This window comes from Vibrio sp. TBV020 (genome assembly GCF_046056895.1).
Lineage (GTDB): Bacteria > Pseudomonadota > Gammaproteobacteria > Enterobacterales > Vibrionaceae > Vibrio.
The window spans coordinates 115344-230686 of sequence record NZ_JBEEAQ010000003.1 but is presented as its reverse complement, the minus strand read 5'-3'; the positions used below and the strand labels follow the sequence as shown (position 1 = coordinate 230686).

At 44.9% G+C, this 115343-nt stretch carries 101 protein-coding genes, 6 tRNA genes, 3 rRNA genes, 1 pseudogene and 1 riboswitch (2 of these 112 cut by a window edge); of the genes and pseudogenes, 85 read left to right on the top strand and 26 right to left on the bottom strand.

Going from position 1 to position 115343, the window contains the following annotated elements:
• A protein-coding gene (locus AAFX28_RS08960; RefSeq protein WP_408687127.1) for an acyltransferase crosses the window boundary here: on the bottom strand, nucleotides 1–575 show its 5' portion. The gene continues 319 nt to the left of window position 1, outside the view; 575 of the gene's 894 nt are visible here — the first part of the coding sequence; it begins with the start codon at nucleotides 573–575; its stop codon lies beyond the left edge, outside the window.
• A 178-nt stretch (nucleotides 576–753) separates the two neighbouring features.
• On the opposite strand from AAFX28_RS08960, the gene AAFX28_RS08955 reads away from it, so the two are divergent.
• A complete protein-coding gene (locus AAFX28_RS08955) occupies nucleotides 754–1734 on the top strand; it encodes a DUF2860 domain-containing protein (RefSeq protein ID WP_408687126.1) in 981 nt (326 codons plus the stop codon).
• A 34-nt stretch (nucleotides 1735–1768) separates the two neighbouring features.
• Here the strand turns inward: AAFX28_RS08955 and AAFX28_RS08950 are convergent, their stop codons facing one another.
• The gene (locus AAFX28_RS08950; RefSeq protein ID WP_408687125.1) at nucleotides 1769–3292 is read right to left on the bottom strand and encodes a YifB family Mg chelatase-like AAA ATPase; all 1524 of its coding nucleotides are present in this window, start codon (nucleotides 3290–3292) and stop codon (nucleotides 1769–1771) included.
• A gap of 477 nt (nucleotides 3293–3769) precedes the next feature.
• Here AAFX28_RS08950 and ilvG point away from each other — a divergent pair, with 477 nt between their 5' ends.
• The 6 genes from ilvG to AAFX28_RS08920 all read left to right on the top strand — a co-directional run bounded on the left by ilvG (nucleotide 3770) and on the right by AAFX28_RS08920 (nucleotide 11246).
• Nucleotides 3770–5416, top strand: a complete 1647-nt coding sequence (ilvG, locus tag AAFX28_RS08945) for an acetolactate synthase 2 catalytic subunit (protein WP_408687124.1) — start codon at nucleotides 3770–3772, stop codon at nucleotides 5414–5416.
• 1 nt (nucleotide 5417) lies between these two features.
• Nucleotides 5418–5702: an acetolactate synthase 2 small subunit gene (gene ilvM / locus AAFX28_RS08940; RefSeq protein ID WP_159657206.1), complete on the top strand. Its 285-nt coding sequence runs from the start codon at nucleotides 5418–5420 to the stop codon at nucleotides 5700–5702.
• Between the two features lie 11 nt (nucleotides 5703–5713).
• Nucleotides 5714–6658: a branched-chain-amino-acid transaminase gene (gene ilvE, locus AAFX28_RS08935; RefSeq protein ID WP_171760865.1), complete on the top strand. Its 945-nt coding sequence runs from the start codon at nucleotides 5714–5716 to the stop codon at nucleotides 6656–6658.
• A 12-nt stretch (nucleotides 6659–6670) separates the two neighbouring features.
• Complete coding sequence (gene ilvD / locus AAFX28_RS08930) at nucleotides 6671–8512, top strand: dihydroxy-acid dehydratase (protein WP_408687123.1); 1842 nt, start codon at nucleotides 6671–6673, stop codon at nucleotides 8510–8512.
• A 3-nt stretch (nucleotides 8513–8515) separates the two neighbouring features.
• On the top strand, nucleotides 8516–10063 hold the full coding sequence (gene ilvA, locus AAFX28_RS08925; protein WP_408687122.1) for a threonine ammonia-lyase, biosynthetic: 1548 nt from the start codon (nucleotides 8516–8518) through the stop codon (nucleotides 10061–10063).
• Nucleotides 10064–10265: 202 nt separating this feature from the next.
• A complete protein-coding gene (locus AAFX28_RS08920; protein WP_408687121.1) occupies nucleotides 10266–11246 on the top strand; it encodes an MDR family oxidoreductase in 981 nt (326 codons plus the stop codon).
• Nucleotides 11247–11306: 60 nt separating this feature from the next.
• Here the strand turns inward: AAFX28_RS08920 and AAFX28_RS08915 are convergent, their stop codons facing one another.
• The gene (locus AAFX28_RS08915) at nucleotides 11307–12248 is read right to left on the bottom strand and encodes a LysR family transcriptional regulator (protein ID WP_408687120.1); all 942 of its coding nucleotides are present in this window, start codon (nucleotides 12246–12248) and stop codon (nucleotides 11307–11309) included.
• 154 nt (nucleotides 12249–12402) lie between these two features.
• Complete coding sequence (locus tag AAFX28_RS08910; RefSeq protein ID WP_071985918.1) at nucleotides 12403–12594, bottom strand: hypothetical protein; 192 nt, start codon at nucleotides 12592–12594, stop codon at nucleotides 12403–12405.
• Nucleotides 12595–12728: 134 nt separating this feature from the next.
• Here AAFX28_RS08910 and tusA point away from each other — a divergent pair, with 134 nt between their 5' ends.
• Nucleotides 12729–12977 carry a sulfurtransferase TusA gene (gene tusA / locus AAFX28_RS08905; RefSeq protein ID WP_408687119.1) on the top strand — a complete coding sequence of 83 codons (249 nt, stop codon included), beginning with the start codon at nucleotides 12729–12731 and terminating at the stop codon, nucleotides 12975–12977.
• Between the two features lie 44 nt (nucleotides 12978–13021).
• Here the strand turns inward: tusA and AAFX28_RS08900 are convergent, their stop codons facing one another.
• Both AAFX28_RS08900 and AAFX28_RS08895 read right to left on the bottom strand, forming a co-directional pair.
• On the bottom strand, nucleotides 13022–13282 hold the full coding sequence (locus AAFX28_RS08900; RefSeq protein WP_408687118.1) for a hypothetical protein: 261 nt from the start codon (nucleotides 13280–13282) through the stop codon (nucleotides 13022–13024).
• Between the two features lie 161 nt (nucleotides 13283–13443).
• Complete coding sequence (locus AAFX28_RS08895; protein ID WP_408687117.1) at nucleotides 13444–13998, bottom strand: TMEM165/GDT1 family protein; 555 nt, start codon at nucleotides 13996–13998, stop codon at nucleotides 13444–13446.
• 453 nt (nucleotides 13999–14451) lie between these two features.
• Between AAFX28_RS08895 and glyQ the strand changes: the two genes are divergently transcribed.
• From glyQ to AAFX28_RS08875, 4 genes and pseudogenes are all read left to right on the top strand, one after another.
• A complete protein-coding gene (glyQ, locus tag AAFX28_RS08890; RefSeq protein WP_008075491.1) occupies nucleotides 14452–15372 on the top strand; it encodes a glycine--tRNA ligase subunit alpha in 921 nt (306 codons plus the stop codon).
• A 2-nt stretch (nucleotides 15373–15374) separates the two neighbouring features.
• Entirely contained in the window at nucleotides 15375–17441 is a 2067-nt protein-coding gene (glyS, locus tag AAFX28_RS08885) for a glycine--tRNA ligase subunit beta (RefSeq protein WP_408687116.1), read from the top strand.
• A 211-nt stretch (nucleotides 17442–17652) separates the two neighbouring features.
• Nucleotides 17653–19730: pseudogene (locus AAFX28_RS08880) on the top strand (alpha-amylase).
• A gap of 232 nt (nucleotides 19731–19962) precedes the next feature.
• Nucleotides 19963–21213 carry a valine--pyruvate transaminase gene (locus AAFX28_RS08875; protein WP_408687115.1) on the top strand — a complete coding sequence of 417 codons (1251 nt, stop codon included), beginning with the start codon at nucleotides 19963–19965 and terminating at the stop codon, nucleotides 21211–21213.
• A gap of 45 nt (nucleotides 21214–21258) precedes the next feature.
• On the opposite strand, the gene AAFX28_RS08870 is transcribed toward AAFX28_RS08875, so the two are convergent.
• Nucleotides 21259–21648 carry a hypothetical protein gene (locus tag AAFX28_RS08870; protein WP_408687114.1) on the bottom strand — a complete coding sequence of 130 codons (390 nt, stop codon included), beginning with the start codon at nucleotides 21646–21648 and terminating at the stop codon, nucleotides 21259–21261.
• Between the two features lie 120 nt (nucleotides 21649–21768).
• Nucleotides 21769–22203 carry an Hsp20 family protein gene (locus AAFX28_RS08865; RefSeq protein WP_408687113.1) on the bottom strand — a complete coding sequence of 145 codons (435 nt, stop codon included), beginning with the start codon at nucleotides 22201–22203 and terminating at the stop codon, nucleotides 21769–21771.
• Nucleotides 22204–22693: 490 nt separating this feature from the next.
• Between AAFX28_RS08865 and AAFX28_RS08860 the strand changes: the two genes are divergently transcribed.
• Nucleotides 22694–23632, top strand: coding sequence for a patatin family protein (locus AAFX28_RS08860; protein ID WP_408687112.1), 939 nt, complete (start codon nucleotides 22694–22696; stop codon nucleotides 23630–23632).
• Nucleotides 23633–23665: 33 nt separating this feature from the next.
• Here AAFX28_RS08860 and gyrB read toward each other — a convergent pair whose 3' ends face one another.
• The 4 genes from gyrB to dnaA all read right to left on the bottom strand — a co-directional run bounded on the left by gyrB (nucleotide 23666) and on the right by dnaA (nucleotide 29759).
• Nucleotides 23666–26083, bottom strand: coding sequence for a DNA topoisomerase (ATP-hydrolyzing) subunit B (gyrB, locus tag AAFX28_RS08855; RefSeq protein WP_408687111.1), 2418 nt, complete (start codon nucleotides 26081–26083; stop codon nucleotides 23666–23668).
• Between the two features lie 13 nt (nucleotides 26084–26096).
• Entirely contained in the window at nucleotides 26097–27179 is a 1083-nt protein-coding gene (gene recF, locus AAFX28_RS08850; protein WP_408687110.1) for a DNA replication/repair protein RecF, read from the bottom strand.
• Nucleotide 27180: 1 nt separating this feature from the next.
• Nucleotides 27181–28281, bottom strand: a complete 1101-nt coding sequence (gene dnaN, locus AAFX28_RS08845) for a DNA polymerase III subunit beta (protein WP_408687109.1) — start codon at nucleotides 28279–28281, stop codon at nucleotides 27181–27183.
• 71 nt (nucleotides 28282–28352) lie between these two features.
• Nucleotides 28353–29759, bottom strand: coding sequence for a chromosomal replication initiator protein DnaA (dnaA, locus tag AAFX28_RS08840; protein ID WP_053440000.1), 1407 nt, complete (start codon nucleotides 29757–29759; stop codon nucleotides 28353–28355).
• A 403-nt stretch (nucleotides 29760–30162) separates the two neighbouring features.
• Here dnaA and AAFX28_RS08835 point away from each other — a divergent pair, with 403 nt between their 5' ends.
• From AAFX28_RS08835 to glmU, 23 genes are all read left to right on the top strand, one after another.
• The gene (locus AAFX28_RS08835; protein WP_408687108.1) at nucleotides 30163–30909 is read left to right on the top strand and encodes an amino acid ABC transporter substrate-binding protein; all 747 of its coding nucleotides are present in this window, start codon (nucleotides 30163–30165) and stop codon (nucleotides 30907–30909) included.
• A gap of 126 nt (nucleotides 30910–31035) precedes the next feature.
• Nucleotides 31036–31707 carry an amino acid ABC transporter permease gene (locus tag AAFX28_RS08830; protein WP_408687107.1) on the top strand — a complete coding sequence of 224 codons (672 nt, stop codon included), beginning with the start codon at nucleotides 31036–31038 and terminating at the stop codon, nucleotides 31705–31707.
• Nucleotides 31704–32441: an amino acid ABC transporter ATP-binding protein gene (locus AAFX28_RS08825; protein WP_408687106.1), complete on the top strand. Its 738-nt coding sequence runs from the start codon at nucleotides 31704–31706 to the stop codon at nucleotides 32439–32441. The genes AAFX28_RS08830 and AAFX28_RS08825 overlap by 4 nt, the downstream gene beginning before the upstream one ends.
• Nucleotides 32442–32693: 252 nt before the next feature.
• Nucleotides 32694–32828 carry a 50S ribosomal protein L34 gene (gene rpmH, locus AAFX28_RS08820; RefSeq protein ID WP_004411068.1) on the top strand — a complete coding sequence of 45 codons (135 nt, stop codon included), beginning with the start codon at nucleotides 32694–32696 and terminating at the stop codon, nucleotides 32826–32828.
• 45 nt (nucleotides 32829–32873) lie between these two features.
• Nucleotides 32874–33197 (top strand): ribonuclease P protein component, encoded by a 324-nt coding sequence (gene rnpA, locus AAFX28_RS08815; protein ID WP_004411073.1) that lies wholly within the window; start codon nucleotides 32874–32876, stop codon nucleotides 33195–33197.
• The gene (gene yidD / locus AAFX28_RS08810) at nucleotides 33164–33427 is read left to right on the top strand and encodes a membrane protein insertion efficiency factor YidD (protein ID WP_408687105.1); all 264 of its coding nucleotides are present in this window, start codon (nucleotides 33164–33166) and stop codon (nucleotides 33425–33427) included. The genes rnpA and yidD overlap by 34 nt, the downstream gene beginning before the upstream one ends.
• A gap of 2 nt (nucleotides 33428–33429) precedes the next feature.
• Complete coding sequence (yidC, locus tag AAFX28_RS08805) at nucleotides 33430–35049, top strand: membrane protein insertase YidC (RefSeq protein WP_408687104.1); 1620 nt, start codon at nucleotides 33430–33432, stop codon at nucleotides 35047–35049.
• A gap of 122 nt (nucleotides 35050–35171) precedes the next feature.
• Nucleotides 35172–36533: a tRNA uridine-5-carboxymethylaminomethyl(34) synthesis GTPase MnmE gene (gene mnmE / locus AAFX28_RS08800; protein WP_408687103.1), complete on the top strand. Its 1362-nt coding sequence runs from the start codon at nucleotides 35172–35174 to the stop codon at nucleotides 36531–36533.
• A gap of 52 nt (nucleotides 36534–36585) precedes the next feature.
• Nucleotides 36586–37026 (top strand): FMN-binding protein MioC, encoded by a 441-nt coding sequence (mioC, locus tag AAFX28_RS08795; RefSeq protein ID WP_408687102.1) that lies wholly within the window; start codon nucleotides 36586–36588, stop codon nucleotides 37024–37026.
• A 470-nt stretch (nucleotides 37027–37496) separates the two neighbouring features.
• Nucleotides 37497–39392: a tRNA uridine-5-carboxymethylaminomethyl(34) synthesis enzyme MnmG gene (gene mnmG / locus AAFX28_RS08790; RefSeq protein WP_408687101.1), complete on the top strand. Its 1896-nt coding sequence runs from the start codon at nucleotides 37497–37499 to the stop codon at nucleotides 39390–39392.
• A complete protein-coding gene (rsmG, locus tag AAFX28_RS08785; protein ID WP_408687100.1) occupies nucleotides 39392–40024 on the top strand; it encodes a 16S rRNA (guanine(527)-N(7))-methyltransferase RsmG in 633 nt (210 codons plus the stop codon). Before mnmG ends, rsmG begins: the two co-directional genes overlap by 1 nt.
• A gap of 14 nt (nucleotides 40025–40038) precedes the next feature.
• Nucleotides 40039–40812, top strand: a complete 774-nt coding sequence (locus tag AAFX28_RS08780) for a ParA family protein (RefSeq protein WP_408687099.1) — start codon at nucleotides 40039–40041, stop codon at nucleotides 40810–40812.
• A gap of 24 nt (nucleotides 40813–40836) precedes the next feature.
• Complete coding sequence (locus tag AAFX28_RS08775) at nucleotides 40837–41718, top strand: ParB/RepB/Spo0J family partition protein (protein ID WP_408687098.1); 882 nt, start codon at nucleotides 40837–40839, stop codon at nucleotides 41716–41718.
• A 189-nt stretch (nucleotides 41719–41907) separates the two neighbouring features.
• Complete coding sequence (locus tag AAFX28_RS08770; RefSeq protein WP_408687097.1) at nucleotides 41908–42297, top strand: F0F1 ATP synthase subunit I; 390 nt, start codon at nucleotides 41908–41910, stop codon at nucleotides 42295–42297.
• An 8-nt stretch (nucleotides 42298–42305) separates the two neighbouring features.
• The gene (gene atpB, locus AAFX28_RS08765; protein WP_053440011.1) at nucleotides 42306–43118 is read left to right on the top strand and encodes a F0F1 ATP synthase subunit A; all 813 of its coding nucleotides are present in this window, start codon (nucleotides 42306–42308) and stop codon (nucleotides 43116–43118) included.
• A gap of 44 nt (nucleotides 43119–43162) precedes the next feature.
• Nucleotides 43163–43420: a F0F1 ATP synthase subunit C gene (gene atpE, locus AAFX28_RS08760; protein WP_000450922.1), complete on the top strand. Its 258-nt coding sequence runs from the start codon at nucleotides 43163–43165 to the stop codon at nucleotides 43418–43420.
• A gap of 72 nt (nucleotides 43421–43492) precedes the next feature.
• Entirely contained in the window at nucleotides 43493–43963 is a 471-nt protein-coding gene (gene atpF / locus AAFX28_RS08755; protein WP_004417263.1) for a F0F1 ATP synthase subunit B, read from the top strand.
• Between the two features lie 14 nt (nucleotides 43964–43977).
• Nucleotides 43978–44511, top strand: a complete 534-nt coding sequence (gene atpH, locus AAFX28_RS08750) for a F0F1 ATP synthase subunit delta (protein ID WP_408687096.1) — start codon at nucleotides 43978–43980, stop codon at nucleotides 44509–44511.
• A 13-nt stretch (nucleotides 44512–44524) separates the two neighbouring features.
• Nucleotides 44525–46066 (top strand): F0F1 ATP synthase subunit alpha, encoded by a 1542-nt coding sequence (atpA, locus tag AAFX28_RS08745; RefSeq protein WP_126575758.1) that lies wholly within the window; start codon nucleotides 44525–44527, stop codon nucleotides 46064–46066.
• 42 nt (nucleotides 46067–46108) lie between these two features.
• Entirely contained in the window at nucleotides 46109–46975 is an 867-nt protein-coding gene (atpG, locus tag AAFX28_RS08740; protein WP_005476185.1) for a F0F1 ATP synthase subunit gamma, read from the top strand.
• 34 nt (nucleotides 46976–47009) lie between these two features.
• The gene (gene atpD / locus AAFX28_RS08735) at nucleotides 47010–48413 is read left to right on the top strand and encodes a F0F1 ATP synthase subunit beta (protein ID WP_171760901.1); all 1404 of its coding nucleotides are present in this window, start codon (nucleotides 47010–47012) and stop codon (nucleotides 48411–48413) included.
• Nucleotides 48414–48431: 18 nt separating this feature from the next.
• Nucleotides 48432–48854: a F0F1 ATP synthase subunit epsilon gene (locus AAFX28_RS08730; RefSeq protein ID WP_126575760.1), complete on the top strand. Its 423-nt coding sequence runs from the start codon at nucleotides 48432–48434 to the stop codon at nucleotides 48852–48854.
• A gap of 151 nt (nucleotides 48855–49005) precedes the next feature.
• Nucleotides 49006–50367, top strand: coding sequence for a bifunctional UDP-N-acetylglucosamine diphosphorylase/glucosamine-1-phosphate N-acetyltransferase GlmU (gene glmU, locus AAFX28_RS08725; protein ID WP_408687095.1), 1362 nt, complete (start codon nucleotides 49006–49008; stop codon nucleotides 50365–50367).
• Between the two features lie 83 nt (nucleotides 50368–50450).
• Here the strand turns inward: glmU and AAFX28_RS08720 are convergent, their stop codons facing one another.
• On the bottom strand, nucleotides 50451–51191 hold the full coding sequence (locus AAFX28_RS08720) for an amino acid ABC transporter permease (protein ID WP_408687094.1): 741 nt from the start codon (nucleotides 51189–51191) through the stop codon (nucleotides 50451–50453).
• A gap of 91 nt (nucleotides 51192–51282) precedes the next feature.
• Here AAFX28_RS08720 and AAFX28_RS08715 point away from each other — a divergent pair, with 91 nt between their 5' ends.
• Nucleotides 51283–52059 (top strand): transporter substrate-binding domain-containing protein, encoded by a 777-nt coding sequence (locus AAFX28_RS08715; RefSeq protein ID WP_408687093.1) that lies wholly within the window; start codon nucleotides 51283–51285, stop codon nucleotides 52057–52059.
• Between the two features lie 56 nt (nucleotides 52060–52115).
• Here the strand turns inward: AAFX28_RS08715 and punC are convergent, their stop codons facing one another.
• Complete coding sequence (gene punC, locus AAFX28_RS08710; protein ID WP_408687092.1) at nucleotides 52116–53315, bottom strand: purine nucleoside transporter PunC; 1200 nt, start codon at nucleotides 53313–53315, stop codon at nucleotides 52116–52118.
• A 151-nt stretch (nucleotides 53316–53466) separates the two neighbouring features.
• Here punC and punR point away from each other — a divergent pair, with 151 nt between their 5' ends.
• Both punR and AAFX28_RS08700 read left to right on the top strand, forming a co-directional pair.
• Complete coding sequence (gene punR, locus AAFX28_RS08705) at nucleotides 53467–54372, top strand: DNA-binding transcriptional activator PunR (RefSeq protein WP_408687091.1); 906 nt, start codon at nucleotides 53467–53469, stop codon at nucleotides 54370–54372.
• Between the two features lie 201 nt (nucleotides 54373–54573).
• Nucleotides 54574–56247, top strand: a complete 1674-nt coding sequence (locus AAFX28_RS08700) for a GGDEF domain-containing protein (protein ID WP_408690846.1) — start codon at nucleotides 54574–54576, stop codon at nucleotides 56245–56247.
• Nucleotides 56248–56313: 66 nt separating this feature from the next.
• Here AAFX28_RS08700 and fadA read toward each other — a convergent pair whose 3' ends face one another.
• Nucleotides 56314–57489 carry an acetyl-CoA C-acyltransferase FadA gene (gene fadA, locus AAFX28_RS08695; protein ID WP_408687090.1) on the bottom strand — a complete coding sequence of 392 codons (1176 nt, stop codon included), beginning with the start codon at nucleotides 57487–57489 and terminating at the stop codon, nucleotides 56314–56316.
• A 14-nt stretch (nucleotides 57490–57503) separates the two neighbouring features.
• Nucleotides 57504–59675, bottom strand: coding sequence for a fatty acid oxidation complex subunit alpha FadB (gene fadB / locus AAFX28_RS08690; RefSeq protein ID WP_408687089.1), 2172 nt, complete (start codon nucleotides 59673–59675; stop codon nucleotides 57504–57506).
• 269 nt (nucleotides 59676–59944) lie between these two features.
• Here fadB and AAFX28_RS08685 point away from each other — a divergent pair, with 269 nt between their 5' ends.
• The 20 genes from AAFX28_RS08685 to thiH all read left to right on the top strand — a co-directional run bounded on the left by AAFX28_RS08685 (nucleotide 59945) and on the right by thiH (nucleotide 77498).
• Nucleotides 59945–60568 (top strand): YigZ family protein, encoded by a 624-nt coding sequence (locus AAFX28_RS08685; RefSeq protein WP_408687088.1) that lies wholly within the window; start codon nucleotides 59945–59947, stop codon nucleotides 60566–60568.
• Between the two features lie 45 nt (nucleotides 60569–60613).
• Nucleotides 60614–62071, top strand: coding sequence for a TrkH family potassium uptake protein (locus AAFX28_RS08680; protein ID WP_408687087.1), 1458 nt, complete (start codon nucleotides 60614–60616; stop codon nucleotides 62069–62071).
• A gap of 9 nt (nucleotides 62072–62080) precedes the next feature.
• Complete coding sequence (hemG, locus tag AAFX28_RS08675; RefSeq protein ID WP_408687086.1) at nucleotides 62081–62608, top strand: menaquinone-dependent protoporphyrinogen IX dehydrogenase; 528 nt, start codon at nucleotides 62081–62083, stop codon at nucleotides 62606–62608.
• Nucleotides 62609–63059: 451 nt separating this feature from the next.
• Nucleotides 63060–64612, top strand: a 16S ribosomal RNA gene (locus tag AAFX28_RS08670).
• Between the two features lie 88 nt (nucleotides 64613–64700).
• A tRNA-Glu gene (locus tag AAFX28_RS08665) sits at nucleotides 64701–64776 on the top strand.
• 2 nt (nucleotides 64777–64778) lie between these two features.
• Nucleotides 64779–64854: transfer RNA gene (locus AAFX28_RS08660), tRNA-Lys, on the top strand.
• Between the two features lie 10 nt (nucleotides 64855–64864).
• Nucleotides 64865–64940: transfer RNA gene (locus tag AAFX28_RS08655), tRNA-Ala, on the top strand.
• A gap of 38 nt (nucleotides 64941–64978) precedes the next feature.
• Nucleotides 64979–65054 (top strand) — tRNA-Val (locus tag AAFX28_RS08650).
• 273 nt (nucleotides 65055–65327) lie between these two features.
• Nucleotides 65328–68217: ribosomal RNA gene (locus AAFX28_RS08645) — 23S ribosomal RNA — on the top strand.
• Nucleotides 68218–68299: 82 nt separating this feature from the next.
• Nucleotides 68300–68415, top strand: a 5S ribosomal RNA gene (gene rrf, locus AAFX28_RS08640).
• The 16S, 23S and 5S rRNA genes sit together here with 6 tRNA genes alongside, the layout of an rRNA operon.
• 31 nt (nucleotides 68416–68446) lie before the next feature.
• Nucleotides 68447–68523 (top strand) — tRNA-Asp (locus tag AAFX28_RS08635).
• Nucleotides 68524–68585: 62 nt separating this feature from the next.
• Nucleotides 68586–68662: transfer RNA gene (locus AAFX28_RS08630), tRNA-Trp, on the top strand.
• Between the two features lie 272 nt (nucleotides 68663–68934).
• Nucleotides 68935–70317, top strand: a complete 1383-nt coding sequence (locus tag AAFX28_RS08625; protein WP_408687085.1) for a multicopper oxidase domain-containing protein — start codon at nucleotides 68935–68937, stop codon at nucleotides 70315–70317.
• 112 nt (nucleotides 70318–70429) lie between these two features.
• Entirely contained in the window at nucleotides 70430–70813 is a 384-nt protein-coding gene (gene crcB, locus AAFX28_RS08620; protein WP_408690845.1) for a fluoride efflux transporter CrcB, read from the top strand.
• A 69-nt stretch (nucleotides 70814–70882) separates the two neighbouring features.
• A riboswitch (TPP riboswitch) is annotated at nucleotides 70883–70981 on the top strand.
• Between the two features lie 150 nt (nucleotides 70982–71131).
• Complete coding sequence (gene thiC, locus AAFX28_RS08615; RefSeq protein WP_408687084.1) at nucleotides 71132–73072, top strand: phosphomethylpyrimidine synthase ThiC; 1941 nt, start codon at nucleotides 71132–71134, stop codon at nucleotides 73070–73072.
• Nucleotides 73072–74484 (top strand): thiamine phosphate synthase, encoded by a 1413-nt coding sequence (locus AAFX28_RS08610; protein ID WP_408687083.1) that lies wholly within the window; start codon nucleotides 73072–73074, stop codon nucleotides 74482–74484. Before thiC ends, AAFX28_RS08610 begins: the two co-directional genes overlap by 1 nt.
• Complete coding sequence (gene thiF, locus AAFX28_RS08605) at nucleotides 74474–75241, top strand: thiazole biosynthesis adenylyltransferase ThiF (protein WP_408687082.1); 768 nt, start codon at nucleotides 74474–74476, stop codon at nucleotides 75239–75241. The genes AAFX28_RS08610 and thiF overlap by 11 nt, the downstream gene beginning before the upstream one ends.
• A gap of 98 nt (nucleotides 75242–75339) precedes the next feature.
• Complete coding sequence (gene thiS / locus AAFX28_RS08600) at nucleotides 75340–75594, top strand: sulfur carrier protein ThiS (RefSeq protein WP_408687081.1); 255 nt, start codon at nucleotides 75340–75342, stop codon at nucleotides 75592–75594.
• 5 nt (nucleotides 75595–75599) lie between these two features.
• On the top strand, nucleotides 75600–76367 hold the full coding sequence (locus AAFX28_RS08595) for a thiazole synthase (protein ID WP_408687080.1): 768 nt from the start codon (nucleotides 75600–75602) through the stop codon (nucleotides 76365–76367).
• Between the two features lie 18 nt (nucleotides 76368–76385).
• Nucleotides 76386–77498 (top strand): 2-iminoacetate synthase ThiH, encoded by a 1113-nt coding sequence (gene thiH, locus AAFX28_RS08590; RefSeq protein WP_408687079.1) that lies wholly within the window; start codon nucleotides 76386–76388, stop codon nucleotides 77496–77498.
• Between the two features lie 106 nt (nucleotides 77499–77604).
• Here the strand turns inward: thiH and AAFX28_RS08585 are convergent, their stop codons facing one another.
• Together AAFX28_RS08585 and AAFX28_RS08580 are read right to left on the bottom strand one after the other, a co-directional pair.
• On the bottom strand, nucleotides 77605–79395 hold the full coding sequence (locus AAFX28_RS08585; RefSeq protein WP_408687078.1) for an aminopeptidase P family protein: 1791 nt from the start codon (nucleotides 79393–79395) through the stop codon (nucleotides 77605–77607).
• A gap of 100 nt (nucleotides 79396–79495) precedes the next feature.
• Nucleotides 79496–80437 carry a LysR family transcriptional regulator gene (locus AAFX28_RS08580; protein WP_408687077.1) on the bottom strand — a complete coding sequence of 314 codons (942 nt, stop codon included), beginning with the start codon at nucleotides 80435–80437 and terminating at the stop codon, nucleotides 79496–79498.
• Between the two features lie 105 nt (nucleotides 80438–80542).
• On the opposite strand from AAFX28_RS08580, the gene AAFX28_RS08575 reads away from it, so the two are divergent.
• On the top strand, nucleotides 80543–81736 hold the full coding sequence (locus AAFX28_RS08575) for a multidrug effflux MFS transporter (RefSeq protein WP_408687076.1): 1194 nt from the start codon (nucleotides 80543–80545) through the stop codon (nucleotides 81734–81736).
• A gap of 83 nt (nucleotides 81737–81819) precedes the next feature.
• Nucleotides 81820–82104, top strand: coding sequence for a hypothetical protein (locus AAFX28_RS08570; protein ID WP_408687075.1), 285 nt, complete (start codon nucleotides 81820–81822; stop codon nucleotides 82102–82104).
• Nucleotides 82105–82141: 37 nt separating this feature from the next.
• Here AAFX28_RS08570 and asnC read toward each other — a convergent pair whose 3' ends face one another.
• A complete protein-coding gene (gene asnC, locus AAFX28_RS08565; protein WP_408687074.1) occupies nucleotides 82142–82606 on the bottom strand; it encodes a transcriptional regulator AsnC in 465 nt (154 codons plus the stop codon).
• Nucleotides 82607–82709: 103 nt separating this feature from the next.
• Here asnC and AAFX28_RS08560 point away from each other — a divergent pair, with 103 nt between their 5' ends.
• The 3 genes from AAFX28_RS08560 (at nucleotide 82710) to AAFX28_RS08550 (ending at nucleotide 87341) form a co-directional block, all read left to right on the top strand.
• The gene (locus AAFX28_RS08560; protein ID WP_408690844.1) at nucleotides 82710–85838 is read left to right on the top strand and encodes an EAL domain-containing protein; all 3129 of its coding nucleotides are present in this window, start codon (nucleotides 82710–82712) and stop codon (nucleotides 85836–85838) included.
• Between the two features lie 71 nt (nucleotides 85839–85909).
• Nucleotides 85910–86689: a class I SAM-dependent methyltransferase gene (locus AAFX28_RS08555; protein WP_408687073.1), complete on the top strand. Its 780-nt coding sequence runs from the start codon at nucleotides 85910–85912 to the stop codon at nucleotides 86687–86689.
• A gap of 100 nt (nucleotides 86690–86789) precedes the next feature.
• A complete protein-coding gene (locus AAFX28_RS08550; RefSeq protein WP_408687072.1) occupies nucleotides 86790–87341 on the top strand; it encodes a hypothetical protein in 552 nt (183 codons plus the stop codon).
• Between the two features lie 48 nt (nucleotides 87342–87389).
• On the opposite strand, the gene AAFX28_RS08545 is transcribed toward AAFX28_RS08550, so the two are convergent.
• Complete coding sequence (locus AAFX28_RS08545) at nucleotides 87390–88271, bottom strand: carboxylate/amino acid/amine transporter (protein WP_408687071.1); 882 nt, start codon at nucleotides 88269–88271, stop codon at nucleotides 87390–87392.
• Between the two features lie 57 nt (nucleotides 88272–88328).
• Nucleotides 88329–88754: a universal stress protein UspA gene (uspA, locus tag AAFX28_RS08540; protein ID WP_004409727.1), complete on the bottom strand. Its 426-nt coding sequence runs from the start codon at nucleotides 88752–88754 to the stop codon at nucleotides 88329–88331.
• A 155-nt stretch (nucleotides 88755–88909) separates the two neighbouring features.
• Here uspA and ftnA point away from each other — a divergent pair, with 155 nt between their 5' ends.
• From ftnA to AAFX28_RS08525, 3 genes are all read left to right on the top strand, one after another.
• On the top strand, nucleotides 88910–89437 hold the full coding sequence (gene ftnA, locus AAFX28_RS08535) for a non-heme ferritin (protein ID WP_004409725.1): 528 nt from the start codon (nucleotides 88910–88912) through the stop codon (nucleotides 89435–89437).
• 71 nt (nucleotides 89438–89508) lie between these two features.
• Nucleotides 89509–89832, top strand: coding sequence for a universal stress protein UspB (gene uspB / locus AAFX28_RS08530; protein WP_171760990.1), 324 nt, complete (start codon nucleotides 89509–89511; stop codon nucleotides 89830–89832).
• A gap of 107 nt (nucleotides 89833–89939) precedes the next feature.
• On the top strand, nucleotides 89940–91133 hold the full coding sequence (locus AAFX28_RS08525) for an NAD(P)/FAD-dependent oxidoreductase (RefSeq protein ID WP_408687070.1): 1194 nt from the start codon (nucleotides 89940–89942) through the stop codon (nucleotides 91131–91133).
• Nucleotides 91134–91211: 78 nt separating this feature from the next.
• On the opposite strand, the gene AAFX28_RS08520 is transcribed toward AAFX28_RS08525, so the two are convergent.
• On the bottom strand, nucleotides 91212–91688 hold the full coding sequence (locus AAFX28_RS08520; protein ID WP_408687069.1) for a YHS domain-containing (seleno)protein: 477 nt from the start codon (nucleotides 91686–91688) through the stop codon (nucleotides 91212–91214).
• A 111-nt stretch (nucleotides 91689–91799) separates the two neighbouring features.
• Between AAFX28_RS08520 and AAFX28_RS08515 the strand changes: the two genes are divergently transcribed.
• Entirely contained in the window at nucleotides 91800–92624 is an 825-nt protein-coding gene (locus AAFX28_RS08515) for a cupin domain-containing protein (protein WP_408687068.1), read from the top strand.
• Between the two features lie 88 nt (nucleotides 92625–92712).
• Nucleotides 92713–93543, top strand: a complete 831-nt coding sequence (locus AAFX28_RS08510) for an HDOD domain-containing protein (protein ID WP_408687067.1) — start codon at nucleotides 92713–92715, stop codon at nucleotides 93541–93543.
• 19 nt (nucleotides 93544–93562) lie between these two features.
• Here the strand turns inward: AAFX28_RS08510 and AAFX28_RS08505 are convergent, their stop codons facing one another.
• Nucleotides 93563–94468: a DMT family transporter gene (locus tag AAFX28_RS08505; protein WP_408687066.1), complete on the bottom strand. Its 906-nt coding sequence runs from the start codon at nucleotides 94466–94468 to the stop codon at nucleotides 93563–93565.
• Between the two features lie 167 nt (nucleotides 94469–94635).
• Here AAFX28_RS08505 and rmuC point away from each other — a divergent pair, with 167 nt between their 5' ends.
• The 7 genes from rmuC to tatC all read left to right on the top strand — a co-directional run bounded on the left by rmuC (nucleotide 94636) and on the right by tatC (nucleotide 100847).
• The gene (gene rmuC / locus AAFX28_RS08500; RefSeq protein ID WP_408687065.1) at nucleotides 94636–96186 is read left to right on the top strand and encodes a DNA recombination protein RmuC; all 1551 of its coding nucleotides are present in this window, start codon (nucleotides 94636–94638) and stop codon (nucleotides 96184–96186) included.
• A 56-nt stretch (nucleotides 96187–96242) separates the two neighbouring features.
• On the top strand, nucleotides 96243–97025 hold the full coding sequence (gene ubiE / locus AAFX28_RS08495; RefSeq protein WP_408687064.1) for a bifunctional demethylmenaquinone methyltransferase/2-methoxy-6-polyprenyl-1,4-benzoquinol methylase UbiE: 783 nt from the start codon (nucleotides 96243–96245) through the stop codon (nucleotides 97023–97025).
• Nucleotides 97026–97036: 11 nt separating this feature from the next.
• Nucleotides 97037–97642, top strand: a complete 606-nt coding sequence (locus AAFX28_RS08490; protein ID WP_408687063.1) for an SCP2 domain-containing protein — start codon at nucleotides 97037–97039, stop codon at nucleotides 97640–97642.
• Nucleotides 97639–99273: a ubiquinone biosynthesis regulatory protein kinase UbiB gene (gene ubiB / locus AAFX28_RS08485; RefSeq protein WP_408687062.1), complete on the top strand. Its 1635-nt coding sequence runs from the start codon at nucleotides 97639–97641 to the stop codon at nucleotides 99271–99273. Before AAFX28_RS08490 ends, ubiB begins: the two co-directional genes overlap by 4 nt.
• A gap of 50 nt (nucleotides 99274–99323) precedes the next feature.
• Nucleotides 99324–99584: a Sec-independent protein translocase subunit TatA gene (gene tatA / locus AAFX28_RS08480; protein ID WP_004409706.1), complete on the top strand. Its 261-nt coding sequence runs from the start codon at nucleotides 99324–99326 to the stop codon at nucleotides 99582–99584.
• A 3-nt stretch (nucleotides 99585–99587) separates the two neighbouring features.
• Entirely contained in the window at nucleotides 99588–100019 is a 432-nt protein-coding gene (gene tatB / locus AAFX28_RS08475) for a Sec-independent protein translocase protein TatB (protein WP_408687061.1), read from the top strand.
• A 75-nt stretch (nucleotides 100020–100094) separates the two neighbouring features.
• Complete coding sequence (gene tatC / locus AAFX28_RS08470; RefSeq protein ID WP_408687060.1) at nucleotides 100095–100847, top strand: twin-arginine translocase subunit TatC; 753 nt, start codon at nucleotides 100095–100097, stop codon at nucleotides 100845–100847.
• Between the two features lie 70 nt (nucleotides 100848–100917).
• On the opposite strand, the gene AAFX28_RS08465 is transcribed toward tatC, so the two are convergent.
• The gene (locus AAFX28_RS08465; RefSeq protein ID WP_408687059.1) at nucleotides 100918–101679 is read right to left on the bottom strand and encodes a TatD family hydrolase; all 762 of its coding nucleotides are present in this window, start codon (nucleotides 101677–101679) and stop codon (nucleotides 100918–100920) included.
• 148 nt (nucleotides 101680–101827) lie between these two features.
• On the opposite strand from AAFX28_RS08465, the gene hemB reads away from it, so the two are divergent.
• From hemB to polA, 3 genes are all read left to right on the top strand, one after another.
• A complete protein-coding gene (hemB, locus tag AAFX28_RS08460) occupies nucleotides 101828–102877 on the top strand; it encodes a porphobilinogen synthase (RefSeq protein ID WP_408687058.1) in 1050 nt (349 codons plus the stop codon).
• A 65-nt stretch (nucleotides 102878–102942) separates the two neighbouring features.
• Nucleotides 102943–103380: a GNAT family N-acetyltransferase gene (locus tag AAFX28_RS08455; RefSeq protein WP_408687057.1), complete on the top strand. Its 438-nt coding sequence runs from the start codon at nucleotides 102943–102945 to the stop codon at nucleotides 103378–103380.
• 624 nt (nucleotides 103381–104004) lie between these two features.
• Nucleotides 104005–106797, top strand: coding sequence for a DNA polymerase I (gene polA / locus AAFX28_RS08450; protein WP_408687056.1), 2793 nt, complete (start codon nucleotides 104005–104007; stop codon nucleotides 106795–106797).
• Nucleotides 106798–107547: 750 nt separating this feature from the next.
• On the opposite strand, the gene yihA is transcribed toward polA, so the two are convergent.
• A complete protein-coding gene (gene yihA, locus AAFX28_RS08445) occupies nucleotides 107548–108213 on the bottom strand; it encodes a ribosome biogenesis GTP-binding protein YihA/YsxC (RefSeq protein ID WP_408687055.1) in 666 nt (221 codons plus the stop codon).
• Between the two features lie 136 nt (nucleotides 108214–108349).
• Between yihA and AAFX28_RS08440 the strand changes: the two genes are divergently transcribed.
• The 5 genes from AAFX28_RS08440 to hemN all read left to right on the top strand — a co-directional run bounded on the left by AAFX28_RS08440 (nucleotide 108350) and on the right by hemN (nucleotide 112964).
• On the top strand, nucleotides 108350–108967 hold the full coding sequence (locus AAFX28_RS08440) for a c-type cytochrome (RefSeq protein WP_408687054.1): 618 nt from the start codon (nucleotides 108350–108352) through the stop codon (nucleotides 108965–108967).
• A gap of 726 nt (nucleotides 108968–109693) precedes the next feature.
• Entirely contained in the window at nucleotides 109694–110332 is a 639-nt protein-coding gene (locus tag AAFX28_RS08435) for a class I SAM-dependent methyltransferase (protein ID WP_408687053.1), read from the top strand.
• Nucleotides 110332–110892: a Der GTPase-activating protein YihI gene (gene yihI / locus AAFX28_RS08430; protein ID WP_408687052.1), complete on the top strand. Its 561-nt coding sequence runs from the start codon at nucleotides 110332–110334 to the stop codon at nucleotides 110890–110892. The genes AAFX28_RS08435 and yihI overlap by 1 nt, the downstream gene beginning before the upstream one ends.
• Before the next feature lie 9 nt (nucleotides 110893–110901).
• Nucleotides 110902–111390 carry a DUF2489 domain-containing protein gene (locus AAFX28_RS08425; protein WP_408687051.1) on the top strand — a complete coding sequence of 163 codons (489 nt, stop codon included), beginning with the start codon at nucleotides 110902–110904 and terminating at the stop codon, nucleotides 111388–111390.
• Between the two features lie 185 nt (nucleotides 111391–111575).
• The gene (gene hemN / locus AAFX28_RS08420) at nucleotides 111576–112964 is read left to right on the top strand and encodes an oxygen-independent coproporphyrinogen III oxidase (RefSeq protein ID WP_408687050.1); all 1389 of its coding nucleotides are present in this window, start codon (nucleotides 111576–111578) and stop codon (nucleotides 112962–112964) included.
• 197 nt (nucleotides 112965–113161) lie between these two features.
• On the opposite strand, the gene ilvY is transcribed toward hemN, so the two are convergent.
• Nucleotides 113162–114052, bottom strand: a complete 891-nt coding sequence (ilvY, locus tag AAFX28_RS08415) for an HTH-type transcriptional activator IlvY (RefSeq protein WP_408687049.1) — start codon at nucleotides 114050–114052, stop codon at nucleotides 113162–113164.
• A gap of 226 nt (nucleotides 114053–114278) precedes the next feature.
• On the opposite strand from ilvY, the gene ilvC reads away from it, so the two are divergent.
• A protein-coding gene (ilvC, locus tag AAFX28_RS08410; RefSeq protein WP_004745409.1) for a ketol-acid reductoisomerase crosses the window boundary here: on the top strand, nucleotides 114279–115343 show its 5' portion. 420 nt of this gene lie beyond the right edge of the window; only the first 1065 of its 1485 coding nucleotides appear in the window; it begins with the start codon at nucleotides 114279–114281; the stop codon falls past the right edge of the window.

Below are 115343 nucleotides of genomic sequence, written 5' to 3'. Positions count from 1 at the left end.
GCACGGCTTTTACGTTGTTTCTGCTTGGTGAAGCGAGTGCCTTCCACATAATTCACCACTGTTGTCGGCGTATGCTTGAACTTAGCACAAGAGCGACGCGTCGTTTCTAAATCTTGGCCCCGCTTTTCAGGGTGACGAATCAGATACTCTCTAGAATAACGACGCATAAACGGCATATCCAAAGCCCAGCAAGCCATACCAATAAATGGCACATACAAGAGTTGCTGTTTTAGAAAAAACTTAGGCATTGGGATACGATCTTTAAACACACTGCACAGCACCACAATATCAGTCCAGCTAAGATGGTTGCTGATCATAAGATACCAACCATCTTTTTTCAGATCCTCACCACCTTGAATATCCCATTCGACACGATTCGATACATTGAGGATTAGAGCGTTAACACTCGCCCATACCCACATGATTTTATTCGCCAGCTGGGTACCTTTTGCTTTAAGACGTGCACTTGGTAGCAAAAACTTAAAGATCGCCACCACACAAATTGCCATTGAACAAAGAGCAGAATTGAGAATAACAAGAGAAACGTTCAGGATAAGTATCAGATATGCCAACATGATGATTAATAATATTACTTTTAGGGAAAATTATTATTTATTAGTGATTAATGAAACAGCGTGTAATTATACCGCCCCTTTACAACATTGAAACTAATCTCAATATGGTCAGATTAGTTCGACAAAATTTCGACCAGAACTTCAATAAGGTCCAATGGTTATACCACGGAGACTCAATATGACGATCAAACCCCTTTTTTTCGCAGTGGCCATTGCTTTTGCCACACCCACAATTGCCAAGCTATCGGATCAAGCCGGCATCAGTGGTGAAGTATCGCTAAGCGCCGGTTATACCTCTTCGACCTCTAATTTTGACACCGACGCCAATGCGACTATTTCAGATAATACTCAAAAAGGACAAAGCGAAAGCGGCTTCATCCCTCTGCCACTAGGTAATGTCGCCTTTACCTTTGGTAGCCAGTTAGATAAACAATTTTATGCAGGTACAGCACGTGAAGATATTGCTGTCGGTACATTAGCGCTGGAGCTGGGTTATAGGCAACAACTTGCCAATGGAACAGTGATTGATGCCTCTTTCCTACCAACAATCATGTCTGGTGAAACTTGGGCTAACCCGTTTCAAGAAAACGTTGAGCGAACAACCACAGATGAAAAAGGCAATGCATATCGACTCAAACTGAGCAATATTGCCAACTCTGGCTTTAGTCTGGATACCGCCTATGCAGTCAAAGACATTGAGAATGAACTATCAGGTCAATCACACTCAAACGACGCAGCAGAACAACTCAAGCGAGATGCGACATCCATCTACGTGAAAGGGGACTATCGCCTATTTCTGAGTCGAACTACCTTCTTAATGCCATCAATCACCTACACTCAGACTGACGCAGATGGCAATGCAAACTCCAACACCCTATGGGGCGGTGAGCTATCACTATTTAAAGTTCTTAACCAACATCAGTTTGCATTAACGGCAGGCTACAAAACTCGTAGCTATGACGCTTCACACCCAATCTATGGTACAACGCGCTCTGATGATGAATTGAGCCTGTTCGCTGCCTACGAATACCAACAGTTTATGGGGTGGCGGAACTGGTCTCTGATTTCATTTGCTGGCTACGGTACCACCGATTCAAATATCGACTTCTATGATGAAGAGCAGCTCATTGTTTCTGTCGGTATGAACTACCAGTTCTAATCAGCAAGCCCGCTCTGAATGCGGGCTTCATTTTTTACACCGCTTGTGCCGTCAGCTCTCGAAGTAATCGGTCCATAGCTCGATAACCTAGCGCCTCAGCCAAGTGCGAACGGTTTATATCTTCAGCCCCCTCAAGATCGGCAATGGTTCGCGCAACCTTGATAATGCGATGATAAGCTCGAATAGAAAGGCCGAGTCTGTGCAGCGCACTTTCTAGAAATTGAGCATTTTGTTTATCTAATGGGCAATACCGCTCTATTTCACGACTACCTAGTAACGCATTCACTTTATTGGAACGAGACAACATCGCCTCTCGCGCAATATAGACTCGCTCTCTCACCACTACCGTCGATTCACCTCTATCTCCTCCCTCTGCTAATGTGCCTTTAGGTAGTGCTGGTATCTCTAGCGACATATCAAATCTGTCGAGCAATGGGCCTGATAAGCGGCTTAAATAACGTAAAATGGTTTGTGGGTTTACTCGAGATTGATTGCCTTCATAGTAGCCAGTCGGACTTGGATTTAAGGCGCCAACCAGCTGAAAGCGCGCCGGAAAGCGGGTTTTACCTTGAGCACGAGAAATGATGATTTCCCCTGATTCTAGTGGCTCGCGCAAAGAATCCAGCACCTTACGTTCAAATTCCGGCATTTCATCTAAAAACAGCAAGCCATTATGTGCCAAGGAGATTTCACCAGGGCGAGGAATGGAGCCGCCGCCAACCAGTGCTGCCATGGAACTGGAGTGGTGAGGAGCGCGAAATGGACGCTGTTTCCAATTTTGGATATTGATCTCTTGCTGAGTCAGTGACGCCACCGAAGCGGTCTCCATCGCTTCTTCAGTGGTCATTTCAGGGAGTAAATCACACAACCGCGAAGCAAGCATGGTTTTCCCTGTACCGGGAGGACCTAAAAACAATAGGTTATGATTACCTGCTGCGGCAATTTCCAACGCACGTTTACCTTGTTGCTGACCAATAATATCTTGCAGATCTCTCGACAGCTTTCGCTTTGTTTCGTGTGTCGCAGTCTGATGCAACGCCATGGATTGTTGTCCACTTAAATCTGCACACACCTCGAGTAAACTTTGTGCCGATTTATGTGTACTCGCCCCCACCAAAGCCGCTTGGTCGCCATTATGGTGAGGCACGACAAGTCGCCGATTCGCTTTGTTTGCGGCTAGTGCTGCAGGTAATACCCCCTTCACACTGCGCAGTTCACCCGATAGAGCCAACTCTCCAACAAACTCCATATCGGATAGACACTGCAAAGGGAGTTGCTCGGAAGCCGCTAAAATACCGAGCGCAATCGGCAAATCGAATCGCCCTCCTTCTTTGGGTAGATCAGCCGGAGCAAGATTGACGGTAATCCGCTTAGCCGGAAACTCAAAGCGAGAGTTAATGATCGCGCTTCGTACCCTATCGCGGGACTCTTTAACGGTTGTCTCTGGTAGACCAACCAAAGTAAAGCCTGGCATTCCATTGCTGATGTGTACTTCTACAGTAACGGCCGGCGCTTCCACCCCAACACAAGCGCGACTATAAACGACCGCTAACCCCATAACATGCCTACTTGGCTCTTGATGTTCATTTATCCTCCTGATAGTTCGTTCATTTTGTTATCAAGGTTGTTATATAGCTTGGCTAGATGCTGAAAGAATGTGAAAAAAGAATGAGTTTTTGCTTGTCATTTAACGGAATTGTATGTTACCACTAGAGACGCAAACATTTTCGTGCCTAACTAGGCACACATATAACTATAGAAATAAAGATGAACTTCAACGCCCGCACTAACGCACTGATTGCCCTGATTATCGTGGTCATTATTGACACCACGCGGGGTCTAGTGGGCGAAAGATAGCCACAGAATAGAAAAAACCCCCGCACTGAAAAGTCCGGGGGTTTTTTACAATTAATACGCCGTAAATTAAGGCGATAACGAATTTAAAAGCTCATAAAAGAGCTGCAGGAAGAATGGGAGCGCACATGATGTGCAATGCAACACAACAAAATATGACAGACTACCAAGGAGGTATGCGATGACAGGTGCAGAGTTAGTCGTAGCCGCTTTGGCACAACAAGGGATTAAGACGGTATTTGGTTACCCAGGTGGGGCAATCATGCCAATCTACGATGCGCTTTACGATGGCGGAGTAGAACATATCCTCTGTCGCCATGAGCAAGGCGCTGCGATGGCCGCAATTGGCATGGCACGAGCAACACAAGATGTCGCGGTTTGTATGGCAACATCAGGTCCTGGGGCAACCAACTTAGTGACTGGCCTCGCCGATGCCTTTATGGATTCGATTCCCCTTGTTGCGATCACAGGTCAGGTTGCTAGCTCTCATATCGGTACTGACGCATTCCAAGAAATGGATGTAATCGGTATGTCTCTTTCGTGTACTAAACACAGCTACCTAGTTACCGATATCAATGAACTTGCGCCTACTTTAGCTGAAGCGTTTGAAGTGGCAAAAACGGGGCGTCCAGGACCAGTTATTGTTGATATCGCTAAAGATGTTCAGCTTGGCCAAGCTCCTGTCGATGTTCTTCCAACCTTTACCCCTCCAGCAATGCCAACTGCAACCGCAGACGAGGTAGCTAAAGCTCAAGAGCTGCTTTCTCAAAGCTCTCGACCTGTATTGTATGTTGGTGGTGGTGTTCAACTTGGTCATGCTACTGATGCCGTTCGTGAGTTTCTACGCCTAAACCCAATGCCGTCTGTAAGCACGCTGAAAGGTCTAGGTACCATCGAACGTCATGACCCGCATTACCTTGGTATGCTAGGTATGCACGGTACTAAAGCCGCTAACCTAGTAGTGCAAGAGTGTGACTTACTAATTGCTGTAGGCGCGCGTTTTGATGACCGAGTAACTGGTAAGCTGGATACGTTCGCTCCAAACGCAAAAGTCATTCATATCGATATCGATGCGGCGGAGCTGCACAAACTGCGTACTGCCAATGCTCCTGTTCGTGCTGAGATCCCAGCGGTTCTTCCTCAACTAGAACTGACTCATGATATTACGCCTTGGGTTAAACATAGCGAGAGCCTACGTAGTGGTTTCAAATGGCGCTACGATCACCCAGGTGAGCTTATCTATGCTCCGGGGCTACTTAAGCAGCTATCCGATATGATGCCTGATAGCTCAATCATCTCAACAGATGTTGGCCAACACCAAATGTGGGCAGCGCAGCACATCCAACCTCGTGATCCACAAAATTTCATCACTTCGGCAGGTCTAGGCACCATGGGGTTCGGCCTTCCTGCAGCAATGGGCGCGGCTGTAGCTCGACCTGATGACCAGTCTATCCTTATTACAGGGGATGGCTCTTTTATGATGAACATCCAAGAGCTAGGCACACTAAAACGTCGCCAGATCCCTGTGAAAGTGGTTCTACTAAACAACCAACGTTTAGGAATGGTTCGTCAGTGGCAATCACTATTCTTTGATGGCCGCCATAGTGAAACCATTCTAGATGACAACCCAGACTTCGTAATGCTAGCTAAAGCTTTTGATATTCCTGGTAAAACTATTACTAAGAAAGAAGAAGTTGAGCCGGCACTAAAAGAAATGCTAGAAAGTAAGACGTCATATCTTCTTCATGTTTTAATCGACGAAGAGGAAAACGTATGGCCACTTGTACCACCAGGTGCATCAAACAATGACATGCTGGAGAACACATAAAATGGAAAGATACCTACTAGACATCAAAGCAGACGACAAACCTGTATTGTTAGAGCGTGTTCTTCGCGTTGTTCGCCACCGAGGCTTCATTGTTAAACAAGTGGCAGGTACACAAAACCACGAAAGCAAAATCGCCAGCGTAGAAATCATCGTTGATAGCGATCGTCCTATCTCTTTCCTAACGAATCAGATTGAGAAGCTATGGGATGTACGCACCGTTGAAGTTACGCAGATCGCGCGAGATGAATTACCTAATAACAACCTACAACAAAAGATTTGTGCATAAGGAAGGCAATAATGGCTACAAAAACAGCAGATTACATTTGGTTCAATGGTGAGATGGTTCCTTGGGCAGAGGCAAATGTACACGTGTTGACTCACGCAATGCACTACGGTACGTCAGTATTCGAAGGTGTTCGCTGCTACAACACCCCGAAAGGTCCAATTGTCTTCCGTCACCTAGAACACGCGAAACGTCTTAAAGATTCAGCAAAAATCTACCGTTTCCCGATCCCTTACACGGTTGAGGAGATCATGGAAGCAACACGTGAGACTCTACGCCAAAACAAACTAGAAAGTGCATATATTCGCCCATTGGGTTTTGTAGGTAATGTTGGTTTAGGTGTGTGCCCACCAGCAGACACAGAAATGGATCTAATCATTGCGGCATTCCCTTGGGGTTCATACCTGGGTGAAGAAGCGCTAGAGAAAGGCGTTGATGCGATGATTTCAAGCTGGAACCGCGCAGCTCCAAACACAATCCCAACAGCAGCAAAAGCAGGTGGTAACTACCTATCGTCACTACTCGTTGGTGGTGAAGCTCGTCGCCACGGTTACGATGAAGGTATCGCACTAAGCGTTGATGGTTACCTATCTGAAGGTGCAGGTGAAAACATCTTTGTGATTAAAGATGGCGTTATCACAACACCACCAGCGACCAGCGCAATCTTGCCAGGTATCACTCGTGATTCAATCATGACACTTGCTCGCGATCGTGGTTACGAAGTACGTGAAGCAAATATCGCTCGTGAAGCCCTGTACCTAGCAGACGAAGTATTCATGACGGGTACAGCGGCGGAAGTTGTCCCTGTATCAACTATCGATAAGATTGAAGTGGGTAGCGGCAAACGCGGCCCAATCACCAAAGAACTGCAAGAAGCATACTTTGGCCTATTCAACGGCACCACTGAAGATAAGTGGGGCTGGTTAGATTACGTTTACCCAGAAGACGCGGCGAAATAAGGAAGTAGTAAGATGCCTATATATAGATCAGCAACCACCACTCATGGCCGCAACATGGCCGGTGCTCGTGCCCTTTGGCGCGCTACTGGGGTAAAAGACGAAGACTTCGGTAAACCAATCATCGCTGTCGTGAACTCATTCACGCAGTTTGTTCCTGGCCACGTGCACTTAAAAGATATGGGTCAGCTGGTAGCAGGTGAGATTGAAAAAGCAGGCGGTATTGCCAAAGAATTCAACACTATCGCCGTAGATGATGGTATCGCAATGGGTCACGGCGGCATGCTTTACTCTCTGCCATCACGTGAGCTTATCGCAGACTCTGTGGAATACATGGTTAATGCTCACTGTGCCGATGCGATGGTATGTATCTCCAACTGTGACAAAATCACTCCGGGAATGCTAATGGCGTCAATGCGCCTAAACATCCCAGTAATCTTCGTTTCTGGCGGCCCAATGGAAGCAGGTAAAACCAAGCTTTCTGACCAAATCATCAAGCTAGACCTTGTTGATGCGATGATCCAAGGCGCCGACCCGAAAGTTTCAGACGAGCAAAGCGAACAGATCGAACGCAGCGCATGTCCGACATGTGGTTCATGTTCTGGTATGTTCACAGCAAACTCAATGAACTGTCTGACTGAAGCATTAGGTCTTTCTCAGCCAGGTAATGGTTCGATGCTAGCAACACACGCTGACCGCGAAGAGCTATTTATCAACGCTGGTAAACGTATCGTTGAACTGACACGTCGTTACTACGAGCAAGATGACGAATCTGCACTGCCACGCAATATCGCAACCTTTGACGCATTCGAAAACGCAATGGCGCTCGACATCGCGATGGGCGGCTCAACCAATACCATTCTTCACCTGCTCGCAGCAGCGCAGGAAGGTGAAATTGACTTCGATATGGAAGATATCGATCGCTTATCTCGCAAAGTGCCTCATCTGTGTAAAGTGGCACCATCAACACAAAAATACCATATGGAAGATGTCCACCGCGCAGGTGGTGTGATGGCTATCCTTGGTGAATTAGACCGCGCGGGTCTACTTCACAACGAAGCTCGCACTGTACTTGGCCTTTCAATGAAAGAGCAGCTTGCGCAATACGACATCATCCAGACTGAAGATGCAGATGTATTGAAGTTCTTCCGCGCTGGCCCTGCTGGTATTCGTACTACAAAAGCGTTTTCTCAAGATTGTCGTTGGGACCGCCTTGATGATGACCGCGCTGATGGTTGTATCCGTTCAATTGATAACGCGTTCTCTCAAGAAGGTGGCCTAGCGGTACTTTCAGGAAACATCGCTCTGGATGGTTGTATCGTTAAGACCGCTGGCGTTGATGAAAGTATTCATAAGTTCACTGGTCCTGCAGTCGTATTCGAAAGCCAGGAAGATGCAGTTGAAGGCATCTTAGGTGGCAAAGTCAAAGCCGGTGATGTTGTGGTTATCCGCTACGAAGGTCCTAAAGGTGGCCCTGGTATGCAGGAAATGCTTTACCCAACGACGTATCTAAAATCGATGGGGCTTGGTAAAGAGTGTGCACTGCTTACTGACGGACGTTTCTCTGGTGGTACATCTGGCCTATCAATTGGTCACGCGTCACCAGAAGCGGCAAACGGCGGCGCAATTGGTCTAGTTAAGCAAGGCGATATCATCGCGATTGATATTCCAAATCGTTCTATCTCTCTAGAAGTATCTGAACAAGAGCTAGCTGAACGCCGTGCAAAACAAGACGAGTTAGGCTGGAAACCTGTCGATCGTCAACGTGAAGTTTCTTTTGCACTAAAAGCGTACGCAAGCATGGCGACAAGTGCTGATAAAGGCGCTGTACGAGATAAATCCAAGCTAGAGGGCTAGCTTATGAGTGATTCGTTATTCTCAGGGCAAGAGCCTCAAACTGGCGCAGATTACCTGCGCCAGATCTTAAGAGCGCCAGTTTATGAAGTGGCAACAGTAACACCTCTTCAAGAGATGCCTCGTCTAGCAGCACGTATTGGTAACAATGTGCAGATAAAACGCGAAGACCGTCAGCCGGTACACTCGTTTAAACTGCGCGGTGCCTACAATATGGTCGCGAGCCTAACTGAGAAGCAGAAAGCCGCAGGTGTCATTGCAGCATCCGCTGGTAACCATGCTCAAGGTATGGCGCTTTCAGGCACTAAACTCGGCATTAAGACCACTATCGTGATGCCAAAAACCACACCAGACATCAAAGTCGAGGCAGTACGTGGCTTTGGTGGTAACGTGGTTCTTCATGGCAGCAACTTCGATGAAGCAAAAGCAGAAGCAGAACGTCTTTCTGCTGAACATGGCTACACCTTCGTACCGCCATTCGATCACCCACTAGTGATTGCTGGTCAAGGTACGATTGGTATGGAAATGCTGCAACAAAATGGGCACCTCGATTATATCTTCGTCCCTGTCGGTGGCGGTGGCCTTGCTGCTGGCGTTGCTGTTTTAGTCAAACAGCTGATGCCTGAAATCAAAGTCATTGCCGTTGAGCCTGAAGACTCATCATGCTTAAAAGCAGCTCTGGATGCTGGCGAGCCAGTGGTACTAGACCAAGTAAGTATGTTTGCTGATGGCGTTGCGGTAAAACGTATCGGCGAAGAAACGTTCCGTCTATGTCAGAAATACATTGATGGCCATATCTCTGTATCTAGTGATGAGATCTGTGCAGCAGTGAAAGATATCTTTGAAGACACTCGCGCAATTGCAGAACCTTCTGGAGCGCTTGCACTGGCAGGCCTTAAAAAGTTCGCTGAGCAGAACAAGCTAGAAGATAAACAGTTAGGTACCGTCCTATCTGGTGCGAACACCAACTTCCATGGTCTACGCTATGTCTCTGAGCGTTGTGAGTTAGGTGAAAAACGTGAAGGTCTACTTGCTGTTACTATTCCTGAGCGTCAAGGTGCGTTCTTTGAGTTCTGTAACCTCATTGGCGGCCGCGCTGTTACTGAGTTTAACTACCGCTACAATGATGATGCATTAGCCAATATCTTTGTCGGTGTGCGCCTACAAGGCGGTCAAGAAGAGCTAGATAACATCATTCATGACCTTCGTGAAGGTGGCTACCCAGTGGTCGATTTGTCCGATGATGAAATGGCCAAGCTACACGTTCGCTACATGATTGGCGGTAAACCGTCAAAGCCACTCAAAGAGCGTCTCTACAGCTTTGAGTTTCCTGAATATCCGGGCGCTTTGGTGAAATTCCTAAGCACACTGGGTACTCACTGGAACATCAGCTTATTCAACTACCGTAACCACGGTGCTGACTATGGCCGCGTACTGTGTGGTTTTGAGCTAGACGAATCAGACTTATCTCGTTTCTCAGCACATCTACGTGAACTGGGTTACCAGTGTAAGGATGAAACCGATAACCCATCGTATAAGTTCTTCCTTTCCTAAAGCCAGAAACATAAAGCCCTTAACCTGTTGGATTAAGGGCTTTTTCTTTATCTAAATTACATCCTATCTCTAGATTGATCATACTTTAGTCAAAATGCGTGATGCGCATAAATATAATGCTAAAGTTTCATTTTTGTCATGGCGATTTTAGGTCTACACTAAATCCAGTTTTTAAATTGCTGCTCTATTTGTGGAGATCATTATGTTTAACGCACTGATTCTAAACCAAGAAGAAAAACGTACTATCGCAACCATCGAACAGATCGATGAGACGCAACTGCCAGAAGGCGAAGTACTGATTGATGTTGATTACTCATCACTAAACTACAAAGACGGTTTAGCAATCACGGGTAAAGGCAAAATCATCCGCAACTTCCCAATGGTTCCAGGTATCGACCTTGCAGGTACGGTCGTAAGCTCTGACGATGAGCGCTACCAAGCAGGTGACAAAGTTGTTCTAACCGGTTGGGGTGTTGGTGAAAACCATTGGGGTGGCATGGCGCAACGTGCTCGCCTAAAAGCAGATTGGTTAGTACCACTACCACAAGGCCTAGATAGCAAGAAAGCGATGATGGTCGGCACTGCAGGCTTTACTGGCATGCTATGCGTACAAGCGCTACTTGATGCCGGCATCAAACCTGAAGATGGCGAGATTCTAGTAACTGGCGCAAGTGGTGGTGTGGGTTCAGTTGCCGTAACTCTACTAGCACAACTTGGCTACAAAGTAGCAGCTGTAACTGGTCGCGTTGAGCAAAACGGTCCGCTGCTAGAGAAACTTGGTGCTAGTCGCATTATCGACCGCGTTGAATTTGAAGAGCCTGCGCGTCCACTAGAAAAGCAAGTATGGGCAGGTGCCGTTGACACAGTTGGTAGCAAAGTACTGGCTAAAGTACTGGCACAAATGGATTACAACAGCGCTGTTGCTGCTTGTGGTCTAGCTGGTGGTTTTGATCTACCAACTACGGTTATGCCGTTCATCCTACGTAACGTTCGCCTACAAGGTATAGATTCAGTTTCATGCCCAACAGAAAAACGTATTGCTGCATGGGAAAAACTGGTTGAGCTACTACCAGATAGTTACTTTGAGCAAGCATGTACTGAAGTTGAGTTAGCTGAAGCGCCAAAATTCGCTGAAGACATCACTAACGGTCAAGTAACAGGCCGTGTCGTTATCAAGCTTTAAACACACATAACAAAAAAGAGCCAGCATCTGTAATGCTGGCTCTTTTTTTATTCAAGCGTATTAATCCAAACCAATATCTTCAATACGTTTAGCAATCAAACGACTACATTCTTCCTTAACGATTCCTCTTAACCACTCCTGAGCCGGAGAGTGCTCACAACGCGGATGCCAAATCATAGAATAGTCAAACGGAGTAAACTGGAAAGGCAGAGGCTTAATCACTAAATCATAACGTTCCGCCACTAGGTAAGCTAAATCAGCAGGCACGGTAATGATAATTGGCATGGTATCAATGATCGCAAGTGCTGCTTCAAGGTGATAAGCACGAAGCACCATTTTACGCTTTGGTTGATCAACTAACGCTCCTTCAATTAACGCCCTCACTCCATCACTGATCGCAATCATCGCATGCGGGTAGGTCAGGTAATCTTCCAGACTCATTTCTTCATTAGCTAGAGGATGTTGTTTAGAGAGCAGACATAACACACCTACACGACCAAGAATCTCGCTACGCAATGGTTCTACTGGACCTATAGGGCGACAGATCGCTAAATCAGCGCCTTTTGCTGTTAACTGATCGGCCAATCGATCATGCTGTAGGGGTAGAAAATTAAATGAGACGTTTGGCGCTTCTTGGTAAATACGCGGCAAAGCAAACGGCAAAATGGTCTGCATCGCATAGTCAGTCGTCGCAATGGTAAAAGTTTGGTCACAGCTTTGTGGTTCAAACTCAATCGGCGACAACAACTGGCGCAGTGACTCTAAAGGTTCACCTAATGATTGGTCGATTTCTAACGCTTTCTCAGTCGGAATTAGATGCTGGCCCTGGCGAGTAAATAAAGGGTCGCCAAGCATTTCACGTAAGCGGCCCAAAACACGGCTCATTGCTGACTGGCTCAGGTTTAATCGATGGGCAGCTTTACTCACACTGCACTCTTCAATTAATACTCTTAGCGCCACAAGTAGGTTTAAATCACGACGATAAATCTCTTCTAATTCCACGTTGAGCCATTAATATTTGTGAGGGATTAAATCGATTGTACCTTTTTCAGGCAAAAAAAATCCCGCTTTTCAGCGGGGAAGCCCAAGAAAACTGGGGATAGTGTCGGAATGTAGTTGAGCGTAGCGATAAAACAGATAACAGTTGGAAGTGCTGCTATCCATTCTCTTGTTCTTCAGATGCGCTCGGCCAGCGATGCATCTCAAGCCAAATCCCTACAACCGTCGCGCCCATACCAAGTAATGGCATAAACGAAGACGATTCTGCTGGCGAACGTAAAACAAGGGCGCAAAAAGAGATAAAACACAGCACGGAGTAGATTGTTAAACGATCTAGAGCTGTCAACATACTTGCTTTCCTTGTTAATTGTTACCAACTTGTTAACTAAGTTAAAACAAATTGTTCACTTTGCCAAGGGGTTATTGAATATTTTTTCTTCACTAGTATTATCTAGGCCAAATTGAGTAACCAAAGATACGACCATGACATTCAATCCAGAACAGGCAAATAAAACCCTAGAGGCAGAAGGATTACGCTGCCCAGAGCCGGTAATGATGGTCAGGAAGACAATTAGAACAATGCAAGATGGAGAAGTTTTGCTTGTAAAGGCAGACGATCCGTCAACCACTCGCGACATCCCTAGCTTTTGTCGCTTTATGGATCACCAATTGATAGGTTCTCAGACTGAAGAGCTACCCTTTCTATATCTCATAAAGAAAGGTTTGGCTTAATTGAAGAGCTAAAAGTGAAACGGCAGCCATTTGGCTGCCGTTTTTTATTCGTCATATTCAAGGGTGCGGACTTCGCTTTGCAGTTTATTGAGCTGTTTTCTCATCGAGCGCATTTCCTCATGCATAGGAATAATATGCGCGACGCGAATCCAAGCTTCGACCGTCAATCCAGTTAAAATAAACGACCCTGCGACTATCGGAAGCCACATATCAGTTAACACCATTGCCAATAGACACAGTACCAAACCGAAGGTGAACAAATAACTCTGACTCTTAGGGGTCATCCCCATATAACGTGTAAGCATAATCTTGCCCTCTCGCTATCATCCACAAAGTTAAATTACCATGACAAGTATGACACTAATATGTCAGCGATCACGTATCAGTTCGAATTTGAATCAGAGTTTGATCTAACGCGAGTTCATCTACAGTTATTGATATTTAACACCGTAATCGCAGCTTTTACCTACAACACTGCTGCGCCAATCGCTAAAGCAACAAACAGCAAAGCCGTGATTTTACGAATCAGAGCAAGCGGCATTTTATCGGCGGAAAGTTTACCTATCAGCACCACTGGAACATTAGCTAACAACATACCTATCGTGGTACCCAAAATGACCATAGTCAGTGCATCAGCATACTGCGCGCCTAGGATCGACGTTGCGATCTGGGTTTTGTCTCCAATCTCTGCAACAAAGAACGCGATAAAACTAGCGATGAAAGGGCCACGATTGGAGATTTGCTCATCTTCATCCAATTTATCTGGGATCAGAACCCAAGCGGCCATCGCAATGAAACTGACCACCAGCACCCATTTCAGTGTTTCAGGCGTCATATAATCGGCTACAACCACACCGAGCCAAGCTGCGAGGGCGTGGTTTGCAATCGTAGCGAAAAAAATTGCGGCAATAATAGGAATTGGTTTGCGGTATCGACTGGCTAGCAGTAATGACAACAACTGAGTTTTATCACCGATCTCCGCCAGTGCGACGGTGGTGATTGAGATAGCTAAAACGCTCACGACATGCTCTTCATAGGGCGGGAATATTATATTTAACCAAAGACAAACCTCATACCCCACCCCGGTTCATGATGATTTGTCTAAGGTCTTGCTAAACCGCATCGGCATATTTTTATTTTTGGCCGATATTGGGTCTCGAATGCCATGATGATTTTGCATCAATTATGTTGACAGACGAACCTATCATCCCAGTGTTGATGAATAGGTAAGCTACTCCCCAAAGACGGCACGATTCTAACCAGCTCTGATTTGATTCTCAACTGACAAACTGCAAATAAACTCCCTTTTAAGAGAATTTGGTTAGATAAGTCGGAAAAATTCCATTAAAGGAGATTTTTGGCTACCAATTAATCAAGATTAGCTCTACTCCCATGCCAAATATCTGGGTATACTTGATTGTTATTTTTCTCTGTTTTAGACAGACCTTTTACTCAAAGAATTGCGCGAATTACTATGCAAAAATACGATATCAAAACCTTCCAGGGAATGATCCTCGCGCTGCAGGATTACTGGGCACAAAACGGTTGTACTATTGTTCAACCTCTAGATATGGAAGTAGGTGCAGGCACCTCTCACCCAATGACATGTCTACGTGCACTTGGCCCAGAGCCAATGTCGACAGCTTACGTTCAACCTTCACGTCGTCCTACCGATGGCCGTTACGGTGAAAACCCGAACCGTCTGCAGCACTACTATCAGTTCCAAGTAGCCCTAAAGCCTTCTCCAGACAACATTCAGGAGTTGTACCTAGGCTCGCTTGAAGTTCTTGGTATCGACCCGCTAGTACACGATATTCGCTTCGTAGAAGATAACTGGGAAAACCCAACACTAGGTGCATGGGGTCTTGGTTGGGAAGTATGGCTAAACGGTATGGAAGTGACTCAGTTTACTTACTTCCAGCAAGTTGGTGGCCTTGAGTGTAAGCCAGTTACTGGTGAGATCACTTACGGTATCGAACGTCTAGCGATGTACATCCAAGAAGTCGACTCTGTTTACGACCTAGTGTGGAACATCGCACCAGACGGCAGCAAAGTAACTTATGGTGATATCTTCCACCAAAACGAAGTTGAGCAATCAACTTACAACTTTGAGCACGCTGACGTAGATTTCCTATTCACGTTCTTTGATCAGTGTGAGAAAGAGTGTAAAGAGCTACTTGAGCTTGAGAAGCCACTTCCGCTTCCAGCTTACGAGCGTATTCTTAAAGCTGGCCACGCATTCAACATCCTTGATGCGCGTAAAGCTATCTCTGTTACAGAGCGCCAACGTTACATCCTTCGTATCCGCAACCTGACTAAGTCTGTTGCAGAAGCGTACTACGCATCACGTGAAGCTCTTGGCTTCCCAATGTGCCGTAAGGAAGAGGAGAAGTAATCATGGCTAAAGAATTTCTAATTGAACTGGGTACTGAAGAGCTACCACCAACACAGCTTCGTACTCTAGCAGAAGCTTTCGCTGCAAACTTCGAAGCAGAGCTTAAAGGCGCAGACCTAGCACACGAAGGTGTGAAATGGTACGCGGCTCCTCGTCGTCTAGCGCTTAAGGTTGCAGGTCTTGCTGAAGGCCAAGCTGACAAAGTGGTTGAAAAGCGTGGTCCTGCAGTTTCTGTGGCATTCGATGCTGACGGTAACGCGACTAAAGCGGCTCAAGGCTGGGCACGTGGTAACGGCATCACGGTTGAGCAAGCTGACCGTCTAGTGACAGACAAAGGCGAATGGCTTCTTTTCAAACAAGAAGTAAAAGGCCAAGCAACGTCTGAAATCGTTGTTGAGCTGGCAGCAAAAGCACTAGGTAACCTGCCTATTGCTAAGCCAATGCGTTGGGGTAACAAGACAACTCAGTTTATCCGCCCAGTTAAAACGCTAACCATGCTAATGGGTTCTGACCTTATTGAAGGTGAAATCCTAGGCGTAGCATCAGACCGCACTATCCGTGGTCACCGCTTCATGGGTGAGCAAGAGTTCACTATCGAATCTGCAGAGCAATACCCAGCGATCCTAGAAGAGCGCGGTAAAGTAATGGCAGATTACGAAGCGCGTAAAGCGATCATCCTTGCTGACTCGCAAAAAGCAGCAGCAGCGGTTGGTGGTACAGCGGATCTAGAAGATGACCTAGTAGAAGAAGTGACTTCTCTGGTTGAATGGCCAGTAGTCCTAACTGCGAAGTTTGAAGAAGAGTTCCTAAAAGTACCTTCTGAAGCTTTGGTTTACACCATGAAAGGTGACCAGAAGTACTTCCCTGTTTACGATGACAACAAGAAGCTACTACCTAACTTCATCTTCGTTTCAAACATCGAATCAAAAGAGCCTCGCTACGTAATCGAAGGTAACGAGAAGGTTGTACGTCCACGTCTTGCGGATGCAGAATTCTTCTTCAACACTGACCGTAAGCGTCCTCTAATCGACCGTCTACCTGAGCTAGAGCAAGCTATCTTCCAGAAGCAGCTTGGTACTATCAAAGACAAAACAGACCGTATCACTGAGCTTGCTGGCTACATCGCTGAGCAAATTGATGCTGACGTTGAAAAATCTAAGCGTGCAGGCCTACTGGCGAAGTGTGACCTAATGACCTCTATGGTATTCGAATTTACCGATACTCAAGGTGTAATGGGCATGCACTACGCGACTCACGATGGTGAAGACGAGCAAGTTGCACTGGCGCTTTACGAACAGTACATGCCTCGTTTCGCTGGTGATGACCTACCAAGCACAGGTATTTCTTCAGCAGTAGCAATGGCAGACAAGCTAGATACTATCGTTGGTATCTTCGGTATTGGCCAAGCACCTAAGGGTTCTGACCCATTCGCACTTCGTCGTGCATCTCTAGGTGTGCTACGTATCATCGTAGAAAACGGCTACAGCCTAGACCTAACTGACCTGATTGCTAAGGCTCAGTCTCTGTTCGGCGATAAGCTTACAAACGCGAACGTTGCCAACGACGTAATCGACTTCATGCTTGGCCGTTTCAACGCATGGTACAAAGACGAAGGCTTCAGCGTGGATATCATCCAAGCTGTACTGGCTAACCGTCCAACTAAACCAGCAGACTTCGATCAGCGCGTGAAAGCGGTATCTCACTTCCGTGAGCTAGAAGCAGCAGAAGCACTAGCAGCAGCGAACAAGCGTGTAGGTAACATCCTAGCGAAATTCGACGGCGAACTAGCAGCAGAAATCGACCTTGCTCTTCTACAAGAAGACGCAGAGAAGACGCTAGCAGAAAGCGTTGAAGTGATGACTGAAGCTCTAGAGCCAGCATTTGCGACAGGTAACTACCAAGAAGCGTTAAGCAAACTAGCTGACCTACGTGAGCCAGTTGATGCATTCTTCGATAACGTAATGGTTATGGCTGACGACGAAGCTCTGAAGAAGAACCGTCTAACGCTACTGAACAACCTGCGTAACCTATTCCTACAGATTGCGGATATTTCTCTACTGCAAAAGTAGTGAAGAGTTGAATAATTAGTAGTGATGCAAAAGGGAAGCAAATGCTTCCCTTTTTGATATCTGAAGCGTCTATATTTGCGCAGTTTTTAATTAAACTTGTGAACTTCTTGGGAATTTGTAGGGCAAACCAGCGAATAACCTATGCCTCATCCCTCAGACTGTAGAGTCCGAATGTTGCTATAACTGCAACGTTTATTCGGGGGAAGGACACATGAACAAAACATTTCTCGCAGTTTCTATCGGTTTACTGAGTGCGTGTAGCCAAATATCAGACAACACTATTTTCCTCACCGTCGGAAACAAGCAAACAGCATTTGAGACTAATGAGCAAGGCTTACTTGTTGCCGAGCAACTACTGGATAAAGGCAATTACTCAATCACAATTGCCAATCGCACTCAAAGCTGTGGTAGTCGCTTCGCACCGTTAGAAGAAAGCCGTATCAAATTTAACCGCCCATTAAAAATGGATGATTGTGCGGACAACAGAGATATTGCTCTTAAAGTTTTTAAAGCCAACTCCTACCAATTTCTACTCAACCCGAAAAGCAATGAACTCACCGTTCAACTTAAACCTAACAAAAAGCAAAAGATCACCTATACCTGCCCAATTGCAACCGAAACAGCTAAAGCGATTAATGTCGCGAAAACATTCCCAGATGGAACCAAACTTCGTGATGCTCTAACAGGCCAAGAAACGACCGTCATCAATGGTGTCATTACTTTACAGCCTGGTACAAACAGTCAAGGCCTACTGCTAATAGAAGAAGTCAAAGTCCCTGAGGAAGCGACGTTCAGCTGGGATAACGCTACGGTCTATTTTGTTATGACCGACAGGTTCTATAACGGTAACCCTAGCAATGATAATAGTTATGGTCGGAGTAAAGATGGCGCAGATGAAATCGCAACATTTCATGGTGGTGATTTGGCCGGTCTGACACAAAAGCTGGACTATATCGAGTCCTTAGGCGTCAACGCTATCTGGATAACCTCACCACTTGAACAAATCCATGGTTGGGTTGGTGGCGGTGACAAAGGTGACTTTAAGCATTATGGCTACCATGGTTACTACCATCAAGATTGGACCAAACTTGATGCGAATATGGGCACCAAAGATGAACTGAGAGAATTTGTCGATACAGCCCATCAAAAAGGTATCCGTGGGATGTGGTCATGAATCACACCGGTTATGCCACGCTTGCCGACATGCAAGAGTTTGGTTTTGGTCAGCTTTATCTAGACTCAAAAGAGGCGACAGAAATCCTTGGGGAAAAATGGACGGACTGGACACCAAAGAAAGGCCAAACTTGGCACAGCTTTAATGACTACATCAACTACCGTGACGGTGACGCTTGGCAAAAGTGGTGGGGAAAAGATTGGATACGTACCGATATTGGTGATTACGATATCCCTGGATACAATGAAATCACCATGTCTCTAGCTCATCTACCCGATCTCAAGACAGAGTCTCAGCAAGCAACCCGCCTGCCCAATTTCTATCAGAATAAATCCACTAATGCTGCGGATGTTGCGCGAACACCTCAGCAGCATTTAATTGTTTGGCTTTCGGATTGGGTAAGAGAGTACGGTATTGATGGATTTAGAGTCGATACTGCCAAGCATGTTGAGTCGGAAACCTGGCAACAACTAAAAGCTGAAACCACAGCAGCTCTTGCCGAATGGCAACAAAGTAACCCAGACAAAGCTTTAGATGATTTACCGTTCTGGATGACAGGGGAAGTATGGGCACACGGTGTAGTTAAAAGTCCATATTTTGCTAACGGATTCGACTCCATCATCAACTTCGAGTTTCAGTCTGATGTTGCTCCAAAAGCACTTAAATGTTTCGCTGACTTAGATAATGACTATCATCGTTATGCAAACAGCATCAATACAGACCCAGACTTCAATGTATTGAGTTACTTATCATCGCACGATACTCAGTTATTTTGGTCTTCACGTAGCCGTAGTTTTGATGACCAAGCTAGAGCCGCCAACGCCTTAATGTTGGCTCCCGGCGCCGTACAAATCTACTACGGGGACGAAATTGCACGAAATTTTGGGCCAACAGGCTCAGACACACATCAAGGAACGCGTTCAGATATGCCTTGGGATTTAATCGAAGGAGAACGTGAAGCACTGTTGCAACATTGGCAAAAGCTAGGAGAGTTTCGACAAAGACACCCTGCCGTCGCGCGAGGCAAACACATAACAAGAAACCAAGAAGGCTACTATTCATTTGAGCGTCAGTATAAAAGTGACAAGATTCTTATCGTATACACAGGCGAATAGGTCTCACTATGTCCACCAGCAAGGGAAGCATAAGCTTCCCTTTTTTATTGTGCTTCTAGTGCAAAAGATGCGTGCTTCTGGTCTGACAACGCACTTTTTTCTCTTCTGGCGGTATTCACACTTTGCGTTAATAGCGCATTAAGGTAAGGTCAAGGATTACTCGATTGGCTAGCCACGCACTAGCTATTTAAAAACAAAAGCAATGACAATAATGAATTAGGTACGACAAGTAATGCAGTTCTCAAAATTTGGTGAAAAGTTTAATCAGTATTCAGGCATCACCCAGTTAATGGATGATTTAAATGACGGTCTACGTACTCCAGGAGCCATTATGCTCGGTGGAGGTAACCCAGCCGCAATACCAGCCATGCTCGACTACTTTCATCAAGCCAGTGAGGAGATGCTCGCTAGTGGAGAGCTTGTTGCTGCTATGGCCAATTATGATGGCCCACAAGGTAAAGATGCCTTCGTCAAAGCACTCGCAAACCTTCTTAAAGAAACCTACGGTTGGAACATCAGCGAGAAAAACATTAGCCTAACCAATGGCAGCCAAAGTGGCTTTTTCTACCTATTCAATTTACTTGCGGGTAAGCAGCCTGATGGTTCACATAAAAAGATCCTGCTGCCATTAGCGCCTGAGTATATCGGCTATGGCGATGCTGGTGTCGATGAAGATATCTTTGTCTCTTACCACCCTGAAATTGAGCTACTAGACAACGGTCTATTCAAGTATCACGTTGATTTTGAGCAACTGAAAGTCGATGACTCGGTTGCAGCGATTTGTGCCTCTCGACCAACTAACCCAACAGGGAATGTGTTGACTGACGAAGAGATCCACAAGCTAGATAAACTTGCCCGCGAGAACAACATTCCACTGATCATCGATAATGCCTACGGTTTGCCATTCCCAAATATTATTTTTGAAGATGTTGAACCATTCTGGAATGAAAACACCATTCTATGTATGAGCCTATCTAAGCTAGGCCTACCAGGTGTGCGCTGCGGCATTGTGATTGCAAGTGAAGAGGTGACTCAAGCGATGACCAATATGAATGGCATCATCAGCTTAGCACCAGGCAGCCTTGGCCCAGCACTAGCTAATCATATTATTGGTAAAGGCGATTTACTTAAGCTTAGCTCTGATGTGATTAAACCTTTCTATAAGCAGAAATCTCAGCGTGCGGTTGAATTGCTACAAAACGAAATTACCGACCCTCGCTTCCGTATCCATAAGCCAGAGGGAGCTATCTTCTTATGGCTATGGTTTGATGAACTGCCTATCACCACTATGGAGCTGTATGCACGCTTGAAAGCACGAGGTGTGTTAATTGTTCCTGGTGAGTATTTCTTTATTGGCCAAGAAGATGATTGGGAGCATGCTCACCAATGTTTGCGTATGAACTACGTTCAGGACGATGAAATGATGCAGAAAGGTATCAAAATTATTGCAGAGGAAGTTGAACGCGCTTACCAGCAAGGTTAAGCGCTTCAACACTAAACAGCCCAAAGAGTTTTGGGCTGTTTGTATTTATAGTGCAGGGATGTGTTCACATAAGAAGTAGGTTGCTTCAATCGTAGAAGAACGCTGATACACACCACCGTATGTAGAAGAGCCAGCAAAGCCACGATTAATGTAGTTTGCACCTAATGCTGCGGCCTCTTCACCAAAAGTTGAGTTAATTTTGTGCTCAGCATCCATTCCACTATCACCAAACGATACGATCCCCATAATACTCTGCGAATTAGGGTTAAACGCAGATTGGCCTTTCAGCTCACAATTAGCTGATTTTTCAGGGTTTGCATAAGCGATATGAATCTTTTCACCATTTGATGCAGTGTAGTCAGTCGCAAGTGGGGCAACAAGGCTAGAGCAGCCTGAGACAGCAATAACTAAAGCCGCCAATAATAATTTCTTCATTCTATTATCCAAATTTATAGTTTGCGGCGCTGAAAGTACTGATTTACAGATCTAAGAACAATAAAAAAGAGCGCTAATCTGCGCTCTTTCACTCTTTACTCTCAGTTTTGAGACAGTTAATTAACCTTCGATTAGGTTACTGCCATTGATAGCAATCTTACGCGGTTGCATCGCTTCTGGAATTTCGCGCTCTAGGTCTATATGCAGTAGACCATTTTCCATGCTTGCACCCACCACTTTCACGTAGTCTGCTAGCTGGAATTTACGCTCGAAATCACGCTCTGCGATACCTTGATACACGTATGTCTTCTCTTCTTCTGATTTACGCTCACCCTTAACGATCAGCATGTTCTCTTTTTGAGTAAGATCTAGCTGCTCTTCAGCAAAGCCTGCAACTGCCATAGTAATACGGTAGTTGTTCTCATCTTTTTGCTCGATGTTGTAAGGAGGGTAACCGCCAGAAGTGTTCTTCGAAGTATTCGCTTCCATCATGTTGAATATACGATCGAAGCCAATTGCGTTGCGGTAAAGTGGAGTGAAATCTACAGTTCTCATAATGCTATCCTTTTAGTAAGCAATAGTCTTAGTCGTGAGTTTGCGCGGATCGATAGTGTGCTCGCTCGTCGCCGACTAAGGGATTTATTCGCTACTCCTCGGGCTCTGTTAGCGCTGGGACGTAGTAATAAATCAGTTCAATTGTGTGCCTCTAAGTCATCCTCTCCTGAGCGATACCTTATCAGCGAATCAGAAGGTCTGTTTCTTCTCTCTTGAGCAAGACAGTCATCCCTCTTCACAACTAGATATATGGATTGAACAAATTGGTTTCAAGGGAAGAAATGAATTATTTTCTCCTCACTGACTCACAAGCGCCCTAACCTATTGATATAAAAACAATCATAATTTCACCCAATCCTTCGACAAACTAGATGAATCTTGTGTTCAAAATATCAAAACAGTGCATAAGAATTATTTAATTTAACTAAACCTAAACTCTTTCTATGCTACAAGTATTCACTCACTACCTTGATAGCAAAGGGTTGAAATCATGCCTGCCAAACATATTTCATACAGTCTCAATTCTTACGAAGCTCTATCCCACTTCGGTACTCAGGTAAATAAGGTAGCCCTCGTCACTGAAGGAGGTGGACAACGTGGAATTTTCACTGCAGGTGTGTTGGATGCCTTTCTTGGGCAAAACTTTAACCCTTTTTCCCTTATGATTGGCACCTCTGCGGGTTCACTAAACCTTGCTTCCTATATTTGCGGACAAACAAAGCATGCTTATCACTTCATTAAAGAAGCAACGGTCAGTCCTAAGTTCTTCACTCGCTATCAGTTTTTAACCGGTCAGCAAGGTTTAGATCTAGACTGGTTACTTCGGCAAGCAATGACAACGCATCGCTTAGATTGGGATAAAGGCCATGCCAACATGCACAACTGCGAAGTTTTAGCCTGTGCCTGTCATGCCACTGAGCACAAACCTGCTTACTTCAACCTTGATAGCCCTCACTGGCCTCAAGCGCTCAAAGCATCATGTGCGATTCCATTTATTAATAAAAAACCTGTCAAAGTGTGTGAAACAGAATGGCTAGATGGAGGCGTTTCAGCGCCGATCCCAGTACAAGAGGCATATCAACGAGGCTATAAACATATCGTTGTGATTCGTACCGTTCCACTCTCAACGGTATTCGATCACCAGTGGATGAAGAAGTACTCGCGCTATTTAGGCAAAACTAAGCTTAAAGCACTGATAGATCTACTGCTAAAACACGAAGAGTGTTACCGAGCAACTCAGGCGTTTCTTAACTCCCCTCCAAGTGATGCCACTATTTACGAAATTCACCCTAATAAAGCTCTGCATTCAAATGTGTTAGGTAGTTCTAGTCAGGCACTAGACCATGACTATGAAACCGGCCGCCTTTCTGGCGAATATTTTCTAGCAACGGCAGGAAAATTAATGTCCAAAAACAAAAATACCGCCTGAGAAGGCGGTATTTTTTATCAACGAGAGTCGGTACTACACGTCTAAGTTAGCAACTTTCAGTGCGTTCTCTTCAATGAAGTTACGACGAGGTTCTACTTGGTCACCCATTAGTGTCGTGAACAGTTGGTCTGCACCTACTGCATCTTCAATCGTTACCTGCATCATGCGGCGTGTTTCTGGGTCCATAGTGGTTTCCCAAAGCTGATCTGGGTTCATCTCACCTAGACCTTTGTAGCGTTGCAGGCTTAGACCACGACGTGACTCTTTAATTAGCCACTCAAGCGCATCAACAAAGCTTGAAACAGGCTGAGTACGCTCACCACGCTTGATGTAAGCACCCTCTTCAATCAGACCGTCTAGCGCTTCAGAAAGTGATGCTAGTTTGCCGTACTCTTTTGAGTTGATTAAATCGATGCTCAGAACATGCTCGTGTGTCACACCATGAGTACGAACCACAATCTTAGGTAGGCTTAAGCCTAGCTCAGCGTGTTGTTCTACTTCAAAGCTGTATTGGCTCGCGCCTACTTCTTTCGCGTTTAGCTGTTCAACAAGCTGCTTAGTCCATGCTTCAACCGCTGCAGCATCATGACACTGCTCTGCCGTTAGACGAGGAGTGTAGATAAGCTCATGTACAAGTGCACGTGGGTAACGGCGACTCATACGATCCACCAGCTTGATACCCGCATTGTATTGCTGAACTAGCTTCTCTAGAGCTTCACCTGATAGCGCTGGCGCTTCTGGGTTTACGTGTAGAGATGCATTATCTAGAGCAAGGGCCACTTGGTACTGGTTCATTGCGTCTTCATCTTTAATGTACTGCTCTTGTTTGCCTTTCTTCACTTTGTAAAGTGGTGGCTGAGCAATGTACACGTAGCCACGCTCGATAAGCTCTGGCATTTGACGGTAGAAGAAGGTCAATAGTAGCGTACGGATGTGCGAACCATCGACATCGGCATCGGTCATGATGATGATGTTGTGGTAACGCAGTTTGTCTGGGTTGTACTCGTCACGACCGATACCACAACCAAGAGCTGTGATAAGCGTTGCAACTTCCTGAGAAGAAAGCATTTTGTCGAAACGCGCTTTTTCAACGTTAAGAATCTTACCTTTTAGCGGTAGGATTGCTTGGTTCTTACGGTTACGGCCTTGTTTTGCGGAGCCGCCTGCCGAATCACCCTCCACTATGTATAGTTCAGAGAGTGCTGGGTCTTTTTCCTGACAGTCAGCCAGTTTGCCTGGTAGACCAGCTAAATCAAGTGCGCCTTTACGACGAGTCATTTCACGAGCTTTACGTGCTGCTTCACGAGCGCGCGCTGCATCGATGATCTTAGTACATACCATCTTCGCTTCTGTTGGGTTCTCTACTAGGAACTCAGACAGTTTTTCACCCATTGCAGATTCAACCGCAGACTTCACTTCTGAAGAAACAAGCTTATCTTTAGTCTGGCTCGAGAACTTAGGATCTGGCACTTTCACCGAAACAACTGCAGTTAGGCCTTCACGTGCATCATCACCTGAAGTTGCAGTTTTCGCTTTCTTCGAGAAACCTTCTTTATCCATGAACGAGTTCAGGGTACGAGTAAGCGCAGCACGGAAGCCCGCTAAGTGAGTACCACCATCGCGTTGAGGGATGTTGTTGGTGAAACAGTAGATATTCTCTTGGAAGCCATCGTTCCATTGCATCGCTACTTCAACCGAAATGCCATCTTCACGTTCAAAGTCGAAGTGGAAGATTTTCTCGATGATCGGTGTTTTGTTAGTGTTTAGGTGATCAACGAACGCTTGGATACCACCTTCAAACATGAAGTGGTCGCTCTTGTTTTCTTCACGCTCATCTTTAAGCTTGATAGAAACACCAGAGTTTAGGAATGATAGCTCACGTAGACGTTTTGCCAGGATATCGTAGTGGAACTCGGTATTTGAGAAAGTTTCAGCACTTGGCCAGAAACGAATCTGCGTACCCGTTTTATCGGTATCACCAATCACAGCTAGTGGAGCTTGAGGCTCACCATGGTGATAAGTTTGAGTATGAATATGGCCGCCACGATGAATCGTTAGCGTCACTTTTTCTGATAGCGCGTTTACTACCGAAACACCTACACCGTGCAGACCACCCGATACCTTGTATGAGTTGTCATCGAACTTACCACCAGCGTGAAGTACCGTCATGATAACTTCTGCTGCTGATACGTTTTCTTCAGGGTGCATTTCCGTAGGGATACCACGGCCATCATCGCTTACAGATACTGAGTTATCCTCATGAATAGTCACAATGATGTCTTTACAGTGACCTGCTAACGCTTCATCAATTGAGTTATCCACCACCTCGAAAACCATGTGGTGCAGACCGGTACCATCATCCGTGTCGCCGATGTACATACCAGGACGCTTACGTACTGCGTCCAGACCTTTTAGTACTTTAATACTCGATGAATCGTAATTTTCAGACATGAGTTATCTTCCGCTATATATTTTGCTCTATTGTGCCATGTTCCACATGGAACATCCTGCCATTTTCATCTCGCATATCTGCAATCTGACTGTCAGTAATAGAACTTACAAAAACTTGAGCCCCCGTCTCTTTCAAGCAATCAGCAAGACGCTTGCGACGTTGGCTATCTAATTCAGATGCAAAGTCATCAATTAAGTAGATACATTGCTTGCCTGTCATCTCAGTGAGGTGTTGTCCTTGCGCTACCCGCAACGCACACACCATCAGCTTTAACTGGCCTCGTGACAACACATCCTCAACAGGAGTGCCATTCACTTTTATGCGTAAATCAGCTTTATTTGGCCCACTAAAGGTATAACCAAGCGCCTGATCACGCTCAAAATTCTTTTCTAGTATTTCTTGGTATGGGGTCTCTTTATCCCAACCACGATAATACTTTAATTGGATATCAAATTCTGGCAAAAACTCTTGACAGATCTGCTCGGCTTTGACTTTCATCTGCTCGACATAAGTCGCTCGCCATTGGCTGATGTTTTCAGCCAGTCTAGCCATTTCTTGATCCCAATAACTGAGCTCTCGATAACTAGTCGCTGTTTTTAACAAAGCATTACGCTGTTTATTGAGACGCTTAAAACGCCCCCACGCTTCATAAAAAGCAGACTCGGTGTGAAACACGCCCCAATCAATAAATGCACGGCGATGTTTCGGTCCATCAGTGAGTAGATCAAACCCTTCAGGGTGAATCAACTGCAAAGGTAATACTTGGGCTAACTGCGCTAGCTTTTGTCCAGATTGACCGCCTATTTTAACCTCTGTTGAGCCGTCGCGCTGCTTATTAATGCCAATTGGTAGCTCAAATTGATCCGAGTTCAAAAAACGACCGTGAACAAACAGCTCATTACACTCATTTTGAATAATTCGGCCGGTCAGTGAACTCTTAAATGAGCGACCATGACCAAGTAGGTAAATGGCTTCTAAAACACTGGTTTTGCCACTACCATTCGGCCCAATAAGAAAGTTAAAGCCTGCTGACAGGTTAATGTCACAGGCTTCAATGTTTCTAAACTGTTTTATAATAAGGCGAGAAAGCGGCATGCTAGAGTCGAATCGGCATCACCACGTACATGGCACTGTCATCATCAGCATTCTCAATCAATGCACTGGCGTTCGCGTCTGACATTGAAATGCGGACTTTTTCACAGCGCAGCGTATTGAGAACATCCAGTACGTAACTCACGTTGAAGCCTATCTCAATTGGCTCACCTTCGAAGCTCACATCGAGCATCTCTTCCGCTTCTTCTTGTTCTGGGTTATTCGCCGTAATACGCATTTCCGTATCTGCAAGGTTAACTCGAACACCACGGAATTTTTCATTCGACAAAATCGCTGCGCGAGAAAACGCTTGGCGTAGTTCGTCACAACCCGCTTCTAGAGTTTTACTGGTGCTTTGTGGCATCACTCGGCGGTAATCAGGGAATCGACCATCCACCAGCTTAGAAGTAAACACATAATTATTTACTTCAGCGCGTACGTTTGAACTACCAATCTGTAGCACTACTGGCTGCTCTGGCGCATCAAGCAATTTAACCAGCTCAAGGACACCTTTACGCGGAACAATGATTTGCTTTTGTGCAAAGTCTGCGCCCAACTGAGTTTGAGATACCGCCATACGGTGACCATCAGTCGCAACACTACGTAATGTCGTACCATCAATCTCAAATAACATACCATTGAGGTAGTAACGTACATCTTGGTTTGCCATCGAAAATTGGGTCTTCTCAACTAAGCCGCGCAGCTCAGCTTGAGTCAGTGACACTTCAACTTCACTCTGCCAATCTTCAATATTTGGGAAATCATTGGCTGGTAGTGTTGATAGTGAGAAACGACTACGACCAGAACGCACTTGTACGCGATCACCTTCTAATACAAAAGTAATCACTGAGTCATCAGGCAAGCCACGACAAATATCAAGGAACTTACGTGAAGGTACAGTAATGCTGCCCGCTTCAAATTCGCCTTCCAAAGTGACACGACTAATCAGCTCTACTTCTAAGTCTGTTGCCGTCATCGATAGCACGTTGTCTTCTACTTTAAGTAATAAGTTACCAAGAATAGGCAAAGTAGGACGACCACCTAGTGCACCTGACACTTGTTGAAGAGGTTTAAGCAGGTGGCTACGCTCAATGGAAAATTTCATAGGATGCTCTTATCCGAATTCGTTATTGTTGCTCGACGCTTAGAATACTGTGAATCAAGAAATAGTGCGAATTAAGAAGAAAGTGTACGAATCAAGTTCGAGTAGTCTTCTTTAATATCGTGGCTCTCTTCACGCAGTTGTTCAATCTTACGGCAAGCGTGCAGAACCGTTGTATGGTCGCGACCACCAAATGCATCACCAATTTCCGGCAAGCTATGGTTAGTCAGCTCTTTCGCTAAGGCCATTGCTAACTGGCGCGGGCGTGCAACAGAGCGTGAACGACGTTTAGACAGCAGATCAGCGACTTTAATCTTGTAGTATTCAGCCACCGTCTTTTGAATGTTATCGATAGTCACTAACTTCTCTTGTAGAGCCAGTAGGTCACGTAGTGCTTCACGAACAAAATCGATAGTGATTGGACGACCGGTAAAGTTCGCATTCGCAATAACACGGTTGAGTGCACCCTCAAGCTCACGAACGTTTGAACGCAGACGCTTAGCGATAAAGAATGCCACTTCATCAGCAAGGTGAATTTGGTGGTCTTCCGCTTTTTTCATCAAGATCGCAACGCGCGTTTCAAGCTCTGGTGGCTCGATCGCAACGGTTAGACCCCAACCAAAGCGAGATTTAAGACGATCTTCTACGCCGCTGATCTCTTTCGGATAGCGATCCGAAGTTAGGATGATCTGTTGATTGCCTTCAAGTAACGCGTTGAATGTGTGGAAGAACTCTTCCTGTGAACGCTCTTTATTAGCGAAGAATTGAATATCATCAATAAGCAGCGCATCAACGCTACGGTAGTAACGTTTAAACTCTTCAATCGCGTTATTTTGCAGTGCTTTAACCATGTCCTGCACAAAACGTTCAGAGTGCATGTAGACCACTTTTGCGTTTGGCTTATTGTCGACAATGGCATTACCAACTGCGTGTAAAAGGTGCGTTTTACCTAAGCCTGTACCACCGTATAGAAACAACGGGTTATACGCTGAGCCTGGGTTATCAGATACCTGACGCGCCGCAGCCAAACCTAATTGGTTTGACTTACCTTCAACGAAGTTAGTGAATTTGTGTTTCGGATTTACGTTCGAGCGGTGATTGATGTCAGCGATCGCTTGTGCATCATCATCCCATGTTTTATGAACCGGTTTACGCGCTTGTAATTGTGCTGGTGCTGAAGATTCCGCAGCCACATCAGCAGGCGTACGTTTTGGTGCTGGCTTTGGCGCCGCAACTGGACGACTACCTACCTCAAAACGCAAGCTCGGCACATCATTACCACAATATTCTTGCAGTAGACGGTTGATGCTATTTAGGTATTTATCGCGAACCCAGTCCAAAACGAAACGGTTTGGGGCAAATAAAGTGAGCGTATTGTCATTGAGCTCTGCTTGTAACGGACGAACCCACATGCTGAATTCCGTTGCTGGTAGCTCTTCTTGAAGCTGTTGCAAACATTGCAACCAAAGCGAAGATGACACGGTGCCCCCACTCGAAGTAATTGATCTGAAAAGACTGGCAATTTTACCTGTTGATAACCAAGATCGCCAGCAAATGATCGATGATCCAGTGAATAAGATCTAAGTTATTCACAATATTTTCGACATTATTCGATGGATCCCCACATCCTGCCCCATTTTTACCCACACTTTGATCCACAAAATGACCAAATCACACAGATCATCAATCTGGTGATAACTCTGTGAATGAATATTTTTATCCACCTATTTTCCGTCTTTTTCATATTGAGTTCGTCTAACCGACTGAATGACAGCTAATAACGGCACCTTATTACTCTACTGTCTAGGTTATTGCTCTTGGTTATTTATCTAATTAAGTAAAGAGACAGTAGTATTTATCCCCATAATTATATGGAGTTGTACTATGAAAAACTGGATTAAGGCTGCAGTTGCAGCAATCGCGCTTTCTGCTGCTACCGTTCAAGCGGCGACTGAAGTAAAAGTTGGTATGTCTGGCCGCTACTTCCCGTTCACTTTCGTTCAGCAAGATAAGCTACAAGGTTTTGAAGTGGACCTGTGGGATGAGATCGGCAAACGTAATGACTACAAAGTTGAGTATGTAACAGCGAACTTTTCTGGTTTATTTGGCCTACTAGAAACAGGGCGTATTGATACGATTTCAAACCAAATTACCATGACAGATGCTCGTAAAGCTAAATACCTATTTGCAGACCCATACGTGGTAGACGGAGCACAAATCACCGTTCGTAAAGGTAATGACAGCATCCAAGGTGTTGAAGATCTAGCGGGCAAAACGGTTGCAGTCAACCTAGGTTCGAACTTTGAGCAACTGCTGCGTGACTACGATAAAGACAGCAAGATCAACATCAAAACTTACGATACAGGTATCGAACACGATGTTGCTCTAGGCCGCGCTGACGCATTCGTGATGGATCGTCTTTCAGCACTTGAGCTGATCAAGAAAACAGGCTTACCACTACAACTAGCAGGTCAGCCTTTCGAAACCATTCAAAACGCTTGGCCATTTGTTGATAACGACAATGGTAAAAAACTACAAGCTGAAGTAAACAAAGCCCTAGCAGAGATGCGTGCAGATGGTACATTGGCAACTATCTCTCAGAAGTGGTTTGGTGCTGATATCACCAAATAAGCTTTAGTAAAGCTTGCAAGTCCAACTCAATCCATTGAGTTTGGACTACCCTATAACCCACTGCTTTCCTTCCTTTGCAGTGGGTTTTGCTTTTTTATTCTCGTGATTTAATGTTTGGGACACGTTATGGGATTCGATTTTAACTACATGCTGGATCTAATGCCGATACTGCTAAAGTATCTTGGCACAACCATGGAAATGGCGACGTGGGGTTTGTTCTTTTCACTGATTTTATCTGTGATTTTAGCGAATATTCGTGTTTTTCGCGTCCCTGTTCTTGATCAGCTTAGTCAGCTATACATTAGCTTTTTCCGCGGTACGCCACTGCTTGTTCAGCTATTTTTGCTCTACTATGGCCTACCTCAAGTATTTCCGTTCTTAGTCGGCCTAGATGCGTTTAGCGCTGCTGTGATTGGCTTAACCTTACATTTCGCCGCTTATATGGCAGAAAGTATTCGAGCAGCCATTATTGGTATCGATCGCAGCCAAATGGAAGCCAGTTTATCAGTGGGAATGACTACATCACAGGCAATGCGTCGTGTCATTTTGCCTCAAGCTACCCGCGTCGCGCTGCCATCTCTGATGAACTATTTTATCGACATGATCAAATCGACTTCACTCGCTTTTACTCTAGGCGTTGCAGAGATCATGGCTAAAGCGCAAATGGAGGCCTCTTCAAGCTTCCGCTTCTTTGAAGCCTTCTTGGCCGTTGCGCTTATATACTGGGGTGTAGTTGTTATCCTAACTCGCATTCAAATTTGGGCAGAAGATAAACTCAATAAGGCGTATGTACGATGATCAAGTTAGACAACATTCATAAACGCTTTGGCGACACTGAAGTATTAAAAGGGATCGACCTGGAAATCAATCAAGGTGAGATCATCGTTATTATTGGTTCAAGTGGTACTGGTAAATCGACCCTCCTGCGCACTGTAAACTTCCTAGAAAGTGCTGATAAAGGGGTCATTTCTATTGATGATGTCAGTGTCGATAGTGAAAAACACACAAAAGCTGAAGTACTTGCCCTGCGCCGCAAAACAGGCTTCGTATTCCAAAACTACGCCTTGTTCGCCCATATGACAGCAAAACAAAATATTGCTGAAGGCTTAATCACAGTTCGTGGTTGGAAGAAATCTGACGCTTTGGCTCGCGCTCAAGAGATTCTTGATGACATTGGCTTAGGTGATAAAGGCGAAAGTTATCCAGCAGCACTGTCTGGTGGCCAACAACAACGTGTGGGTATTGGCCGTGCTATGGCACTCCAGCCTGAACTGCTGCTTTTTGATGAGCCAACATCAGCACTTGACCCTGAGTGGGTTGGAGAAGTTCTTAATTTAATGAAGGACTTAGCAACAAAACACCAGACCATGTTAGTGGTCACCCATGAAATGCAATTTGCTAGAGAGGTCGCCGATCGCGTGATCTTTATGGCTGAAGGCAACATTGTTGAGCAAGGTTCTCCACAGGATATCTTTGGTAACCCACAGGATCCTCGCTTACAAAAGTTCCTTCGACAAGTTGGTGCTGAATAAAGATCAACAATGAGGATCGATCGATCCTTGAGATTTTGCTCACACTACGTATAATCGCTCGGCCGGAATTTTAGACTCATCTTCACCTATTTTACTGTCGCTCAAAGATTGACAGTTTATGTGACTGTGATTACAATTCCGCCTCTTTGTTGAGAGGCGTCGGTTTGTCCCTCTTTTATATATAAAGAAGACGTTAATACCCACGCCGGGTTAACATTGACCTAAAACTACTGATCAGTAAAGGTAATTATCATGAAACGCACTTTTCAACCTTCAGTTCTAAAGCGCAAGCGTACACACGGTTTCCGTGCACGTATGGCTACTAAGAACGGTCGTGCAACAATCAACGCACGTCGTGCTAAAGGCCGTAAGCGTCTTTCTAAGTAATCTTCGATTATTTTGAATACGTACGCGTTCAATCGGGAGTTACGCTTGTTAACTCCCGAGCATTATCAAAATGTCTTCCAGCAAGCTCATAGAGCTGGCTCACCTCATTTCACCATCATTGCCCGTAAAAATAGCCTATCTCATCCTCGACTAGGTTTAGCCGTTCCTAAAAAGCAGATTAAAACCGCCGTTGGTCGTAATCGTTTTAAACGCCTTGCTCGTGAAAGCTTTCGTAACAATCAGCATCAACTTGCTCACAAAGATTATGTTGTTATTGCCAAGAAAACCGCGCAAGATTTAAGCAATGAAGAAATTTTCAAATTGTTTGATAAATTATGGCAGCGCCTGTCTCGCCCTTCACGTGGGTAGCAATCGGCTTAGTCCGATTTTATCAAGGTTTTATTAGTCCAATTCTTGGACCACGTTGTCGTTTTACCCCAACTTGCTCTACTTATACCCTAGAAGCGTTGAAAGCTCACGGTTTTGTAAAAGGGTGTTGGTTATCAAGCAAACGTCTATTAAAATGCAACCCTTTAAATAAGAAGGGTTGGACATACGATCCCGTACCACCAGTCCAACAACAAGACAGAGATAAATAACGATGGATTCTCAACGTAATATCCTGTTAATCGCGCTAGCACTGGTTTCTTTCCTATTGTTCCAGCAATGGCAAGTTGCAAAGAATCCAACGCCTCAGCCGGTTGAGCAGGCTCAATCAAGCAGTACTCTACCTGCACCATCATTTGCAGACGAGCTAGATCCAGCTCCGACGCAGCAAGCTTCTGCTAAAACTATTACCGTGACAACTGATGTATTGACTCTGTCGATTGATACGGTTGGTGGTGATGTTATCAATGCAGATCTGAATCAATACTCGAATGAGCTTGATTCTGAAGACCCATTCGTTCTGCTGAAGAATGAAGCTGGCCACCAATTCATTGCTCAGAGTGGTCTTGTTGGCCCTCAAGGTATCGATCTAAGCAGCACAAACCGTCCAGCTTACGCAGTGAGTGCCGATAGTTTCGTTCTGGCAGAAGGCCAAGATGAACTACGCATCCCAATGACGTTCACAGCAAACGGTCTTGAATACACGAAAACATTCGTAATGAAACGCGGCAGCTACGCTATCGACGTTGAATACGACATCGTGAACAAATCAGGCAACAACGCGACATTTGGTATGTACGCTCACTTACGTCAAAACCTACTTGACGCTGGTGGCAGCATCACAATGCCAACTTACCGCGGTGGTGCATACTCTACTGAAGATACTCGTTACAAAAAGTACAGCTTCGAAGACATGCAGGATCGTAACCTGTCTCTAAACCTTGCTAACGGTCAAGGTTGGGCAGCAATGATCCAACACTACTTCGCTTCTGCGTGGATCCCGCGTAACGAGCCAGGTGCAAACCTATACACTCGCGTGATCGGCAACCTTGGTGATATTGGTGTTCGTATGCCAAACAAAACCATTGCTGATGGCGACAGTGCAAAATTCCAAGCAACACTTTGGGTTGGTCCTAAGCTACAAGACCAAATGGCTGAAGTTGCACCTAACCTAGACCTAGTAGTTGACTACGGTTGGTTATGGTTCATTGCTAAACCACTACACACTCTACTTTCATTTATCCAAGGTTTTGTGGGTAACTGGGGTGTAGCAATCATTTGTTTGACCTTCATCGTACGTGGTGCAATGTACCCACTAACGAAAGCGCAATACACGTCTATGGCGAAAATGCGTATGCTGCAGCCAAAACTGCAAGCAATGCGTGAGCGTATCGGTGATGACCGTCAGCGTATGAGCCAAGAGATGATGGAACTGTACAAGAAAGAGAAAGTAAACCCACTAGGTGGCTGTTTACCTCTGATTCTTCAGATGCCAATCTTCATTGCACTATACTGGGCACTAATGGAGTCAGTTGAACTGCGTCATTCACCATTCTTTGGTTGGATTCATGACCTTTCAGCACAAGACCCTTACTACATCTTGCCACTACTGATGGGTGCATCTATGTTCCTAATTCAGAAGATGAGCCCGACAACGGTAACGGATCCAATGCAGCAGAAGATCATGACCTTTATGCCGGTTATGTTTACTTTCTTCTTCCTGTTCTTCCCGTCAGGTCTAGTTCTATACTGGCTAGTATCGAACGTAGTAACGCTAATTCAACAGTCGCTAATTTACAAAGCACTCGAGAAGAAAGGCTTACACTCTAAGTAACCTTTAAGCGAAATTTAATTGAGAAAGGCGGCCTAAAGGTCGCCTTTTTTATTTGAGCTGATTACAATTCATCACATGATTTATTTGCCACTGTATGGCACCAAGAATAGACAGGCACAACTATGACAACTGATACCATTGTTGCACAGGCAACCGCCCCAGGACGTGGTGGCGTGGGCATTATCCGCGTATCTGGACCACTCGCCTCAAAAGTCGCACTCGAAGTGACTGGCAAAGAGCTGCGTCCACGCTACGCCGAGTACCTGCCATTTACCGAGGAAGATGGCACACAACTCGACCAAGGTATCGCTCTTTACTTCCCTAACCCGCACTCTTTTACGGGCGAAGATGTACTTGAGTTGCAAGGTCATGGTGGCCCCGTTGTTATGGATATGCTGATCAAACGAATCCTTAAAATTTCAGGGATTCGCACCGCACGTCCTGGTGAGTTCTCTGAACGTGCTTTCTTAAATGATAAGCTCGATTTAGCTCAAGCAGAGGCGATCGCAGACCTAATTGATGCTAGTTCTGAAGAGGCAGCAAAGTCAGCATTGCAATCATTACAGGGCGCGTTCTCAGGTCGAATTAATACCCTTGTAGAATCGCTTATCCATTTACGAATCTATGTCGAAGCCGCGATCGATTTCCCTGAAGAAGAAATTGATTTTCTCGCTGACGGTAAAGTTGCCGCAGATCTGCAAACCATTATTGATAACTTAGCTGCCGTGCGCCAAGAAGCGAATCAAGGCGCTATTATGCGTGAAGGTATGAAGGTGGTGATCGCTGGTAGACCAAATGCCGGTAAATCGAGCCTATTGAATGCTCTGTCAGGCAAAGATTCAGCAATTGTTACTGATATCGCAGGTACGACACGTGATGTTCTACGTGAGCATATCCACATTGATGGAATGCCGCTACATATTATTGATACCGCAGGCCTTCGAGATGCGTCAGACGAGGTAGAAAAGATTGGTATTGAACGTGCGTGGGATGAAATAGCACAAGCTGATCGCGTCCTGTTTATGGTTGATGGCACGACTACAGATGCTACGGATCCAAAAGAAATCTGGCCAGACTTCGTTGATCGCCTGCCTGATAACATTGGTATGACGGTGATCCGCAACAAAGCCGATCAAACAGGTGAAGATCTCGGTATCTGTCACGTCAACGATCCTACACTTATTCGCCTATCAGCAAAAACAGGTGAAGGTTTAGAAGCTCTACGTACCCACTTAAAAGAGTGTATGGGCTTTGCTGGTGGCAATGAGGGTGGCTTTATGGCTCGCCGCCGTCATTTGGAAGCATTAGAAAGTGCTTCGCAGCACCTTGATATCGGCCAACAACAGCTTGAAGGCTATATGGCTGGCGAAATACTCGCTGAAGAGCTTCGTATAGCACAACAGCATCTAAGTGAGATCACTGGTGAGTTCAGCTCTGATGACTTGCTAGGCAGAATCTTCACTTCATTCTGTATTGGTAAATAACCCTAGCGCGGCCTTCAAAGCCGCGCTTTTTTTATTTCAACAAGGAATAGAAATGATCCACATTATTACAGGCAGTACGCTTGGTGGTGCTGAATACGTTGGTGATCACTTAAGTGATTTGCTGATTGAAAAAGGCTTCAATACCACCATTCACAACCAACCCGAACTCGCAGAAATCGATACTCAAGGTATCTGGCTTGTGATTACGTCCACCCATGGTGCGGGAGAATATCCAGATAACATCCAACCCTTTATCCAATCTTTGCAAGCGACACCGCCTAAAATGAGCGATGTACAATACGCAACCATAGCCATTGGTGACTCGAGTTATGACACATTCTGTGCCGCTGGGCAGCATGCTCATGACCTACTCACCGACATCGGTGCGACAGCTTTAACGGAGTGCTTCACTATTGACGTACTTAGCCATGACGTACCTGAAGATGCCGCTGAAGAGTGGTTAAACAGCCATATTAAACTGTTCCAAGCCTAAATAAAGTGGTCGTAAGTACGACCACTTCCCACCAAATTTTCTCTCTCTGTATAACTTTCTTCATTTCCTTATGAACTGTTTGCTGCTTTTTTGATCAAACGAGCTGTGGATAAAGTATGATCTATCCGGTGATTAACCTATAGTTATCCAAATAACAACTTAGATCCTTTTTGCCCCCTGTGCATAACTACCATTTTTGATCCCAGTTAATCCTCGATCAGATCAAAGCAAGATCACATGATATGATCCATCTAAGATCCATGATCTTGTTGATCATTTTCTACTTATCCACAGAAAAGGGCGATCTTAATAATAGATCCAATAAAAGATCATATATATAGATCTTATATATATAAGAGTTTTGAACCTTTGAATGAAAAGAGTCAAAAGCATTTTCTCTCTTCGTGAAAGAGGGTAGAATAACGCTCTTTTATCTGTCCAACTCTCTCTTGAATACCTGAGGTCGGTTCATGCTTTATCACGAAAAATTTGACGTCATTGTTGTTGGTGGCGGTCACGCAGGAACGGAAGCCGCACTCGCATCAGCTCGTACTGGGCAAAACACGCTTTTGCTTACACACAATATTGATACTTTAGGTCAAATGTCCTGTAACCCAGCCATTGGTGGTATTGGTAAAGGTCACTTGGTGAAAGAAGTTGATGCAATGGGTGGATTAATGGCTCAAGCCATCGATCACTCTGGTATTCAATTTAGAACATTGAACGCTTCAAAAGGACCAGCTGTTCGAGCAACACGAGCTCAAGCAGACCGCGCACTCTACAAAGCTTACGTTCGTAATGCGCTAGAAAATGCACCTAATCTAACCTTGTTCCAGCAATCGGTTGATGATCTGATTGTTGAAAACGATCAGGTAACAGGTGTAGTGACTCAGATGGGGTTACGATTCCATGCGAAGGCTGTTGTACTCACAGTTGGGACCTTCTTAGGTGGAAAGATCCACATTGGTATGGAAAGCTCTTCTGGTGGCCGAGCTGGGGATCCACCATCGATCGCATTGGCCGATCGTTTACGAGAACTGCCTTTCAGAGTGAATCGTCTTAAAACAGGTACACCTCCGCGTATTGATGCTCGTAGTGTGGACTTTTCTGATCTTGAAGTTCAGCACGGAGATAATCCTGCTCCAGTATTTTCATTTATGGGTAAGCGTGAACATCACCCACGCCAAATTCCATGTTTCATTACTCACACAAATGAAAATACTCATGATGTTATCCGCAACAACCTTGACCGCAGCCCTATGTATGCAGGCGTAATCGAAGGTATTGGCCCTCGCTACTGCCCTTCAATCGAAGACAAGGTAATGCGTTTTGCAGATAAAAACAGTCACCAAATCTTTATAGAACCTGAAGGTCTTGATACGCACGAGCTGTATCCAAATGGTATTTCCACCAGCTTGCCGTTTGATGTTCAAGTTCAAATCGTACGTTCAATGAAGGGTTTCGAGAACGCTCATATTGTTCGCCCTGGTTATGCTATTGAGTACGATTTCTTTGATCCTCGTGATTTAAAACAGACTTACGAAACTAAGTTTATCAATGGTTTATTCTTTGCCGGTCAAATTAACGGTACGACGGGCTATGAAGAAGCTGCCGCTCAAGGTTTGATGGCAGGTCTTAACGCAAGTTTGTACAGTCAGGACAAAGAAGGTTGGAGTCCTCGCCGAGATCAAGCTTATATGGGCGTTCTTATTGATGACCTTTCCACGATGGGCACGAAAGAACCATACCGTATGTTTACTTCACGCGCCGAATATCGCTTACTGTTACGTGAAGACAATGCTGATCTGCGTTTAACAGAGCATGCGCGTAAAGTAGGGTTGATTGATGATCTTCGTTGGGCTCGTTTCAACGAAAAGATTGAGAATATGGAATCAGAACGTCAGCGTCTGAAAGATATTTGGATGAATCCAAAATCGGAAGGCGTTGATGCGCTAAACAGCTTATTAAAAACACCGATGGCTCGTGAAGCGAGTGGTGAGGATCTTCTTCGTCGTCCTGAGATCACGTATGCACAATTGACAGAACTAGAAGCGTTCGCTCCAGCACTAGATGATCAACAGGCCGCTGAGCAAGTTGAGATCCAAGTGAAGTACGAAGGTTACATTAAGCGCCAGCAAGACGAGATTGAGAAATCGCTACGCCATGAGAATACCAAGCTTCCTATCGACATTGATTATTCTCAGGTGAAAGGTCTGTCGAATGAGGTTGTCGCTAAACTCAGTGAAGCGAAGCCTGAATCTATCGGCATTGCTTCGCGAATTTCTGGTATTACACCTGCGGCGATTTCGATTCTTCTTGTTCATCTAAAGAAACACGGCATGCTAAAAAAAGGTGAGGAAGAATAATGTCTCAGCTACGCACACAGCTTGATGCTCTGATTGCTCAAACAGATTTAGAAGTCTCGCCACATCAACGTGAACAGTTGGTGGGTTATGTTGAAATGCTCAACAAATGGAACAAAGCGTACAACTTGACGTCAGTTCGTGAGCCGCAAGAGATGCTCGTTAAGCACATTATGGACAGCATCATTGTTAGTACTCACTTACAAGGTGAGCGTTTTATCGATGTGGGTACTGGCCCTGGTTTACCAGGAATTCCATTAGCGATCATGAATCCGGGTAAAGAATTTTTCTTACTTGATAGCCTAGGCAAGCGAATTCGTTTTATTAAGCAAGTTCTTCATGAGCTAAAGATTGATAATGTGAATCCGATTCAAAGTCGAGTCGAAGAGTATCAACCTGAAGAGAAGTTTGATGGTGTACTAAGCCGAGCATTCGCCTCCATTAAGGATATGGTTGAGTGGTGTCATCACTTACCAAAATCGGATTCAGGTTGTTTCTTAGCATTGAAAGGACAATTACCACAGGATGAGATTGACCAATTACCTGACTGGTGTTCTGTGACCGATGTCAAAGCTTTGAATGTTCCTCAATTGGAAGGCGAGCGTCATCTAGTAATCTTATCGCGCAAGGAATAATAGCGAGGTCCATTGTGGGAAAAATCGTAGCAATTGCCAATCAGAAAGGCGGGGTTGGTAAAACAACAACATGTATCAACTTAGCCGCATCTATGGCTGCGACTAAGCGCAAAGTCTTGGTGATTGATCTCGATCCACAAGGAAACGCGACGATGGCGAGTGGCGTAGACAAATATCAAGTCGACGCCAGTGCCTATGAACTGCTGGTTGAGGACGTACCATTTGAAGATGTGGTATGTCGAAAAACGTCTGGCCACTATGATTTGATTGCTGCCAATGGCGATGTGACTGCGGCAGAGATCAAGTTAATGGAAGTGTTTGCTCGTGAAGTTCGCCTCAAACACGCACTGGCCTCAGTTCGCGATAACTATGATTTCATCTTTATCGATTGTCCTCCTTCTCTAAACCTTCTTACAATCAACGCTATGGCTGCGGCCGATTCGGTCTTGGTTCCTATGCAGTGTGAGTATTTTGCACTAGAAGGTTTAACTGCGTTAATGGATACGATCAGCAAGTTAGCTGCTGTTGTTAACGAAAATCTAAAAATTGAGGGCTTACTGCGTACGATGTATGACCCTCGCAACAGACTATCGAATGAAGTATCCGATCAATTGAAAAAACACTTTGGCAACAAGGTGTACCGCACTGTTATTCCACGTAATGTACGCTTAGCAGAAGCGCCTAGTCATGGTAAACCTGCGATGTACTATGACAAGTACTCATCAGGTGCAAAGGCGTATCTTGCTCTCGCTGGTGAAATGCTTCGTCGCGAAGAAGTCCCTGCATAACGACAACCAAAGGAATTCTGTCTCATGTCTAAACGTGGTTTAGGTAAAGGGCTTGACGCTCTGCTTTCTACTAGCTCATTGGCACGCGAAAAGCAGCAAAATGCTCAACATAGCCAAGAGTTATCATCGGATGGTAATTTAACCGACCTCAATATCAACAGTCTAAAACCTGGTGTCTATCAGCCTCGTAAAGACATGGAAGCTGAAGCACTTGAAGAACTGGCCGCATCGATTGAATCGCAAGGTATTATCCAGCCGATCGTTGTTCGTCAGGTCGAGAGCGATAAGTTCGAAATCATTGCAGGTGAGCGTCGCTGGAGAGCTGCGCGTAAAGCCGGCCTAAAACAAGTACCATGTGTGATCAAAAATGTTGAAGATCGTGCGGCGATTGCGATGGCATTGATCGAGAACATTCAGCGTGAAGATCTTAATGTGATCGAAGAGGCTCAAGCGCTTGATCGCCTTCAAGTCGAATTCAAGCTGACGCATCAACAAGTCGCTGAGGTTATCGGTAAGTCACGTACAACAGTAAGTAACTTATTACGTCTAAATCAGCTCGAAGATGACGTAAAAGGTCTTGTCGCTGAAAAAAGTATCGAAATGGGCCATGCTCGTGCTCTCTTAGCTCTTCAAGGTGACCAGCAAGTAGAAGTTGCTCAGCAAGTTGCTAAGAAGCAACTGACCGTTCGTCAAACTGAACAACTGGTCAAAAAGTGTCTACAGCCTGTTGTTGAAGACAAAAACGAGCCCCAGGACGTTGAGATACAAGAATTGTCACAAAAATTGAGTGTAATGCTTGGTGGTAAAGTTGCTATTGTGCGAAATCCAAGCGGAAAGTCCAAAGTGACGATTAGTCTTGATGAGCCTCACAAATTAGAGCAACTGATTGCCAAGCTAGAGAGCTAAGTGAGATAATTGATCTCAATCAATTATGTAAAAAACGATTTTTTGTGTGAAAGTTGTCGGCTTGTAAACAAAATTGTAACTTTTTGCAGGGTTTTAATTGCAATAAGGTGCACTGACCGTATAATTTTCGCCAATTTCCCAGCACAGAACGAAGTCGTGCAAAGTGGATATTACTAGAGGTACGAATACATGGTAGCTGCGTTAGCGAGACCAGGACGAGAGCTTGCAAAGCAATTGTTGATGATCGAGATATGCGCGGTTACGTTAGTGGCAGCAGGAGTATCGATTGCTGTAAATACTGAATGGGGAGTTTCAGCGCTAATTGGAGGGAGCATTTTTGTTTTCGCCAATGCTGTATTTGCCTTGTGTGCATTTCTTTTTGTAGGAGCGCGTGCCGCGAAAATGGTGGCTGTGTCTTTCTTTACAGGAGAAGCACTAAAGATCCTCATCACAATAGCACTCTTCTCCGTTGCTTACATGTATATCGAGGTGGAACTTGTTCCCCTCAAACTAACCTATTTGCTGGTACTAGGTATTAATATCTTTGCGCCAGCGCTATTCATTAACAACAAAAAATAGGATGAGTTATGGCTGCGCCAGGTGAAGCGCTAACATCGTCCGGATACATTGCCCACCACTTATCAAACCTTTCTTTAGCTAAGTTAGGCTTGGTAGCGGATGAAGCAAGTTTCTGGAACGTACATATCGATAGCCTGTTTTTTTCTTGGTTTACTGGTTTAATCTTCTTAGGAATTTTTTACAAAGTAGCGAAGAGAACGACAGCGGGTGTACCGGGTAAGCTTCAGTGTGCTGTTGAAATGATCGTAGAATTTGTCGCGGAAAACGTCAAAGATACGTTCCATGGACGCAACCCATTGATTGCACCTTTAGCACTGACTATCTTTTGTTGGGTATTTTTAATGAACGTGATGGACTTAGTTCCTATCGACTTCTTACCTTACCCAGCAGAGCATTGGCTTGGTATCCCTTACCTTAAGGTTGTACCTTCTGCTGATGTGAACATCACCATGGCTATGGCTCTAGGCGTATTCGCTCTGATGATTTATTACAGCATCAAAGTGAAAGGTCTAGGTGGTTTCGCCAAAGAACTTGCTTTACATCCATTTAATCACTGGACCATGATTCCGTTTAACCTACTGATTGAAGTGGTATCGCTACTTGCGAAGCCTCTATCACTTGGTATGCGTCTATTCGGTAACATGTTCGCAGGTGAGGTTGTATTCATTCTTTGTGCGGCAATGTTACCATGGTATTTACAATGGATGGGTTCACTACCGTGGGCAATTTTCCATATTCTGGTAATTCTGATTCAGGCCTTCGTGTTTATGATGCTAACGATTGTTTATATGTCGATGGCACACGAAGACGGCGATCACTAATTTTTTAAACTCTTATTAGTCAAAAGTTATATTTGGAGATAGTAATGGAAACTGTACTGAGCTTTTCAGCAATCGCAGTAGCAATCATCGTTGGTCTATGTGCAGTAGGTACTGCAATCGGCTTCGCAGTTCTAGGTGGTAAATTCCTAGAAGGCGCTGCGCGTCAACCAGAAATGGCTCCTATGCTACAAGTTAAGATGTTCATCATCGCTGGTCTACTAGATGCGGTTCCAATGATCGGTATCGTAATCGCTCTACTATTTACTTTCGCAAACCCATTCGTTGGTCAACTAGCTGGTTAATCATTGCTTTTCAAAGGCAAACACTGGTTTGTCATTGATTAACACTAAGTCCAATAAAGAGGGGTAGCTGTTGTGAATATGAACGCAACTCTGCTAGGTCAAGCAATCTCATTCGCACTATTTGTGTGGTTCTGCATGAAGTATGTATGGCCGCCAATCATGCAAGCGATTGAAGAGCGTCAGAAGAAAATTGCTGACGGTCTGCACGCTGCTGAGCGCGCTGAGAAAGACTTAAACCTAGCGCAAGCTAACGCTTCTTCTCAATTGAAAGAAGCGAAGCGCACAGCAACTGAGGTCATCGAGCAAGCAAACAAGCGTAAAGCTCAAATTCTTGATGAAGCTCGCGAGGAAGCTCAGGCAGAACGCCAGAAAATCCTAGCGCAAGCAGAAGCAGAACTTGAAGCTGAACGCAACCGTGCGCGCGATGAACTGCGCAAACAAGTTGCAACTCTGGCTTTAGCTGGTGCTGAGAAAATCCTTGAGCGTTCTATCGATAAAGATGCGCACAAAGATCTTCTCGACAACATTACTGCAAAACTTTAAGTCTGGGGGCGCATATGTCTGATATGACTACTATCGCACGCCCCTATGCTAAAGCAGCATTCGACTTTGCTGTTGAAAAAGGCCAACTAGACCAATGGGGTCAAATGTTGTCTTTTGCAGCGGAAGTTGCCAATAACGAACAAATTCATGAGCTATTAACTAGTTCTACTTCTGCTGAAAAACTAGCAGAAATTTTTGTTGCGGTATGTGGCGAACAAGTTGATGAGTTCGGTCAAAACCTAATTAAGGTAATGGCTGAGAATGGCCGATTAGAGGCCCTTCCTGATGTATGTGCTGAGTTCTTACTACTTAAGCAAGAACACGAGAAAGAAATTAGTGTTGAAGTTATTTCAGCAACTGAGCTTTCAGAACAGCAAAAAGCAGACATCAGCAGCAAACTTGAAACGCGTCTTGAACGCAAAGTCCAGCTGAATTGCAGCGTAGATGAGGCCCTACTTGGTGGGGTTATTATTAGAGCCGGAGACTTAGTCATCGATAACTCAGCACGTGGCCGTTTAAGCCGCCTGAGCGATGCATTGCAGTCTTAATGGGGATTGGAGCATGCAACTTAATTCCACGGAAATTAGCGATCTAATCAAACAACGTATCGAATCTTTCGAAGTTGTTAGTGAAGCTCGCAACGAAGGTACTATCGTATCGGTAAGCGATGGTATCATTCGCATTCACGGCCTAGCGGACGTGATGCAAGGTGAAATGATTGAATTACCGGGTGGCCGTTATGCACTAGCACTTAACCTTGAGCGTGACTCGGTTGGTGCGGTTGTAATGGGCCCATATGCTGACCTTAAGGAAGGCATGAAAGTTACAGGTACTGGTCGTATTCTTGAAGTACCAGTTGGTCCTGAAATGCTTGGCCGTGTTGTAAACACGCTAGGTGAGCCAATTGATGGTAAAGGTCCAATCGAAGCGAAACTAACTTCGCCTGTAGAAGTGATTGCACCAGGTGTAATCGACCGTAAATCGGTAGATCAACCTGTTCAAACTGGTTACAAATCTGTTGACTCAATGATCCCAATCGGTCGTGGTCAGCGTGAGCTTGTAATCGGTGACCGTCAGACTGGTAAAACAGCAATGGCGATCGATGCAATTATCAACCAGAAAGACTCTGGTATTTTCTCAATCTACGTAGCTATCGGTCAAAAAGCATCGACTATCGCTAACGTAGTTCGCAAACTAGAAGAGCACGGCGCGCTAGCAAACACTATCGTTGTTGTTGCATCTGCTTCTGAATCTGCAGCGCTACAATACCTAGCGCCATACGCAGGTTGTGCGATGGGTGAATACTTCCGTGATCGCGGTGAAGATGCACTGATTGTTTATGATGACCTATCTAAGCAAGCGGTAGCTTACCGTCAGATCTCTCTACTACTAAAACGCCCACCAGGCCGTGAAGCATTCCCGGGTGACGTTTTCTACCTCCACTCACGTCTACTAGAGCGTGCAGCTCGTGTAAGTGAAGAGTACGTAGAAAAGTTCACTAACGGTGAAGTAAAAGGTAAAACGGGTTCTTTGACAGCACTGCCTATCATCGAAACTCAAGCTGGTGACGTTTCAGCATTCGTACCGACAAACGTAATCTCGATTACTGACGGTCAGATCTTCCTACAGACTGAGCTATTCAACGCGGGTGTTCGCCCAGCAGTTGACCCAGGTATCTCAGTATCTCGTGTTGGTGGTTCTGCACAGACGAAAATCATCAAGAAGCTATCAGGCGGTATCCGTACTGCACTAGCTCAGTACCGTGAACTAGCGGCATTCGCACAGTTCTCGTCTGATCTTGATGAAGCGACAAAGAAACAGCTAGACCACGGTCAGAAAGTTACAGAACTAATGAAGCAGAAGCAGTACGCTCCAATGTCTGTATTTGACCAAGCTCTAGTAATCTTTGCGGCAGAGCGCGGCTACTTAGCAGATGTTGAACTAAGCAAACTGCTAGATTTTGAAGCGGCTCTACTATCGTTCGCTCGCGGTCAATACGCTGAATTTGCAGCTGAGATCGACAAGACGGGTGCTTACAACAATGAAGTTGAAGAGCAGCTTAAGAAGCTGACTGATGACTTCGTAGCAACCCAAACTTGGTAATAGGTCGGTGGCAGTAATGCCACCAACTAATGGAGAGTAACGATGGCCGGCGCAAAAGAGATACGTAATAAAATCGGTAGTGTTAAAAGCACTCAGAAGATTACGAAAGCAATGGAAATGGTAGCAGCTTCAAAAATGCGTCGTTCTCAAGACGCAATGGAAGCTTCTCGTCCATACGCTGAAACAATACGTAAAGTGATCGGTCACGTAGCTAACGCAAGTCTAGAGTATCGTCATCCATATCTAGAAGAGCGTGAAGCTAAGCGTGTTGGTTACATCATCGTTTCTACAGACCGTGGCCTGTGTGGCGGCTTGAACATTAACGTGTTCAAAAAAGCAGTCACAGATATGCAAAGCTGGAAAGAAAAAGGTGCAGAAATTGAACTAGCATTGATTGGTTCAAAAGCAACTGGCTTCTTTAACAACAGCGGCGCAAAAGTAGCGGCACAGGTATCTGGCCTTGGTGATAAGCCAAGTCTTGAAGACCTAATCGGCTCTGTAAGCGTAATGCTTAAGAAATACGATGAAGGTGAATTGGACCGACTATATGTTGTGAGCAACAAGTTTGTTAACACTATGGTTCAACAACCAACGATCGATCAATTACTACCTTTGCCTAAATCGGACAGCGAAGAGATGCAGCGTACCCACCAGTGGGACTACATCTACGAGCCAGAACCAAAAGCGCTACTAGATACGCTTCTAGTACGTTATGTGGAATCTCAAGTATACCAAGGTGTGGTTGAGAACCTTGCTTGTGAGCAAGCGGCTCGAATGATTGCAATGAAAGCTGCAACTGATAATGCGAGCAACCTGATTGATGACTTAGAACTTGTGTACAACAAAGCCCGTCAGGCTGCGATCACACAAGAACTATCAGAAATCGTTTCAGGTGCGGCAGCGGTTTAAGCTTAGGTAAAACTAAATAGTTAGAGGATTAACGATGGCTACAGGTAAGATCGTACAGATCATCGGTGCAGTAGTCGACGTAGAGTTCCCACAGAGTGACGTACCAAGTGTATACGACGCTCTAAACGTAACGGACTCAAAAGAGCGTCTAGTTCTTGAAGTTCAGCAACAGCTAGGCGGTGGCGTAGTTCGTTGTATCGTAATGGGTAGCTCTGATGGTTTACGTCGTGGAGTTGAAGTAGTAAATACAGGCGCTCCAATTTCAGTACCAGTAGGTACTAAGACCCTTGGTCGTATCATGAACGTTCTTGGTGATGCGATTGATGAGTGTGGTGAAATCGGTGCGGAAGAGACTTACTCTATCCACCGTGAAGCACCAAGCTACGAAGATCAATCAAACGAGATTGCACTTCTAGAAACGGGCGTTAAAGTAATCGACCTAGTTTGTCCATTCGCTAAGGGTGGTAAAATCGGTCTATTCGGTGGTGCAGGTGTAGGTAAGACCGTTAACATGATGGAACTTATCAACAACATCGCACTACAACACTCGGGTCTATCAGTATTTGCTGGTGTAGGTGAGCGTACTCGTGAAGGTAACGATTTCTACTTCGAGATGCAGGAAGCTGGCGTTGTTAACGTTGAAAACCCTGAAGAATCTAAAGTAGCGATGGTTTACGGTCAGATGAACGAGCCACCAGGTAACCGTCTACGTGTTGCACTGACTGGTCTAACAATGGCAGAGCGTTTCCGTGACGAAGGTCGTGACGTTCTACTGTTCGTTGATAACATCTACCGTTACACACTTGCAGGTACAGAGGTATCAGCACTGCTAGGTCGTATGCCTTCAGCGGTAGGTTACCAGCCAACTCTTGCAGAAGAGATGGGTGTACTTCAGGAGCGTATCACGTCAACTAAGTCTGGTTCTATCACGTCTGTACAGGCGGTATACGTACCTGCGGATGACTTGACTGACCCGTCTCCAGCAACAACGTTCGCACACTTGGATGCAACGGTTGTACTTAACCGTAACATCGCTGCAATGGGTCTATACCCAGCGATCGACCCACTAGATTCAACATCTCGTATGCTTGATCCACTAGTAGTTGGTCAAGAGCACTACGACATCGCTCGTGGCGTTCAGCAGACTCTTCAGCGCTATAAAGAGCTGAAAGACATCATTGCTATCCTTGGTATGGACGAGCTATCTGAAGAAGATAAGCAAGTTGTATCTCGTGCACGTAAGATTGAGCGTTTCCTAACTCAGCCTTACCACGTAGCAGAAGTATTTACTGGCGACCCAGGTGTTTACGTACCTCTTAAAGAGACTCTACGTGGCTTCAAAGGTCTACTAGCTGGTGATTACGATGACATTCCAGAGCAAGCTTTCATGTACTGTGGTGCAATTGAAGATGCTATCGAGAATGCGAAGAAGCTATAAGGCTAACTAGGAGGCGATATGGCAGCAATAACCTTTCACCTAGACGTAGTTAGTGCAGAGAAGAAAATCTTTTCTGGCCTAGTTGAAACGTTTCAGGTGACCGGTAGCGAAGGTGAGCTTGGTATTTACCATGGTCACACTCCGCTGCTAACCGCTATCACGCCTGGCATGGTACGTCTTGTTAAACAGCACGGCCACGAGGAATTCATTTATGTTTCTGGTGGTATGGTAGAAGTTCAGCCTGGTACAGCGACTGTACTGGCTGATACAGCTATCCGTGGTGAAGAACTGGATGCAGCTAAGGCTGAAGAAGCTAAACGTCGTGCTCAAGAAGCAATTCAGAACCAGCACGGTGATATGGACTTCGCTCAAGCGGCTAGTGAACTGGCTAAAGCCATAGCTCAGCTTCGAGTTATCGAGCTGACACAACAACGTCGTTAATTTTCAACGTTGTTTTAAAAGTGATAAAGGCGACCGTAAGGTCGCCTTTTTGCTTAATTCTTGCTAGAAATTTATCCTACCCGATTAACTAATCTTCGATTAATGTCTAGAATACCTCTCAGTATAAATACAACGTCAATAAGGTAAGCGAATGAAATTTAGCGCGGTCATTCTCGCGGCGGGCAAAGGGACTCGCATGTACTCGAATAAGCCAAAGGTGCTTCATACGTTGGCTGGTAGGCCAATGGCTAAACATGTGATTGATACGTGTAGCAGCTTGGGCGCGCAAAACATTCATCTGGTTTATGGTCACGGTGGTGATCAGATGCAAGCAGAACTTGCGAAAGAAAACGTCAACTGGGTGCTTCAAGCGGATCAGCTTGGTACTGGTCACGCTGTGGATCAGGCTTCTCCACAGTTTGAAGATGATGAAAAGATCCTAGTTCTATACGGTGATGTGCCACTGATCTCGGAAGAAACGATCGAAGGCTTGCTTGATGCACAACCAACGGGTGGCATTGCTTTACTAACGGTTGTATTGGATAACCCTATGGGATATGGCCGTATTGTTCGCCGCAACGGCCCTGTAGTAGCTATCGTCGAGCAAAAAGATGCGACTGATGAGCAGAAACTGATTAAAGAAATCAATACGGGCGTTATGGTTGCTACTGGTGGCGATCTAAAACGTTGGTTGTCAGGCTTAAATAACGAAAATGCCCAAGGTGAGTATTACCTAACTGACGTTATTGCAGCTGCTCATGACGAAGGTCGTGCCGTAGAGGCGGTACACCCAGTCAACCCAATTGAAGTGGAAGGCGTTAACGACCGAGCTCAGCTAGCTCGTCTTGAGCGTGCTTTCCAATCCATGCAGGCGCAGAAGCTACTAGAGCAAGGCGTGATGCTTCGTGATCCTGCTCGCTTCGACCTACGTGGTGAACTGCAGTGTGGTATGGATTGTGAAATTGATGCCAACGTTATTATCGAGGGTAAAGTATCACTGGGCGATAATGTGGTTATCGGCGCTGGTTGTGTACTGAAAGACTGTGAAATTGACGACAATACGTTGGTTCGTCCATATAGTGTGATTGAAGGTGCGACTGTTGGTGAAGAATGTACTGTTGGGCCATTTACGCGCCTTCGCCCTGGTGCTGAGATGCGTAACGACTCGCATGTAGGTAACTTTGTCGAAGTAAAAAATACACGGATTGGTGAAGGCTCTAAAGCCAACCACTTAACTTACCTAGGTGACTCAGAAATTGGCCAGCGTACCAATGTTGGTGCTGGTGTGATTACGTGTAACTACGATGGTGCAAATAAGTTTAAGACGAAGATCGGCAATGATGTCTTCGTTGGTTCAGACTGCCAGCTGGTGGCGCCAGTAACGATTGCTGATGGTGCAACTCTTGGCGCAGGTACTACATTAACAAAAGACGTAGCAGAGGGTGAGTTAGTCATCACTCGCGCCAAAGAACGTAAAATTTCAGGTTGGCAACGTCCAGTAAAGCAAAAGTAATTTCTGATCGTACTTCAAACTGAACTAAAGCAAAGCCGCTCATTATGAGCGGCTTTGTTGTATTTACTACATTGGAAATCGAGTTAATGGCTAGGAATAGCGACTCGTTTTTCTAACCAACGAACGGCTTGAGAGACTAAAAGAATTAGCACTAAATATTCTAAGACAAGGAAGGTATAAATCTCTAAAGGTAAGTACTCATTTACCACTAACTCGTTGGCACGACGGGTTAGGTCACTGAGACCAATCACACTGACCAGTGAACTCATTTTAAGAATGTAAACAAACTGGTTCCCCAACGGCGGTAAGATTTGTCGAAATGCTTGTGGAAAAATCACTAGACGCATCTTCTGCCAGTAATTCAAACCGAGTGACTCAGCAGCTTCATGTTGGCCGCGACTGATGGCTTGAATTCCCCCACGAAATACTTCAGCCATAAAGGCACTTTCCGCGATAGTTAGAGCGATCACTCCTGCCCAGAAGTGATCTAACGAGATGTCCAATAAAGTCGGCATACCATAGTAAACCCACAGTAGCAGAACGAGCACAGGAACAGATCGCACGCTTTCTACATAGATTCTGTTGATAGCACGCAAGTATTTGATAGGTGAAAGCGCAGGTAATGCGATGATTAGCCCGAGCGTCATGGCAAATAGCATACTCAGCAGAGAGACTTGAATTGTGTCGCTAAAACCTGCGACTAGAAACCATAGGTTGGTTTGGCCTTGATCGGTTGTTGGGTCAAGAACGTACCAACCCCATTGATAATCCGAGCAGCCGGTGAGAAGTAGCAGTGAACTAAGCAATAGATAACGAGAAGTCACATTACACCTTGTATTGACTAAAAAAATCCGTTTGATGCTGCTATGTTAGCAATGAACGGACTTAATTCGTAATAACTTTAGGGAAGATATAATGAACAAGTACATATTAGCACTTGGGTTGTGCTTACTTTCAATAGGTCAGGTCATGGCTGAAACCAGTCGTTTACACCAAATCCTAGATAAAGGAGTGCTACGTGTTGGCACTACTGGGGATTGGAATCCGATGACAATGAAGGATCCAGCAACTAATAGTTATCGTGGTTTTGATATAGATGTAACCACGGAGCTGGCGAAGGATCTTGGTGTAAAAGTTGAATACGTTGCGACGGATTGGAAAACGCTGGTAAACGGGATTACCGCTAATAAGTACGACATTACTGGTAGCGCTTCGCTTAATATGTCGCGTGCCAAAGTAGCAGGCTACAGTCAGCCATACTTCTACTTGGCGTTTGTTCCTGTGGTACAGAAAAAAGATTTAGAAAAGTTCTCCGATTGGAGTGACTTTGACAAAGCTGAAATAAAAGTAGCGGCAACGCTAGGTACAGTACAAGAAAAGATGGTGAAAGAGTTCTTTCCATCTGCACAGCACGTGGTCATTGAAGCCCCTGCGCGTGATTTCCAAGAGCTACTTGCACGCAGAGCTGATGTCTCGGTGACTTCAAATGTAGAGGCTGCAACGTTGGTGGAAAAGTTTAATCAATTGGCCATCGTTCCGGTTAAAGATCCACGCAAACCAACGCCAATTGCGATGTTGCTTCCACAGGATGATCAGGTTTGGATTAACTATCTGAATCACTGGGTGGAGCTCAAGAAAACTCAAGGCTTCTTTAAAAAAACTGCTGAAAAGTGGGGGCTGAAGAGTTTGTAACTACTTACTTATCTTATTGAAGCTAAAAAGAGCCGCATCAGCGGCTCTTTGCTTATTTATTCATCACCGACCACTCTTGAGTTGTCAGGTGTCATGAAGTGCTGAGACAGTTCACGATTAGACACTATGTATCCAATCCACAATCCACCCATACAAATCACAATCGCAATACCTGTTACCATTTGCGCCTGACTTGCCATTGCGGCGACTAGAGCACTCGATAGGCTGCTGACACAGATCTGTAAACTATTTTGTAACCCTGCAGCTGTGGCGGGACTCTGTTGCGCACTCGCCAATGCTCGGTTTACGACGATTGGGTAGAGAGCACCGTTAGCGACCGCAATTAAGCAGAACGGAGCAAGTATTGGCCAGATAGACGTAAGCGTCCATTGAGAGGCGATAAATATGAGTAGGGAAGCAACGCTAAACAGCCCGATTAGCTGGCGCAGCACTTTCTCATCACCATATTTCTTCACTGATACTTTACCTAGGTAACCGCCAAGCATGAAAGCGATAGTCTGAGGGATAAAGCTCAAACCTATATCTTTTGCTTCATAACCCAGCTGAGCCATGATCTCTGGCATCCCTGTTAGGTAAGCAAAAAAAGCAGCTGAGGCAGTGGCAAACATTAATACATTACCAAGATAGGTCTTAGAGCGAAGAAGCGCTTTGATATCGGCAGATACTGACGTTGATTTTGGCTGATCCGGTTGGTCTTTTTGAGCCATGGTGACCGCCACTAGTAGGACACCCATTACTGTTAACGCAACAAAAATGCTGTGCCAACCAAAACTATCAGCCAATAGAACGCCAAGCTGAGGAGCAAGAGCAGGTGATAGCGCCACTAACGGCATTATCGTTGCAAATATTTGCTGACTCTGGCTAGAGTAGCGCTTAATCACCATAGCTTGCCAAATAACGGCTGGAGCACACACGCCAATAGCTTGTACAAAGCGTAGTGATAGCAACTGCCATACTTGATCGCTAAATGCTAAGCCAAACGATGCAACCGTAAATAGTGCTAAACCAGCTGCGAGAGTATTTCGGTGCCCAAACTTATCTGAAGCTAGGCCCCATAGTAGCTGTCCTACTGCCATACCAACGAGAAAAACGGTTAATGAAAGTGCGATATACTCTGGGCCAGTTGCGAAGTCTATTTCCATTGCTTTAAATGCAGGTAAGTACATATCGGTCGCAATAAAACCGAGCATGGAAAGTGCTGCGAGGTAAATGAGTTGTAGTTTAGAAATGGTCATGATTTTTCCAATCAAATTATTTAATCATTAATTACTCAGTATCAGTTAGCGCTAACCCTGATTTATTTGCCCTACTATTCTATTTTTCGATTTATTTAATTAGAAACGCTAAAATTGTAGGTTATTAATCAAATTTTTTGATGGGTGAGCTATGTTCTCAAAATCTTCGCTAGAAATGCTTGATACAGTCGCGAGGCTCGGTAGCTTTACCGCAGCAGCTGATGTGTTGCATAAAGTTCCATCTGCAATCAGCTATGGAGTTAGGCAGGTAGAACAAGAACTGGACGTTGTATTGTTTCGTCGTTTACCGCGTAAGGTCGAGCTCACACCTGCAGGGGAGTTGTTCATTGCAGAAGCTCGGATGTTATTGAGGCAAATGGAAGACTTAAAGTCCCAAACACGCCGAGCGGCTCAAGGCTGGCAATCAACGTTAAAACTAACGCTCGACAATGTCGTTAAATTAGACAAGCTCAAGCCAATGGTTGAGAGCTTCTATCAAAAGTTTGAGTTCGCAGAATTGCAGATCAATATGGAAGTCTTTAATGGCTCATGGGAAGCGATTGCTCAAGAGCGTGCTGACATCGTTATCGGTGCCACGTCTGCTATTCCTATTGGTGGAGACTTTGAAGTTAGAGATATGGGCGTTCTTGATTGGGCGTTTGTTATGTCTCCTGCTCATCCATGTGTCCGTGAGCAACATTTAAATGAAGCTTTTGTTAGTCAGTTTCCGGCCATTTGCTTAGATGACACTTCTAGTGTGCTACCGAAAAGACATACTGGCCATTACCCTCAGCAGCGAAGGTTGCTATTGCCGAACTGGTACAGCGCGATCGAGTGTTTGAAAAACGGTATTGGAGTGGGCTATATGCCACGCCATATTGCTCAACCACTCATTACGGAAGGAACGCTTGTCGAAAAGGTATTACCGGAAGATAAACCCCTGAGTCAATGTTGCTTGGTATGGCGTAAAGATGATAACCATAAAATGATTGAATGGATGGTTAACTATCTTGGTTCGAGTGACCAGCTTCATCAAGATTGGATTCGAGCGGGTTAATACATGCCAAGAAACTAGTTCAACTAAGTGCGTAATGTGACAATGAAGCAATACTAGATAAATAACCACAAATTGTTAATTGAGTTTTGTATAAACATTGTTAGTATTTGGACTATTGTTCTGTAAATGTTTAATGAGTGGCTTGTGAGAATTGTCGATACAAAATGGCAAATATTGCCCATCGTCATCCTATCGATATCGATGCTACTGGGTTTGTATGGGTTCTATGTGACCCTAGAGAAGCTGGTGGTTGAAAATGAAAGTGACCGTTTAACTTCACTGATGTCAGATGTTATCTATGAAATCAGAGAAGATAGCGGTTCTTTTACTCCAGATCTCGATGTTGATAATTATATTGGTGACTTAACACAAGCTAGTCCTAGTCTACGTATCCAAGTAATCGCTACTGACGGTATGGTTATCGGTGATACTGATTTATCTGATCACGCTCTGGCAAATGTTGAAAACCACGGCAATCGCCCCGAGTTTATTCAAGCGATTGAAACGGGGAGTGGTAGCGATGTTCGCTTTAGTACAGTCACTTCGACCGATCGTATTTATCATGCGGTTAAAGAGAGTGTGAATGGTAGCGATTATGTTGTTGTTATCTCTTCCCCTATGTATCAATTAAAGCAGATGAACTCTCAGTTGATGACTATCTTAGTTGGTATGGTTCTGCTCAGTTTAAGCTTTTTGATTGGAACATCTTATGTCAGTAATCGACAAATCAATCTCAAAGTGGAAGAAGAGCAAAAGAAGCAAGATGAGCGGATTCGCCAGCGTACTCATGAAATAGAATTAATGCACCGCTTAGCTAATATGCTCGCTGCGTGTAACAACATGGTTGAAGCACAAAAGATCGTATCGGATATATTGCCGAGAATTTTAGGTAATGTTAATGGTAGTGTCTCTTTGATGCGTTCCTCACGAAACCAATTGCTGACTCAATTGGACTGGGGTGAACCATGGGTAGGAAGTCATGCTTTCTCTCCTGATGAGTGCTGGTCTCTAAGAAAGGGACGAGTCCACCTCTCTAATGATGACTTTCATTCGCTCTCCTGTGGCCATATGGGGGAGATAGAAAATAACCAAACTTTGTGTATCCCGCTGACTGCTCATGGTAATACGATTGGTATTATGCACCTCTACTTTGGTCAAGGTGATGTGAAGATTGATGCTATAACAGAGCAATTAGCGTTCAGTGTCGGTGAGCATTTAGGGCTAGCACTAGCGAACCTTAACCTGCAAGAGAAACTCCGTTCACAAGCATTGAGTGACCCACTTACTGGACTATTTAACCGTCGCTTCTTTGAGCAGAAATTGGCTGATTTAACCATGAACTCTAGTAGTGGGGATTATGAAATATCGTTACTGATGCTAGATCTGGATCATTTCAAGCGCTTCAACGACAACTTCGGTCATGATGCAGGTGATTATGTCTTAAAAGAGATTAGCTTGTTACTTAAGAACTCAGTTAAAGATGATGAAGTTGCCTTCCGCCTTGGTGGTGAAGAGCTTGCCATTCTTCTTCCTGGTTATGATGTTGAAGCGGCTACTATGTTTGCAGAACAAATTTGCCAAGAAGTGCGTGCGATGCATTTGGAACATAAAGGTTTATCGCTTGGGCAATTAGGGGTTTCGATTGGTGTTGCGTCATTCCCACAACCAGCGTCTGATTCTGAATCTTTGGTAAAAATGGCAGATAAAGCGCTCTATATGGCGAAAGACCTTGGTCGTAGTCGAGTGGTTAATCACCTACAATACAAACATACTAAGACAGATACGGAACTACTTGAGCTTGAGTTGGCAGAGTTTATGTCTACTTCAGAGCAGCAAGAGATAGTTGAAGAAAAAAGTGAAGAAGCCCCTGCTTAGTCATTGTAAGAATTAGAAAAATGCCCGCATTTACGCGGGCATTTTTGTTTACTGAGCGTCAGATAGTTACGGGCGTTCAAACACGGTTGCAATGCCCTGACCTAAACCGATACACATGGTTGCCAGACCGTATTTAGCATCTTTTGCTTCCATTAGGTTGATCAGCGTCGTCGAGATTCGGGAACCAGAGCAGCCAAGCGGGTGACCCAGTGCAATTGCGCCACCGTTAAGGTTGACCTTCTCATCCATCACATCAAGCAGACCTAGGTCTTTGGCACATGGCAGAGATTGAGCTGCAAATGCTTCGTTTAGCTCAATAACATCCATATCTTCAATGGATACACCGGCACGTTTGAGCGCTTTCTGTGTCGCAGGAACTGGCCCGTAACCCATGATGGAAGGATCGCAACCAGCAATCGCCATGCCTTTAATGCGTGCGCGAATCTTCAAGCCAAGTTCATTGGCTTTCTCTTCACTCATGATCAACATTGCTGATGCACCATCAGATAGTGCCGATGATGTACCAGCTGTTACCGTGCCGTTTGCTGGATCGAACACAGGGTGAAGTTGAGACAAACCTTCTACTGAAGTTTCAGGACGAATCACTTCATCATGATCTAGAGTAAATAGCGTACCGTCTGCAGCGTGCCCTTCGATTGGAAGGATTTCGTTTTTAAATCGACCTTCTACCGTTGCGGCGTGTGCTCGAGCGTGAGAACGTGCGGCAAACTCGTCTTGCTGCTCTCGGCTAATACCATGCAGTTTACCTAGCATCTCAGCGGTTAAGCCCATCATACCAGCGGCCTTAGCAACCGTTTTTGACATACCAGGATGGAAGTCAACGCCGTGGTTCATTGGTACATGACCCATGTGTTCAACACCGCCTATCAAGCAGATTTCTGCATCACCTGTCATGATAGCGCGTGTACCATCATGCAGAGCTTGCATCGAAGAGCCACACAGACGGTTAACAGTAACTGCACCAATTTCAATCGGCAGACCTGCAAGCAGAGCAGCATTACGAGCTACGTTAAAGCCTTGCTCTAGTGTTTGTTGTACACAACCCCAGTAGATATCTTCAATTTCACTTGGGTTAACTTGTGGGTTACGCGCCAGAATACCTTTCATCAAGCGCGCAGACAGATCCTCTGCTCGTGTATGACGGAAAGCACCACCTTTAGAGCGACCCATTGGAGTACGTAGACAATCGACTACGACAACATTTCTTGTTTGATTAGTCATTTTAGAATCCCTCCTTAGATAGAACCTTGCTGTTGTGCGCCGTAAAAGCTTTCGCCTTTCTCCGCCATATCAATCAGCATTTGCGGTACGTGGTACATAGCACCTAGCTCTGAGTACTGTTGCGCCATTGCTACGAACTCAGCAATACCTACGCTATCTAGGTAACGGAATACACCGCCACGGAATGGAGGGAAACCAAGACCGTAAACTAGCGCCATGTCTGCTTCTTGAGGTGTGGCAATGATGCCCTCTTGTAGACATAACACTACTTCGTTGATCATCGGAATCATCATGCGTTGAATGATGGTTTGATCGTCAAAGTCCTGTTTATCGGTACAAACGTCAGCAAGTACTGGCAAGATTTCTTCTGAGAAGGTCTTCTTAGGCTTACCTTTTCTATCGATGGTGTAGCTGTAGAAACCATTGCCATTCTTCTGACCATATTTGTCGGCTTCAAAAAGGGCGTCGATCGCATCACGGCCTTGTTTACCCATACGTTCAGGGAAACCTTGTGCCATTACGGCTTGTGCATGATGAGCGGTATCAATGCCAACAACATCGAGTAGGTACGCCGGTCCCATTGGCCAGCCAAACTTACGCTCCATGATTTTGTCGATTTTAGTAAAGTCTGCACCGTCACGAAGTAGCATGCTGAAACCACCAAAGTATGGGAACAATACGCGGTTAACGAAAAATCCTGGGCAGTCGTTAACGACAATTGGTGATTTACCCATTTTCGCTGCGTAAGCGACAACTCGATTAATGGTTTCGTCAGAGGTGTGTTCACCGCGAATAATTTCAACAAGAGGCATACGATGCACTGGATTAAAGAAGTGCATACCACAGAAGTTTTCTGGGCGTTTTAGTGATTTCGCTAATAAATTGATTGGAATCGTTGAGGTGTTTGAGGTGATAACCGTATCGTCACCTACATGAGCCTCTACTTCACTCAAAACTGCCGCTTTTACTTTCGGATTTTCTACTACGGCTTCAACAATCACGTCTGATTCTTCGATCCCTGCGTAATGTAGACTCGGTGTGATAGACGCTAAAATACCAGCCATCTTAAAGCCATCAATACGACCGCGAGATAAACGTTTATTAAGTAGTTTAGATGCTTCTGTCATACCTAAATCAAGTGATGGTTGAGCGATATCTTTCATCAATACCGGCACGCCTTTGAGCGCAGATTGGTAAGCGATACCGCCGCCCATGATACCCGCACCAAGCACAGCTGCACGCTCAGTATCTTTACTCGCCGATTTAGCCGATTTTTTCGCAAGGCCTTTGATGTATTGGTCGTTCAAGAATAAGCCAACCAGAGATTTCGCTTCTTCTGACTTAGCAAGCGTAACAAAGTGCTTACGTTCAACATCTAGAGCTTCGTTACGAGCGAAGCGAGCGCCTTGCTCAATGGTGATGACTGCTGCCATTGGAGCCGGGTAGTGAGGGCCTGCTTTTTGTGCAACTAAGCCTTTCGCCATGGTGAAGCTCATCATTGATTCAAGCTTACTTAGCGTTAGAGGTGATGTCTTTTGCTTACGACGAGTTTGCCAGTCTAGCTTCTCATTGATTGCTGATGTCAGTGTTTGCAGTGCTGATTCGTATAGAGAGTCGGTTTCAACAACCGCATCTAAAAGACCGATTTTTAATGCTTCATCGGCACGGCATGCTTTACCTTGGGTGATTACTTCCATTGCGCTATCGGCACCGATAACACGCGGTAGACGAACACAGCCACCGAAGCCAGGCATAATACCCAGTTTCGTTTCTGGTAGACCGATGCTGGTGGTTTTATCACCAATACGCATGTCTGTTGCAAGTACACACTCACAACCGCCACCTAAAGTGTGGCCTTTTAGGACTGAAATGGTCGGAACGGGCAAGTCTTCTAGTTTATTGAAAATGCTATTGGCAAATTTCAACCACTGATCAAGCTCTGCATTTGTTTTTGCGAAAAGACCTAGGAACTCAGTAATGTCTGCGCCAACAATAAAGGTGTCTTTATCAGAGGTGAGCATCAGACCTTTTAGTTCTTGGTGTTCAGTTAAGGCATCAAGAGCTTTATCGAGTGACTCTAGTGTTGCTAGGTCGAGCTTGTTTACGGATTTTGGAGAGCAGAAGCTTAGCTCCGCAATACCATCTTGTACTTCCTTTACCTGTAGGGTTTCGGCTTGGTAAATCATTGTCTATCTCCATGACATACAATCTTGGATTGTCTGTATACCCATTTGATGCGGGCGAAGGGCCATGTAATGCAGCAAATAGATATAAAGGAAAGTCGTTTTATTTTTTGTTCTGGTTAGACCAGTTATTGTAGTTTGGACGGGTCATTGGTTAAATTCAATACATTTTTTAAACAAGTGTTTAACATTGTGCGCTTGTTCAGATCTTAGGCGACGCAGAAATTACTCTCATGCTACACTGCAACCATTGCGCAAAATGAAACAACACCATGAATGACCAGCCTTATTTGGTTCCAGCACAACCAACTCAATTTGAAGAAGAAATAAAGAAAAGTGTCTTTATTACTTATCTTGCCCATACGCCCTCTATCGAAGCAGCAAAAGCTTTTGTTGAGCAAATTAAATTGAAGCATTCTGATGCAAGGCATAATTGCTGGGGATTTGTCGCAGGTCGACCTGAAGATTCAATGAAGTGGGGCCTTAGTGATGATGGAGAGCCATCAGGCACTGCAGGGAAACCTATCTTAGCGCAATTATCTGGCTCGGGAGTTGGTGAGATTACAGCGGTAGTCACTCGATATTCTGGTGGAATTAAATTAGGGACGGGTGGATTAGTCAAAGCGTATGGTGGTGGTGTGCAACAAGCATTAAAGACGCTTCAAACAATTGAGAAAAAAATAACCACAAATCTACTACTGGAGTTAGACTATGGCTTTATGCCTATCGTTCAGTCTCTATTCCCGCAATTTGGTGTTCAAGAAATCAGTGCTGAATATAGTGAGCTGGTAAAGATGGTAGTGGAAATAGAAGTACGCCAAGTGAGCGATTTTTCTCAAACTATTACTAATAAAAGTGGCGCCAAGGTAAACATTACCGCTTTGGATCAAGTATAAAGATAATCAGGAAGTCGGAAGCTACGCTTCATACATCATCTATTCATGCAATTTCGTTCTATTATTCGCATCGTAGGGCTGTTACTCGCCTTATTTAGTATCTCTATGCTTGCTCCGGCATTGGTAGCACTGATCTATAGAGATGGTGCTGGCGTTCCTTTTGTCACAACTTTTTTTGTATTACTTTTTTGTGGTGCCGTCTGTTGGTTTCCAAATCGCCGGTATAAGCATGAGCTAAAAGCACGTGATGGCTTTCTAATTGTTGTTCTATTTTGGACCGTACTAGGTAGTGCAGGCTCGTTACCTTTTCTTATCGCTGACAATCCCAATGTCTCAGTGACTGATGCTTTTTTTGAATCCTTTTCTGCGTTAACGACCACTGGTGCAACGGTTATTGTTGGGTTAGATGACCTACCTAAAGCTATTCTTTTCTATCGTCAGTTCCTGCAGTGGTTCGGTGGCATGGGGATCATTGTTCTTGCTGTTGCTATTTTACCTGTCCTAGGTATCGGTGGTATGCAGTTATATCGTGCCGAGATCCCTGGGCCAGTAAAAGACTCCAAGATGACCCCAAGGATCGCCGAAACGGCAAAAGCTTTATGGTATATCTACCTTAGTCTGACTATTGCTTGTGCTTTAGCTTTTTGGCTTGCGGGCATGACGCCGTTTGACGCGATAAGTCATAGTTTCTCTACAATCGCGATAGGCGGTTTCTCTACTCATGATGCGAGTATGGGGTATTTCGATAGTTATGCGATCAATATGATTACTGTTGTTTTCCTGTTGATTTCTGCATGTAACTACTCACTGCACTTTGCCGCGTTTGCTTCAGGCGGTGTACATCCGAAATATTACTGGAAAGACCCAGAGTTTCGCGCGTTTATTTTTATCCAAGCACTATTGTTCTTGGTTTGCTTCCTCATATTACTTAATCACCACTCTTACAACTCTGTGTATGACGCGTTTGATCAGGCGTTGTTCCAAACCGTATCCATATCAACGACGGCGGGTTTCACCACCACGGGTTTTTCGGAGTGGCCACTGTTTTTACCAGTATTGCTTCTATTCTCTTCTTTTATTGGTGGATGTGCTGGTTCTACCGGAGGTGGTATGAAGGTTATCCGTATATTACTACTAACTTTGCAAGGTGCTCGTGAATTAAAGCGTCTTGTTCACCCAAGAGCTGTCTATACCATTAAAGTTGGTGGTACGGCGCTGTCACAGCGAGTTGTTGATGCTGTATGGGGGTTCTTCTCTGCTTACGCCTTAGTTTTTGTTGTATGTATGCTGGGTCTAATTGCAACAGGAATGGATGAGCTAAGTGCTTTTTCTGCAGTCGCGGCAACATTGAATAACTTAGGTCCGGGGTTAGGGGAGGTCGCACTGCACTTTGGCGATGTGAACGATAAAGCTAAGTGGGTGTTAATAGTTTCGATGCTGTTTGGGCGGCTAGAAATTTTTACCCTTTTAATATTACTTACGCCGACCTTTTGGCGTAGCTAAGGAGATTCCGTGGCAAAAGCTCTATTCTTATACTCTAGCCGTGAAGGGCAAACTAAAAAGATACTTACCTATATAGAAGAGAAGCTACAAACGCTTGAGTGTGAGGTAGTTGATTTACACTCTGTCACTGATATTGACTTATCTCAATACGAGAGAGTCCTTATAGGTGCATCTATTCGTTATGGCCATCTCAATAAAAAGCTTTACCAGTTTATTGATAAGCATCAACAGCAGCTAGAAAGCAATAAAGTGGCGTTCTTTTGCGTCAACCTTACTGCTCGAAAAGAGGACCAAGGCAAAGACACACCGGAAGGGAGTGCATATATAAGAACGTTTCTTAAGAAGTCTCCTTGGCAGCCGAGCCTGATTGGCGTATTTGCGGGTGCACTTTATTACCCCCGTTACAACTGGTTTGATAAAACAATGATTAAGTTCATCATGACTATGACTGGTGGGGAAACGGATACAACGAAGGAAGTCGAGTATACTAACTGGGAAAAAGTAACTGTATTTGCCGAAAAGTTTGTAAAAATGTAAAGGAAAGATGTTTTTTTATCCTCTTTAGGGTGTTTTTTAATCGAACAATAAAAAAGTAAGAAAAAACGCAAAAAAGGGGTTGCCAAGATGATTCCGATCTCTATAATGCCCCCTCGCTGACACGGGAACGCTTCGAAAGAAACGAGAGCCCAGTTAGCAAGGTCAATTAGCCAAGCGGAAACGCTTGAAAAAAGTTTGAAAAAAGTGGTTGACACTAAACTTTATCTCGCTAAAATGGCCGTCCGATTTGAGCGAAGCTCAATAGGAAAGCTCTTTAACAAAATAAACCTATCAATCTGTGTGGGCACTCGTTGATGATAATCCAATTAGATACTTCGGTATCAAATTAGGTTTCAATGAAACGAAGTGACCAACGAGTCGAAAGACTCAGCACAGTCAATTCAAACATTACTTATGTAATGTTCAGTATTCATTGAGCCGACAAAATCTTAAATTGAAGAGTTTGATCATGGCTCAGATTGAACGCTGGCGGCAGGCCTAACACATGCAAGTCGAGCGGAAACGAGTTATCTGAACCTTCGGGGAACGATAACGGCGTCGAGCGGCGGACGGGTGAGTAATGCCTGGGAAATTGCCCTGATGTGGGGGATAACCATTGGAAACGATGGCTAATACCGCATAATAGCTTCGGCTCAAAGAGGGGGACCTTCGGGCCTCTCGCGTCAGGATATGCCCAGGTGGGATTAGCTAGTTGGTGAGGTAAGGGCTCACCAAGGCGACGATCCCTAGCTGGTCTGAGAGGATGATCAGCCACACTGGAACTGAGACACGGTCCAGACTCCTACGGGAGGCAGCAGTGGGGAATATTGCACAATGGGCGCAAGCCTGATGCAGCCATGCCGCGTGTATGAAGAAGGCCTTCGGGTTGTAAAGTACTTTCAGCAGTGAGGAAGGCGGAGTCGTTAATAGCGGCCTCGTTTGACGTTAGCTGCAGAAGAAGCACCGGCTAACTCCGTGCCAGCAGCCGCGGTAATACGGAGGGTGCGAGCGTTAATCGGAATTACTGGGCGTAAAGCGCATGCAGGTGGTTTGTTAAGTCAGATGTGAAAGCCCGGGGCTCAACCTCGGAATTGCATTTGAAACTGGCAGACTAGAGTACTGTAGAGGGGGGTAGAATTTCAGGTGTAGCGGTGAAATGCGTAGAGATCTGAAGGAATACCGGTGGCGAAGGCGGCCCCCTGGACAGATACTGACACTCAGATGCGAAAGCGTGGGGAGCAAACAGGATTAGATACCCTGGTAGTCCACGCCGTAAACGATGTCTACTTGGAGGTTGTGGCCTTGAGCCGTGGCTTTCGGAGCTAACGCGTTAAGTAGACCGCCTGGGGAGTACGGTCGCAAGATTAAAACTCAAATGAATTGACGGGGGCCCGCACAAGCGGTGGAGCATGTGGTTTAATTCGATGCAACGCGAAGAACCTTACCTACTCTTGACATCCAGAGAATTTTCCAGAGATGGATTAGTGCCTTCGGGAACTCTGAGACAGGTGCTGCATGGCTGTCGTCAGCTCGTGTTGTGAAATGTTGGGTTAAGTCCCGCAACGAGCGCAACCCTTATCCTTGTTTGCCAGCGAGTAATGTCGGGAACTCCAGGGAGACTGCCGGTGATAAACCGGAGGAAGGTGGGGACGACGTCAAGTCATCATGGCCCTTACGAGTAGGGCTACACACGTGCTACAATGGCGCATACAGAGGGCAGCAAGCTAGCGATAGTGAGCGAATCCCAAAAAGTGCGTCGTAGTCCGGATTGGAGTCTGCAACTCGACTCCATGAAGTCGGAATCGCTAGTAATCGTGGATCAGAATGCCACGGTGAATACGTTCCCGGGCCTTGTACACACCGCCCGTCACACCATGGGAGTGGGCTGCAAAAGAAGTGGGTAGTTTAACCTTCGGGGGGACGCTCACCACTTTGTGGTTCATGACTGGGGTGAAGTCGTAACAAGGTAGCCCTAGGGGAACCTGGGGCTGGATCACCTCCTTATACGATGATTATTGCGATGAGTGTTCACACAGATTGATGGTTTATGTAGTTTAAGAGATGGAACACCCCCCAAGGTGTTCAGATTAGTGTCCCGTTCGTCTAGAGGCCTAGGACACCGCCCTTTCACGGCGGTAACAGGGGTTCGACTCCCCTACGGGATACCATTGGGTCGTTAGCTCAGTTGGTAGAGCAGTTGACTTTTAATCAATTGGTCGCAGGTTCGAATCCTGCACGACCCACCATTTTCTCGATGGGGCTATAGCTCAGCTGGGAGAGCGCCTGCCTTGCACGCAGGAGGTCTGCGGTTCGATCCCGCATAGCTCCACCATTCGAGAAACTTCTTCCTATAAGAAGTAAAACTAATATGGGCGATTAGCTCAGTTGGGAGAGCACCTGCCTTACAAGCAGGGGGTCACTGGTTCGAGCCCGGTATCGCCCACCATCTTTAAGCACATTTCTCAAGTGTTCTTAAAAATGGTTTCATTAGAAACTAGCTCTTTAACAATTTGGAAAGCTGACAAATCAACAAGTTATTGTTGATTGTAAAGTTCTCAATGTTTGTCTTTATAGACAAACACCAATACAACACATTCAAGTGTTCTTGGAATTTGAGTCCGGCAAAATCGAGTCTGCACATGTATAAAAATTGCAGACAACTTTGGTTGTTTAAACAACATCCTCAAGATTCGCTTCGCGAAACTCTTTGGGGTTGTATGGTTAAGTGACTAAGCGTACACGGTGGATGCCTTGGCAGTCAGAGGCGATGAAGGACGTATTAACTTGCGATAAGCCCAGATTAGGCAGTAAAAGCCACTTGAGTCTGGGATTTCCGAATGGGGAAACCCACGTGCATAAGCACGTATCATTAACTGAATACATAGGTTAATGAGGCGAACCGGGGGAACTGAAACATCTAAGTACCCCGAGGAAAAGAAATCAACCGAGATTCCGAAAGTAGCGGCGAGCGAAATTGGACTAGCCCTTAAGCTTTATATGCGTTAGACGAACGGTCTGGAAAGTCCGGCGATACAGGGTGATAGCCCCGTAGTCGACAACGCACATTCAGTGAAATCGAGTAGGGCGGGACACGTGATATCCTGTCTGAATATGGGGGGACCATCCTCCAAGGCTAAATACTACTGACTGACCGATAGTGAACCAGTACCGTGAGGGAAAGGCGAAAAGAACCCCTGTGAGGGGAGTGAAATAGAACCTGAAACCGTGTACGTACAAGCAGTAGGAGCACCTTCGTGGTGTGACTGCGTACCTTTTGTATAATGGGTCAGCGACTTATATTCAGTAGCAAGGTTAACCATCTAGGGGAGCCGTAGAGAAATCGAGTCTTAACTGGGCGTCGAGTTGCTGGATATAGACCCGAAACCAGGTGATCTAGCCATGGGCAGGTTGAAGGTTGAGTAACATCAACTGGAGGACCGAACCGACTAATGTTGAAAAATTAGCGGATGACTTGTGGCTAGGGGTGAAAGGCCAATCAAACCTGGAGATAGCTGGTTCTCCCCGAAATCTATTTAGGTAGAGCCTCGGACGAATACTACTGGGGGTAGAGCACTGTTAAGGCTAGGGGGTCATCCCGACTTACCAACCCTTTGCAAACTCCGAATACCAGTAAGTACTATCCGGGAGACACACGGCGGGTGCTAACGTCCGTCGTGGAGAGGGAAACAACCCAGACCGCCAGCTAAGGTCCCAAATTATAGCTAAGTGGGAAACGATGTGGGAAGGCTTAGACAGCTAGGATGTTGGCTTAGAAGCAGCCATCATTTAAAGAAAGCGTAATAGCTCACTAGTCGAGTCGGCCTGCGCGGAAGATGTAACGGGGCTAAGCTATAAACCGAAGCTGCGGCAATGACTTTTAGTCATTGGGTAGGGGAGCGTTCTGTAAGCCGTTGAAGGTGTGTTGTAAAGCATGCTGGAGGTATCAGAAGTGCGAATGCTGACATGAGTAACGATAAAGGGGGTGAAAAACCCCCTCGCCGGAAGACCAAGGGTTCCTGTCCAACGTTAATCGGGGCAGGGTAAGTCGACCCCTAAGGCGAGGCCGAAAGGCGTAGTCGATGGGAAACGGGTTAATATTCCCGTACTTCTTACAATTGCGATGGGGGGACGGAGAAGGCTAGGTGGGCCTGGCGACGGTTGTCCAGGTTCAAGTGCGTAGGCTTAAGAGTTAGGTAAATCCGGCTCTTTTTAAGGCTGAGACACGACGTCGAGCACCTACGGGTGTGAAGTCATTGATGCCATGCTTCCAGGAAAAGCCTCTAAGCTTCAGATTGTAAGGAATCGTACCCCAAACCGACACAGGTGGTCGGGTAGAGAATACCAAGGCGCTTGAGAGAACTCGGGTGAAGGAACTAGGCAAAATGGTACCGTAACTTCGGGAGAAGGTACGCTCTTGACGGTGAAGTCCCTTGCGGATGGAGCTATTGAGAGTCGCAGATACCAGGTGGCTGCAACTGTTTATTAAAAACACAGCACTGTGCAAAATCGTAAGATGACGTATACGGTGTGACGCCTGCCCGGTGCCGGAAGGTTAATTGATGGGGTTAGACTTCGGTCGAAGCTCTTGATCGAAGCCCCGGTAAACGGCGGCCGTAACTATAACGGTCCTAAGGTAGCGAAATTCCTTGTCGGGTAAGTTCCGACCTGCACGAATGGCGTAATGATGGCCACGCTGTCTCCACCCGAGACTCAGTGAAATTGAAATCGCTGTGAAGATGCAGTGTACCCGCGGCTAGACGGAAAGACCCCGTGAACCTTTACTACAGCTTGGCACTGAACATTGACCCTACATGTGTAGGATAGGTGGGAGGCTTTGAAGACGGTACGCCAGTATCGTTGGAGCCGTCCTTGAAATACCACCCTTGTAGTGTTGATGTTCTAACGTTGACCCCTGAATCGGGGTTGCGGACAGTGCCTGGTGGGTAGTTTGACTGGGGCGGTCTCCTCCCAAAGAGTAACGGAGGAGCACGAAGGTGGGCTAATCACGGTTGGACATCGTGAGGTTAGTGCAATGGCATAAGCCCGCTTGACTGCGAGAATGACAATTCGAGCAGGTGCGAAAGCAGGTCATAGTGATCCGGTGGTTCTGTATGGAAGGGCCATCGCTCAACGGATAAAAGGTACTCCGGGGATAACAGGCTGATACCGCCCAAGAGTTCATATCGACGGCGGTGTTTGGCACCTCGATGTCGGCTCATCACATCCTGGGGCTGAAGTCGGTCCCAAGGGTATGGCTGTTCGCCATTTAAAGTGGTACGCGAGCTGGGTTTAGAACGTCGTGAGACAGTTCGGTCCCTATCTGCCGTGGGCGTTGGAAGATTGAAGGGGGCTGCTCCTAGTACGAGAGGACCGGAGTGGACGAACCTCTGGTGTTCGGGTTGTGTCGCCAGACGCATTGCCCGGTAGCTAAGTTCGGAATCGATAACCGCTGAAAGCATCTAAGCGGGAAGCGAGCCCTGAGATGAGTCTTCCCTGACCCCTTGAGGGTCCTAAAGGGTTGTTCGAGACTAGAACGTTGATAGGCAGGGTGTGTAAGCGTTGTGAGGCGTTGAGCTAACCTGTACTAATTGCCCGTGAGGCTTAACCATACAACACCCAAAGGGTTTTGATGGACTCAAAGAAAGAACATTGAATGTGTAAGAACTCCAGCTTTTCAGATTAAAGAATTTGCTTGGCGACCATAGCGATTTGGACCCACCTGATTCCATGCCGAACTCAGAAGTGAAACGAATTAGCGCCGATGGTAGTGTGGGGCTTCCCCATGTGAGAGTAGGACATCGCCAGGCTTTAAATTTAGACTTTAGGTCTAACCAGTGCGGAGCGGTAGTTCAGTTGGTTAGAATACCGGCCTGTCACGCCGGGGGTCGCGGGTTCGAGTCCCGTCCGCTCCGCCACTTATTTAGAAAGCCTCGCTTATAGCGAGGTTTTTTCGAATCTACAATTTGAAAGATTCTACAGGGGTGTAGCTCCAATTGGCAGAGCAGCGGATTCCAAATCCGCGTGTTGGGAGTTCGAATCTCTCCACCCCTGCCACATTTAAGGCTCTAGTCGAAAGACCGGAGCCTTTTTGCTTTTTGATGTTGAAGTCTTCAATTAGCAGAGCAGCGGATTCCCCGACTTACCAAAACAGCGCGTGTTGGGAGTTCGAATCTCTGGAGCGCCAGCCCGGTCCACACCTGCCATATTTAAGGCCTTAGTCGAAAGACTAAGGCCTTTTTGTTTATCTATAGACTTAAACCTCATTGTATTGAGAATTATTCTTAATTATCTGCTACTTTAGTTCCCTGAAACATAGGAGCAATAAAATGGATATATCTCGTCGCCAGTTTCTTCAATCTTCTTTAGCTATTTCGGCGTTGTCAGTTCTCCCTGCCTGTACGGTTCATCAGTCTCGTACAGAAAACGGGAAGTATGTGTATGACTTAACAGCGGAACCTGCTGTTGCTGAAATAGTCCCTGGATATAAAACAGATGTTTTAGGCTTTAACGGCCAGATACCTGCACCAACGATCCGTTGCCGACAAGGTGAAGAAGTCATCATTCGCTTTACTAACAAGCTATCGGAACCAACGACGATTCATTGGCACGGTTTACGTATACCAATTGAAATGGATGGTGTTCCATTTCTTAGCCAGCCTCCAATTATGCCTGGTGAAACTTTTGTTTATCGTTTTACTCCTCCTGATGCAGGTACGTTCTGGTATCACCCACACATGAATAGTGTAAAACAGTTAGGTATGGGCTTAGTAGGTCTCATCATTGTTGAAGAACGTATTCCAGTTCAGTTTGATGAAGAGCATGAGATTATGCTCAAGCACTGGCACCTTGATAAACAAGGGGATTGGAAAGACTTAATGATCCCTCGTCTTAGTGCCAGAATGGGAACACCTGGTGAGTGGAGTAGTGTGAATGGCGTTCATGAACCTGTATATACATTAAAAGCTCATAGTACGACTCGTCTACGTATCGCTAACGTCGATAATACAATTACTTACCCGATTGCTCTTGAAGGGGTTGAAGGTTGGGTTGTAGCTATTGATGGAAACCCAATAAAAACGCCTTATAAGCTTACTCAGCATAAGATTGGGCCTGGAATGAGGGTTGATATTGCTTTTATTGCTCCTAGTGAAGGAGCACGTGTTCACGTGCGTCAAATGAAAGGAAGATTCCCCTTCCCATTGTGTTCATTTGATGTGATCGCTTCCGATCTAGATGATCGCCAAGCGATCCCTTTGCTTCCGCTCAACCCGGTACCAGATCTTGATCTTATCAATGCTGAGTCTATTGATTTTGTTTTCGAGTGGGAGGGAGCAATTAGTCCTATCGGAAAAGATGGTAAATCGATGCCTAAATTCTGGTTAACTAACAAGCGAGCATGGGAAGGGATGAGTAAGGACAATATTCCAGCACCGCTAGCTACACTTCAGTACGGTAAAACTTATATATTTAACCTAAAGAATGTTACTCAGTACCATCATCCAATTCATATTCATGGTCATACTTTCACTGTACTTGAGTTGGATGGTAAGAGGGTGGCAGAACCTTTTCATACAGATACGGTTCTGCTTGGTAAAAACGGCAGTGCCAAAGCCGCATTTGTTGCTGATAACCTTGGGCGTTGGATGTACCACTGCCATGTCATTGAACATATGAAAACTGGCCTGATGGGTTATATTGAAGTTAAGTGACACCTGTAACTTTTAAATTTTCTTGTACTTTATTAGGCTATTTATTGATTTAAGTGAGTCAAAAATGACTTTTCGCCGCTAAAATGTAGCAAGATTTCAATTGGAGTAAATGATGGGACAGCTTTCTATTTTGGGTTTCATTGCTATTGGTGGAGCCTTTGGTGCGTGCTCTCGGTATTTGGTAGCAGAGATGTGTGCACTTTTATTGGGGCGTGGATTTCCATATGGAACGTTAACAGTAAACGTTGTTGGCTCTTTTATCATGGGTCTTCTTATTGCTGCATTCGAGAACGAGATGTTAGCTACTGAACCTTGGCGCCAAATCATAGGACTGGGCTTCCTTGGAGCACTGACAACCTTTTCAACATTCTCAATGGATAATGTTCTTCTTATGCAGCAAGGTGCGTTTTTTAAGATGGGACTGAATGTACTTCTCAATGTCGTGCTTAGTATCTCTGCTGCATGGATTGGCTTTCAACTGTTAATTAAAAGCTAAGGTTGTTCAAAAAACTACCAATATTTATGTAAGTCGACTTGGTTTACCCAAGCTGATTTTATATACTCGCTTTACTTGTCGGAGTGCCTTAAGGCTGAGACCGTTAATTCGGGATCCGTTGAACCTGATCAGATTAATATCTGCGAAGGGAACAAGAGAAGATATCTAGACCTGTTTTCTACAGGTTTTCTATTCTTAATCGATACTGGTTATAGCCTTTGTAGCTGTGGTATATCGATACCTCTTGTCGCATCTTTCCGCCAAGCATTTTTATCCAAATACTTTTTATCTAAGAATAACAAAGCAAGGAAAAATGCTATGTCGAATCGCAAGCAAGCGAGACTGGAAGCAAAACAGTTCATTGATACACTCTCGGTACATCCGTACCCAAACTCAAGTAAGGTTTATGTAGAAGGCTCACGCTCAGATATTCGCGTACCGATGCGCGAAATATCACTCGCTGACAGCCTTATCGGGGGTACAAAAGAAGCGCCTATTTTCGAACCTAACGAGCCAGTACGCGTTTATGATACTTCAGGTGTATACACAGACCCAGAACACACCATAGACCTTTACAGTGGCTTACCTAAGCTCAGAGAAGGGTGGATTGAAGAGCGTGCTGATACTGAGTTACTTAACGAGGTGAGCTCGGTATACACCAAGGAACGCTTAGAAGACGAGACGCTAGACGATCTTCGTTACGGTAATCTACCACGTATTCGACGTGCTAAAGATGGCCAGTGTGTTACCCAGTTACACTACGCTCGTAAAGGCATTATTACCCCAGAAATGGAATACATTGCCCTGCGTGAAAATATGGGGCGTGCTCAATACCGTGATGAAGTGCTGAATCAACAACACCCGGGTCAAAGCTTCGGAGCAAATCTTCCTAAAGACATTACCGCCGAGTTTGTGCGTAAAGAAGTCGCTGAAGGTCGCGCGATTATTCCTTCTAATATCAACCACCCAGAATCCGAACCAATGATCATTGGACGCAACTTTTTGGTTAAGGTGAACGCCAATATCGGTAACTCATCGGTTACGTCTTCTATTGAGGAAGAAGTTGAGAAACTAGTGTGGGCGACACGCTGGGGTGGCGATACTGTTATGGATCTCTCTACTGGGCGTAACATCCACGAAACCCGTGAGTGGATCCTACGTAATAGTCCAGTGCCGATCGGTACCGTACCAATGTATCAAGCGCTTGAGAAAGTGAATGGCGTTGCGGAGAACCTTAACTGGGAAGTAATGCGAGATACTCTGATTGAGCAAGCAGAGCAGGGTGTGGATTACTTCACTATCCATGCTGGATTACTACTTCGCTATGTCCCAATGACAGCAAAACGCGTTACTGGCATCGTTTCTCGCGGCGGTTCTATCATCGCGAAATGGTGTTTAGCGCATCACCAAGAAAGTTTCTTATACACCCACTTCCGAGAGATCTGTGAAATCTGTGCTAAGTATGATGTGGCTCTTTCTCTCGGTGATGGCCTGCGTCCTGGTTCGGTTGCAGATGCAAATGACGAAGCTCAATTTGCAGAGCTTCGTACTCTTGGTGAATTGACCAAGATTGCGTGGGAATACGACGTACAGGTTATTATCGAAGGCCCTGGTCATGTTCCAATGCACATGATCAAAGAGAACATGGAAGAGCAACTAGAGCACTGTCATGAAGCGCCTTTCTACACGCTTGGTCCACTGACTACAGATGTTGCGCCTGGCTACGACCATATTACTTCAGGTATTGGTGCAGCCATGATTGGCTGGTATGGCTGTGCGATGCTTTGCTACGTAACACCAAAAGAGCATCTTGGCTTACCAAACAAAGAAGACGTTAAAGTAGGCATGATTACCTACAAGCTTGCTGCCCATGCCGCTGATCTGGCGAAGGGACACCCTGGTGCGCAAGTTCGTGACAATGCCCTTTCTAAAGCACGTTTCGAATTCCGTTGGGAAGACCAATTCAACTTGTCACTTGACCCAGACACTGCTCGCGCTTTCCATGATGAAACTCTACCTCAAGAGTCAGGAAAGGTTGCACACTTCTGTTCAATGTGTGGACCAAAGTTCTGTTCAATGAAGATTTCACAAGAGGCTCGTGAGTACGCGAAAGACACTGAACAAGTAGCTGCGGACCAAGCTATCTCTATCAAGATGCTAGATGACCCACTTGAGGGAATGCGTAAAAAATCGCAAGAGTTCAGAGAAACGGGCTCTGAGTTATACCACCCAGCAGCACATGCCGAGGTAAGTGACTAATGAGCAAAATCCTTATTCCGTCATCATTGATTGAATTAACAGGCTTAGTTCAACAATGTTTGTTGTTGGCGAAAGAACAGGGTTTTAGCATTGAAGACATTGAGTTGGGTGTGAGCCCAACTCAATCTATTCAGCTTGTTCGCGACCAACAGATTACATATTTAACTACCGACCTCATTGATGGGTATGACTCTGATCCTGAGAGCTTACTGACGCTTTATTACCGTTCTGGTTTATCGGTAGAAGAAAGTGCAAACCAGCCTTCGGATAATATTTATATCGGTATTGTCGATCGTCAGGCGTCTTGTGAAAAGGACGAAGAGCTTCAACTTGATATATGGCGTCATCCAATTAACGATGAAGTGAGAGCGCTTTCCGTTACGTCTCAACGAAACACAACATTTGTGCCAGAGCATCACCTTGCTTGGGTAGTAACGCTGACAATACTCGATTTCCCTATTGAAGACGCACTAACACTTGCTCGAGGAATGACAACGCAACATGGGAATGTTTCACGTGAAACACTTGTGGATGGCAGTTTACAGGATGAACGATCTACTTTGTGGGTTTGTCAATTCGATGATTTCCCAACACCGGTTCTGGAAGATGAACGACTGGGTATTCAAGTTGGCTGGTCAGCACAAGGAGAAACCGTCAGCTTTCCAACTCTGACTAAGCAGAGTTTAGGGTTATACCCTGTAGTGGATGATGTTGCTTGGATAGAGCGTTTGCTGCCTTTAGGTATCAACACTATTCAATTACGAATCAAGAATCCACAACAAGCTGACTTAGAACAACAGATCATTCGAGCAATTGAGCTGGGTCGTCAGTACCAAGCGCAAGTGTTTATCAATGACTACTGGCAACTTGCAATCAAGCATGGTGCTTATGGTGTTCATTTAGGGCAAGAAGATATAGAGGAGTCGAATCTAGCTCAACTAACTAACGCCGGTATTCGTCTTGGTCTTTCTACTCATGGCTATTATGAGCTGTTGCGCATCGTACAAATTCATCCTAGTTACATCGCGTTAGGGCATATATTCCCAACCACCACAAAACAGATGCCATCGAAACCACAGGGCCTAGTGCGCTTGGCATTGTATCAAAAGTTGATTGATAGCATTCCTTATGGAAACACAGAGTCTGCTTTCTCTCCTTCAAAAGATGAAGTCGTCAGTGGGGATGTACTCGGCTTTCCGACGGTCGCGATTGGTGGTATTGACCAATCGAATGCTGACCAAGTTTGGCAAACTGGTGTTTCTAGTTTGGCAGTCGTGCGTGCTATCACGTTGGCAGAATCACCTCAGTCCGTCATTAATTTTTTTGCACAACTGATGAAGGAAAGACAGCTAATGTTTACTGATCAGAATAGTGAATTAGTGGATACCAATAGAGGCGAACATGCTCACTGATAAACAGTTCCTTCGCTATCAACGCCAAGTTGCTCTGCCAGAAATTGGCGAAAGTGGGCAAGAGCGGTTGAGCAAGTCGCATGTGCTAATCATCGGTTGTGGTGGGTTAGGGAGCGCAGCGAGTTTGTACTTGGCATCGGCGGGTGTTGGTAAGTTAGTCGTAGTCGATGATGATGAGGTTGATAGCAGCAACTTGCAACGCCAGGTCATTTATCGCGAACAAGACCTTCAAGTCCCAAAAACAGAAGCTACCGTAAAGCAGCTCTTTGAACTTAATTCGATGGTTCAAGTACGTGCTCTCAATAAACGATTAGACAAAGCACAGCTTCAGCTCGAGGTCATGTTGGCTGATGTGGTGTTGGATTGCACAGACAATATGCCAACTCGTCAGCTGATTAACCAAGTGTGTTTTGAACAAAATACGCCGCTCATTTCTGCTGCAGCAATTGGTTGGCAAGGGCAATTCGCTGTCTTTGATTATAAAGCATCAATTAAACAAGAAGCTGAGAGTGAAGCTTGTTACCGCTGTGTATACCCATTCGATGAATTACCTCAAACTAAAAAGTGCAGTGAGAACGGAGTTGTCGGCCCGGTGGTAGGCACCCTTGGGAATTACCAAGCGTTAGCTGCAATTCAAAAACTGGCAACCGGAAAGTTTTATGTCGAGACTGGAAAGTTACATCTGTTTGATGGATTGAAAATGCAGTGGCAAGCCATGGCGATAAGCAAAGACAAGCAGTGCAAAGTATGTGCTTAAGTTCAGCGAAATCGCTAAGTAAACAACATGTCCAAACTATCTGTTTATGTGGATGGACGGCTTAGAAATATTGGTCGGAATTAAGAGATTTGGAAGCAATGACATTATCAGAACAACAAGCAACACAGATGAACTCTGTCGACTTAGATATGATCACCATTGTAATCAATGAACAATCACATCAAGTTTCCAGTGAATCGAATCTACAGCAAATCATTAGTCAATTTGAGTTGCCTGAAATGGGCTGTGTTTTTGCAATTAACAATAACGTTGTGCCGCGCAGTGAGTGGGCTAGCACAGTACTTTCACAGGGAGATAGTATCTCTTTGTTTCAAGCGATCGCAGGGGGTTAAAGTCGATGCTTAAAATTGGTGATAAACAATTCGAATCAAGGCTGTTCACTGGAACAGGTAAGTTTGCCAACAGCCAGTTAATGGCAGAAGCAATTCAAGTATCAGGCTCTCAACTCGCAACGATGGCGTTAAAGCGCGTGGATGTTAATGACCAGCAAGATGATATTTTGCTGCCGTTAGTACAAGCGGGTGTTAACTTACTGCCGAATACCTCTGGAGCTAAGAACGCCAAAGACGCAGTGTTTGCTGCGCATCTGGCACGAGAAGCGCTGGGAACTAATTGGCTAAAATTGGAAATTCACCCAGACCCTAAGTACTTAATGCCGGACCCAATTGAAACACTTGCTGCTGCAGAACAACTGGTTCGAGAGGGATTTATTGTGCTTCCTTACTGTCACGCAGACCCTGTTTTGTGTAAGCGCCTTGAAGAGGTTGGCTGTGCCGCTGTTATGCCGTTGGGTGCTCCGATCGGTTCAAACAAGGGAATTGCGTCTCATGACTTCCTCGAAATCATTATTGACCAAGCAAATGTGCCTGTAGTCGTGGATGCTGGTATTGGTGCGCCATCACACGCGGCGAGAGCGATGGAAATGGGGGCTGACGCTGTTCTCGTCAATACTGCAATTGCAGCTTCGAGTGACCCAGTAGCTATGGCCAAAGCATTCAAGTTGGCAGTAGAGTCAGGACGTATGGCTTATGAAGCGGGTCTTGCTGGTAAGGTGTCCCACGCAGTTGCGTCGAGTCCATTAACTTCATTCCTAGATGAGCTATAAGTTCTAAGCGAGGAAAACATGAGCTTCGTCGAGCAATTTAAACAGCTCAACTGGGATGACATTTCAATGTCGATCTATGCTAAAACGGCACAAGACGTTGAACGGGCATTGAATAAACCCAAGCGTGATTTGGAAGATTTTAAAGCATTGATCTCTCCAGCTGCAGAACCTTATTTAGAGCAGATGGCGCAGTTGTCTTACTCGGCAACTCGTAAGCGTTTTGGCAATACCATGTCGCTTTATATTCCATTGTACCTATCGAATTTGTGTGCCAATGCTTGTACTTATTGTGGCTTCTCGATGGAGAACCGCATCAAGCGTCGTACTCTAAATAAGCAGGAAGTATCTGCGGAAGTAGAAGCGATCAAACGTATGAAGTTCGATAGCGTGTTGTTGGTTACCGGTGAGCACGAAACCAAAGTTGGAATGAAATACTTCCGCGAAATGGTGCCAATGATTAAACAACGCTTTAACTATTTAGCGATGGAAGTGCAGCCGCTTGAGCAAGGCGAGTACGCTGAACTTAAGACATTGGGCTTGGATGCTGTGATGGTTTATCAAGAAACTTATCATCCATCAACGTACGCAGAACATCATTTGCGTGGTAACAAGATGGATTTTGAATACCGCTTAGATACGCCGGATCGTTTAGCCAAAGCGGGTATTGATAAGATTGGAATTGGCGCTTTGATTGGATTAGAAGAGTGGCGTACAGATTGTTTTTATGTGGCTGCACACTTGGATTATCTTGAGCGTACTTACTGGCAAACGCGGTACTCTATTTCATTCCCACGCCTGCGTCCGTGTGAAGGAGCACTTCAACCGAAATCGGTCATGACGGACAAACAGCTTGTTCAATTGATTTGTGCTTATCGTTTATTGAATCCAGAAGTGGAGTTGTCATTATCGACACGTGAATCGCCGAAGTTTAGAGACAATGCTCTGCCTTTAGGGATAACGAGTATGTCTGCTGCTTCGAAAACTCAGCCGGGTGGTTACGCGATGGATGATGTCGAGCTCGAACAGTTTGAGATCAGTGATGAGAGAAGTGCTGGTTCCGTCGAAGATATGATTCGAGCGAAAGGTTTTGACCCAGTATGGCGAGACTGGCATTCGGCGTATTCTGGTTAGATAGTAGATAACCAAATCGATCATCACTATGTTTCACGTGAAACATAGGTAAACAAAGAGGGTTGACGCAAAACGTCAACCCTCTACTTTTTCTAGCTTCTAGTTTCTAGCTGTGTGCTAGAGGAAGAGTCGCTGTTCGTAGCCACTCTTTTACTTCGCCTTCAACAAGCGGGCTAATTTCATTCCACACTTTCTCATGGTAATCATTCAACCATGCAAGTTCAGGTCGAGTCAGCATATCGACATTAATATTGCGTTGATCGATAGGACAACGAGTTAGAGACTCAAAGCTTAAAACAGGGAAGTCGCCGTTTGTTGGAATTTCTACAACCAATTCTAAGTTCTCAATTCGAATACCGAATGCATCTGCACGGTAGTAACCTGGCTCGTTAGATAGCACCATACCTTCAACCAATGGAACATCGATAAGCTTTTTCGAAATACTTTGAGGACCTTCATGAACACTTAAGAAGTGTCCAACGCCATGTCCAGTACCATGGTCATAGTCAAAACCTTCAGCCCATAAATGTTGGCGAGCTAAGATATCAAGCTGATAGCCACGTGTACCTTTCGGAAAGCGAGCGCGTGCGATACCAATATGGCCTTTCAAAGCGAGAGTGAATTGTTGAATCATCTCTTCACTAGGTTGACCAATTGCAATGGTGCGTGTGATGTCTGTTGTACCATCTAGGTACTGGCCGCCTGAATCCACTAAGTAAAGGGTGTTCAGTTCTAGCTTTCCAGGCTCTGGTTGATTCTCATGGTTGTAGTGACACATCGCTGCATTGCCACCAGCGGCAGAGATTGTATCGAAGCTTAAGTCTTTTAAAGTCGGATCTTTACGACGGAATTGCTCTAGTGTGTCAGACAGTGTCGCTTCGTCATGTAATCGCCCATTTGCAACTTCAGCATCAAGCCATGAAAGGAAGCTAACCATCGCTGCGCCATCACGGACATGACATGCTTTCATGCCTGCAATTTCTACAGAGTTCTTGGCCGCTTTCGGCATTAAGCATGGATCCGCTTGGCTAACTACTTCAGCACCACTATTTTGTAGTACAAGCTTAAACCAAGCATTCGATGTTACTGGATCTACTAGTACTTTCTTGCCTTGTAAAGCTTCTAGTCGTTGCTTTAAAGAATCAGGGTGATGAACTTCAACACCACCGCCCACATGGCCATTAAATTCGTTTGGAATTCGTGCTGGGTCCAAGAAGAACTCGACGCTTGAGTCGCTGTGTAAGATAACGTGTGATAACAATACTGGTAGACGAGATACGTCCAATCCACGAATGTTCAATAGCCAGCAGATTGAATCAAGCGCCGTGATAACGGCACTATCAGCGCCAGTGTCGGCAACAAGCTTAGCGATTTCTGTACGTTTGCTTTCACTTGATTGACCTGTTGACTCGGTTGGCATCAAGATAACATCTGAAACAACTGGCGTAGGGCGGTCATGCCAAAGCTGATCAATTGGATTGCTCTCGAGTATGATCAGTTCGTGTTTACTTGCTAACTTTGCTTGTGCTTGGTTAAGCCAATTTGCGTTGTGCATTCGTGGGTCGATAGCAACCTTGCTGTTGGCTGGTAGTTGCTGAACAATCCAATCTAGTGCTGGCTCTTCGATTAAATGACGGTATTCAAACTGAGCTGCTGGTACTTCTTTAGTTACTTGCACGGTGTAGCGACCATCAACAAAAATCGCTGCTTTATCTTGGCTGATGACTGCAGCGCCAGCTGACCCTGTAAAGCCAGTTAGCCAATGTAATCGTTCATTTTGGGCTGGAACGTACTCACCTAAGTATTCATCTTCATGAGGTACTAGTAGGGCATCAATATTATTTTGTGCAAGCCACTCGCGAATCGCATTAATGCGTTGCTCAGTATTAGTTAGCATCTGTGGTAATCCTTCATTATGGTTATGGCGTCCATGACAACGGTCGTTATGCCACCTGGACGATGTGAATAAGCTACTCTTTTTACCGTCAGCCTGCAAACTATCTCAATGCTGCGGTTTTATCTTTTATTATCTGACGTAGCCAAGAGAGTGCTGGGTCGGTTTCTCGATCGCGATGCCAAAATAAGGTGTAGGCCATAGGAGGAAACTCCATTGGAAGAGGCAACACCGTTAGATCAAGTTGCTTAGACGCTAACTTGACGAAATGGCTCGGGGCGGTAAAGACAAAATCTGTGTAAGAACATAAGCTAGCAGCACTGTTAAAGTCGGGGACTGTGATTGCGATATCACGCTCTTTACCGTAGTCAGCTAGTCGATAATCAAGTAACCAACGCTCATTTCCATCGCACCTAACTTGTACATGACGCTGGGCCAAATAGTTTTCTAGGTTCCAGTTTTGATTAAGTGCTGGATGGTCTTTTCTGACGAGACACATTTGGTTATCTCGGTAGATCTCTTGTTCACAAATATCACTTGGCGGCAGCATCGTAAGCTTTGCATCGTTGATATCAATATCTTTACCTGTAATACCGAGATCGATTTCTCCGCGCTGAATCTGGCGAAATGTTTCTTCTGCCCATGCGTGAGTAGCAATTGTCACTCCCGGGGCTCGTTTGAAAATAGCGGGTAAGAAGTGAGGTAGTATCAGAGGATAGACACTTTCAACGGCGGCTATTTGGTAGCGATAGTCACTGGAGCTTGGTGAAAACTCTTCAGGTTGAGTGAGCTGTTCTAGCTGATGGATCAGGATGTCCAGTTTGGGTTTTAGAAACAGTGCTTTTGGTGTTGGCTTTAATCCATGTGCATGGCGGACAAACAGAGCATCATCAAACTGTGTCCGAAGTTTTGCAAGGTTCTTACTCACGGCGGATTGGCTTAAACAAAGACGGTGGGCTGCGCGTGTTACGTTTAATTCTTCTATCAATACGCGTAGGCAAACCAGTAAGTTAAGGTCAATGCGAGCGAGCTTTTCAATGTTCATTAGAAATTCCTTTAGAGAATAACTTTGATGACAATACGTCATTGGATGGCATATCTAGTTTAGCTTACCATATCGCCAAATTCATCTAGTGCTGCGGAGTAGTAAGTGCAAACGGCAAACCAATACCAACCGAAAAAACAACAGTTAGTGTTATTGACACTGCTGGTTCTATTTAGCCCTTTAGCGATAGACATTTACTTGCCAGCTTTGCCTATGATCTCTTCAACGTTTCACGTGGAACACGCGTTAGCACAAGATACGATTACCTGGTTTCTATTTGCTATGGGTATCGGGCAGTTATTTGCTGGACCTTTAGCGGATAAACTCGGACGTCGAACTGTTGCATTGGGAGGCGTGAGCATCTATGCAGTGAGTGCTTTATTGGCGTGGAGCGCTCAAAACATTGAATGGATGCTGGCAGCTCGATTGCTACAGGGCTTAGGTGCGTGCGCGACATCGGTAGCAGCCTTTGCAACAGTTCGCGATCTTTTTGGTCCACAGAAAAGCGGTAAGATGATTAGCTACCTTAATGGCGCGATCTGTTTTATTCCTGCATTAGCACCAATTCTTGGTAGTTGGTTAACACAACAGTTCGGCTGGCGCTCAAACTTCAGCTTTATGGCAGGATTTGCTGCGATTGTTCTGATTTTCTTATGGACGAGTCTAAAAGAAACCAACCCAGAAATGAGCAAAGAGCCGGTATTCAAACTTAACCGATATCTTGATGTTGTGAAGACGCCTTCATTCCTATTTCATGCCTCATTGTGCATGTTAGCGATGGCGGTGATTCTTGGATACGTTACGTCAGCGCCGGTTGTTCTTATGGAGAACCTAGGTTTGAGTATGAACGAATTTACGTTTTGGTTTGGTATTAATGCGGCTATCAACATCGTTGCTTGTATGAGTGCACCAAAGTTTATGGATAAGTTTGGCACCCACTGGGCACTAACTGTAGGCATTGTAACCTTAGCCTTGGCTGGTGTAGTGATGTTAATGCTAATGACGCAGGCAACCCCATTCGCTTTCATGCTACCTATCTTTATGTCATCAGTGGGCTTTGCATGGATTCTAGGTGCGGCTGCAGGTAAAGCGCTTGCGCCATTTGGTGATAAAGCAGGTACAGCTGCGGCTCTCCTTGGTTTGTTCCAAATGAGTGGCTCAGGCTTGGTGGTAGGCACTGTTCAACGATTAGGGATGGAGCCTCAGGTCATGATTGCCACACTAATGCTGATTGTGATGCCAGCACTTATGATTTTGTGGTCAAAGTCAGGTAGAAACTGGCACTACGCTGTTGCTTAAGGACTCTATTTGCACTTTTCTAAACTAATAAAACGCTGTATATTTAAACTCCTTTTATCGAAATCTGTGGATAAATCACAACGATGTCAATGACAGCATACGAGATGGCTCGTGTTATGGAGCAGTTAGACGACGCTCCAGAAAAGATCATGTTTGGGAAAGTGTTGAATGAACTGGGAAACCAGAGTGCAGAGCGTATTCAAAGTGCAGCAAAGCAACTCCCACTGCCTGTATTGCGTGATATGATTTATCAGTTTCAACAAGTGGTTGAATCTCGTAAAGGTGAACGAGTGGAATCATTGGCAAAGGAGATTGCTGAACAAGGCATCTCGGTCGAAGATTTAAAACAATACCTTGCATCAAAATAGATTACTGATTTAAAAAAACTCGCTACGGCGAGTTTTTTTATGGGTTAACGTTACGGTTGATAGGATTTTGTAGAGATATAAGTGTCTCAGTTGACTGCACTTCATCAATCGCTTGTAACTTATCAATAAGCACATATTGCAACTCTTCAATTGAGCGACACATCAACTTTACAAAGATATTGTATGCCCCGGTTGTATAGTAGGCTTCCACTACCTCTTCGAGTGCATTGAGTTTTTCAAGTGCGGAGTGATAGTCGCGTGCTGCATTTAGGTTGATACCAATAAAACAACATACGTCGTAGCCAAGTTTCTTGGTGTCTACAATTACTTCTGTCCCTTGAATAATATCTCCGGCTCTCATCTTCTCTATTCGAACGTGAATGGTCGCTGGACTGACTTCAAATTGTTTCGCCATCTCCGCATACGGGGTACGTGCATCTTCCATTAATGTCTTAAGAATCGCTTTATCGAGATCATCCAATTTTACATTTTGACTGTGCATAGAAATCCTTATGGTTCACGTTAACACTATGGAATAAGTACAAATTATCACCGTTAATGATACAATTATACCTACACACCCTAGATATCGAGACTTAAATTTGCTGCGTTTTTGCCTTGTTCTTCTGTCTGCTTTAACCAGCATGTTTGTCATAGCTGATGATCGGGATGTGTTGGTGGTACATTCTTACCATCAAGGTTTTTTCTGGACGGATACCTTTCAAAAAGGGCTAGATGCAGAAATAAAAACAGCGGGGATTCCAACCCGAGTACTCTACTTAGATACTAAACGCTCACAAAGTGAAGCCTATTTAGACCAGCTGTACCTTCTCTATAAAACCAAATTTGAGCAAGAGAAGTTTCGCGCAATTGTGGTGAGTGACAATAATGCGCTTGCGTTGGTGCAAAAACTGTCTCCCTTAATAGAGAATACTCCTGTCATCTTCGGCGGTATCAACAACTATTCGCCTAAGCTACATACTGGTTTGCTGGCGACAGGTGTTATTGAAGATATTGACCTCTACAGTAATATTTCTTTGATTGAGCGTCTTCAGCCTAACCTTGACTCGATCCATATAGTAAGTGATCACTCGGTAACTGGTGAAGCGGTTCGCAGCCAAGTCAAAGCCTTCCTAAACAACTACCCACAATATCAAGACAAAGTTATTTCGGTGGTACCTGACGACTACAATCAATTGTTAGATCTGGTCGCTGGATTAGATAAAGATAATAGCGTTCTATTTTGGGTTTATTATCGTGATAAGGACGGCACAGTTCGAACCGATGTTGAGCAATGGAAGCGGTTAAATGAGGCTTCGAATGCGCCAATCTATATGGTGCATGATTTAGGCTTGGGTTATGGTGCAATCGGCGGGGTCATACAGAGTGGTCAAATGCACGGCCAGCAAACAGCAAGTATGTTGTTGGAGGTTCTCAATAATCCAAATAAGCCACTACCCAAAGTTGAAGTTGGTTTACCAGAAATAAAGCTCGACTATCAAGCCGTCCTCAAATGGGGGCTTGGCATTGAAGGGGAGGCAACCTCCGTTATTTTTAATAAACCTTTAAGTTTTGCTCAGCGTTATCAGCAAGAGCTTAAGGTGGTTGGTAGCGTCGTAGCCTTTCTTTCCGTCGTAATTCTAGTTCTGGTTTACTACTTAAGCCGTATTAAACGTAGCGAACAATTGGCTAAAGAGAGCCAAACGTTGATCGAAATGGTGTTTGACCAGAGCTATCACTTCATCGGGGTATTGGATGAAAATGGTACCGTCACATCGAGCAACCGTAAGCTACAAGATCTTCTCTATGACCAAAACTTCAGTGTTGAACGCCCAATCTGGCAACATCACCACTGGGAAGTGGAAGCTGCTCAGTTAATCAAACAGTATTTCACTGAGGAAACCTTTGATTCTATAGCCCAGTTTGAGGCAGAAATTTGGCATGCAGAACATGGCTCGATGGTCTTAGAGCTATCGCTTAAGCCAATCCCTTCTCTCAACAGCCATAAGCAGTACTTACTTGAAGCTCGTGATATTACTTCTCGTAAAATCACAGAAGAACGATTGTTCCAGCGAGAAGTAAACCTGAGTCACTATTACGATCAGCAACCCGTGATGATGCTGACGCTTGACGACCAAAATCGTATTCAACAAGTAAACCAATTTGCCGAGCAGCTTCTCGGTTATAAATCTGAGCAACTGTTTGGGCACCGACTGCGTGAATTCTATTTGCACAGTGATGCGATAATTCCACGCCAAGTATTATTACAGCCTAAGCAGGCTCTACAAGGTGTATGGCGCAGAGAAATCGAATATCGCCATTCTGAAGGTCATACCGTGTGGATTCGGGAGAATATTCGTCCACTGGCGGAATCAGGGCACCTACTCATTGTTGGTGAAGATGTTACCGCGACGAAAAAGCTCTCAGAACAACTTCAATACCAAGCAGAACATGACTTGCTGACGGGCACTTATAGTCGTAACTACTTCGAAACTGAATTGACTAAAGCATTAAAAGAAGTCGCAAGCTATACGCGGACTCATGCGATGCTTTATATCGACCTAGACCAGCTTAAAGTTCTTAATGATACCGCTGGGCATGAAGCAGGAGACGCGGCGATACAGTTTTGTGCCAGTATGCTTGAGGAAGTGCTTCCGTATAATACCGTGCTTGCTCGGATGGGCGGAGATGAGTTTGCGATACTACTTAAAGACTGTACTGAAGTGGATGCGAAGAAGCTGGCATCGACGATCATCAATACGTTAAGTGAGCACCCGTTTATTTGGGAGGATATTCGCCTGAGTCTCAATTGCTCGATTGGTATTCGACTGATTGACCACACAGCACTGTCTCCTCAAATGGTTCATGCTCAGGCCGATACGGCTTGCCACGTCGCCAAAGAAGAAGGGCGAAATCGTTATAACTTGTATTGTCTTGATGACAAAGAGCTTCGTCGTCGTGAACAAGAAATGGAAAGCGTCAACTTAGTCCATGATGCGCTGGCTAACCAACGGATTGAGCTTTTCGCACAGCAAATTTTAAGTTTGAAAGATTCAGAGTCAGGGATGCACTTTGAAATTCTGATTCGGATTAAAAATGCGCAGGGAGAGTACATTTCCCCTGGGATTTTTATGCCAGCGTCCGAGCGTTATAACATCGCTCATTTGCTCGATAAACAAGTGGTTACGCAGACGCTAGATTGGTTTGCCTGCCACCCTCAAGCACTGGATAAACTCAGCTTGTGCTCAATTAACTTATCTGGTCACTCAATGGGCAACAAAGAGTTTATCGCCTTTCTATTAGATAAGCTGCAACATAGCTCTGTGCCTTGCGATAAGATCTGCCTAGAGATCACTGAAACAGCCGCGATGAGTAATATGAACCAGGCGATTGAATTCTTCAGCCAGCTTAAAGAACTAGGATGCTGCATTGCTTTGGATGACTTTGGTTCTGGGCTCTCTTCATTTGGCTATTTGAAGAAGCTACCGGTTGATATCGTTAAGATTGATGGCTTGTTTGTACGTGATATTGATGTCAACGAGATGGATCACCTTATGGTTCGTTCTATTAACGATTTGGCGCGCCAGATGGGTAAGAAGACCGTGGCTGAGTTTGTTGAAAATACGCGAATTATTGAGCAGCTCATGGAGTTAGATGTCGATTACGCGCAAGGTTATATTATTGGTAAACCGAAACCATTGGCGGACCTCGTTGAAGAGCTGCTGCTAAAATAGAAATCTTAGTACCCCAATCGAAAATCCAGTACACTGCGCACTCTTATTGTTACAAGGCTTTGGAGCACTCCGTGCAACTACAACTTCAATGTGAAGACTCAACTCAATTAGACCGTTTTCAACAGCTCACTCAACGCTGGGGGTTAACCCACAGTGAAGATAGCCCGTTTGCTTTGGTATTGACTGAGCAGCAGTTGGAACTACGTAAGCTAGATGAACCAAAGCTTGGTGCGATATTTGTTGACCTAGCTGGTGGGGCGGTGGCCCATCGCCGTAAATTTGGTGGTGGTAAAGGCCAAGCTATAGCCAAAGCCGCGGGCCTAAATAAAGGCACGACACCGACTATTTTGGATGGAACTGCTGGGCTTGGTCGAGATGCATTTGTTCTCGCGTCGCTGGGTTGTAAGGTCCAAATGGTCGAGCGTCACCCTGTGGTTGCTGCTCTACTGGATGATGGTTTGGAGCGCGCTAAGCAAGATGCTGAAATAGGTTCATGGGTGAGTGAACGTATGTCACTGATTCACGCATCAAGCTTAAATGCACTTAATGACTTAGCGAGTGATGTAAACTTTGTTAAGCCAGATATAGTCTATTTAGATCCTATGTACCCACATCCAGAGAACAAAAAGAAGAGCGCGTTGGTTAAAAAGGAAATGCGAGTCTTTCAGTCTTTAGTCGGTGCCGATCTTGATGCAGATGGTCTATTAGAGCCCGCTTTAGCCTTAGCGAGTAAGAGGGTCGTGGTTAAACGACCAGACTATGCAAATTGGCTCGATGAAAAGAAACCGTCCATGGTGATTGAGACGAAAAAGAATCGATTTGATGTTTATGTCAACGCATCAATGACTTAGCGCATACTGTATTTAGTAGCGACTTTTAAAGCTTGCGTATTGGTCAATTAGCGGGTATATCTTACTAAGAACTATTCGTATTCTTAGCTGGAGTAGTAGTGTGGCTAAACGTCTTTGTAAGATGAATCGCAAGCAAATTGCCGAAAATTTAGGGGATATTCATCGCCTAGTTGTTGAACCGAAGTTTGTTTGTCGTTCATGTGCGCGCTCGTCATCTGACAATGCCAATCTATGTAAACCAGCAGCTATTCCTCCTCAATCTTGCCAAGATAAACCGATCAGTGAGCAACAGAAGTGTGGCTTATTGGTTGAAGCTCTACCTAAAACTCAGCAGTCATCACAAAAAGCAGAAGCTGTACGACGCATTGTTGATCGCGTGAAGCACAAAGCTCAGCAGCAAAAGCCTGTGGTTCTTGCAGAGAGCTTAGAATCTAACGCATTTGAGTTAGTAGACAAAAAAGCGATTAAGAAAGCGAAAAAGGCGGCGAAGAAGCAATTTAAGCAGCAGAAGAAGCTGATTAAGTTGGCGAAAAAGCAAAATAAGTTGTTGAAGAAACAAAGAAAGCTTGAAGCGAGTATTGAATACTCTAAGCAGCAACTGGCGATAATTCCGCAAGAGGATTCAGCCTGCCAAGGTGCGAACTTGCACTAAGCAAACCTTTATAAAAAAACGCTCTCCAATTGGAGAGCGTTTTTTTGTTTATGCAGCCGATTGGTAGCTTTGCTCAACCTTACGCTTAATCCAGGTTTCATTAACCCAAAGGGAAAGTAAGATGATAGCACCGCCAATGCTCAGTTGAACAATATCTACGTCTCGGTTCCAAATTACGATGTTGACGATAAGGCCAGCAGGTACTAAAGCGTTATTCATCACTGCAAGCGCACCTGCATTGACCATAGTCGCGCCTTTGTTCCAAGCAAAGTAACCCAAGCCAGATGCTACTAAACCTAGGTACGTCAGCACGCCCCATTGAGTCGTTGTGGTTGGTAAGTTGTCCAAGTTACCTTTTAATGCGAAAGCGACCGTCGCAACACACAAGGCGCCTAAATAGAAGTAGCCAAAGATAGTGTGCTGAGGTAGGTCAACCTCATATTTTTCCATCAGGTACTTATAGCCAACTTGGCCAATAGCGAAACAGATATTTGCTCCTTGCACGACAAAGAAACCCGCAACAAAGTTCTCATTGATCCCTGCAAACTTAATAAACGCAGCACCGGCAACGGCGATCAATGCAGTGACTAGGTACCAAGGTGAGAAACGACGTTTGAGTAGATCGTAAATCAGAGTGACATAGATTGGGGTGAAAACGGTAAACAGTAGAACTTCTGGTACAGAAAGTAGTAGGAAAGACTGGTAATAGAATAGGTACATTAAACCAAGCTGGCAGCCACCCACAACCATCAGCTTAGCGATCAATCCTTTATCAACGCCTTTGAACTTTAAGAATGGTAAAAACACCAAACTAGCCAGAGCGACGCGCATAAAAACAGAGAACCAAGAATCAACCTGACCAGCAAGATAGACGCCGATCAGGCTAAATGAAAATGCCCACAATAGAGTGACAGCCGATAGATAACCCATGATTAAGACTCATTATCAAAAACTATGGGCGCAGTTTATACCAATATGGATTTTGAATCAGTCTTTAAGAGGTACAACCAACATATCGACAGGTGAACAATTAATAAGCTGTCGCGTAGAAGAGAGTAGTTTGCTCCAAAAGTCTTGATGATGGCCACAAACCACTAAGTCGATGTTGAACTCTTTGATTGTGTCACACAGCTCATTGTTCAGATCACCGCTGCCTACCAAGGTGTGCTTAATCGGATAATTAGCGTGCTCTGCAAGGTTCTGCAGTTGCTTCTGAGAGGCCTCAATCGCTTGGTGCTGGGTTTCTGCCAAGTTGATATCGATCAGGCCTGTATATAGCTCTGCATAGTTCACGTCGATATGAACAAATGAAATATTGGCATCGAGAGGTTTGGCCAAGGATACTGCTTTGTTGACCAACAATTTACTGTCTTCAGAGAGGTCAATGGCAACCAAAATATGCTGATAACTCATAATGCTATCTCCTTGTAAGTGTCTGTTTAAAGATTAGCACCTTGATTGAAGAAATTTTGCAGGAGTGATCTCAGATCCACATTTGTTAGACAAAGTGTTATGGTGGCGAACATGATATAGTCAATTTAACTTCATAGACTTAGTAGGAGTAGCAAATGCTTTCTCAAGCAATGGTTGAACAATTGAATGAGCAAATTAATCTCGAATTTTTCTCATCCAATCTATACTTACAAATGAGTGCTTGGTGTGAAGACAAAGGATTCGAAGGCGCAGCTGAATTTTTACGTGCACACGCCGTAGAAGAAATGGAGCACATGCAGCGTTTATTCACTTATGTGAGTGAAACAGGTGCAATGCCAATTTTGGGTGCGATTGAAGCACCAAAGCACGAGTTCAATAGCCTAGGCGATGTATTCCGCGAGACGTTTGAACATGAGCAAATGATTACTGAGAAGATCAATAAGCTTGCACATGTTGCGTTTACATCTCAAGACTATTCTACGTTCAACTTCTTACAGTGGTACGTTGCAGAACAGCACGAGGAAGAGAAGTTATTTAAAGGGATCTTAGATAAGCTGGATCTAGTTGGCGAAGACGGTAAAGCGCTGTTCTTCATCGACAAAGACCTAGCCGCTTTGGCAAAAGAAGGTTCATCTTCAATTATGGATGCCCCTGCTGAATAATTTTCAGCGAGAGACACTCTAAGCAGATCGTCTTTTTCTCTGGGCAAACATGAAGATGTAGGGAGAAAAAGATGATCAATGCTGACACAATTCTATTCACACTTATGCTGGTAACGGTTGTTAATATGGCGCGTTATCTTACGGCACTTCGCTCTCTGATTTACATTATGAGAGAAGCTCATCCTCTGCTATATCAACAAGTCGACGGTAATGGGTTCTTCACCACGCACGGAAACGTTACCAAACAAGTTCGTCTCTTCCATTACATCAAGAGCAAAGAGTATCACCATCATCATGATGAAGTGTTTACTGGTAAGTGTGATCGTGTCCGAGAACTCTTCATTCTTTCTACATCATTGCTGGGTGTCACTTTATTGGCAGCGATGATTCTTTAAGCGGTGAATTGGCAATCTAGCTAAATATCGCTAGAATACCGACTCAAATTGCAAAGGATGTGCGTAATGCACATCCTTTTTTATTGGTTTTTTATGAGTAGTTGTTCATGACAGAAAAGTTTGATGTTGTCATCATCGGTGCTGGTGCGGCGGGTTTAATGTGTGCGGCAGAAGCAGGCAAGCGTGGCCGTAAAACGTTAGTGCTTGATCATGCTAAAAAGCCGGGGCGCAAGATCCTGATTGCTGGTGGTGGTCGCTGTAACTTCACCAACTATGACGTTTCTGCAAACAACTTCCTATGCCAAAACCCGCACTTTGTTAAGTCAGCATTGTCGCAGTACACCAACTGGGACTTTATCTCTATGGTCAGCAAGCATGGCATTGAGTTTGAAGAACGTGACCATGGTCAGTTGTTCTGTGTGGGTGATTATGATTCAAAAGACATAGTGAAAATGCTGCTGGCTGAATGTGATTACCCAAGTGTCAGTCAACGCTATCAGCAAGATATTCACCATATTGAAAAAACCGAGTCTGGTTTTACGCTGCATGCCAATACCAGCGTCATTGAGTGTAAGTCGTTGGTGGTTGCGACGGGTGGACTTTCAATGCCGAAACTAGGGGCGACGCCATTTGGTTATAAGATTGCCGAACAGTTTGGACTTGAAGTGATCTCGACGACTGCTGGCCTGGTGCCATTTACGCTGCATAAAGAAGATAAAGAAGCGTTTGCTGAGCTTTCTGGCATTGCTATCCCTGCTGAAATTACAGCGCAAGATGGGACGGTATTTAAAGAAGCGTTGCTATTTACCCACCGTGGTCTATCGGGTCCTTCAGTATTGCAGATCTCGTCTTTCTGGAAAGCAGGTGAAAAGGTCAGCATTAATCTTGTTCCAGAAGCGGATATTGATGAGTTATTGCAACGCTCACTTGAAAAGCATCCAAATCAGAGCCTCAAAAACACTCTCGCTAAGGTGTTGCCAAAACGCCTGGTTGAAGTATTAATCGATAGAAAAGTTCTGCAAGACAAGCCATTAAAGCAATTTAACAGCAAACAGCTTAGTGAGATTACTCATACTCTTGAGAACTGGCAGATCATGCCAAATGGCACTGAGGGCTATCGCACAGCAGAAGTAACCTTAGGCGGTGTTGACACCAACTATCTTTCATCTAAGACCATGGAGTGTAAACAAATTAGCGGTTTATACTTCATTGGTGAAGTTATGGATGTAACTGGTTGGCTCGGTGGTTACAACTTCCAATGGTGCTGGAGCTCCGGTTTTGTCGCAGGGCAATGGGTATAACTTTAGGGTTATTAGAAAAAGCGGAAGAGTCTAAGCTCTTCCGTTTTCCATTGAAGGGAAAAAGCAAAATGGAAGGGGTTATAATTTATCCGCAGCAACTGTTTTGATACTTGTCCAGTTGGTGTTTGCATCCTGAATGAAGCCCTGAGTATCCTCCAACCAGCGCTGTTGTACCGTTTTGTCTAGATTGAGATAAAGCTTACCGTCTTCAATTTTCCATGCTTGTGGGTCTGTTTCAAACTTCTTACCCATTGCTACGCCAAACGCGCAGTAGCCGCCATACTGAGGGGCGAAAGCATGGGGATTCGCTTTGAATTGATCTCGGTTATCACTGCTCGCGAAGTGATAAATGGCATTTTTATAGGTGGCGGAAAACTGTGGGTTGCCCTGCACGGCACCTTGGTCAGTAAAGTACGCGACTGGATCATAACCTTTGATTGCCAGATCATTCTCATCCACACTCATACCTATATCTGCTGCCATTAGTGGGAAACTAGTACCGAGCAGTGCTGCCATAAGAGTCAGCTTTTTTCCGGTTGATTTAATACGTGCCATAACAAGCTCCTTGCCTATGTTTGGTTATCTTGTATGAAATAAATTAGCCGACTCTTCCGGTCTATAGAGGGACTAAAAGTCTAAAAAGTACGCGAATCGTTCGGAGGTAACATGGATCTGCTGTCACAATTGATGGGGCATTTCTCTATCCGCACTGGTGTTTTCTATTCTGGCCAGCTATGCGGTGTCTCTTCGTTTAAGCAGAGTCCGCATATCCAAGGACACCTTCATGTGCTTAAAGCTGGCCAGTTGAAGTTGGCAAGTTCATTGGGGATAGCACATCACTTAACTCAACCCAGCATCATTTACTTACCGAGTAGTACGCCGCATGTGATAGAAGGCGTCGAGGAGGGGGCTGATCTCGTTTGCGCTAATGTTGAATATCGCACTGGGCAGGTGAATCCTTTGTTGTCAGCGTTGCCGGACGTTGTCGTTATTCCGTTTGAAGTCACCCCAAACTTAACGCCAGTCATCGAGATGCTATTTCAAGAGTCACATAGCGAGTCTGCAGGGCAACAATTTATGATGGATAAGCTGAGCGATGCATTAATGGCACTGATCTTTCGCTACCTAATTGACGAGCAAAAGATTGAACAGGGACTCTTTGCGGCTCTGGCACATCCACGTTTGGCGGCGGTTGTATCTACAATTCACCAACTTCCTGCCCGTCACTACACTATTGCAGAAATGGCTTCGTTGGCGGCTATGTCACGCACTCAGTTTATTGAAACCTTTAAGCAGGTTGTCGGTGACACCCCAGGGGATTATGTACAGAAGTGGCGAGTGTCGGTTGCTCAATCATTGTTGCTAAAAAACAAACCTCTTAACTGGGTTGCGGATGAAGTTGGCTATGGTAGCTATTCTGGATTTTCTCGCGCTTTTCAACATGTTTCGGGTACTTCGCCACGCCAATGGTTACAGGACTTGAAGAAATAAGTTACCCCGCTTCATGAAAGGCTTATCGACCTATTTGTTAATTTCTGTCCTATAGTAAATGGGGAGAAGAGAGCAAGGAGTAACCTCTATGAGTCAACAAGCACTGATCTCGCGTATCAATGAACTTCCACGTATTGAAAGTGTCCTGCAAGAGCTATTAGAAATGGTGAACCGAGACTCGATCGATTTCGGTGAGTTAGCCCATAAAATGGCGATGGATCAGGTGTTGTTGGCAAGAGTGCTCAGGATGGCGAACTCTGCCCAATTCGGTGGCATTAAAGGTATTTCCAATATTAACGATGCCATTGTTCGAATAGGTGTCGGTGCCATCCGTAACCTTATTTCTTCTTCGATTCTTGCTTCGACTTTCCCCAAAATAGAAACGCTCAATATAAAGGACTATTGGGCTGGTACGTTTGAAATCGCGACCATTGCAAGCACGATAGCCAAAGATATTAAGCTTGATCCGAATGAAGCATTCTCAACCGGCATTTTGCACAATATCGGCGAGTTGATGATTCACACTCTTGAGCCAGAGAAAGCAGTCATAATTAGCCATCGAATCTCCAACGGAGAAAACCCTGCTGTCGTGCAGCGAGAATTATTAGGTGTGGACGCACAGCAGTTAGGTGCGGCTTTAGCAGAAAGCTGGATGTTTCCAAATCAGCTAGTGGATGCAATCGCTAACGTTAATCACCCGGCAAAAGCGGTCGAATCAAAACGTTTAGCTTGCTTAATGTATCTAGCTCGAGATGCTCATCATCGTTGGGACAACATGTTTGATGAGGCAGAAAAACAGAACTATCTGGCCAATAGTAAAGCGGCGCAGGCACTGCATGCATCACCAGGGCTGGCGTCAAAAATTGATGGTGTGAGAGGGCAAGGTAGTGAACTTGCCTATCAACTATTTAATGGCTGACAGGCAAGTTAACAAGATGTTAAGTGGCTTGCTTGGCCTGATCTTTTTTACCAATTTTGATCTGTTGGATCACTAGACCAGTGATAATCAGCATTAAGCCAATAAGTGTTGTTGGATGAATCTGTTCACCAATAATGGTGGCCAATAGCATGAGTGAGATAAACGGTGAAGCGAAGATTAGGTTACTGATACGAGCGGTGTTCTCGGTTGCTTTCAGTGCACTTAGCCACAAGACAAACGTGACTCCCATTTCAAATAGCCCAACGTAAGTGACCGCTAACCAACCTTTAGTCGTTACTTGCGCAAAGCTTTCACCTTCAAAGAGGGTTAATCCTACGGCAAACGGGATTGCCACTAAGAAGCCCAGAAGTACCCCAACTACAGGATCCGCTTTGTTCTTCGCGTTGAGAATCCAGTAACCCGCCCAAAGCAGAGTGGATAACAAGGCCAAACCTACCCCTAGTGGACTATCGAAATTCATTTCGAGTACATCACCTTTAGTCGCGATAACAATGACGCCGATGTAACTGAAAGTACAAGCAATCCAATCTTTCTTACGGATTTTTTGTCCAAGGAAAACCGCGGCCATTAAGGTTAACGTGATTGCCCAACTGTAGTTAATGGCTTGAGCCTGAGAGGCAGGGAGCAAGTCATAGGCTTTAAACAAAATAATGTAGTAAGCTAATGGGTTGATAAGCCCCAGTAATAGGTAGTACCAAGGGTTGGAAAGAAAAGTACTTGATAACAGCTTCAACTTACCTGATACGGCACATATCACGGTGAGCGCAAGGGCTGACACTATGCTGGCAACAGTGAGCATTTGAATGGGAGTGAACTCAGCTAATGTGAGTTTGAAAGCGGTAGCTACGGTCGACCAGAGTAGTACAGCGGATAAACCTAATCCTAAAGCGCGACGCTCGTTCATGATGTTCCTTTAATAAAACCAACGACTTAAATATCAATGGCCACATGAGTGGTACAGGGTACGGAGCGCCTAGTCTAGCTGTTCGATATCTAGCCGACAAACTGGACATTTATCCAGTGCTAAAATACCATTGAAGATATCTAAGTTAGAAGAGTTAAATCGTTATTATGCAATGGATTCTTGAGCATCAAAGTGTGTTAGTTAGCGGCTTGGTCAGCGCTATCACAAGTGGTGTTGCTGTTGGCTGGTGGGTAAAACAGAAAATGCGTTTCGACAATCAGCTTTTGGAGCAGCAGCTAGAATCAAATCAGCAGTTAGCCAGCAGCCAGATCGGGCAGTTACAGAAAGAGTTAACAGAAGCTCAAAATGAGCTTGATGAACTCGATACTGAACGGGATAAAGCCGCTTATGAATTAAAACAATCTCATGGCAAATTAATGGCGGTATTGGAGAAGCTGCGCTACTTCGATGCGGTAAAACAAGAGCGTCAGCAATATGCGGATGATCTTAACCGAGTACGCGAGCACAAGTCCCAGTTAGAAGCCCAACTGCGTGAACAAGAAGCCCGTCATGAACAAGAAAACAAAGCTAACCAAGAAAAACTACAGTTACTTGAGCAAGCAGAAGAGCGTCTCAAACAACAATTTGAGCATTTAGCTAATCAACTGTTTGAAACTAAAACGGCGAAAGTCGATCAGCAAAACCGCCAAAGCTTGGATGGTCTCCTTTCACCATTACGTGAGCAGTTAGAAGGCTTTAAGAAGCAGGTCAATGATAGCTTTAACCAAGAAGCCAAAGAGCGTCATACGCTAGTGCATGAGCTGAAAAACCTCCAACGCCTCAATGAACAGATGACGAAAGAAGCGTTAAACCTTACCCAAGCTTTGAAAGGGGACAACAAGCAGCAAGGTAACTGGGGGGAAGTGGTACTTGCTCGTGTTCTTGCTGAGTCAGGTTTGCGTGAGGGGCATGAATACCAAACTCAAGTGAGCTTACAAAACGAAGCGGGTAAGCGCTATCAACCCGATGTGATTGTTCACTTACCCCAAGATAAGCAAGTGGTGGTCGACTCGAAGATGGCTTTGGTCGCTTATGAACGCTACTTTAATGCAGAAACCGATGCTGAGCGAGAGCGAGCTCTAAGTGACCACTTACTTGCTTTACGTGCCCACATTAAAGGGCTATCGAATAAGGATTATCACCAACTTAAGGGTATCCAAAGCTTAGATTATGTGCTGATGTTTATTCCGGTAGAGCCCGCTTTCCAAGTGGCAATTCAAGCAGATCCTAGCTTGGTCAAAGATGCCATGGAGCAAAACATCATCTTAGTTAGCCCAACGACATTGCTGGTGGCGCTGCGCACTATCGACAACTTATGGCGAAATGAACGCCAAAACCAGAACGCACAAATTATCGCAGAACGGGCGAGTAAGCTTTATGACAAGTTGCGCCTATTTATTGATGATATGGAGAGCCTAGGTGGGGCGCTAGATAAAGCGAATCAAAACTATCAAGGGGCGATGAACAAGCTGGCGACTGGTCGTGGAAATGTAATTCGCCAAGCAGAGAGTTTCAAACAGCTTGGTGTTGAAGTGAAAAAGCCGATATCCAGTGAGTTAGCGCAGTTAGCTCAGCACGACAGCCTCACAGAAAACCATGTACTGGATAAAAATGATTCTTTCGTGGAAAGACATCCGTCTGAGGATAAAGTAAACTAATCGCCCGCAGCGCTTAGGTCGTATTAATTGGTAGCGCTGCTCGAAGAGGAATCATCATGACGGATACAAGCGTGCAATCGAATACAGCTTTAGAATCAAATGAAACCACGCATTTTGGTTTCACAACCGTAGCGAAAGAAGAGAAAGTAACCAAAGTTGCTGAAGTTTTCCACTCTGTGGCGGCTAAGTACGACATTATGAATGACTTAATGTCGGGCGGCGTTCACCGTTTATGGAAGCGTTTCACTATCGATTGTAGTGGTGTTCGTCCTGGTCAACGTGTACTAGACCTTGGTGGTGGTACGGGTGACCTTACTGCTAAATTCTCTCGTATTGTCGGGGAAAAAGGTCATGTGGTACTGGCTGACATCAACAACTCTATGCTTAATGTTGGTCGTGACAAGCTACGCGACAATGGCATTGTGGGTAACGTTCACTACGTACAAGCAAACGCAGAAGAATTGCCATTCCCAGATGACTACTTTGATGCCATCACGATCAGCTTCTGTCTACGTAACGTAACAGATAAAGATAAAGCGCTGCGTTCTATGTACCGCGTGCTAAAGCCTGGTGGTCGCCTACTGGTGCTTGAATTCTCTAAGCCTGTTTTAGAGCCATTATCAAAAATTTACGATACCTACTCATTCCACCTATTACCTAAGATGGGTGAATTGGTGGCGAATGATGCAGAAAGTTACCGCTACCTTGCTGAGTCTATCCGCATGCACCCAGATCAGGAAACCTTGAAAGGGATGATGGATGAAGCTGGTTTTGAAAACACCAGTTACTACAACTTGACGGGTGGTATTGTTGCTCTACACCGTGGTTACAAATTCTAAGGTCGTTCCCTATGCCATTTGAACCTCTTGTTACAGCGGTGATTGAGACTTCTCTCAACACATTGATTAAGGACGATCCAGAACTGGGTCGTCGTCTTGCTCGTTTAAAAGGGCAAGTGATTCAAGTTCATCTCAAAGAACTTAATAAAACGCTTACCTTTATCTTTAGTCAGCAGATTGATGTGTTGGCGAATTATGAAGGGCAGCCTGATTGTTTCCTATCGCTTAACTTGTCAGTTTTGCCAGAGCTACGCGATCAATCGAACATCACTAAGCTCATCAAGCAAGACAAGTTAATCCTAGAAGGTGACATCCAACTGGCTCAGAAGTTTTCTCAGCTAATGACCGACTGTAAGCCTGACATCGAAGAGTGGCTATCTAAGCTGACTGGTGATGTCGTCGCTCATACTGTTGTTCAAGGTGTTGCTGGCGTTGGCAATATGCTTAAAACACAGGCAAGCAAGCACCAGAATCACCTTGCGCAAGTCTTAACTGAAGAGTGGAAGATTGCTCCTGCACCTCTAGAAGTCGCGCATTTCTGTGATCAGGTTGACGACGTGAAAAGTCAGGCAGCTCGCGTGGAAGCTAAGCTCAATAAATTGCTGGAGCTTGCATGACCCTAACAGAGCTGCGCCGTTTATATCATATTGTTCGAGTTCAGCTTGAGTATGGGCTTGATGAACTTCTTCCAGAGCATCAATTAACGAAAGCGCCACTATTGGTTCGAAAGAGTCTTTTTTGGATCAAAAACAAACATCCAGAAAAGCCACTCGGTGATCGACTGCGCCTCGCGCTACAAGAGTTAGGTCCTGTATGGATTAAGTTCGGCCAGATGATGTCGACTCGCCGAGACCTATTTCCTCCGCATATCGCTGATCCATTAGCATTGCTGCAAGACCAAGTGTCGCCATTTGATGGCAAGCTAGCAAAAGAACAAATGGAGCAAGCGTTAGGTGGGCCGCTCGAAACTTGGTTTGATAACTTTGAGATTGAACCGCTGGCATCTGCGTCAATTGCTCAGGTACACACAGCTACGCTCAAAGAGACTAACCAAGAAGTGGTATTAAAGGTCATTAGGCCAGATATTCGCCCGGTCATTGATGCAGATCTAAAACTTATGTACCGAATGGCACGTATAGTCGCCAAAGCGCTTCCTGAAGCACGTCGATTGAAACCGGTCGAAGTGGTACGTGAGTACGAAAAGACACTACTGGATGAACTAGACTTACGTCGTGAAGCGGCGAATGCAATTCAACTGCGTCGAAACTTCGAAGGTAGTGAAGAATTGTATGTACCAGAAGTTATTACGGATGTTAGTAATGAAACTGTCATGGTTTCTGAGCGAATATATGGCATTCAAGTTTCTGATATTGAAGGTTTAAAGGCGAACGGCACCAACATGAAGCTTCTCGCTGAACGTGGTGTGAGTGTATTCTTTACGCAAGTATTCCGTGATAGCTTCTTCCATGCCGACATGCACCCTGGCAACGTATTTGTTGAACCAGAACATCCAGAGAATCCACGTTGGATTGGTCTAGATTGCGGTATTGTTGGTACGTTAAACAGTGAAGACAAACGTTATTTAGCGGAAAACTTCTTAGCTTTCTTCAATCGCGACTATCGACGTGTCGCTGAATTGCATGTTGATTCAGGTTGGGTTCCACGTGAAACCAATATCGATGAGTTTGAATTTGCGATTCGTATTGTGTGCGAGCCGATTTTTGCTAAGCCGTTATGCGAAATTTCGTTTGGTCATGTGCTTTTAAACTTGTTTAACACTGCGCGTCGCTTCAATATGGAAGTACAACCGCAACTGGTGTTACTGCAAAAGACACTACTTTATGTGGAAGGTCTTGGACGCCAGCTATACCCACAGCTTGATTTGTGGGAGACCGCTAAGCCATTCCTTGAAGAGTGGATGATGAACCAAGTTGGTCCGCAAGCGGTGATCAACGCGGTAAAAGATCGTGCGCCGTTCTGGGCAGAGAAACTGCCGGAACTGCCAGAGTTGCTGTATGACAGTTTGCGCCAAGGTAAGATGATGAACCAACGTATGGATCAGCTTTACCAAGGTTATCGTTCAAGCAAGCGTCAGCAAGCAACAGGTAAATTTTTATTTGGTGTTGGTGCCACATTAGTCGTATGCTCGGCAATATTGGTAAACAGCACTTATGAGCAGCTTTCATTGGCCAGCGCCATTGGTGGGGTCACATTTTGGTTGCTTAGTTGGCGAGCTTACCGTCAATAGACGTTAAACTCTTGAAATAATTTTGTTTAATAAGACCCGAGGTAAAAAGAATGGGTGGTATTAGTATTTGGCAACTTCTGATTATTGCTGTCATTGTAGTTCTACTGTTTGGTACTAAGAAACTACGTGGTATTGGTGGCGATCTTGGCGGCGCAGTAAAAGGCTTCAAGAAAGCAATGAGCGAAGATGATGCGGACAAAGACAAAAAAGACGCAGACTTTGAGCCAAAAGCTGTTGATCAGCAAAAAAGCGTAGAACAGCAGAAAACAGAAGCAACTGCTGAAACTAAGAAAGACAAAGAGCAGGCGTAACTCGTGTTTGATATCGGTTTTTGGGAACTGGTATTAATATCTGTTGTTGGGCTGGTGGTGCTTGGTCCTGAGCGTTTGCCACATGCGATTCGTAGTGTGTCCAAATTTGTTGGTGCTGCGAAGGATATGGCAAACAGTGTGAAAGACGAACTTTCTCATGAGCTTAAGGTACAAGAGCTACAAGATAACTTGCGTAAAGCAGAGCAGATGGGGATGGAAGATCTCTCTCCTGAGCTAAAGTCTTCAGTAGAACAACTGAAGCAAGCTGCGCAAGACGTCCAGCGTCCATATGCGAGCAAAAGCGACTCAGCGACGAACAGTACTGAGACTGTGGATGACAAAGCTTCATCCGTTCACAGCGCCAATGACTCCGCTGGTGAGGTTGAGAGTTTGAATACTCAACCAACGCCACAGGCAGATAAAAAAGCCGAATAGTCTCGTATTTAGAGGAGCTACGACTTATGTATAGAGTTCGTAGCTCTTTTTCTATCTTTTTTAGTAGAGGTTTTCATGTCTTCTGTTGAGCAGACACAGCCTTTGATCAGTCATTTATTGGAACTTCGTAACCGCCTATTGCGTGCTATTGTCGCCGTACTCGTGGTGTTTCTAGGTCTGATCTACTTTGCTAACGACATCTATGAGTTTGTTTCTGCACCTTTGGTAGAGCGTTTACCAGAAGGGGCAACGATGATCGCTACCGATGTTGCGTCCCCATTTTTTACGCCGTTAAAGCTGACCTTAATCGCGTCTATCTTTGTTGCGGTACCGTTTATCTTGTATCAGGTTTGGGCCTTTGTAGCACCTGGCTTATATAAGCATGAACGTCGTTTAATCATGCCATTGATGTTCTCAAGTTCACTGCTGTTTTACTGTGGTGTTGCCTTTGCGTACTTTGTGGTATTCCCGCTGGTGTTTGGCTTCTTTACTGCTATTTCTCTTGGTGGTGTTGAGTTCGCAACCGACATTTCCAGTTATCTGGACTTTGTTTTGGCGCTGTTCTTAGCATTCGGTATTGCGTTTGAAGTGCCAGTAGCCATCATCTTGCTATGTTGGACAGGGGCGACAAACCCTAAGAGTTTGAGCGAGAAGCGCCCATATATCATTGTTGGTGCGTTTATTGTCGGTATGATGCTGACACCGCCAGATATGATTTCTCAGACGCTATTGGCGATCCCAATGTGCCTGCTATTTGAAGTCGGTTTGTTCTTTGCTCGCTTCTATGTGCGTAAAGATCAGGATGAAGACGAACAAGTAGAAGAGTAGGTTGTACTAGCTAGAATAAGAAAGGGGTTGATGCAGAAACATCAACCCCTTTTTGTTTTTTTGCAGAGAGTTAGAGCTTAAACAACTCAACCGCATTGGCTGTAGTCAGGCTATCAACCTCAGCTAAGCTTATCTCTCTTAGATCGGCAACGCGTTGAGCGACAAGAGAAGTATAGGCTGGCTCATTACGCTTACCGCGATGAGGGACTGGCGCAAGGTAAGGGCAGTCAGTTTCTAGAATTACATAATTCATATCAAGGTGTGGGATGACCTTATCCATACCGCCATTCTTAAATGTTGATACGCCACCTAAACCTAAGTGAAAGCCTAAATCATTGATAGCTTTTGCTTCTTCAACACTGCCACCAAAACAGTGGAATACACCGGATAGGGAGCCATCTTGCTCTTGACGTAGTAGCGCTAATGTTTCTTCAATCGAGTCTCGAGTATGAATCACTACAGGTAAATTCATCTCTTTGGCCCAATTCAACTGGGTAATGAACGCCATCTCTTGCTCTGCTTTAAAGGTTTTATCCCAGTACAGGTCAATACCAATTTCGCCAACAGCAATAAAATTGTGCTTGTCGAACCAAGAATGAACCACGTCGAGAGTCTGCTTGACGTTACCATCCACATAGCACGGATGAAGGCCCATCATTGAGCGGCAAACTTCTGGGTAGTTCGCTTCGGTCTTTAACATTGGCTCAATCGACTCTAGGTCTATATTAGGCAGTAGAATCTTATCAATGCCTTGGGCTAGAGCGCGCTGAACAACGTCATCACGGTCTGCGTCAAATTCACTGGCATAGATATGGGCGTGGGTATCAATCATGGTCGTTCTCTGGGCTAACTAAGTGGCACAAGTATACGGCAGTGTGAGCATTTGGTCATTTTCTGCATTTTTCTGCTTTGTTGCTAGCGTCGTATACAATGAGTGATATTATGCAATACAAGCACTTTCACCACACAAGGAGAATAGAGTGTCAGTTTCGATTCAAGGTCAATTCCCTGGCCGTCGTATGCGCCGTATGCGTAAACATGACTTTAGTCGCCGCTTAATGGCTGAAAACCAACTGTCTGTTAACGATCTTATCTACCCTATGTTTATTTTAATGGGTAAAGATCGCCGAGAAACTGTTGAGTCAATGCCGGGTATCGAGCGCTTGTCGATCGATTTGATGTTGGAAGAAGCGCAATACCTAGCTCAGCTTGGTGTGCCAGCGATCGCTCTATTCCCAGTCGTTAACCAAGATGCAAAAAGCCTATGTGCTGCTGAAGCTTACAACCCAGAAGGCTTAGTTCAGCGTGCCGTTCGTTCATTGAAAGAACATGTGCCTGAGATTGGTGTGATTACTGACGTAGCATTAGACCCATTTACCACCCATGGCCAAGACGGCATCATTGATGAAGAGGGTTATGTCCTCAATGATGAAACGACCAAAGTATTGGTTAAGCAAGCATTGTCACACGCAGAAGCGGGTGCAGATGTTGTAGCGCCTTCGGATATGATGGATGGTCGAATCGGTGAGATTCGTAAAGCGCTAGAGCAAGCAGGTCATATCAATACCCAAATTATGGCTTATTCTGCTAAATACGCCTCTTGTTACTATGGACCTTTCCGCGATGCGGTCGGTAGTGCAAGTAACCTTAAAGGTGGTAACAAGAAGAACTACCAAATGGATCCAGCTAACAGCGACGAAGCGATTCATGAAGTGGCAATGGACGTCAACGAAGGCGCGGATATGGTTATGGTGAAGCCTGGTATGCCTTACCTTGATATCGTTCGTCGTGTGAAGTCTGAGCTTGAAGTCCCAACTTTTGCTTACCAAGTTTCTGGTGAGTATGCGATGCACAAAGCCGCTTTTGCCAATGGTTGGTTAAAAGAGCGTGAGACCGTGATGGAATCATTACTGTGCTTTAAGCGCGCTGGCGCGGATGGCATCCTAACTTACTTTGCAAAAGATGTAGCAGAATGGCTAGCAGAAGAAAATGCACAAGCAGCTACATACTTAAAACAGAGCGAAGAATAGCTTTAGAATAATTAAGTGTTGAAAGGCTGGCGGATGTCAGCCTTTTTTAGTTTTGGAGGTTTATCGTGAGCATCATTTATCGTGAAGGGACATTAGAAGAGTGTGTCCAAGTGGTAGAGCAGATCAAAGAGTTTGCCCACAAAGAAACGGTCGAGAGTTTAGCCGCTCGCTTAGAGGGTAAGTCGCGTTCTTTGATTCAAGTAGCGCAAGAAGGTGACAACCTATTGGGTTTTAAAATTGGCTATCAGTTGGATAAAGAAACTTTCTATAGCTGGTTTGGTGGAGTTTCTGCTTTAGCTCGTAAGAAAGGGGTCGCGCAAAAATTACTGGAAATCCAAGAACAGTGGGCTATTGAGCAAGGCTACAAACAACTAAAAGTGAAGTCTCGAAATCAATTTCCAGCTATGTTGAGATTGCTAATTAGAAATGGTTATCTTATTGAAAATTTTGAAGAAAAATCACCAATCGTAGAGAGCCGAATTCACTTCTCAAAGGCTTTATAGCCTTGTCATAAAAATTAAATGAGATTTTTTCTCATTTAACTGTTGACGCATTAAATGAGAATGGTTATTATTTATCTCGTCTTAGGGAATGAGAGAAGTTCACAAGGATGTTGAGTTACCAGATTCAAATTGGAGACGGTGATGACACTGAACTTAATCGAACTTGCACTAGTTCTTTTTGACACGACATTGCTCACATTGCTTCCAGTGTAATTTATAGCTTTATGGCAAAGCACCTCATTCACCTGAATTGCTTTGACCCCTTTTTGCTAGGCGACATCGAAAGATGTCGCTTTTTTTATGTCTGCTATTTTGGATCGAATAAAAGGACACCAATGGTCTTTTCCACAATGCAAGATCGTTTCAAGATCGATCTGTGGATGATCGATCTCTGTTAATGTCCTTTTATTACATGGGCTTATGATGTTTTTTCTTTCCTATCTCTCTCTTTTTATATCCTGTGTATAAATAATATAAACAGAGTTATCCACAGGAGAGGGTAGGCGCTGGTATAAGAATAATCAAATGTGTGAGTAGAGTTCAGAGAGTTAAAATGGATTCACTGACTGAGTCATGGCATCCTAAGCAGATCTTTTTTGCATTTTCTTTGGATACGTAAAGACTATGGCTCACATCCCTGATAATCCGTTAATCCTGATTGACGGCTCTTCTTACCTATATCGTGCTTTTCATGCTTACCCAGGCACAATGAGTAACGGCGATATTCCGACTAATGCGGTTTATGGTGTCGTAAATATGCTACGCAGCATGATGCGCCAGTTTTCTTCGGATCGTATTGCTGTGGTCTTTGATGCGAAAGGTAAAACCTTCCGTGATGATATGTATCCAGAGTACAAAGCTAATCGTCCTCCAATGCCTGATGATCTCCGTTGTCAGATCGAACCATTACATAATGTCATTCGAGCAATGGGTTTACCGCTTATCTGTATTCCAGGTGTTGAAGCCGATGACGTGATTGGTACCTTAGCGTATCAAGCCTCTCAAGCAGGTATGCCAGTGTTGATCAGTACTGGTGATAAAGATATGGCTCAGTTGGTGGATGAGAACGTTACTCTAATCAACACCATGACTAACGTAGTGATGGATCGTGAGGGCGTAGTTGAGAAGTTCGGTATCCCACCAGAGCTGATCATCGATTATCTCGCATTGATGGGTGATAAAGTCGATAACATTCCAGGTGTTCCTGGTGTTGGTGACAAGACTGCTACCGCTTTGCTGCAAGGTATTGGCGGCCTAGATAAGCTGTATGAAAATCTCGATGATATTGCACCTCTTGGTTTCCGCGGTTCTAAAACCATGGCGAAGAAGCTGGTCGATAACAAAGATAATGCTTTGCTGTCATATGAACTGGCGACTATCAAGCTTGATGTTGAACTGGAAGAAACCCCAGAATCTCTATTAAAAGCGGAGCCAAATAAAGACGAGCTGATCAAACTTTATGGCCAGCTAGTGTTTAAGTCATGGCTGAATGAGTTATTGGATGGAGGCACTGGTGTTGTTGAGGCAGATGAAAAGTCAGGTGCAGTAGCAAGCTCGGCGTCATCAAGTGCAGCAGAAATGGATACCTCTGCTGTAACGATCGATCGCAGCCAATACGAAACTATTCTTGATGAAGCGACGTTCTCTACTTGGGTTGAAAAGCTAAAGGCTTCAGAGGTATTTGCGTTCGATACTGAAACAGACAGCCTAGATTACATGGTGGCGAACCTTGTTGGTTTGTCATTTGCGACAGAAGAAGGCATCGCTGCTTATGTCCCTGTGGCTCACGACTATCTAGATGCTCCACAGCAACTTGATCGTGACTGGGTGCTCGCACAGCTGAAGCCAATTCTTGAAGATGATGCTCAAGCGAAAGTAGGCCAGAACCTGAAATACGATGCGAGTGTGTTGGCGCGTTATGGCATTGAAATGAAGGGTATCAAGCACGACACCATGTTAGCTTCATACGTGTATAACAGCGTTGGTGGCAAGCATGATATGGATAGCTTAGCGCTACGCTTCCTACAACATAGCTGTATTTCGTTTGAGCAAATCGCGGGTAAAGGTAAGAAGCAGCTAACTTTCAACCAGATTGAGCTTGATCAGGCATCGCCTTATGCGGCAGAAGATGCAGATGTGACATTGCGTTTGCACAACCGCTTAATGAGTAATATTGAGCAAGATGACAAGCTAAAAAGCATCTACCAAGAAGTGGAAGTGCCGCTTGTTCCTGTTTTATCACGTATCGAACGCACAGGCGTTTTGGTTGATGACATGAAGCTTGCTACTCAGTCGCAAGAGATTGCGCAACGTTTAGACGAGCTAGAACAACAGGCGTATGAGATTGCAGAACAAGAGTTCAATATGAACTCACCGAAGCAGCTACAAGCACTGTTGTTTGAAAAAATGGGCTTACCGGTTATCAAGAAAACACCGTCAGGCACGCCTTCTACAAACGAAGAAGTGTTGCAAGAGCTTGCTTTAGATTACCCGTTACCAAAACTGATTCTGGAATATCGCGGTCTAGCGAAGCTCAAATCAACTTACACCGATAAGCTGCCGAAGATGATTAACCCTGAAACGGGTCGTGTACACACCTCATATCATCAAGCAGTTACGGCAACGGGCCGTCTTTCTTCGACCGATCCTAACTTACAGAATATCCCAATTCGTAACGAAGAAGGCCGTCGTATTCGCCAAGCGTTTATTGCGCCACATGGTTATAAAATCATGGCTGTCGATTACTCTCAGATTGAATTGCGCATCATGGCGCACCTATCGGGTGATAAAGCGCTACTGGATGCTTTCCAACAAGGTAAAGATATCCACGCTGCAACAGCGGCTGAAATTATGGGTACGACGATTGATCAAGTTAGTTCAGAACAGCGTCGCCGTGCAAAAGCGGTTAACTTTGGCCTGATCTACGGTATGAGTGCATTTGGTCTGGCGAAACAATTGGGAATTCCGCGTGGTGAAGCGCAAGACTACATGAACAAGTATTTCGAACGCTATCCAGGTGTGATGCAGTATATGGAAGATACTCGTAGTACTGCATCAGAACTGGGTTACGTTGAAACTATCTTTGGTCGTCGTCTACATTTGCCTGAAATCAAATCGCGTAATGGTATGCGTCGTAAAGCGGCAGAACGTGCAGCGATCAACGCGCCAATGCAGGGAACAGCTGCTGATATTATTAAGAAAGCGATGCTACTGGTTGATGAGTGGATTCAAGCAGAAGGTGATGGCCGAGTTAAACTATTGATGCAAGTACACGATGAACTGGTTTTCGAAGTTGAGGAGTCAGCTTTGACCGAAATTGAAAGTAAAGTACAAGAATTGATGGAATCTGCAGCATCATTAGATGTTCCATTAGTGGCTGAATCTGGGCACGGCGATAACTGGGATCAGGCGCACTAGACAAAAAATAAGCCATTTCCGACAAATAACATGAGCCAGTGCACAAACACTGGCTTTTTTTTGTCGATAAATAAGTGGCTGTTAAATTGATCTAAATGTCATTTAATAAAACTTTAATGAAAAAAACTTACAAAAGTAGTTTTCATTTCTGACCAATTGTTGTACATTAATCTGCGTAGGGTACAGAGGTAAGATGTTCTATCTTTCAGACCTTTTGTTTCACGTTATTGGATTAGGCTGATTCAGCCGCCCCAGTCAGTTTTTGACTGGGGCGTTTTTTATTGTGCGAAAGAAAAAAATCAACAAACTCAAAGTCTTATAATAATTCTTCCCCATTACTCCCAGCTCTTGCTTCTCTTTCTCGATCATTTTGCTATGACAACCAGCATTTTTTCTGTTCTGTAATTACAGTCAATTTTGTAACTTTACTCCACTCACAGTTTGGTTATTTTGGGTGAAAAAACAATGCTACTTATCATGGTCTTTTAGAACCTGTATGAATTTAACTTGTTGTTTTTATTTGGTTATTGTTATTTTCTCGTCAAGCGGAGGAGGAAGGTTATTCGAGTTGATCTCAGCTCAGATATTCGTAACCTAGGGCGCATAATAATTTATAACAACTATTTCTCTCCCGTTGCCCCGCCAGGAAGGTGGGGCGTTTTGTTTTTACGGCACTTATTCGATTAGACAGATATAAAAAAGCCCCGCATTTCAGCAGGGCCAGTTTAGAAGCAATGTATCAAGTCGATACTATTGTTGTTCGTCGTCGATGTTCTCTTCTTCAACGATCTCTTCAACTATTGTTTCAGCAAGTGCTGGTGCAAACCACTCGTCTAGCTTGCTGCGTAGCACATCAACACCAATTCCTTTTAATGAAGAGAATGCTGCAACACTTACGTCACCACCAAAGCCAACCGCATCTTTCTTGATCTTCAATACTTGAGCTTTACGCGCACCACTTTTCAGCTTGTCTGCTTTAGTAAGCAGTACCTGTACTGGGATTCCGCTGTCTACCGCCCAAAAAATCAATTGTTGGTCTAGGTCTTTCATTGGGTGACGGATATCCATCAGTACGACAAGACCTTTCAAGCACGCACGTTTCTGTAGGTATTCGCCTAGTGATTTTTGCCACTTTTTCTTCATTTCTAGTGGAACTTGAGCAAAACCATACCCTGGTAGGTCAACAATATGACAGCCGTCAGTGACTTTAAATAAGTTAATAAGCTGCGTACGGCCAGGTGTTTTACTGGTTTTTGCTAGGCTACGTTGGTTAGTCAGGCGATTTAGAGAGCTTGATTTGCCCGCATTGGAGCGTCCTGCAAACGCAACTTCGATACCTTCATCTTCTGGCAAGGCGCGGATATCCGGCGCACTTGTGATGAAATGAGTGTTTTGATAATGAATTTTTACGCTCACTGTTAACTCCATCTCGACTTTGTGTAGTCGATTGATTACTTTTTTGTGAAATTGTGTAAAATAACCGTGCTCGGCATAAGGTCGCCTATTGTACCATGAGTGGTACTGGAAGCTTGATAATTATAAATGGAATGTCATGAAGAAATTAGCGCTAATATTGAGTCTTTTAGCCAGCTGCTCCGTATGGGCCCAAGGCAGCATAGAAGCTGGTAAAGCAAAATCTCAAACCTGTGTTGCCTGCCATGGTGCTGACGGCAACAGTCAACTCGCAATGTACCCGAAAATTGCTGGTCAGCATGCTAAATATATTGAAAAGCAGCTGAAAGAATTCAAGTTGGGTATGACTAGTGGTGGTAAACAAGGTCGTGTAGACCCAGTGATGGGTGGTATGGCTATGCCACTATCTGAGCAAGATATGAAAGATCTTGCGGCTTACTACGCATCTCTATCTATCTCGGACAACACAACACCTGAAAATGTTGTTGAAGCTGGCAAAGTTCTTTATACCGCTGGTGACGCTGAACGTGGCCTAACTGCTTGTATCGCATGTCACGGTCCTCGTGGTGATGGTACTGAGCTATCTGGCTTCCCAAAAATTTCAGGTCAACATGCTGACTACATTAAAGCTCAGCTAGAAAAATTCCGTGATGGCTCTCGTGCAAATGATATGAACGAAATGATGCGTGATATCGCCAAGAAGCTAACGGATGAAGATATCGATACACTTTCAAAATATGTTGGTGGCCTACACTAAAGCCCTTTGAATTTGTTCGAGCACAAAGTTGTATTGAAAAAGCCCAGACTTCGGTCTGGGCTTTTTCGTTTGAAGCGGATCACATGACAATATTCAGTGAGATCATCTATCTTTCCATCCCTTTTATAAGAGATCGTCCATACATAGCTCATCCTTCTTCTTATATTGTTCTGTAAGGTATTGAAAATATTAAGAGGAGATAATGAGCAGAGAAAAAAGCGCATTTATTTCGTTTTGTAGATTGTTCGGGCGGCTCATCAAGGTAAAGTATCGTTATCGGCAGGGCGCTGATGAAGGATTTCAGACCAGGAGGTCTCCAAGGACGCAAGTAAAGGATACTTGGTTGTTGATGAATGGAATCAGGGTAGGTAGGACACCTACTTGATACGGATGGTCGACTTGTCTAATGGTTTAAGACAGCGCAAAGGATCAGGCTAAGGACTAGCCCAGATATCAGGAAGTAAAAGGAAAGCCAAAACTCACCAGGATGGTGGCAAACAACACTTTGGCAGGGAAAGCACTAAAAACAAATGGATTATTGGTGTACTGAACTCAGTACAACACAGTTTTGCCGTCAGGCGTTTAGAAAGCGATAGAGATACTCTATCGCTTTTTTTATTCCTATTTTTCAAAAATCGATGATTATTTGCGCAATAGTGCTCCACTCTAACGCCAGTTTCTGGTATGTTTCGCATCCCCGTTTGAGGATGAGTTTGCGCAACCGATATGCATAATTGCCCCCTTTGTCAGAGCTTAGACACTCAGCACTATTATGAAGATAAGCGTAGAGAGTATCTTCAGTGCCAGCAATGTGAGCTTGTGTTTGTTAATCCAGACCAACGTTTGGATGCAAAAGCAGAAAAAGCCCACTACGATCTGCATGAGAATGATCCAAGTGATGAAGGATATCGACGCTTTTTATCTCGGGTTTGTGACCCCATATTAGAGCGCATAGCGCCCAACTCTCTCGGGTTAGATTTTGGTTGTGGCCCAGGGCCAACATTGTCATTAATGTTGGAAGAACAGGGACACACCATGAGTTTATATGACCTGTACTATCACCCAGATACCTCGGTGTTAGATAAGTCGTATGACTTTATGACTGCCACAGAAGTGATTGAGCACCTATATGAGCCCAATAAGGTGTGGCAGCAATGGTTGAATTTAGTTAAGCCAGGTGGCTGGATTGGTCTTATGACTAAGATGGTCATTGATGTTGAAGCGTTCGCCTCATGGCACTATAAAAACGATCAGACCCATGTGATCTTTTTCGGTCGTAGAACGTTCCAATACTTGGCAGAGCGGGATCAGCTCGAGCTTGAATTTATTGGTAATGATGTAATTTTACTGAGGAAAGCCCAGTAATGAGCCGTAGTAAGAAAGCAAGATCAGGCGGTAATAGCGACGTAATCGTTGTTCGTAACCGTACTGAATCAGACGTTGAAGGACGTCTACGTAAAAAAGACAAGAAGCGCAAAGGTCTAAAGACTGGCGGTCGTAACTCTGAAGCTAAAACGCAAAAGCAACAAACTGTTGGTCAAAAGCGTGACCCACGTTTAGGCAGCAAAAAGAAGATTCCTTTAGTTGTTGAGGCTGTGAAAAAACCAAGCAAAGCTGAGCGTCGTATAAACGCTGAGAAAGAGCTAGAAATGCTTGAGAATGACGCGCAACTGAATGTGTTATTGGATCGCCTAGACAATGGTGACAGCTTAGGCGCAGGTCTACAAAAGTACGTGGATGAGAAACTTGCGCGTATTGAAGTTCTGATGAAGCAACTTGGTATCTACGAAGAGCCTGAAGAAGAGCTTGAGGAAGAAGAAGTTGTAGCGCCAGTTGCAGAAAAGAAACCGAGCAAGAAAGCACACTCAGATGATGAGCTTCTTTCTCAGTTTGAAGGTTTGGATCTGAACCAATTTAAAGGGTAAGAGAGCACGATGAATGTAACCTTATTAGCTATCGCAGGCGGCGCAATCATTGTCGGTTTAGCCTCTCATGCTGGTTACCTTCTGCTCCAGCTCAAGAAGCAAAAGGAATTGCAATTGCAGCAACAAAAGCTCGCAATTGAAAAGCGTAATGCCAACATCTTTGAAAGCGTCAACGTCCTTTGCTTAGCCGGCATCCAAGAGCAGTGTGACCTATCTGAAATTAGTATCCGTCTTTATAACATCATGGACTATGTCCAAGGTGAAGATCGTATTGATTTCGACAAAGAGTATCCAGCGACTGCTGAGCTGTTCCATATTGTGAAAGATATGGCGCGTGGTGAAGCTCGTCAGGAGTTGGCCAAGCAAGAACGCATGAAGCAAAACCTTGAGCGTCACAAAGCAGAGTCTCGCCTTCAGCAAGACATTACTGAAGAGCTAAAACGTCTGCAGGAAAAAGTGAAGCCATTAAATAATCAGATCAACATTCAAATGATCTAGCGCGTAACTTTTATAACTCGATCGCTTACACTTAAAGGGTAGTGATCGAGTTATCAATTCTGAGTATTGCTACTCAAAAAGCAGCCAGCGCACCGACGACTCTATCTTAGGTGTGGCAAAATAGCCTGCTAATTACATGGCCCAATCAGCCAGATAAGCATTAAAGCCCAAACGGAAATACCATCATGTCGCAGCCAGTCGTCGCAAGCCAACAAATTGTCTGGGATCAAGCGGTTCTTGATAAGTACAACTATTCAGGTCCTCGTTATACCTCTTACCCAACAGCTTTAGAGTTCCATGAAGCGTTTACTGTCGCAGACTACGACATGGCGTGTACTCAGTATCCAGAGCGTCCGCTTTCTCTTTATATCCATATCCCTTTCTGTCACAAGCTTTGTTACTACTGTGGCTGTAATAAGGTGATTACTCGTCATGCGCATAAAGCGGATGAGTATCTTGATGTACTAGAGCTAGAAATTCGTACTCGTGCTGCATTGCTTCAAGGCCGTAAAGTAACACAGCTTCACTTCGGCGGTGGTACTCCAACCTTCTTAACTAAAGCGCAAATTAGCCGTGTGATGGCAATTCTTCGTGGTGAGTTTTACTTTGAAGGGGATGCTGAAATCAGTATCGAAGTCGACCCGCGTGAAATCGAACTAGATATGCTGGATCATTTACGTGGTGAAGGTTTCAACCGCTTGAGCATTGGTGTTCAGGACTTCAATAAAGAAGTGCAGAAGCTTGTTAACCGTGAGCAAGATGAAGAATTTATTTTTGCGATGGTTGATCGTGCCAAAGAGCTAGGCTTCCGTTCAACGAATCTCGATTTGATTTACGGCTTGCCGAAACAAACCAAAGACTCTTTTGCAGAGACGCTTAAGCAAGTTTTGGAAATGAAACCAGGTCGTTTATCTGTCTTTAACTACGCACATATGCCGCAATTGTTTGCCGCGCAGCGTAAGATTAAAGATGAAGATCTGCCGATCGCTGAAGAGAAAATGGCGATTCTGCAAGACACGATTGCGACATTAACTGGTGCTGATTATCAGTTTATCGGCATGGACCACTTCGCTCAGCCTGATGATGAGCTCGCTGTAGCACAGCGCAATGGTGTTTTACACCGCAACTTCCAAGGTTACACGACGCAAGGTGAAGCAGACCTAGTGGGCTTCGGCGTTTCAGCTATTTCAATGATTGGTGATGCGTATGCGCAAAACCAGAAAGAGCTTAAAAAGTACTACGCTCAAGTCACTGACCAGCGCCATGCTTTATGGAAAGGCGTAGCACTAGATAGTGATGACTTACTTCGTCGTGAAGTGATCAAGCAGCTGATTTGTAACTTTAAGCTCGATAAGAGCATGATTGAGTCTGAGTTTAGCGTTACGTTCAATGATTATTTCAAAGAAGACTTGGAACTGTTGCAGACGTTTATTAATGACGAGCTAGTGGAAGTGGATGATACAGAGATCCGAGTGACACTACGTGGCCGTCTACTGATTCGTAATATCTGTATGTGTTTTGATAAGTATTTGAGAGCGAAGGCTAGGCAGCAGCAGTTCTCTCGCGTAATTTAAATTTTCTTCGTATTTGAAGCCACAGCGTTGTTGTCTTCACAACCTTATCCCAATCACATAGCGGACTATGCTCATGGGAATAAGGTTGTTTGACGCCTAGCTGTGACTCCAACTACTTTGAAAATTACCAATATTTGAAGCCACCGTTTTTCTCTATATCTGAAAAAGCGGTGGCTTTGTTGTATCTGGAGCTTAGGCTATGGAGCGATGTAAGTATCGTGTGCCATTTCCCATAGAGCTTTGACGAGTGGGTTATCAAGCTGTGAGCGTTTGCAGCATACACCTAATTTGAATGGCTTAATTGAAGCGACTTTCAATCTCTCAATCTTGTCCTTTACCGGACTGTTATTGATTACGACATCAGGTGCAATTCCGACACCACATCCTAACGCCACCATGCTGACAATCGCTTCGTGACCAGAGACCTGCGCGTAAATGTTGGGCTTAATCTTCATTGCTTTAAACCATGCATTGGCACGCTCTCGGGCGGTACCTGATTCTGGCACGATAAAGGGAATCGTCGACCAATCTGGCTTATCCTTTTGCAGCTCTTGGGCAAAATTGCTCACTCCAGTAGGAGCAATCACTGACAGTGGAATTTCACTAATGGTTTCAAACTCGATACGAGCGGGCAATTGTTCTGGTTGAGCAGAAATCGCAATATCCACTTCATCCGCCAACACTTTCTCTATCGCTTGCGCAGGATCCCCAGTAGATAACTTAAATTCGATAAACGGATGTTGAATACGAAAGTCTGACAGCAGTTCTGGTAGGTGGCTATAGCTGGCGGTCACAGAGCAGAACAGTCGAATCTCACCTTTTAGCTCTTCATCATGACCGCTAAGGAGCGCATTGTAGTTCTGCCACTCGCCAATAATGTTCAATGCGACGGGCAGCAGTTTCTTTGCTGCTGGGGTGAGCTCGACACTGCGGTTGTCACGCAAGAAAAGAGTTTGGTCGATTTCATCCTCAAGCTTTTGTATTTGACGGCTCAGTGCTGAGGGGCTGATGTGCATCGATGCCGCTGTCTTTGAGAAATTTTGGCTCTCACATAGGTGAATGAATAGTTGCAGACTTTTTATGTTCATATTTCGATCTTGAAAAGAGAATAAAACTGACTTTTTGCCAAATTACTATATGAATGCCATACGCTTTTAAGGTATAACAGAATCAACGGATTTATAGCTTGTTGCAAAAAGCGCAATTACTAATTGTGAATATATCACTTTAAGCAACGGAAAGTCTGCATTAGTATCAGGTCATTCGATAATGAAATATCGACCAAATGGAAAAATTTTTAAGGAGAGCCCGACCATGGCTAACTATTTCAATACATTAAACCTTCGTGAGCAATTGGACCAATTAGGCCGCTGTCGTTTTATGGACCGCAGCGAATTCGCAACAGAAGCAGACTACCTAAAAGGTAAGAAGGTCGTAATCGTTGGTTGTGGTGCGCAGGGTCTTAACCAAGGTCTGAACATGCGTGACTCTGGCCTAAACGTAGCTTATGCACTACGTCAGGCAGCGATTGACGAGCAGCGTCAGTCTTACAAGAACGCAAAAGAGAATGGTTTTGAAGTAGCAAGCTACGAAACGCTAATTCCAGAAGCAGACCTAGTAATCAACCTTACTCCAGACAAGCAGCACACTAACGTTGTTGAGACGGTAATGCCGCTAATGAAAGAAGGCGCTGCACTAGGTTATTCACACGGCTTCAACGTAGTTGAAGAAGGCATGCAAATCCGTAAAGACCTAACAGTTGTAATGGTTGCGCCTAAGTGTCCAGGTACAGAAGTACGTGAAGAGTACAAGCGTGGCTTCGGTGTACCAACGCTAATCGCTGTTCACCCAGAGAATGATCCAAAAGGTGAAGGTTGGGATATCGCGAAAGCATGGGCTGCAGGTACAGGTGGTCACCGCGCAGGATGTCTAGAGTCTTCATTCGTTGCAGAAGTTAAATCTGACCTAATGGGTGAGCAAACTATCCTATGTGGCATGCTACAAGCTGGCTCTATCGTTTCTTACGAGAAAATGGTTGCTGACGGCATTGACCCAAGCTACGCAGGTAAACTTCTACAATACGGTTGGGAAACCATTACTGAAGCACTGAAGTTCGGTGGCATCACTCACATGATGGACCGTCTATCTAACCCAGCGAAAATCAAAGCATTTGAGCTTTCTGAAGAGCTAAAAGAGCTAATGCGCCCGCTTTACAACAAGCACATGGATGACATCATCACTGGTGAGTTCTCAAGCACTATGATGGCTGACTGGGCTAACGATGACGCAAACCTACTAGGCTGGCGTGAAGAGACTGGTGAAACAGCATTTGAAAACTACCCAGCAGGCGATATCGAAATCTCTGAGCAAGAGTACTTC

Bases quoted from the DNA above. Each gene is read 5' to 3' on its own strand.
- recF (WP_408687110.1), bottom strand. From the start codon at position 27,179: ATGCCGCTTTCTCGCCTTATTATAAAACAGTTTAGAAACATTGAAGCC.
- AAFX28_RS08875 (WP_408687115.1), top strand. From the start codon at position 19,963: ATGCAGTTCTCAAAATTTGGTGAAAAGTTTAATCAGTATTCAGGCATC.
- atpB (WP_053440011.1), top strand. From the start codon at position 42,306: ATGGCTGCGCCAGGTGAAGCGCTAACATCGTCCGGATACATTGCCCAC.
- atpD (WP_171760901.1), top strand. From the start codon at position 47,010: ATGGCTACAGGTAAGATCGTACAGATCATCGGTGCAGTAGTCGACGTA.
- atpH (WP_408687096.1), top strand. From the start codon at position 43,978: ATGTCTGATATGACTACTATCGCACGCCCCTATGCTAAAGCAGCATTC.
- AAFX28_RS08775 (WP_408687098.1), top strand. From the start codon at position 40,837: ATGTCTAAACGTGGTTTAGGTAAAGGGCTTGACGCTCTGCTTTCTACT.
- ilvY (WP_408687049.1), bottom strand. From the start codon at position 114,052: ATGAACATAAAAAGTCTGCAACTATTCATTCACCTATGTGAGAGCCAA.
- AAFX28_RS08435 (WP_408687053.1), top strand. From the start codon at position 109,694: ATGCATAATTGCCCCCTTTGTCAGAGCTTAGACACTCAGCACTATTAT.
- atpE (WP_000450922.1), top strand. From the start codon at position 43,163: ATGGAAACTGTACTGAGCTTTTCAGCAATCGCAGTAGCAATCATCGTT.
- AAFX28_RS08715 (WP_408687093.1), top strand. From the start codon at position 51,283: ATGAACAAGTACATATTAGCACTTGGGTTGTGCTTACTTTCAATAGGT.
- yidD (WP_408687105.1), top strand. From the start codon at position 33,164: ATGGCAGCGCCTGTCTCGCCCTTCACGTGGGTAGCAATCGGCTTAGTC.
- ubiE (WP_408687064.1), top strand. From the start codon at position 96,243: ATGACGGATACAAGCGTGCAATCGAATACAGCTTTAGAATCAAATGAA.
- crcB (WP_408690845.1), top strand. From the start codon at position 70,430: ATGGGACAGCTTTCTATTTTGGGTTTCATTGCTATTGGTGGAGCCTTT.
- AAFX28_RS08490 (WP_408687063.1), top strand. From the start codon at position 97,037: ATGCCATTTGAACCTCTTGTTACAGCGGTGATTGAGACTTCTCTCAAC.
- thiS (WP_408687081.1), top strand. From the start codon at position 75,340: ATGACATTATCAGAACAACAAGCAACACAGATGAACTCTGTCGACTTA.
- thiF (WP_408687082.1), top strand. From the start codon at position 74,474: ATGCTCACTGATAAACAGTTCCTTCGCTATCAACGCCAAGTTGCTCTG.
- AAFX28_RS08510 (WP_408687067.1), top strand. From the start codon at position 92,713: ATGAGTCAACAAGCACTGATCTCGCGTATCAATGAACTTCCACGTATT.
- AAFX28_RS08585 (WP_408687078.1), bottom strand. From the start codon at position 79,395: ATGCTAACTAATACTGAGCAACGCATTAATGCGATTCGCGAGTGGCTT.
- AAFX28_RS08910 (WP_071985918.1), bottom strand. From the start codon at position 12,594: ATGTTGACAGCTCTAGATCGTTTAACAATCTACTCCGTGCTGTGTTTT.
- fadA (WP_408687090.1), bottom strand. From the start codon at position 57,489: ATGACTAATCAAACAAGAAATGTTGTCGTAGTCGATTGTCTACGTACT.
- AAFX28_RS08595 (WP_408687080.1), top strand. From the start codon at position 75,600: ATGCTTAAAATTGGTGATAAACAATTCGAATCAAGGCTGTTCACTGGA.
- AAFX28_RS08610 (WP_408687083.1), top strand. From the start codon at position 73,072: ATGAGCAAAATCCTTATTCCGTCATCATTGATTGAATTAACAGGCTTA.
- glyS (WP_408687116.1), top strand. From the start codon at position 15,375: ATGGCTAAAGAATTTCTAATTGAACTGGGTACTGAAGAGCTACCACCA.
- AAFX28_RS08835 (WP_408687108.1), top strand. From the start codon at position 30,163: ATGAAAAACTGGATTAAGGCTGCAGTTGCAGCAATCGCGCTTTCTGCT.
- AAFX28_RS08625 (WP_408687085.1), top strand. From the start codon at position 68,935: ATGGATATATCTCGTCGCCAGTTTCTTCAATCTTCTTTAGCTATTTCG.
- yidC (WP_408687104.1), top strand. From the start codon at position 33,430: ATGGATTCTCAACGTAATATCCTGTTAATCGCGCTAGCACTGGTTTCT.
- AAFX28_RS08520 (WP_408687069.1), bottom strand. From the start codon at position 91,688: ATGGCACGTATTAAATCAACCGGAAAAAAGCTGACTCTTATGGCAGCA.
- thiC (WP_408687084.1), top strand. From the start codon at position 71,132: ATGTCGAATCGCAAGCAAGCGAGACTGGAAGCAAAACAGTTCATTGAT.
- dnaN (WP_408687109.1), bottom strand. From the start codon at position 28,281: ATGAAATTTTCCATTGAGCGTAGCCACCTGCTTAAACCTCTTCAACAA.
- polA (WP_408687056.1), top strand. From the start codon at position 104,005: ATGGCTCACATCCCTGATAATCCGTTAATCCTGATTGACGGCTCTTCT.
- rmuC (WP_408687065.1), top strand. From the start codon at position 94,636: ATGCAATGGATTCTTGAGCATCAAAGTGTGTTAGTTAGCGGCTTGGTC.
- AAFX28_RS08685 (WP_408687088.1), top strand. From the start codon at position 59,945: ATGAATGACCAGCCTTATTTGGTTCCAGCACAACCAACTCAATTTGAA.
- AAFX28_RS08545 (WP_408687071.1), bottom strand. From the start codon at position 88,271: ATGGGTTATCTATCGGCTGTCACTCTATTGTGGGCATTTTCATTTAGC.
- ilvM (WP_159657206.1), top strand. From the start codon at position 5,418: ATGGAAAGATACCTACTAGACATCAAAGCAGACGACAAACCTGTATTG.
- uspA (WP_004409727.1), bottom strand. From the start codon at position 88,754: ATGAGTTATCAGCATATTTTGGTTGCCATTGACCTCTCTGAAGACAGT.
- AAFX28_RS08825 (WP_408687106.1), top strand. From the start codon at position 31,704: ATGATCAAGTTAGACAACATTCATAAACGCTTTGGCGACACTGAAGTA.
- AAFX28_RS08920 (WP_408687121.1), top strand. From the start codon at position 10,266: ATGTTTAACGCACTGATTCTAAACCAAGAAGAAAAACGTACTATCGCA.
- AAFX28_RS08900 (WP_408687118.1), bottom strand. From the start codon at position 13,282: ATGCTTACACGTTATATGGGGATGACCCCTAAGAGTCAGAGTTATTTG.
- uspB (WP_171760990.1), top strand. From the start codon at position 89,509: ATGATCAATGCTGACACAATTCTATTCACACTTATGCTGGTAACGGTT.
- AAFX28_RS08865 (WP_408687113.1), bottom strand. From the start codon at position 22,203: ATGAGAACTGTAGATTTCACTCCACTTTACCGCAACGCAATTGGCTTC.
- hemN (WP_408687050.1), top strand. From the start codon at position 111,576: ATGTCGCAGCCAGTCGTCGCAAGCCAACAAATTGTCTGGGATCAAGCG.
- AAFX28_RS08950 (WP_408687125.1), bottom strand. From the start codon at position 3,292: ATGGGGTTAGCGGTCGTTTATAGTCGCGCTTGTGTTGGGGTGGAAGCG.
- AAFX28_RS08570 (WP_408687075.1), top strand. From the start codon at position 81,820: ATGTCAATGACAGCATACGAGATGGCTCGTGTTATGGAGCAGTTAGAC.
- ftnA (WP_004409725.1), top strand. From the start codon at position 88,910: ATGCTTTCTCAAGCAATGGTTGAACAATTGAATGAGCAAATTAATCTC.
- fadB (WP_408687089.1), bottom strand. From the start codon at position 59,675: ATGATTTACCAAGCCGAAACCCTACAGGTAAAGGAAGTACAAGATGGT.
- AAFX28_RS08955 (WP_408687126.1), top strand. From the start codon at position 754: ATGACGATCAAACCCCTTTTTTTCGCAGTGGCCATTGCTTTTGCCACA.
- tatA (WP_004409706.1), top strand. From the start codon at position 99,324: ATGGGTGGTATTAGTATTTGGCAACTTCTGATTATTGCTGTCATTGTA.
- thiH (WP_408687079.1), top strand. From the start codon at position 76,386: ATGAGCTTCGTCGAGCAATTTAAACAGCTCAACTGGGATGACATTTCA.
- AAFX28_RS08515 (WP_408687068.1), top strand. From the start codon at position 91,800: ATGGATCTGCTGTCACAATTGATGGGGCATTTCTCTATCCGCACTGGT.
- AAFX28_RS08860 (WP_408687112.1), top strand. From the start codon at position 22,694: ATGCCTGCCAAACATATTTCATACAGTCTCAATTCTTACGAAGCTCTA.
- ilvG (WP_408687124.1), top strand. From the start codon at position 3,770: ATGACAGGTGCAGAGTTAGTCGTAGCCGCTTTGGCACAACAAGGGATT.
- punC (WP_408687092.1), bottom strand. From the start codon at position 53,315: ATGACCATTTCTAAACTACAACTCATTTACCTCGCAGCACTTTCCATG.
- AAFX28_RS08440 (WP_408687054.1), top strand. From the start codon at position 108,350: ATGAAGAAATTAGCGCTAATATTGAGTCTTTTAGCCAGCTGCTCCGTA.
- AAFX28_RS08700 (WP_408690846.1), top strand. From the start codon at position 54,574: ATGCTACTGGGTTTGTATGGGTTCTATGTGACCCTAGAGAAGCTGGTG.
- mnmE (WP_408687103.1), top strand. From the start codon at position 35,172: ATGACAACTGATACCATTGTTGCACAGGCAACCGCCCCAGGACGTGGT.
- glmU (WP_408687095.1), top strand. From the start codon at position 49,006: ATGAAATTTAGCGCGGTCATTCTCGCGGCGGGCAAAGGGACTCGCATG.
- mnmG (WP_408687101.1), top strand. From the start codon at position 37,497: ATGCTTTATCACGAAAAATTTGACGTCATTGTTGTTGGTGGCGGTCAC.
- AAFX28_RS08730 (WP_126575760.1), top strand. From the start codon at position 48,432: ATGGCAGCAATAACCTTTCACCTAGACGTAGTTAGTGCAGAGAAGAAA.
- AAFX28_RS08870 (WP_408687114.1), bottom strand. From the start codon at position 21,648: ATGAAGAAATTATTATTGGCGGCTTTAGTTATTGCTGTCTCAGGCTGC.
- gyrB (WP_408687111.1), bottom strand. From the start codon at position 26,083: ATGTCTGAAAATTACGATTCATCGAGTATTAAAGTACTAAAAGGTCTG.
- ilvA (WP_408687122.1), top strand. From the start codon at position 8,516: ATGAGTGATTCGTTATTCTCAGGGCAAGAGCCTCAAACTGGCGCAGAT.
- AAFX28_RS08830 (WP_408687107.1), top strand. From the start codon at position 31,036: ATGGGATTCGATTTTAACTACATGCTGGATCTAATGCCGATACTGCTA.
- AAFX28_RS08425 (WP_408687051.1), top strand. From the start codon at position 110,902: ATGAATGTAACCTTATTAGCTATCGCAGGCGGCGCAATCATTGTCGGT.
- tatC (WP_408687060.1), top strand. From the start codon at position 100,095: ATGTCTTCTGTTGAGCAGACACAGCCTTTGATCAGTCATTTATTGGAA.
- AAFX28_RS08465 (WP_408687059.1), bottom strand. From the start codon at position 101,679: ATGATTGATACCCACGCCCATATCTATGCCAGTGAATTTGACGCAGAC.
- punR (WP_408687091.1), top strand. From the start codon at position 53,467: ATGTTCTCAAAATCTTCGCTAGAAATGCTTGATACAGTCGCGAGGCTC.
- ilvD (WP_408687123.1), top strand. From the start codon at position 6,671: ATGCCTATATATAGATCAGCAACCACCACTCATGGCCGCAACATGGCC.
- yihI (WP_408687052.1), top strand. From the start codon at position 110,332: ATGAGCCGTAGTAAGAAAGCAAGATCAGGCGGTAATAGCGACGTAATC.
- atpA (WP_126575758.1), top strand. From the start codon at position 44,525: ATGCAACTTAATTCCACGGAAATTAGCGATCTAATCAAACAACGTATC.
- rsmG (WP_408687100.1), top strand. From the start codon at position 39,392: ATGTCTCAGCTACGCACACAGCTTGATGCTCTGATTGCTCAAACAGAT.
- tusA (WP_408687119.1), top strand. From the start codon at position 12,729: ATGACATTCAATCCAGAACAGGCAAATAAAACCCTAGAGGCAGAAGGA.
- ubiB (WP_408687062.1), top strand. From the start codon at position 97,639: ATGACCCTAACAGAGCTGCGCCGTTTATATCATATTGTTCGAGTTCAG.
- AAFX28_RS08680 (WP_408687087.1), top strand. From the start codon at position 60,614: ATGCAATTTCGTTCTATTATTCGCATCGTAGGGCTGTTACTCGCCTTA.
- AAFX28_RS08525 (WP_408687070.1), top strand. From the start codon at position 89,940: ATGACAGAAAAGTTTGATGTTGTCATCATCGGTGCTGGTGCGGCGGGT.
- glyQ (WP_008075491.1), top strand. From the start codon at position 14,452: ATGCAAAAATACGATATCAAAACCTTCCAGGGAATGATCCTCGCGCTG.
- AAFX28_RS08770 (WP_408687097.1), top strand. From the start codon at position 41,908: ATGGTAGCTGCGTTAGCGAGACCAGGACGAGAGCTTGCAAAGCAATTG.
- AAFX28_RS08505 (WP_408687066.1), bottom strand. From the start codon at position 94,468: ATGAACGAGCGTCGCGCTTTAGGATTAGGTTTATCCGCTGTACTACTC.
- rpmH (WP_004411068.1), top strand. From the start codon at position 32,694: ATGAAACGCACTTTTCAACCTTCAGTTCTAAAGCGCAAGCGTACACAC.
- atpG (WP_005476185.1), top strand. From the start codon at position 46,109: ATGGCCGGCGCAAAAGAGATACGTAATAAAATCGGTAGTGTTAAAAGC.
- AAFX28_RS08580 (WP_408687077.1), bottom strand. From the start codon at position 80,437: ATGAACATTGAAAAGCTCGCTCGCATTGACCTTAACTTACTGGTTTGC.
- mioC (WP_408687102.1), top strand. From the start codon at position 36,586: ATGATCCACATTATTACAGGCAGTACGCTTGGTGGTGCTGAATACGTT.
- ilvE (WP_171760865.1), top strand. From the start codon at position 5,714: ATGGCTACAAAAACAGCAGATTACATTTGGTTCAATGGTGAGATGGTT.
- asnC (WP_408687074.1), bottom strand. From the start codon at position 82,606: ATGCACAGTCAAAATGTAAAATTGGATGATCTCGATAAAGCGATTCTT.